This is a genomic window from Streptomyces sp. NPDC093568, from assembly GCF_044764945.1.
Taxonomy (GTDB): Bacteria; Actinomycetota; Actinomycetes; order Streptomycetales; family Streptomycetaceae; genus Streptomyces.
In genome coordinates this window covers 909142-1024174 of sequence record NZ_JBIWJD010000001.1, presented here as the reverse complement: position 1 = coordinate 1024174, position 115033 = coordinate 909142, and the positions used below count along the sequence as shown (strand labels likewise).

At 71.7% G+C, this 115033-nt stretch carries 91 protein-coding genes and 2 pseudogenes (2 of these 93 running past the window's edge); 48 read left to right on the top strand and 45 right to left on the bottom strand.

Annotation, left to right across the window (positions count from 1 at the left end):
- The 3 genes from ACIRD7_RS04365 to ACIRD7_RS04355 all read right to left on the bottom strand — a co-directional run.
- Positions 1–1029 carry the 5' end (the start) of an alpha-mannosidase gene (locus ACIRD7_RS04365; protein ID WP_403449539.1) on the bottom strand. Its footprint begins 2019 nt before the window's first position, so 1029 of the gene's 3048 nt are visible here — the first part of the coding sequence; its start codon is at positions 1027–1029; its stop codon lies beyond the left edge, outside the window.
- 70 nt (positions 1030–1099) lie between these two features.
- The gene (locus tag ACIRD7_RS04360) at positions 1100–2440 is read right to left on the bottom strand and encodes a 6-phospho-beta-glucosidase (protein WP_403449537.1); all 1341 of its coding nucleotides are present in this window, start codon (positions 2438–2440) and stop codon (positions 1100–1102) included.
- A complete protein-coding gene (locus ACIRD7_RS04355) occupies positions 2437–3201 on the bottom strand; it encodes a DeoR/GlpR family DNA-binding transcription regulator (protein WP_403449535.1) in 765 nt (254 codons plus the stop codon). Before ACIRD7_RS04355 ends, ACIRD7_RS04360 begins: the two co-directional genes overlap by 4 nt.
- A gap of 151 nt (positions 3202–3352) precedes the next feature.
- On the opposite strand from ACIRD7_RS04355, the gene ACIRD7_RS04350 reads away from it, so the two are divergent.
- The 9 genes from ACIRD7_RS04350 (at position 3353) to ACIRD7_RS04310 (ending at position 15938) form a co-directional block, all read left to right on the top strand.
- The gene (locus ACIRD7_RS04350; protein WP_403449533.1) at positions 3353–4405 is read left to right on the top strand and encodes a carbohydrate kinase family protein; all 1053 of its coding nucleotides are present in this window, start codon (positions 3353–3355) and stop codon (positions 4403–4405) included.
- A 46-nt stretch (positions 4406–4451) separates the two neighbouring features.
- Positions 4452–5732 (top strand): ABC transporter substrate-binding protein, encoded by a 1281-nt coding sequence (locus tag ACIRD7_RS04345; protein ID WP_403449531.1) that lies wholly within the window; start codon positions 4452–4454, stop codon positions 5730–5732.
- Positions 5733–5856: 124 nt separating this feature from the next.
- A complete protein-coding gene (locus ACIRD7_RS04340) occupies positions 5857–6741 on the top strand; it encodes a carbohydrate ABC transporter permease (protein WP_403451653.1) in 885 nt (294 codons plus the stop codon).
- On the top strand, positions 6738–7610 hold the full coding sequence (locus ACIRD7_RS04335) for a carbohydrate ABC transporter permease (protein ID WP_403449528.1): 873 nt from the start codon (positions 6738–6740) through the stop codon (positions 7608–7610). Before ACIRD7_RS04340 ends, ACIRD7_RS04335 begins: the two co-directional genes overlap by 4 nt.
- Before the next feature lie 82 nt (positions 7611–7692).
- Positions 7693–8574 carry an alkaline phosphatase family protein gene (locus ACIRD7_RS04330; RefSeq protein ID WP_403451651.1) on the top strand — a complete coding sequence of 294 codons (882 nt, stop codon included), beginning with the start codon at positions 7693–7695 and terminating at the stop codon, positions 8572–8574.
- The gene (locus ACIRD7_RS04325) at positions 8571–11504 is read left to right on the top strand and encodes a glycoside hydrolase family 2 TIM barrel-domain containing protein (RefSeq protein WP_403449526.1); all 2934 of its coding nucleotides are present in this window, start codon (positions 8571–8573) and stop codon (positions 11502–11504) included. The genes ACIRD7_RS04330 and ACIRD7_RS04325 overlap by 4 nt, the downstream gene beginning before the upstream one ends.
- 57 nt (positions 11505–11561) lie before the next feature.
- The gene (locus tag ACIRD7_RS04320) at positions 11562–13391 is read left to right on the top strand and encodes a LamG-like jellyroll fold domain-containing protein (RefSeq protein WP_403449524.1); all 1830 of its coding nucleotides are present in this window, start codon (positions 11562–11564) and stop codon (positions 13389–13391) included.
- Between the two features lie 19 nt (positions 13392–13410).
- Complete coding sequence (locus ACIRD7_RS04315; RefSeq protein WP_403449521.1) at positions 13411–15084, top strand: PHP domain-containing protein; 1674 nt, start codon at positions 13411–13413, stop codon at positions 15082–15084.
- Between the two features lie 5 nt (positions 15085–15089).
- Complete coding sequence (locus ACIRD7_RS04310; protein WP_403449518.1) at positions 15090–15938, top strand: hypothetical protein; 849 nt, start codon at positions 15090–15092, stop codon at positions 15936–15938.
- Positions 15939–15995: 57 nt separating this feature from the next.
- Here ACIRD7_RS04310 and ACIRD7_RS04305 read toward each other — a convergent pair whose 3' ends face one another.
- The 4 genes from ACIRD7_RS04305 to ACIRD7_RS04290 are packed head-to-tail and all read right to left on the bottom strand — an operon-like array spanning position 15996 to position 19780.
- On the bottom strand, positions 15996–16451 hold the full coding sequence (locus ACIRD7_RS04305; RefSeq protein ID WP_403449515.1) for a MaoC family dehydratase: 456 nt from the start codon (positions 16449–16451) through the stop codon (positions 15996–15998).
- Positions 16448–17965, bottom strand: coding sequence for a long-chain fatty acid--CoA ligase (locus ACIRD7_RS04300; protein ID WP_403449513.1), 1518 nt, complete (start codon positions 17963–17965; stop codon positions 16448–16450). Before ACIRD7_RS04300 ends, ACIRD7_RS04305 begins: the two co-directional genes overlap by 4 nt.
- Positions 17966–17975: 10 nt before the next feature.
- Entirely contained in the window at positions 17976–18863 is an 888-nt protein-coding gene (locus ACIRD7_RS04295; RefSeq protein WP_403449510.1) for an amidohydrolase family protein, read from the bottom strand.
- Entirely contained in the window at positions 18863–19780 is a 918-nt protein-coding gene (locus tag ACIRD7_RS04290) for an SDR family NAD(P)-dependent oxidoreductase (RefSeq protein ID WP_403449507.1), read from the bottom strand. The genes ACIRD7_RS04295 and ACIRD7_RS04290 overlap by 1 nt, the downstream gene beginning before the upstream one ends.
- A 222-nt stretch (positions 19781–20002) precedes the next feature.
- Between ACIRD7_RS04290 and ACIRD7_RS04285 the strand changes: the two genes are divergently transcribed.
- The 5 genes from ACIRD7_RS04285 (at position 20003) to ACIRD7_RS04265 (ending at position 25427) form a co-directional block, all read left to right on the top strand.
- Positions 20003–20428, top strand: a complete 426-nt coding sequence (locus ACIRD7_RS04285) for a MarR family winged helix-turn-helix transcriptional regulator (RefSeq protein WP_403451649.1) — start codon at positions 20003–20005, stop codon at positions 20426–20428.
- Positions 20429–20437: 9 nt separating this feature from the next.
- On the top strand, positions 20438–21274 hold the full coding sequence (locus ACIRD7_RS04280; protein ID WP_403449504.1) for an IclR family transcriptional regulator: 837 nt from the start codon (positions 20438–20440) through the stop codon (positions 21272–21274).
- 58 nt (positions 21275–21332) lie between these two features.
- Positions 21333–22526 carry a sensor histidine kinase gene (locus ACIRD7_RS04275; protein WP_403449501.1) on the top strand — a complete coding sequence of 398 codons (1194 nt, stop codon included), beginning with the start codon at positions 21333–21335 and terminating at the stop codon, positions 22524–22526.
- Positions 22523–23191: a response regulator gene (locus tag ACIRD7_RS04270; RefSeq protein WP_403449498.1), complete on the top strand. Its 669-nt coding sequence runs from the start codon at positions 22523–22525 to the stop codon at positions 23189–23191. The genes ACIRD7_RS04275 and ACIRD7_RS04270 overlap by 4 nt, the downstream gene beginning before the upstream one ends.
- Positions 23192–23321: 130 nt before the next feature.
- Positions 23322–25427: an MMPL family transporter gene (locus tag ACIRD7_RS04265; protein WP_403449496.1), complete on the top strand. Its 2106-nt coding sequence runs from the start codon at positions 23322–23324 to the stop codon at positions 25425–25427.
- A gap of 19 nt (positions 25428–25446) precedes the next feature.
- Here ACIRD7_RS04265 and ACIRD7_RS04260 read toward each other — a convergent pair whose 3' ends face one another.
- Positions 25447–25734: a DUF1905 domain-containing protein gene (locus tag ACIRD7_RS04260; RefSeq protein ID WP_403449493.1), complete on the bottom strand. Its 288-nt coding sequence runs from the start codon at positions 25732–25734 to the stop codon at positions 25447–25449.
- Positions 25735–26011: 277 nt separating this feature from the next.
- Between ACIRD7_RS04260 and ACIRD7_RS04255 the strand changes: the two genes are divergently transcribed.
- Positions 26012–27406, top strand: a complete 1395-nt coding sequence (locus tag ACIRD7_RS04255) for a glycoside hydrolase family 16 protein (RefSeq protein WP_403449491.1) — start codon at positions 26012–26014, stop codon at positions 27404–27406.
- A 55-nt stretch (positions 27407–27461) separates the two neighbouring features.
- Here the strand turns inward: ACIRD7_RS04255 and ACIRD7_RS04250 are convergent, their stop codons facing one another.
- Together ACIRD7_RS04250 and ACIRD7_RS04245 are read right to left on the bottom strand one after the other, a co-directional pair.
- Positions 27462–27905, bottom strand: a complete 444-nt coding sequence (locus ACIRD7_RS04250; protein ID WP_403449488.1) for a spore germination protein GerW family protein — start codon at positions 27903–27905, stop codon at positions 27462–27464.
- Between the two features lie 64 nt (positions 27906–27969).
- Positions 27970–28860, bottom strand: a complete 891-nt coding sequence (locus tag ACIRD7_RS04245; protein ID WP_403451647.1) for an AraC family transcriptional regulator — start codon at positions 28858–28860, stop codon at positions 27970–27972.
- A gap of 195 nt (positions 28861–29055) precedes the next feature.
- On the opposite strand from ACIRD7_RS04245, the gene tkt reads away from it, so the two are divergent.
- The 8 genes and pseudogenes from tkt to ACIRD7_RS04205 all read left to right on the top strand — a co-directional run bounded on the left by tkt (position 29056) and on the right by ACIRD7_RS04205 (position 39449).
- Positions 29056–31131: a transketolase gene (tkt, locus tag ACIRD7_RS04240; RefSeq protein ID WP_403449485.1), complete on the top strand. Its 2076-nt coding sequence runs from the start codon at positions 29056–29058 to the stop codon at positions 31129–31131.
- Positions 31132–31149: 18 nt separating this feature from the next.
- Positions 31150–32322 (top strand): transaldolase, encoded by a 1173-nt coding sequence (gene tal, locus ACIRD7_RS04235; RefSeq protein ID WP_403449482.1) that lies wholly within the window; start codon positions 31150–31152, stop codon positions 32320–32322.
- Positions 32319–33848, top strand: a complete 1530-nt coding sequence (zwf, locus tag ACIRD7_RS04230) for a glucose-6-phosphate dehydrogenase (protein WP_403449480.1) — start codon at positions 32319–32321, stop codon at positions 33846–33848. The genes tal and zwf overlap by 4 nt, the downstream gene beginning before the upstream one ends.
- Complete coding sequence (gene opcA / locus ACIRD7_RS04225) at positions 33845–34780, top strand: glucose-6-phosphate dehydrogenase assembly protein OpcA (protein ID WP_403449477.1); 936 nt, start codon at positions 33845–33847, stop codon at positions 34778–34780. Before zwf ends, opcA begins: the two co-directional genes overlap by 4 nt.
- Entirely contained in the window at positions 34773–36425 is a 1653-nt protein-coding gene (pgi, locus tag ACIRD7_RS04220; protein WP_403449475.1) for a glucose-6-phosphate isomerase, read from the top strand. Before opcA ends, pgi begins: the two co-directional genes overlap by 8 nt.
- Before the next feature lies 1 nt (position 36426).
- Positions 36427–37305, top strand: coding sequence for a phosphogluconate dehydrogenase (NAD(+)-dependent, decarboxylating) (gene gnd, locus ACIRD7_RS04215; RefSeq protein WP_403449472.1), 879 nt, complete (start codon positions 36427–36429; stop codon positions 37303–37305).
- A 6-nt stretch (positions 37306–37311) separates the two neighbouring features.
- Positions 37312–37979, top strand: a pseudogene (locus ACIRD7_RS04210) (histidine phosphatase family protein).
- A 24-nt stretch (positions 37980–38003) separates the two neighbouring features.
- The gene (locus ACIRD7_RS04205) at positions 38004–39449 is read left to right on the top strand and encodes a membrane-associated oxidoreductase (protein ID WP_403449470.1); all 1446 of its coding nucleotides are present in this window, start codon (positions 38004–38006) and stop codon (positions 39447–39449) included.
- On the opposite strand, the gene ACIRD7_RS04200 is transcribed toward ACIRD7_RS04205, so the two are convergent.
- Positions 39436–41229: a bifunctional sugar phosphate isomerase/epimerase/4-hydroxyphenylpyruvate dioxygenase family protein gene (locus ACIRD7_RS04200; RefSeq protein WP_403449468.1), complete on the bottom strand. Its 1794-nt coding sequence runs from the start codon at positions 41227–41229 to the stop codon at positions 39436–39438. The two genes, ACIRD7_RS04205 and ACIRD7_RS04200, sit on opposite strands and share 14 nt — an antisense overlap.
- Before the next feature lie 14 nt (positions 41230–41243).
- Positions 41244–42128, bottom strand: coding sequence for a shikimate dehydrogenase (locus ACIRD7_RS04195; RefSeq protein ID WP_403449465.1), 885 nt, complete (start codon positions 42126–42128; stop codon positions 41244–41246).
- A 169-nt stretch (positions 42129–42297) separates the two neighbouring features.
- Here ACIRD7_RS04195 and ACIRD7_RS04190 point away from each other — a divergent pair, with 169 nt between their 5' ends.
- Complete coding sequence (locus ACIRD7_RS04190; protein WP_403449462.1) at positions 42298–42963, top strand: TetR/AcrR family transcriptional regulator; 666 nt, start codon at positions 42298–42300, stop codon at positions 42961–42963.
- Positions 42964–43185: 222 nt separating this feature from the next.
- Positions 43186–44481: an MFS transporter gene (locus tag ACIRD7_RS04185; protein WP_403451645.1), complete on the top strand. Its 1296-nt coding sequence runs from the start codon at positions 43186–43188 to the stop codon at positions 44479–44481.
- Between the two features lie 149 nt (positions 44482–44630).
- Here the strand turns inward: ACIRD7_RS04185 and ACIRD7_RS04180 are convergent, their stop codons facing one another.
- Genes ACIRD7_RS04180 through wecB form a run of 4 tightly spaced genes read right to left on the bottom strand, consistent with a single transcriptional unit; the run spans position 44631 to position 50383 of the window.
- Entirely contained in the window at positions 44631–46826 is a 2196-nt protein-coding gene (locus ACIRD7_RS04180; protein ID WP_403449459.1) for a glycosyltransferase, read from the bottom strand.
- Positions 46823–48631, bottom strand: a complete 1809-nt coding sequence (locus tag ACIRD7_RS04175; RefSeq protein ID WP_403449456.1) for a hypothetical protein — start codon at positions 48629–48631, stop codon at positions 46823–46825. The genes ACIRD7_RS04180 and ACIRD7_RS04175 overlap by 4 nt, the downstream gene beginning before the upstream one ends.
- Positions 48631–49302 carry a class I SAM-dependent methyltransferase gene (locus ACIRD7_RS04170; RefSeq protein WP_403449453.1) on the bottom strand — a complete coding sequence of 224 codons (672 nt, stop codon included), beginning with the start codon at positions 49300–49302 and terminating at the stop codon, positions 48631–48633. The genes ACIRD7_RS04175 and ACIRD7_RS04170 overlap by 1 nt, the downstream gene beginning before the upstream one ends.
- Positions 49295–50383 (bottom strand): non-hydrolyzing UDP-N-acetylglucosamine 2-epimerase, encoded by a 1089-nt coding sequence (gene wecB, locus ACIRD7_RS04165; RefSeq protein ID WP_403449451.1) that lies wholly within the window; start codon positions 50381–50383, stop codon positions 49295–49297. The genes ACIRD7_RS04170 and wecB overlap by 8 nt, the downstream gene beginning before the upstream one ends.
- Before the next feature lie 131 nt (positions 50384–50514).
- Between wecB and ACIRD7_RS04160 the strand changes: the two genes are divergently transcribed.
- The 6 genes from ACIRD7_RS04160 to ACIRD7_RS04135 all read left to right on the top strand — a co-directional run bounded on the left by ACIRD7_RS04160 (position 50515) and on the right by ACIRD7_RS04135 (position 57771).
- Positions 50515–51975 carry a glycosyltransferase family 4 protein gene (locus ACIRD7_RS04160; protein WP_403449449.1) on the top strand — a complete coding sequence of 487 codons (1461 nt, stop codon included), beginning with the start codon at positions 50515–50517 and terminating at the stop codon, positions 51973–51975.
- 77 nt (positions 51976–52052) lie between these two features.
- On the top strand, positions 52053–53306 hold the full coding sequence (locus ACIRD7_RS04155) for a nucleotide sugar dehydrogenase (protein WP_403449446.1): 1254 nt from the start codon (positions 52053–52055) through the stop codon (positions 53304–53306).
- A 54-nt stretch (positions 53307–53360) separates the two neighbouring features.
- Positions 53361–54476 carry a glycosyltransferase gene (locus ACIRD7_RS04150; RefSeq protein WP_403449444.1) on the top strand — a complete coding sequence of 372 codons (1116 nt, stop codon included), beginning with the start codon at positions 53361–53363 and terminating at the stop codon, positions 54474–54476.
- A 53-nt stretch (positions 54477–54529) separates the two neighbouring features.
- Entirely contained in the window at positions 54530–55123 is a 594-nt protein-coding gene (locus ACIRD7_RS04145) for a TetR/AcrR family transcriptional regulator (RefSeq protein ID WP_403449441.1), read from the top strand.
- A complete protein-coding gene (locus ACIRD7_RS04140) occupies positions 55120–56469 on the top strand; it encodes an MFS transporter (RefSeq protein WP_403449438.1) in 1350 nt (449 codons plus the stop codon). The genes ACIRD7_RS04145 and ACIRD7_RS04140 overlap by 4 nt, the downstream gene beginning before the upstream one ends.
- A gap of 66 nt (positions 56470–56535) precedes the next feature.
- Positions 56536–57771: a serine hydrolase domain-containing protein gene (locus ACIRD7_RS04135; RefSeq protein ID WP_403449435.1), complete on the top strand. Its 1236-nt coding sequence runs from the start codon at positions 56536–56538 to the stop codon at positions 57769–57771.
- 11 nt (positions 57772–57782) lie between these two features.
- Here the strand turns inward: ACIRD7_RS04135 and ACIRD7_RS04130 are convergent, their stop codons facing one another.
- Entirely contained in the window at positions 57783–58928 is a 1146-nt protein-coding gene (locus tag ACIRD7_RS04130) for an NAD(P)/FAD-dependent oxidoreductase (RefSeq protein WP_403449432.1), read from the bottom strand.
- 127 nt (positions 58929–59055) lie between these two features.
- Positions 59056–59724, bottom strand: coding sequence for a GTP cyclohydrolase II (ribA, locus tag ACIRD7_RS04125; protein ID WP_403449429.1), 669 nt, complete (start codon positions 59722–59724; stop codon positions 59056–59058).
- A gap of 41 nt (positions 59725–59765) precedes the next feature.
- Between ribA (ACIRD7_RS04125) and ACIRD7_RS04120 the strand changes: the two genes are divergently transcribed.
- On the top strand, positions 59766–60554 hold the full coding sequence (locus ACIRD7_RS04120; protein WP_403449426.1) for a creatininase family protein: 789 nt from the start codon (positions 59766–59768) through the stop codon (positions 60552–60554).
- Positions 60555–60703: 149 nt separating this feature from the next.
- Here the strand turns inward: ACIRD7_RS04120 and ACIRD7_RS04115 are convergent.
- The 5 genes and pseudogenes from ACIRD7_RS04115 to ACIRD7_RS04095 form a co-directional block, all read right to left on the bottom strand.
- Positions 60704–61816, bottom strand: a pseudogene (locus ACIRD7_RS04115) (lysylphosphatidylglycerol synthase transmembrane domain-containing protein); the annotation flags it as partial.
- Positions 61813–62760: a class I SAM-dependent methyltransferase gene (locus ACIRD7_RS04110; protein ID WP_403449423.1), complete on the bottom strand. Its 948-nt coding sequence runs from the start codon at positions 62758–62760 to the stop codon at positions 61813–61815. The gene ACIRD7_RS04110 and the pseudogene ACIRD7_RS04115, both read right to left, overlap by 4 nt.
- A 113-nt stretch (positions 62761–62873) precedes the next feature.
- A complete protein-coding gene (locus ACIRD7_RS04105; protein ID WP_403449420.1) occupies positions 62874–64082 on the bottom strand; it encodes a glycosyltransferase family 4 protein in 1209 nt (402 codons plus the stop codon).
- On the bottom strand, positions 64079–64477 hold the full coding sequence (locus tag ACIRD7_RS04100) for a 6-pyruvoyl trahydropterin synthase family protein (protein ID WP_403449418.1): 399 nt from the start codon (positions 64475–64477) through the stop codon (positions 64079–64081). Before ACIRD7_RS04100 ends, ACIRD7_RS04105 begins: the two co-directional genes overlap by 4 nt.
- Positions 64478–64628: 151 nt before the next feature.
- On the bottom strand, positions 64629–65612 hold the full coding sequence (locus ACIRD7_RS04095) for a dehydrogenase (protein ID WP_403449415.1): 984 nt from the start codon (positions 65610–65612) through the stop codon (positions 64629–64631).
- A gap of 108 nt (positions 65613–65720) precedes the next feature.
- Between ACIRD7_RS04095 and ACIRD7_RS04090 the strand changes: the two genes are divergently transcribed.
- On the top strand, positions 65721–66479 hold the full coding sequence (locus tag ACIRD7_RS04090) for a CDP-alcohol phosphatidyltransferase family protein (RefSeq protein ID WP_403449412.1): 759 nt from the start codon (positions 65721–65723) through the stop codon (positions 66477–66479).
- Positions 66480–66619: 140 nt separating this feature from the next.
- Here ACIRD7_RS04090 and ACIRD7_RS04085 read toward each other — a convergent pair whose 3' ends face one another.
- The 4 genes from ACIRD7_RS04085 to ACIRD7_RS04070 are packed head-to-tail and all read right to left on the bottom strand — an operon-like array spanning position 66620 to position 71676.
- Positions 66620–67852 carry an MDR family MFS transporter gene (locus ACIRD7_RS04085; protein WP_403449409.1) on the bottom strand — a complete coding sequence of 411 codons (1233 nt, stop codon included), beginning with the start codon at positions 67850–67852 and terminating at the stop codon, positions 66620–66622.
- On the bottom strand, positions 67849–69624 hold the full coding sequence (locus ACIRD7_RS04080) for an ABC transporter permease subunit (RefSeq protein ID WP_403451643.1): 1776 nt from the start codon (positions 69622–69624) through the stop codon (positions 67849–67851). Before ACIRD7_RS04080 ends, ACIRD7_RS04085 begins: the two co-directional genes overlap by 4 nt.
- A 15-nt stretch (positions 69625–69639) precedes the next feature.
- Positions 69640–71100, bottom strand: a complete 1461-nt coding sequence (locus ACIRD7_RS04075; protein WP_403451641.1) for an ABC transporter substrate-binding protein — start codon at positions 71098–71100, stop codon at positions 69640–69642.
- Positions 71101–71139: 39 nt separating this feature from the next.
- On the bottom strand, positions 71140–71676 hold the full coding sequence (locus ACIRD7_RS04070) for a GNAT family N-acetyltransferase (RefSeq protein ID WP_403449407.1): 537 nt from the start codon (positions 71674–71676) through the stop codon (positions 71140–71142).
- A 181-nt stretch (positions 71677–71857) separates the two neighbouring features.
- Here ACIRD7_RS04070 and ACIRD7_RS04065 point away from each other — a divergent pair, with 181 nt between their 5' ends.
- From ACIRD7_RS04065 to ACIRD7_RS04055, 3 genes are all read left to right on the top strand, one after another.
- Positions 71858–72799 carry an AAA family ATPase gene (locus tag ACIRD7_RS04065; protein WP_403449404.1) on the top strand — a complete coding sequence of 314 codons (942 nt, stop codon included), beginning with the start codon at positions 71858–71860 and terminating at the stop codon, positions 72797–72799.
- An 80-nt stretch (positions 72800–72879) separates the two neighbouring features.
- Positions 72880–74163, top strand: coding sequence for an MFS transporter (locus ACIRD7_RS04060; protein ID WP_403449401.1), 1284 nt, complete (start codon positions 72880–72882; stop codon positions 74161–74163).
- Positions 74164–74199: 36 nt separating this feature from the next.
- On the top strand, positions 74200–74529 hold the full coding sequence (locus ACIRD7_RS04055) for a deoxyxylulose-5-phosphate synthase (RefSeq protein WP_403449398.1): 330 nt from the start codon (positions 74200–74202) through the stop codon (positions 74527–74529).
- Between the two features lie 36 nt (positions 74530–74565).
- On the opposite strand, the gene ACIRD7_RS04050 is transcribed toward ACIRD7_RS04055, so the two are convergent.
- Positions 74566–74964, bottom strand: coding sequence for a hypothetical protein (locus tag ACIRD7_RS04050; RefSeq protein WP_403449396.1), 399 nt, complete (start codon positions 74962–74964; stop codon positions 74566–74568).
- A 267-nt stretch (positions 74965–75231) separates the two neighbouring features.
- Here ACIRD7_RS04050 and ACIRD7_RS04045 point away from each other — a divergent pair, with 267 nt between their 5' ends.
- Genes ACIRD7_RS04045 through ACIRD7_RS04025 form a run of 5 tightly spaced genes read left to right on the top strand, consistent with a single transcriptional unit; the run spans position 75232 to position 82671 of the window.
- Positions 75232–75753, top strand: coding sequence for a hypothetical protein (locus ACIRD7_RS04045; RefSeq protein WP_403449393.1), 522 nt, complete (start codon positions 75232–75234; stop codon positions 75751–75753).
- A complete protein-coding gene (locus ACIRD7_RS04040) occupies positions 75753–77147 on the top strand; it encodes a hypothetical protein (RefSeq protein ID WP_403449390.1) in 1395 nt (464 codons plus the stop codon). The genes ACIRD7_RS04045 and ACIRD7_RS04040 overlap by 1 nt, the downstream gene beginning before the upstream one ends.
- A complete protein-coding gene (locus tag ACIRD7_RS04035) occupies positions 77144–78568 on the top strand; it encodes a VWA domain-containing protein (RefSeq protein ID WP_403449388.1) in 1425 nt (474 codons plus the stop codon). Before ACIRD7_RS04040 ends, ACIRD7_RS04035 begins: the two co-directional genes overlap by 4 nt.
- A gap of 57 nt (positions 78569–78625) precedes the next feature.
- Entirely contained in the window at positions 78626–79750 is a 1125-nt protein-coding gene (locus tag ACIRD7_RS04030; RefSeq protein ID WP_403449386.1) for an AAA family ATPase, read from the top strand.
- Positions 79747–82671: a hypothetical protein gene (locus ACIRD7_RS04025; RefSeq protein WP_403449383.1), complete on the top strand. Its 2925-nt coding sequence runs from the start codon at positions 79747–79749 to the stop codon at positions 82669–82671. The genes ACIRD7_RS04030 and ACIRD7_RS04025 overlap by 4 nt, the downstream gene beginning before the upstream one ends.
- A gap of 55 nt (positions 82672–82726) precedes the next feature.
- Here ACIRD7_RS04025 and ACIRD7_RS04020 read toward each other — a convergent pair whose 3' ends face one another.
- The 5 genes from ACIRD7_RS04020 to ACIRD7_RS04000 form a co-directional block, all read right to left on the bottom strand.
- A complete protein-coding gene (locus ACIRD7_RS04020; RefSeq protein WP_403449380.1) occupies positions 82727–84604 on the bottom strand; it encodes a discoidin domain-containing protein in 1878 nt (625 codons plus the stop codon).
- 96 nt (positions 84605–84700) lie between these two features.
- Complete coding sequence (locus ACIRD7_RS04015) at positions 84701–86065, bottom strand: GH1 family beta-glucosidase (RefSeq protein ID WP_403449377.1); 1365 nt, start codon at positions 86063–86065, stop codon at positions 84701–84703.
- 29 nt (positions 86066–86094) lie between these two features.
- Positions 86095–86934, bottom strand: a complete 840-nt coding sequence (locus ACIRD7_RS04010) for a carbohydrate ABC transporter permease (protein WP_403451639.1) — start codon at positions 86932–86934, stop codon at positions 86095–86097.
- Between the two features lie 7 nt (positions 86935–86941).
- Positions 86942–87931: a carbohydrate ABC transporter permease gene (locus ACIRD7_RS04005; protein WP_403449374.1), complete on the bottom strand. Its 990-nt coding sequence runs from the start codon at positions 87929–87931 to the stop codon at positions 86942–86944.
- A gap of 5 nt (positions 87932–87936) precedes the next feature.
- Entirely contained in the window at positions 87937–89256 is a 1320-nt protein-coding gene (locus ACIRD7_RS04000) for an ABC transporter substrate-binding protein (RefSeq protein ID WP_403449371.1), read from the bottom strand.
- A gap of 215 nt (positions 89257–89471) precedes the next feature.
- On the opposite strand from ACIRD7_RS04000, the gene ACIRD7_RS03995 reads away from it, so the two are divergent.
- Positions 89472–91262 carry a coagulation factor 5/8 type domain-containing protein gene (locus tag ACIRD7_RS03995; protein WP_403449368.1) on the top strand — a complete coding sequence of 597 codons (1791 nt, stop codon included), beginning with the start codon at positions 89472–89474 and terminating at the stop codon, positions 91260–91262.
- Positions 91263–91347: 85 nt separating this feature from the next.
- On the opposite strand, the gene fusA is transcribed toward ACIRD7_RS03995, so the two are convergent.
- From fusA to ribA (ACIRD7_RS03955), 8 genes are all read right to left on the bottom strand, one after another.
- Complete coding sequence (gene fusA, locus ACIRD7_RS03990) at positions 91348–93411, bottom strand: elongation factor G (protein ID WP_403449365.1); 2064 nt, start codon at positions 93409–93411, stop codon at positions 91348–91350.
- Between the two features lie 288 nt (positions 93412–93699).
- Complete coding sequence (locus ACIRD7_RS03985) at positions 93700–94881, bottom strand: flavodoxin family protein (RefSeq protein WP_403449362.1); 1182 nt, start codon at positions 94879–94881, stop codon at positions 93700–93702.
- Positions 94878–96167, bottom strand: a complete 1290-nt coding sequence (locus ACIRD7_RS03980; RefSeq protein ID WP_403449359.1) for an ATP-grasp domain-containing protein — start codon at positions 96165–96167, stop codon at positions 94878–94880. Before ACIRD7_RS03980 ends, ACIRD7_RS03985 begins: the two co-directional genes overlap by 4 nt.
- 5 nt (positions 96168–96172) lie before the next feature.
- Entirely contained in the window at positions 96173–96799 is a 627-nt protein-coding gene (epsC, locus tag ACIRD7_RS03975; RefSeq protein WP_403449356.1) for a serine O-acetyltransferase EpsC, read from the bottom strand.
- 3 nt (positions 96800–96802) lie between these two features.
- Positions 96803–97858: a pyridoxal-phosphate dependent enzyme gene (locus ACIRD7_RS03970; RefSeq protein ID WP_403449354.1), complete on the bottom strand. Its 1056-nt coding sequence runs from the start codon at positions 97856–97858 to the stop codon at positions 96803–96805.
- Complete coding sequence (locus ACIRD7_RS03965) at positions 97855–98844, bottom strand: formylglycine-generating enzyme family protein (protein WP_403449353.1); 990 nt, start codon at positions 98842–98844, stop codon at positions 97855–97857. The genes ACIRD7_RS03970 and ACIRD7_RS03965 overlap by 4 nt, the downstream gene beginning before the upstream one ends.
- A complete protein-coding gene (locus ACIRD7_RS03960) occupies positions 98834–100534 on the bottom strand; it encodes a WD40 repeat domain-containing protein (RefSeq protein WP_403449350.1) in 1701 nt (566 codons plus the stop codon). Before ACIRD7_RS03960 ends, ACIRD7_RS03965 begins: the two co-directional genes overlap by 11 nt.
- Positions 100531–101232, bottom strand: a complete 702-nt coding sequence (gene ribA / locus ACIRD7_RS03955; protein WP_403449348.1) for a GTP cyclohydrolase II — start codon at positions 101230–101232, stop codon at positions 100531–100533. The genes ACIRD7_RS03960 and ribA (ACIRD7_RS03955) overlap by 4 nt, the downstream gene beginning before the upstream one ends.
- 292 nt (positions 101233–101524) lie before the next feature.
- On the opposite strand from ribA (ACIRD7_RS03955), the gene ACIRD7_RS03950 reads away from it, so the two are divergent.
- Genes ACIRD7_RS03950 through ACIRD7_RS03940 form a run of 3 tightly spaced genes read left to right on the top strand, consistent with a single transcriptional unit; the run spans position 101525 to position 105157 of the window.
- On the top strand, positions 101525–102421 hold the full coding sequence (locus ACIRD7_RS03950; protein WP_403449346.1) for an FAD binding domain-containing protein: 897 nt from the start codon (positions 101525–101527) through the stop codon (positions 102419–102421).
- Positions 102384–102923, top strand: coding sequence for a (2Fe-2S)-binding protein (locus ACIRD7_RS03945; protein WP_403449343.1), 540 nt, complete (start codon positions 102384–102386; stop codon positions 102921–102923). Before ACIRD7_RS03950 ends, ACIRD7_RS03945 begins: the two co-directional genes overlap by 38 nt.
- Complete coding sequence (locus ACIRD7_RS03940) at positions 102920–105157, top strand: xanthine dehydrogenase family protein molybdopterin-binding subunit (RefSeq protein WP_403449342.1); 2238 nt, start codon at positions 102920–102922, stop codon at positions 105155–105157. Before ACIRD7_RS03945 ends, ACIRD7_RS03940 begins: the two co-directional genes overlap by 4 nt.
- Positions 105158–105164: 7 nt before the next feature.
- Here ACIRD7_RS03940 and ACIRD7_RS03935 read toward each other — a convergent pair whose 3' ends face one another.
- Complete coding sequence (locus ACIRD7_RS03935; RefSeq protein WP_403449339.1) at positions 105165–106313, bottom strand: GNAT family N-acetyltransferase; 1149 nt, start codon at positions 106311–106313, stop codon at positions 105165–105167.
- Positions 106310–107347, bottom strand: coding sequence for a LuxR C-terminal-related transcriptional regulator (locus ACIRD7_RS03930; protein WP_403449337.1), 1038 nt, complete (start codon positions 107345–107347; stop codon positions 106310–106312). Before ACIRD7_RS03930 ends, ACIRD7_RS03935 begins: the two co-directional genes overlap by 4 nt.
- A gap of 263 nt (positions 107348–107610) precedes the next feature.
- Here ACIRD7_RS03930 and ACIRD7_RS03925 point away from each other — a divergent pair, with 263 nt between their 5' ends.
- Positions 107611–108975 (top strand): hypothetical protein, encoded by a 1365-nt coding sequence (locus ACIRD7_RS03925; RefSeq protein ID WP_403449335.1) that lies wholly within the window; start codon positions 107611–107613, stop codon positions 108973–108975.
- Positions 108976–109011: 36 nt separating this feature from the next.
- The gene (locus ACIRD7_RS03920; RefSeq protein WP_403449332.1) at positions 109012–110373 is read left to right on the top strand and encodes an MFS transporter; all 1362 of its coding nucleotides are present in this window, start codon (positions 109012–109014) and stop codon (positions 110371–110373) included.
- A gap of 117 nt (positions 110374–110490) precedes the next feature.
- On the opposite strand, the gene ACIRD7_RS03915 is transcribed toward ACIRD7_RS03920, so the two are convergent.
- Both ACIRD7_RS03915 and ACIRD7_RS03910 read right to left on the bottom strand, forming a co-directional pair.
- Positions 110491–112005: an MFS transporter gene (locus ACIRD7_RS03915; protein WP_403449331.1), complete on the bottom strand. Its 1515-nt coding sequence runs from the start codon at positions 112003–112005 to the stop codon at positions 110491–110493.
- Positions 111995–113350, bottom strand: coding sequence for a LuxR C-terminal-related transcriptional regulator (locus ACIRD7_RS03910; protein ID WP_403449329.1), 1356 nt, complete (start codon positions 113348–113350; stop codon positions 111995–111997). The genes ACIRD7_RS03915 and ACIRD7_RS03910 overlap by 11 nt, the downstream gene beginning before the upstream one ends.
- A gap of 324 nt (positions 113351–113674) precedes the next feature.
- Here ACIRD7_RS03910 and ACIRD7_RS03905 point away from each other — a divergent pair, with 324 nt between their 5' ends.
- Positions 113675–115033: the 5' portion of an amino acid adenylation domain-containing protein gene (locus tag ACIRD7_RS03905; RefSeq protein ID WP_403449326.1), read on the top strand. 5757 nt of this gene lie beyond the right edge of the window; 1359 of the gene's 7116 nt are visible here — the first part of the coding sequence; it begins with the start codon at positions 113675–113677; its stop codon lies off the right edge, out of view.

The following is a 115033-nucleotide window of genomic DNA, read 5'->3' as shown; positions in this document are numbered from 1 at the left end:
GGGCAGGTTGCCGTCGGCCTCGACCCACATGCCGCCGACCGGCGCCCACTGGCCCTTCTTCACGGACTCCTGGATCCGGGCCCACACGTGCGGGTAGTTGTCGCGCACCCACTCGTACTGCTGGGCCTGCGAGCAGGCGAAGATGAAGTCCTCGTACTCGTCCGCGAGGGACGTGACGTTGGAGAAGGTGCGGGACGTCTTGCGCTTGGTCTCGCGGATCGGCCACAGCCACGCGGAGTCGATGTGCGCGTGGCCGACGCCGGAGATCGTGTGCGCGCTGGCGTGGGCGGGCCTGGCGAGGACGGGGGCCAGTACCTCCCGTACGGCCGCCGCGCTGCCGGAGATGTCGTCCAGGTCGAGGACGTCCATGGCCCGGTCGAGGGCGTGCATGATCTCGTGCCGGCGGGGCTCGTGCTCGGCGAGGTGGACCATGAGCTCGCGCAGCACCTGGAGGTCGAGGTCGAGGTGCCAGACCTCCTCGTCCAGGACGGCGATGTCGGCGCGCCGGAAGGTGTACAGCGGCTTGTCGCCCGCGGTCAGGACGTCGCCGAGCGGGGTCGGGGCCGCGAAGTCGTTGGCCAGGATGTCGGGGTTGGAGGCCGCCTCGACCAGGTAGTCGATCTCCTCGCCGCCCGCGACCGGGTTGCCGATCGGCACGTACTGGTTGAGCGGGTTGACCGCCTTCAGGGGGCGGCCGTCGGCGAGGTGGACCAGGGCCTCGGCCTGGTTGCCGGGCCAGTCCCCCACGAAGCCGAGGTCGATGACCGCCTCGACGCGTCGTCCGGCCCACTCGGCGGGCACCTGTCCGCGCATCCGGAACCAGGTGGTGCCCCAGGGCGGTCCCCAGGGGGTGTCCATCGCGAAGGGCTCGTACCGGGCTGCCGCCGCCTCCTCGAAGGAGACCGGCTCACCCGGCGCCTGCCAGGCCTCGACCTCGAAGGGGACGGTGGCCGAGTAGATCGCGGGCTTGATGCGCTGGTTGTGGACGCGCTCGACGCGTTCCTCGATCCGGCGGCGTTCGTCGTGCATCAGGGTCTCCAGGGAGGGAGAGAACGGAGGGGAGGCGAGGGAGGGGTGAAAGCGCTTTCCCAGGTGAGCGCTACTTAAGGTACGCCAGCCCGGGGTGGACCGAGGAGTACCCCTCGACCAGCCTGCGGGCGACGTTGACCGAGTCGACCAGCGGGTGCAGCGCGAACGCCTTCACGGCCGTGGCGCGGGAGCCGGACTCGGCGGCGGCGAGCACCTCCCGCTCGACCGCCTTCACCGAGCAGACCAGCCCGGTGGCGTGGTCCGGCAGCGGGGCCACGGCGACCGGGTGGGCACCGTTGGCGTCGACCAGGCAGGGCACCTCGATGACGGCCTCGGAGTCGAGCACCGACAGCGTGTTCTGGTTGCGGACGTTGAGGATCAGGGTCGTGCGCTCGTCGCGGGCGATGGCCCGCATCAGCGCGAGCGCCACCTTCTCGTAGCCGCCGGAGAGGTCGTCGGCGTCGCGCTCGCCGGCGCCGGCGGTCTCCCGGTTCTCCGACATGTAGGTGGCCTCGCGCTCGGCGCGGGTGCGGTCCCAGACCGCCAGGGCGGAGGCACCGGGGTCGCGCATCCGCTCGTAGAAGCCGGCCTGCTGGTCGCGCAGGAAGGCGCCGCGGGTCTTGTCGGCCTCCTGGTAGGCGCGGACGGCCTCGCGGTTGAAGTAGTAGTAGTGCAGGTATTCGTTCGGGATCGCGCCCAGCGAGCGGAGCCAGTCGACGCCGAAGAGCTTGCCCTCCTCGAAGGAGCCGAGCAGGTCGGGGTCGGCGAGCAGGCGCGGGAGTTCGTCGCGGCCGGCGACGCGCAGGCCGCGCACCCAGCCGAGGTGGTTGAGGCCGACGTAGTCGATCCAGGCCTCGCCGGGGTTCTTCACGCCGAGCACACGGGCGATACGGCGGCCGAGGCCGACCGGTGAGTCGCAGATGCCGATGACGCGGTCGCCGAGGTGGCGGGACATGGCCTCGGTGACCAGGCCCGCGGGGTTGGTGAAGTTGATGACCCAGGCGTCCGGCGCGAGGCGGGCGACCCGCTGGGCGATGTCGACGGCGACCGGGACCGTGCGCAGGCCGTAGGCGATGCCACCGGCGCCGACCGTCTCCTGGCCGAGGACGCCCTCGGCGAGCGCGACCCGCTCGTCGTTCGCCCGGCCCTCGAGGCCGCCGACGCGGATCGCGGAGAAGACGAAGTCGGCGCCGCGCAGGGCCTCGTCCAGGTCGGTGGTGGCGGTGACCCGGGGTGCGTCGGGCACGCCGGCCGCCTGCTCGGCGAGCACCCGTGTCACGGCGGACAGTCTTTGCGCGTCCAGATCGTGCAGCACGACGTGGGTGACCCGGCCCTCGGCCCGGTCCGTCAGGAGCGCCCCGTACACGAGCGGCACACGGAATCCTCCGCCGCCGAGAATCGTCAGCCTCACGTCTGCACCTTTCCCGCCACGACGACCTCGACGCCCGCCTCCTGCAAAGAGGCCCGCGTCACCGGGTCGACCGGCGCGTTCGTCACCACCACGTCCAGGTCCCCGGGACCGCACACCTTCGCCATCCCGTGCCCGGGGAACTTCGCCGCGTCGGCGAGCAGGACGACCTTGTCGCTCGACTTGATCATGGCCCGCTTGACCGGCACCTCGACGACCGTGGTGTCCATGACGTGCCCGCCCGGCCGCACCCCGCTGGTCCCGAGGAACAGCCAGTCCGCGTGCAGCTGGCGCAGGTTGTCCTCGGTGAGGAAGCCGACCAGGGAGCGGTACTCGCGGCGGACCATGCCGCCGAGCAGCACCAGCTCGATGCCCTCGTCGTCGGCGAGCTCCTCGTAGACCACCAGGTTGCTGGTGATCACGGTGAGCCGGCGGCCGTGCAGCTGCCGGGCCAGCCGGAAGGCGGTGGTTCCGATGTCGAGCAGCACGGACTGGCCGTCCTCGATCATCGCCGCCGCGTGTGCGGCTATGGCGTCCTTCTCGGCCACGCGCACCTCGGCGACCTCGGCGAAGGGCTGGTCGCCCTCCTCCACGACCGCGCCGCCGTGCACACGTGTCAGCAGGCCGTCCTCCTCGAGTTTCAGCAGGTCACGCCTGACCGTGGCGGGGCTCACACCCAGCTGCTCGGAGAGATCGGTCACGGCCGCGGGGCCGCCTGAGCGCAGGGCCCGCAGGATGAGTTGGTGTCGTCGTTCTGCCAGCACGGCGTGAACACTACTCGTCATCTTCAATCATCGCCATGCTTATTTCTGCTCGGGTATTGACCAATCTCCCGGAGCGGCGCACGATTCCGGTCACCGAAATGAAGAGTTTTGACGAGCTCTCCGAGCGGGTCCTGAACGAGAGGACGTTCCCGTGGACGACGACCGGCCCGATGTGCTGCTGACCGGGCTGCTCTTCTACGACCTCGTTCTCACGGGGCTCGGGAAGCCGCCCACACCGGGCGAGGAGATCTGGACGGGCGGCATGGGCTGCGGACCGGGCGGCATCGCCAACCTGGCGGTGGCCGCCGCCCGCTTCGGCCTGCGGACCTCGCTGGCCACGGTGTTCGGCGACGACCTGTACGGCGAGTACTGCCGGGACGTCCTGCAAGACCAGGAGGCCGTCGACCTCTCGCTGTCCCGCTCGGCCGCCGGCTGGCCCACCCCGGTCACCGTCTCCCTCGCCTACGGCCAGGACCGGGCGCTCGTCACCCACGGCCAGGAGCCCCCGTACTCGCAGGACGCGCTGATGGGCGACCCGCCCGAGGCGCGCACGGCCCTCGTGCACATCGAGGCAGAACCCCGCGAGTGGCTGGCCAAGGCCGCCGCGAACGGCACGCAGATCTACGCCGACGTCGGCTGGGACCCCACGCAGCAGTGGTCGACCGACCTCCTCGACCAGCTCCGCCTGTGCCACGCCTTCCTCCCCAACGACACCGAGGCCATGGCCTACACCCGCACCGACAGCGCGGTCGCGGCACTCGGCACGCTCAGCGAGCTGGTGCCGGTGGCGGTGGTGACGCGCGGCGGTGACGGTGCGGTGGCCGTCGACCAGACGACCGGCGAATACGCGGACGTACCCGCCCTCGCCGTCGACGTCCTCGACGCGACGGGCGCCGGCGACGTGTTCGGGGCGAGCTTCGTCGCGGCCTCGCTCGGCGGCTGGCCCCTGGAGGAACGGCTCAGGTTCGCCGTCCTCGCCGCCGGCCTGTCGGTCCGGCGGCACGGCGGAGCCCTCGCGGCCCCCGGCTGGTACGGCGTGGACCGCTGGTGGCGCTCCCTGACCGATCCCGAACTGAAGCGGGCGTACGGCTTCCTGGCGGACCGCGTCCCCGCCGACGTCGGCCCTCCCGTGCGCCACGCCCCCATCACCCCGCCGGCCGGCCCCACCCCGATGGGTCCAGGCGCCCGCGCACGGCGGCACTGACCCCCGAATCCCTCAGCACGTCGAACAGGAACAACAGGAGTGACCCGTGGACCTTTCTCGTAGAGGCTTCCTCCAGGCCGCCGTGTTCACCGCGGCCGCGTCCGGTCTGACCGTCGCCTGCGGCAGCGGCTCGGAATCGGGCGGCACCAAGAACGGCAAGGACCTCACCATGTGGTACTGGGGTGGCGCACTCAGCGACAAGGTGGTGGCGGAGGCGAAGACGCACTTCAAGAGCCAGGTCAAGCTGACCACCGCCTCCATCGGCGGCGACTTCAAGCAGAAGCTCACCACCACCCTCGCCGCAGGCGGCTCCTCCGTGCCCGACATCACCGGCATCAAAGGCGAGGACATCGCCTCCTTCCTGCCCAACGCCGACCGATTCCTCGACCTGAACGACCTGGGCTTCAAGAAGATCTCGTCGCAGTACCTGGACTGGAAGACCAAGCTCGCCCAGACCGAGGACGGCAAGCAGATCGGGTTCCCCATCGACATCGGTCCCACCGCGCTGTTCTACCGCGCGGACCTGTTCGACAAGGCCGGGCTGCCCACCGACCCCGACAAGGTCGCCGCCGAGGCCAAGACCTGGGACGGCTACTTCGCCCTCGGCTCCGAGCTGAAGAAGGCGCAGCCCGGGGTCTTCCTGGTCAACAACATCGGCTCCGTGTTCAACATCGCGGTCGGCCAGGGCACCAAGCGGTTCATCGACGAGGACAACCACTTCATCGGCGACCAGGACCACATCCGAGCCGCGTGGACCACCGCGGTCCGCCCCTACACGCTCGGCATCGACGCCAAGATCAACGACCAGACCTGGAACGCCGCCATAGGCAAGAATCTGGCCACCGAACTCGGCGCCGCCTGGCACGCGTTGGACATCGAGTCGGCGGCCCCGGACACCAAGGGGAAGTGGCGGGTCTGCGCAACGCCGAACGGGCCGGCCAACCAGGGCGGCTCCTACCTGGCGCTGCCCTCGCAGTGCCGCAACCCCGAAGAGGCGTTCAAGATCATCAGCTGGATCCTCAGCCCCGGCAACAACGCCAAGAGCTACACCGACGCCACCATCTTCCCGGCCTCTCCGGCGACGTACGCGATGGAGGCCATGACGGGCCCCGACGCCTTCTTCGGAGGACAGAAGATCATCGAGGTCTTCGGCCCGGCCGCCGAGGCCATCCCGGTCAGCTACGAGGCACCCGCCGACGCCGCGGTCATGGCCCCCTACTTCACCGAGCTGACCAACATCGAGGCCAAGGGCAAGAAGCCCGACGACGCCTGGAACGACGCGGTCAGCCAGGCCAAGCAGATCGCCCGGCGACAGGGGGTGAACTGAGGTGTCGTCCCCTCCGGTCACGGGCTCCGCCACGGTGCACGAGCACCGTGGCGGGCCCGGCCCGGCCCGTTTCCGCCCCCGGCGCACGCCGCCCCCCGGCGCCGCTCGGCCCGCGCGTCGCGGCGTGCTGTCGTACTGGCGGCAGTACCTGGCGATCTCACCCTTCTACCTGATCTTCGCCGCCTTCTCCTTCGTTCCCGTCTTCTATTCGCTGTACCTGGCCTTCCAGCGCTATGACGGCCTCGGTACCAAGCAGTTCGTGGGCCTGCAGCAGTTCGAGTTCCTCTGGAGCGACCCGGTCTTCTGGCTGTCGATCCGCAACACCCTGGTGATCTGGGTGCTGTCCACCGTGCCCACGCTGTTCGGCGCCCTGGTACTGGCGACGCTGCTGCACTCGGTGCGCCGCTTCAAGGGCTTCTACCGCATCGCCCTCTACGTGCCGAACGTCACGTCGATCGTCGCCGTGGCGATCTTCTTCGGCGCGGTGTTCAGCAACAACTTCGGCCTGGTCAACGCGATTCTGGGCACGGTCGGCATCTCGCCCGTCCCGTGGCTGAGCAATCCATGGCTGATCAAAGTCGTGATCGCGGCGCTGATGACCTGGATGTGGACCGGCTACAACATGATCATCTACCTGGCCGGCCTCCAGGCCATCCCGCAGTCCGTCTACGAGGCGGCCAAGATCGACGGCGCCGGGCCCGTGCGGACCTTCTTCCAGATCACCATTCCGATCATGCGGCCGATCATCCTGTTCACCGTCGTCATCTCGACCATCAACGGCCTGCAGAGCTTCAGCGAACCCCAGGTCCTGTTCGCCAGCAACGCCGCCAACCAGAACCTCGGCGGCCCCGGCCAGGCGGGCCTGACCACGCTGCTGTACTTCTACCAGTCGGCCTTCCTCAACAACGACTACGGCTACGGCGCGGCCATCGTGTGGGCCTTCTTCGTACTGATCATCGTGCTCGTCGTCATCAACTGGCGCATCGTGCAACGAGGGAGGAAGTCATGACGACGGCCGCTACCCCATCGCCGGCCACGGGCGCGAGGCGGCGGCTGCGGCGCCCCACGGGCCTGACCGCGCACATCCTGCTCCTCCTGGCCGTCCTGGTCTCGGTCTTCCCGTTCGCGTGGACGATCGTGATGGCGACCAACACCACCAAGGACATCTACAAGAGCCCACCGAAGCTGACCTTCGGCTCCCATCTGCTGGAGAACATCCGCCATGTGCTCGACACCATCGACTTCTTCGGGTCGATGCTCAACACGGTCGTCGTCGCGTGCGTCACCACGGTCCTGGTGCTGTTCATCGACTCCCTGGCGGCCTTCGCCTTCGCCAAGTTCGACTTCCCGGGGCGCAAAGTGCTCTTCGGCACGCTGCTGGTGTTCATGATGCTGCCACTCCAGCTGGCCGTCCTGCCGCAGTTCATCCTGATGTCCGAGATCGGCTGGGTCGGCATGCTCAAGGCGCTGGTCTGGCCCGCCCTCTCCAACGCCTTCGGCATCTTCTGGCTGCGCCAGTACATCGAGAACGGAGTACCCGACGAACTGCTCGACGCCGCGCGCATCGACGGCGCCGGCTTCTTCCGCCAGTACCGGAACATCGTCCTGCCGATGATCAAGCCCGCGCTGTCCTTCCTCGCCATCTACGCCTTCGTCAACGCCTGGAACGACTACGTCTGGCCGCTCATCGTGCTCACCAACCCCGACCGCGTCACGCTCCAGGTGGAACTCGCCCAGCTCCACGTCGGTCACACCACCGACTACAGCATGGTCATGGCCGGTGTGCTGATGGCGTCCCTGCCCCTGGTCATCGTCTTCACCGTCTTCGCGCGCGGGTTCGTAGCGGGCGCCACCGAAGGCGCGGTTCAGGGCACCTGAGCCCACGTCGAGAGAGAGGTCCGCAGTGGTGGAAGCCATCGGCGCAGGACGGCCGGAACGCGGCCATGTGCTCGTGGTGGGCATGGACGGGCTGCGCTACGACCGGCTGGTCCGCTCGCCCTCCGTGGCACCCGTGCTGCACGGCCTGATGGCCGCGGGCGCCCACGGCACCAGTCTGCTGCCCTACGGCATGGCGAACGGCCGGGCCCACGACGGGCGGTCCACCGACATGGCCTACACCGACTCCGGCCCCGGCTGGTCGAGCGTGCTGACCGGAGTGTGGCCCGACCGGCACGGGGTGACCGGCAACGACTTCGTCGGCGCCGACTACGCCCGCTACCCGGACTTCCTGACGCGTGCCGTCGCCGCCCGGCCCGGACTGCGCACCGCGGCCGCGGTGTCCTGGCCGCAACTGGTCCGCCGCGGCGTCCTGGGCGCCGCCATCGGCCGGCGTGTGCGCTACAACGGCGAATTCCGCGGCTACCGCACCGCGGACCGCCGAGTCGCCCGCACGGCCACCCGCTGGCTCACCCGGCACGACCCGGATGCCGTGTTCGTGTACTTCGGTGCCACCGACGAGGCCGGCCACTCAGCAGGCCCTCTCTCCCCCGCCTACGACCGCGCCCTCCTCGCCCAGGACGCCCACCTCGGGCGGCTGCTGGCGGCGATCGAAGCCCGGCGCTGCGACCCCGGGCGGGCGAACGAGCACTGGACCGTGCTCGTCACCACGGACCACGGCCACCTCGACAGCGGGGGCCACGGTGGCGACACGCATGCCGAGCGGGAGGTCTTCGTCATCCTCGCCGAGCCCGGCCTGCCCGGCGGCACCCGGCTCCAGTCACCCCGTCTCATCGACATCGCCCCCACCGTCCTGGACCGACTTGGCATCCCCGTCGACCCCGCCTGGGGTCTGCTGGGCCGCGCTCTGCCCCGGCCCACCACACCGATTGCGGAAGGGTCATGACCGACGTACCCCTCGATCCCCTGGTCGCCCTGCGCCCCTGGGAGGCACCCGAGGTGACCTCCTGGGGGCGACTCCCCATGAACGCCGTCGACCGGCGCCGCGGAGCACTCCCCCTGGACGGCGACTGGCGCTTTGAGTTGCTGTCCGCTCCGCACGCGCCGGTCGGCGGTGCCTGGTCGTCGGCGTACGTCCCCGGCGTCTGGACCCTGCAGGACACGGACGACCTGCCGCAGTACACCAACGTGCGGATGCCGTTCCCCGACATCCCGCCGCACTCCCCCGCCGCCAACCCGACGGGGGTGTACGAGCGTGAGGTGGACGTGCCCGCCGAGTGGGCCGGACGCCGGATCGTGCTCCAGGTCGGGGCGGCCGAGAGCGTGCTGCTGGTGCATGTGGACGGCCGGCCGGTCGGCGTCTCCAAGGACTCACACCTGGCGGCCGAGTTCGACCTGACGGGGCTGGTGCGCCCCGGCTCGTCCGCGACCGTGCGGCTCACGGTCGTCAAGTGGTCCGACGCCTCCCACGTCGAGGACCAGGACCAGTGGTGGCACGGCGGCATCACCCGCTCGGTACTGCTGTACGCCACCGACCCGCTGCATCTCGCGGACGTGACCGTGCGGGCCCGCCGCAGCGGTGAGCTGCGGGTCGACTGCCGGGTGCGGGACGCGGGCGGGGCCCTGCCCGCGGGCTGGTATCTGACCGGTGAGCTGGACGGCGAGCCGCTGGCGCAGGACGCGGAGTTCGACCGCGCCAACGCCGAGGACGAGCGGGTCTCCGACTTCCTCGGCGAGGCCCGGCTGGGGACCACCGTGCCCGAGGTGCGCACCTGGAACGCGGAGACGCCCGAGCTCTACGACCTGACCGTCCGCCTGCACCGCGCGGACGGCACGGTCGCCGACACCTCCCGCCACCGGATCGGCTTCCGGGACGTCGAGATCGTCGGTCGGGACCTGCTCGTCAACGGGGAGCGGGTGTTCATCCGGGGCGTCAACCGGCACGACTTCCACCCGCTGACCGGGCGGACGGTGTCGTACGACGACATGCGCGCCGATCTGGTCCTGCTCAAGCGGTTCGGCTTCAACGCGGTCCGCACCTCCCACTACCCGGGCGACCCGGCGCTGTACGACCTGGCCGACGAGCTCGGCCTCTACGTCGTCGACGAGGCGGACATCGAGTCCCACGACCACGCCCACGAGATCGCCGACGACCCGCGCTACCTGAACGCCTTCGTGGACCGGGTCTCGCGCATGGTGCTGCGCGACAAGAACCATCCGTCGGTCATCATCTGGTCGCTGGGCAACGAGTCCGACTACGGCGCGAACCACGACGCGGCGGCCGGCTGGGTGCGCCGGCACGATACGACGCGGCCGGTCCAGTACGAGGGGGCGGCCAAGCTCGACTGGGCGGCCACGGACGACGCCTCCGACATCGCCTGCCCCATGTACGCGCCCCTCGAGGACTGCGTCGCCCACGCGCTCTCCGGCGAGCAGACCAGGCCGCTCATCCAGTGCGAGTACTCGCACGCGATGGGCAACAGCAACGGCACGCTGGCCGACCACTGGGCCGCCATCGAGGCCACCCCGGGTCTTCAGGGCGGGTTCATCTGGGAGTTCTGGGACCACGGGATTCTGCAACGCGTGAGCGACGGAAGACCGGTCGGGCGTGGGGGCGCCGGCCTCTACGACAACGGTGTCGCCGCGCCCGGCCACCGCTGGGCGTACGGCGGCGACTTCGGGGAGACCATCCACGACGGCGCCTTCATCGCCGACGGCGTGGTCTTCCCCGACCGCACCCCCAAGCCCGCGATGTACGAGCACCGGGAGATCGCGGCGCCCGTGCGCATCGAGTGCTACCGGCACGAGGGCATCGTGCTCGGCAACCACCAGCACTTCCGCGGCCTGGACTGGCTGGCCGGCGAGTGGCGTCTTGACCTCGCCGACGGCACGACGCTGTCCGGGCCGGCCGAGCTGCCGCGCCTGTGCCCCGGCGAGACGGCCGCCGTACCGCTGCCCTTCGCGGTGCCGCAGGACGGTGGCGAGGCCTGGCTGACGCTGCGGGTGACCGTGGCCGAGGACCAGCCGTGGGCGCCGCGCGGCACCGAGGTGTGTGTGCCGCAGATCAGACTGCGCGGTCCCGACCCCGTGGAGGTGGAGGCTCCGGTGGCCCGGCGGGCCGAGGTGGACGGCGAGGGTCTGCTCGTCCATCCGCTGCTGACGGCCGCCCCGACGCTCTCGCTGTGGCGGGCGCCCACCGACAACGACGAACTCGGCGGCATGGCGCAGCGCTGGCGGGCCTGGGGGCTCGACGCGCTGGTGCGCAAGGTCGTGTCGGTGCGCGAGGAAGCCGGCCGCGTGACGGTGGAGGCCGAGTACGCGGGCACGACCGGTGTCGTACGGCACCGGCAGGTGCTGACGCCCGTCGAGGGCGGTGTGCGGGTCGACGAGGAGGCCGAACTGCCGGCGGCGTTCGACGACGTGGCGCGGGTCGGCACGGTCTGGGAGACGGTCGCGGGGCTCGATCTGCTGGAGTGGTTCGGCCAGGGGCCCTGGGAGTCGTATCCCGACCGCAGCACCGGCGCGCCGGTCGGCCATCACGCCGTACCGGTCGACGAGTTGTTCACCCCGTATCTGCGGCCGCAGGAGAGCGGCGGCCGCCACGGCGTACGGCGGTTCACGCTGTCGGCGCCGGACGCCACCGGGCTGTCCGTCACCCTGGACGAGCCCCGTCAGGTCTCCGTGACCCGCTATCGCGCCGGGGACCTCGCCCTGGCCGGCCACCACGACGAGCTGGTCCCGCGGCCCGGCTGCGTGGTGCACATCGACGCCGCGCACCGCGGCCTGGGCACCGCCTCCTGCGGGCCCGACACCTCACCGTCGTACCTCGTCGCACCGGGCATCCACCACTGGAGCTGGACCCTGCGCGTTCTCTGAACTCCCCCCACGCCCTCCACCATCACCTTTCTCACGGATCTTCTTTACGGAGCACACGTGTGTACTTCGCATGACCAGGAACAGGGCGAGGCCCCGCAGGCCGGTGCGGGAAGACGTGGTTTCCTGCGCGCCACCGCGCTGATCGGCGCCGCGGCCACGGCGGGGGTCGCCCTGCCGGCCGCTGCCGCCGAGGCCTCCACGGCGGCCGGCCGGCGCCCCGACCCGGAGAGCCGTCGCTTCACGCTGGCCGTGATGCCCGACACCCAGTACCTCTTCGACGGGCCGAGCATCAACCCCGCGCCCGTCGAGGCGTCCCTGCGCTATCTGCTGGAGCACGGCCGGGACGAGAACATCGTCTTCCTCTCCCACCTCGGCGACCTCACCGAGAACGGCGCGAAGGAGGAATGCGCCGCGATCGGCCGGGCGTTCGAGCTGCTCGACCGGCGGGGCGTCGGCTACAGCGTCCTGGCCGGCAACCACGACGTGAAGTCGTCCACCGACGACCAGCGTGGCCCTACGCCGTACCTGGACACGTTCGGACCGCGGCGCTTCCAGGGCAGCCCCACGTTCGGCGGGGCCTCCTCGGACGGCTACAACACCTACCACCTGTTCCGGGCGGCCGGCCGCGAGTGGATGGTGCTCGCGCTGGACTGGCGGCTGTCGGCGAAGGGCTACGCCTGGGCGAAGGACGTCCTCGCCCGGCACCCGAAGACGCCGGTCATCCTCACCACGCACGAACTGGTCGTCGATGACGACACGTTGTCGTCCTACGGTCAGCAGCTGTGGGACCAGCTGATCAAGGACCACGACCAGATCTTCCTCACCCTCAACGGCCACTACTGGCCGGCGGGCCGGGCGGTCCGCAAGAACGCGGCGGGCAACGACGTCCACCTGCACCTGACGAACTACCAGAACCGCTACTTCGGCGGTGCGGCGATGATCCGCCTCTACCACTTCGACCTGGACCGCGATGTCATCGACGTCGAGACGGTCTCCCCGTGGATCCTCGGCCGGGCCGCGAAGGGCCTGAACGAGCTGGAGCGCCAGGAGATCGAGCTCAGCGGCGACGCCGACCGGTTCTCGGTCGACATCGACTTCGCGGACCGCTTCGCCGGCTTCGCCCCGGTGCCCGCCCGCCCGGCGCGCCCCGCCTCGAAGATGCTGATCCGGGGCACGGCCGCCTACTGGCGCTTCGACTCCCCCGTCTCCGGCACTGTCCGTGACCTGTCCGGCCGCGGCAACGACCTCACCGTGGTCTCCGTGGGCGGCGGCAAGCTCGGCTGGTCGGACGACCACCACCCGGACCAGCCCGGACACGGCAGCCTGGAGTTCCAGGGCTTCAAGTCCCCGCTGCGGGGCGCGTATCTGCGCACGGTCGACGGCGCCCCGCTCAACTCGGCGACGTTCCGGGACGGCTACACCATCGAGGCCTTCTACTGGCTCCCCGCCGACTGGGACGCCTCGCACAACGCCTGGGCCGGTCTGGTCAGCCGTACCGGCACCGGGGGCGCCGCCGGCAAGACGGAGGACGACCCCGACGAGCCGCTCGCCACGCTCTCGCTGTCCGACGGCCCCGGCCCGCAGTGGGCCGTGCGGCCGCTCAACCAGCAGGGCATCGCGACCAACTGGGGCGACGAGACCGCGCGCGAGACGTGGTGGCACGTCGCCGTCGTCAACGACGGCCGGCACACCACGATGTACGTCCAGGGCTGCCCGGTGGCCCGCAACCCGCACTCCACCGCGATCGGCCTCACCACGGTCGGCCTGCCCTGGCTGCTCGGCGGCTACGAGTACGGCGGCCGCATCGACCAGATCCTGTACGGCCGCCTCGGCGACGTCCGGATCGTCGAACGGGCGCTGCCCGTCACCTCCTTCATGACCCACTGACGCCCCTTCGAGGAACACCATGACCGAGCAGCAGCTGCCCACCTGGGCCGACCCGTCCGTCTCCCCCGCCGACCTCGACCCGCAGGGCGTCTCCCGACGCGGACTCCTGCGCCGCGCGGGCCTGTTCGGCGCCGCGTTCGCCCTGGGCGGCGCGGCCGTCCCCACGGCGGCCTCCGCCGCCGACCGGCGCCTGGGCGGAGAGGACCCCCGCCTCGCCTACCTCGTCGGCGACCACCACATCCACACCGTCTACAGCCACGACGCCAAGTACACGTTCTCCCAGCTGGCCGCCGCGGGTGCCGAGTACGGCCTGGACTGGATGGTGTTCACCGAGCACTCCAACTTCGGGCACGCCAAGTACGGCGCCCCGCTGGAGCACCAGGAGATCCTCAAGGCCCGCGCGGAGAACCCGCGCCAGCTCATCTTCCAGGGCCTGGAGTGGTACATCCCGGCCGCCGAGCACTGCACGGTCTTCGCCGCGCCCGGCCGTAACGAGGTCGACCTGCTCACCCGGTTCGAGAGCGCCTACGACGGCAAGCTGCTCGGCTACACCGAGGGCGCCCCGGGCGCGGCGGACACCGCCCGCAACGAGGCCCACGCGGTCAAGGCCATCAAGTGGCTCGCCGAGCAGCGCCGCACGGGCTACGTCGACGACGTCCTCGTCCTCGCCAACCACCCGCTGCGCCTCGGCATCGACTCCCCGCACGAGATGCGCGGCTGGCGCGACGCGGCCCCCGAGATCATGATCGGCATGGAGGGCGCGCCCGGCGCCCAGGGCGCGGCGATCCCCGGCTGGCGCGGGGCGACCTCGATGCGCGGCGAGTACGAGAACAAGCCGTCGGCGCAGTCCTGGCCGGGCTACCCGGCGGAGGCGTACCTCACCTACGGCGGCTTCGACTGGGCGACCGCGACGGTCGGCGGTCTGTGGGACTCGATGCTGGCGGAGGGCCGCCTGTTCTCGGTCACCACGAACTCCGACGCCCACCGCATCGTCTTCGACACCTGGAAGAACGGCGACTGGCCGGCGGGGCAGAACTTCGACAACACCGGCAAGCTGCCCGACCCGGTCGACACCGACACCCCGCAGCCCGGCAGCGACTTCTGGCCGGGCCAGTTCAGCCGCACCCATGTCGGTGTGACCCGCTACGGCTACCGCTCGGTGATGGCGGGCCTGCGCGCGGGTCGGGTCTGGCTGGACCACGGCCATCTGCTGGACGGCCTCGACGTGCGCCTGAAGCGGGACTGCGACCACGGCAGGGGCGTCACGCTGGGCGGCCGGCTGCGCGTCCGCAAGGGCGAGCGGCTCACCCTGCACGTGACGGTGACGTCCGCCTCCCGCCCCAACCCGCAGGGAATCGTCCCGGAGTTGGCGCACGTGGACGTCATCCGCGGCGCGGTGCGCGGCCCGGTGAGCGACCGCGACACCTGGCAGGCGCCCGACACCAGGGTGGTGACGACGAAGGACGTCTCCGGCCGCAAGGGCACCTACACCCTGCGGATCCCGCTGACCGCCGGGAACGAGTCCTTCTACGTCCGTCTGCGCGGCAGCGACGGCAACCGCAACGGCACCGGCTACCTCGGCGCCTCGATCGACCCGCACGGGCCCATCCCGCACGCGCCCGGAAACGGTGACCCGTGGGCCGATACGTGGTTCTATTCCAACCCCATCTTCGTCGACGTGGCAGGAGCCTGAACCTGATGAGACGTCAACTCACCGTCGTGGGCGCGTTATTAGGCGCCCTCACCCTGGGTGCGGGCACGGCGTCGGCCGCCGGCGACCCGCACTGGGTGGAGACCGGCACGGCGTACACCGACACTCTGGGCGGCGGTCAGGGGCTCGCCGCGCGGGCGGACGGCTCGCTGCTGTACCGGGGTCTGGCGGACATCCCGCTGGACCTGCGGTTCAAGGGCTGGAACCACGTCGGGGACCCCGACATCGCCCGCGGCCACACCTTCGACGCCTACCAGGGCCCGGACACGGCCACGTCGAAGATGTTCGCGGTGACGACTCCGGCCGGGAAGCGCTACGAGTACGTCCACCAGCTCAACCCGGGTGAGAAGCTCAACAACTCCTTCGCCACGGTCTCGCCCGACGGCCAGTGGATGGTGTCGGGCGAGTGGGGCGAGCAGCGAAGGCTCCAGGTCTTCCCGGCTCCCCTGCTGAACCCCGCCACGTCCCCGACGGGCGGAGACCTCAAGGAGGCCTGGCAGATCACCCTGGACAAGCCGGTGCGCGACATCCAGGGCTGCGACTTCGTCACGGACACCCGCCTGCTGTGCGCCTCGAACGACGCCACGGGCGCCTTCTTCCCGGAGCCGCGCCCCCTCCTCCAGGTCGACCTCCCCCGCAAGGTGGACGGCCTGCCGATCACCGGTTCGGTGAAGGCCCTGTTCGCCCTGCCGCAACGCAGCGTGTGCACGGGCACGTTCGAGACGGAGGGCGTCGACTACGACGTGAACAGCGGCACCTTGCGGGCGGAGGTCATTGCGCCGGGGGTGTGCGCGGTGGCCACGGCTGTGTACTCGTACAAGCAGGCCACCGGCTGATCGAGTCGAGGAGGGGGCGAGGGCGAGGGCGGGGGCGGGGGCGGGGGCGGGGGCGGGTCAGGCGTAGAACCGCGACAGGCTCTGCAAGACCGCCGCCGGCTTCGCCCCGCCCTCGATCTCGATGGTGCCGTCCACGGCGATCTGCACCCCGCCCGGCACCTCCTCGACCTCGGCCAGCTTCCCGACGAGCCGAATGCGGGAGCCGACCTTCACCGGCGACGGGAAACGCACCTTGTTCAGCCCGTAGTTGACCTTCGTCGTCACCCCCTGGACGTCCAGCAGCTCGGTGAACAGCGGGATGAAGAGCGACAGGGTCAGGTAGCCGTGGGCGATGGGTGCGCCGAACGGGCCCTCGGCCGCCCGCTCCGGGTCGACGTGGATCCACTGGTGGTCCCCCGTGGCGTCGGCGAAGGTGTTGATCCGGTCCTGGGTGACCTCGATCCACTCGCTGGTGCCGAGGTCGCTGCCGGCCAGCTTCTTCAGTTCGTCGAGGCCGTTCACGGTGATGCTCATGCGGTTCCTTCACTGTTTCCGTACCGGGTGCGGACCCGGGACTTGAGGAGTTTTCCGGAGGCGGTGCGCGGGAGTTCGTCCGCGAGGACCACCGACTTGGGGATCTTGTACTTGGCCAGGCGGCCGGAGAGGGCGGCGAGCACCTCGTCGGGGTCGAGTGCGACGCCCTCGCGCGGGACGACCACCGCGCGCGGCACCTCGCCCCACTTCTCGTCGGGCACGCCGATCACCGCGCACTCGACGATGTCGGGGTGGGCGAGGAGGAGGTCCTCGATCTCGGCGGGGTAGATGTTCTCCCCGCCGGAGATGATCATGTCCTTGATGCGGTCGACGATGAAGACGTAGCCGTCCTCGTCGACCCGGGCGGCGTCCCCGCTGCGGAACCAGCCGTCCGCGAAGCAGGCGGCCGTCTCCTCGGGCAACCCCCAGTAGCCGGGCATGACATGGGGGCCGTGGACCACGACCTCGCCGTTCTCGCCGACATCGACCGGGGTCAGGTCCGGCCGTACGACGCGTACGTCGCTGAAGAAGTGCGGTACGCCCGCCGAGCCCGCCTTGCTCACCGCGTGTTCGGCGTCCAGGAACAGGGTCCCGGGGGCGGCCTCGGTCATGCCGTAGCCCTGAAGGAACGTCAGGCCCCGTGCCTGGTACGCGGTGATGAGCGGTGTCGGCACCGGGGAGCCCCCGCACGTCAGGATGCGCAGGGACGACAGGTCGGCGTCGGGCCAGCGGGGGTGACGGGCCACCTGGTCGAACATGGTCGGTACGCCGAACATGAAGGTGATGCGGTGACGCGCGATCAGGTCGAAGGTGGCGTCCGTGTCGAACGCCTCGACCAGGACGCAGGTGCCGCCCTTGAGCAGGACCGGGAGCGTGAGCATGTTCAGGCCCGCGGTGTGGAACAACGGGGCCGACACCAGGGCGCGTTCGTCGGCGATCAGGTCGGTGTCGACCAGGACGTTGAGCGCGTTCCAGGTGAGGTTGCCGTGGGTGAGCATCGCGCCCTTGGGGCGGCCGGTCGTCCCCGAGGTGTACATGATGATGCAGGTGTCGTCGGGGGTGACCGGGGTGTCCACGGGCTCGTCGGAGGCCGACGCCAGCGCGTCCTCGTACTCCGCGCCGCCCACCTCGACGTACGTGCGCACGTCGGTGCTGCCCGGGAGTCCCGCGACCAGTCCGGCGTGTGACGGGCCGTAGAGCAGGGCCTTCGCGCCGGAGTCGGCGAGCTGGTAGGCGATCTCGGGGCCGGCCAGGCGGGTGTTGAGCGGGACGAAGACCGCGCCGAGCGTGCCGGCCGCGAACAGGGTCTCCAGGTAGGAGGGGTGGTTCGGGCCGAGGTAGGCGATGCGGTCGCCGCGCCGCAGGCCCCGGTCGCGCAGGGCGTGGGCGAGGCGGGTGGTGCGGTCGTACAGCCCCGCGTAGGTGTACGTGGTGTCGCCGTGGATCAGGGCCGTGCGGTGCGGGGTCTTGCGGGCCCGGCGTGCGGGCCACGACCCCAGTCCCTCGTTGCGCATGTCACGCCCCCTACGGTTTCGTCAGCCCGAGCAGCCGGGCGGCGTTCTCCTTGAGGATCTTCGGCCGGACCTCGTCCTTGATCGACAGCTTGGCGAAGTCGGCGAGCCAGCGGTCGGGGGTGAGGACGGGGAAGTCGGAGCCGAAGAGGACCTTCTCCTTGAGCAGGGTGTTCGCGTACTGCACCAGTTGGGGCGGGAAGTACTTCGGCGACCAGCCGGAGAGGTCGATGTGCACGCCCGGTTTGTGGGTCGCCACCGCGAGGGCCTCGTCCTGCCACGGGAAGGACGGGTGCGCCAGGATGATCTTCAGATGCGGGAAGTCCGCCGCCACGTCGTCGACGTGGAGGGGGTTGGAGTACTTCAGGCGGATTCCGCCACCGCCCGGCACGCCCGCGCCGATGCCCGTCTGGCCGGTGTGGAACAGGGCGATCGTGCCCGTCTCCTCGATCACCTCGTACAGGTCGTACGCCACCGAGCGGTCGTTGGGGAAGAAGCCCTGGATGCTGGGGTGGAACTTGAAGCCCTTCACCCCGTACTCCTCGACCAGGCGGCGTGCCTGCCGCACGCCCGCCTTCCCCCGGAAGGGGTCGATGGACGCGAAGGGGATGAGGACGTCGGCGTTGGCGGCGGCCGCCTCGGCGACCTCCTCGTTCGGGACCGGCGGTGTGCCCGTCGCGGACTCGGCGTCGACCGTGAAGATCACGGCGGCCATCTTCCGCTCGCGGTAGTAGGCGGCGGTCTCTTCCAGGGTCGGCTTCCGCTTGCCCTCGACCTTGAAGTAGGCCGAAGAGGCGTCGTGCAGGTCGTCGTCCAGGGAGGAGTGCCCCTTGGAGGAGACCTCCGCATGGGTGTGGACGTCGATCGCGACCAGCTCGTCGGGATTCAGGGAGGGGGCCATCACGCCTCCGGGAACTTGGGCGCCGGGATGCCGACCGACTGGAGCTCGGCGCCGACGGAGGTGGGCCAGACGTCGGCCAGGGTGTCGGGGGTCCAGCCGCCGTCCGCGAACGCCGCCGCGATCTCCTGCGGATGCGACCAGAGTGCCACCTTGTCGCCGCCGATGCCGATGGCCTGCCCGGTGATGCCGCGGGCCGCCTCGGAGGCGAGGAAGGGGACGAGGGCCGCGCAGTCCTCGGGGGTGCCGAAGCCCTCGCCCTTGCGCAGGAAGTCCGGCAGCGGCTCGCCGTTCTTCATCGCCTCGACGTACGGGGCGAAGGCGGGGATGGTCTCGGTCATCGCGGTCGCGGCGACCGGCACGATCGCGTTGACGGTGATGCCGGCGCGGCCCAGCTCCATGGACCACGTACGGGCGAAGGCGGCGATGCCGGCCTTGGCGGCGGCGTAGTTCGTCTGCCCGAAGTTGCCGCGCTGTCCGGCCGGGGAGCCGACCAGGATCAGGGTGCCGCCCTCGCCCTGCTCGCGCATGCGGACGGCGGCGGCGCGGGCGCAGGTGAAGGTGCCCTTGAGGTGAGTGGTGATCACCGCGTCGAAGTCGTCGTCGGTCATCTTCCACAGGACCTTGTCGCGCAGGATGCCCGCGTTGGTCACCAGGACGTCGAGCCGGCCGAACTCCTCGACCGCGCGGCCGACCAGCCGGTCCGCGGCCTCGGTCGTGCCGACCGGGACGACCTCGGCGACGGCGGTGCCGCCTGCCTCGGTGATGGACTTCACGGCCGCCTCGGCCACGGCCTCGTCGACGTCGTTGACGACCACGGAGGCGCCGTGGGCGGCCAGGGCGTGGGCGTAGGCGAGGCCGAGGCCCCGGCCGCTGCCGGTGACGACGGCGGCCTTGCCGGTGAGATCGATGCTGGGCACGGGCGGGTCCCTTCGAGTGGCGGTGCGACTTCGAGATCGAAGGTAAGAACAATAGTTGTCGCCGTCAATAGTTGTTGGCTTCCTGTCTTTGCGTCATGCTGGGGGCAGCACATCGCACGCCACGCCCCGCCCGGGGCCTCGACCAGGGAGCCCGCCATCGCCAGCCGGCAGACCACCCACCACACCGCAGGCCCCGTGCCGATCGACGCCGACGAGCCGTGGATGCGCACACTGCACGCGGACACGGGCTATCTGCTGTACCGCCTCGGGCTGCGCTCCGGTCAGCTGTTCAACACGTTCCTGCAGGAGTCGGGGCTGCGGCTGCGCCACTACGCGCTGCTGCGCTTCCTCGCCACCACCCCGGGCGCGCTCCAGCGCGAGCTGAGCGCCTCGCTCGGCTACGACCCGAGCGCGATCGTCGGCCTGGTCGACGACCTGGAGAAGCTGGGCTTCGCCGAGCGGCGCCCCTCCCCCGACGACCGCCGCAGCCGGATCGTCGTCCTGACCGAGGGCGGCCGGGCGTTCCTGCGGGACACCGACGAGGCCGGGCAGCGCGTCACCAACGAGCTGGTCCAGCCCCTCGACGCCACCGAGCGCGAGCAGCTGCACGCGCTGCTCCACAGGGTCGCCGAGTCCGGGCTGGGGTGACGGGACCCGATGACCGCGGACGCCGTACCGTCCCTGCCGGCCGGCGGGGCGCGGTCCGCACCGGGCCGGCTGCTGTCGGTGCTCGGTGCCTTCGACCTCGAACATCCGGCCCTGAGCCTGACGGACATCAGCCGGCGTGCCGGGCTGAGCCTGAGCACCGCGCACCGGCTGGTGGCCGCGCTCACCGAGTGGGGCGCGCTGGAGCGGGACGAGTCCGGGCTGTACCACGTCGGACTGCGGCTGTGGGAGCTCGCCGCCCTCGCGCCGCGCGGGCCGGCGCTGCGGCAGATCGCGCTGCCGTACCTGGAGGACCTGTACGAGGCGACGCACGAGAACGTGCAGCTGGCGGTCCAGGACGGGACCGAGGTCGTCTACATCGAGTGGCTGTCGGGGCGCTCGGCGGTCGGGGTGCACATCCGCGTCGGGGCGCGCTGGCCGCTGCACGCCACGGGCGTCGGGCTCGCGCTGCTCGCCCACACCGAGCCGGACTTCCAGGAGCGGTACTGCGCGGGGCCGCTCGCCTCCTTCACCCCGTACACCGTGACCGATTCAGCCCGCCTGCGCCGCATGCTGGCCGACGTGCGCCGCACCGGAGTGGCGGTGAGCAGCCGCCAGGTCACCGACGACGCCCTGTCGGTCGCCGCGCCGGTACGGGGTCCGGGCGGGGCGGTCGTCGCAGCCGTGTCCGTAGTGGTACCGCAGGCCGACGCACAGGTGCCGGTGCTGGCGCCGGCGGTGCGGCTGGCGGCGCGGGGGATCTCGCGGGGGCTGGGCTGGCGGCCCGCGGAGGGGACGCAAGGGAACGTCCCGGAGGCAGGCGGCCGCCGATATCCCTCTCACCGGTGAGGACGGGGCGTGACATCCCTCGCGATACTGAAAGGGCCCTTGCCCCGAGGAGCCGCCCGTGTCCGCTCGTTCCTGGATCGCCCCCGTGGCCGCACGCCTGCGCACGGCGAATCCCTACGCCGTCGACTCGGCGCTCGCCGCGCTGGTGCTGTTCGCCGTCTCGCTCCAGTGGATCTTCCCTGACGAAGGCGACGACCGGCTGACCTGGCAGGGCTGGCTGATCGGCGCCGCGACCGCGGTGCCGCTGGTGTGGCGGCGCAGGGCGCCGTTCGCGACGGCGTGGGCGGTCTCGGTCGCCACCCCGGTCCAGGCCGTCTATCACGCGCCGCCGCCGGACGTGATGTACGGCGGCATGGTCGTCCTGTACACGATGGCCACCCTGGGCAAGCCGTGGCAGCGGCGGGTGATGCTCTTCGGCTGGCTGGTCGGGGTCTCCCTCACGATGCTGCACAAGGAGGACCCCCAGCCGTTCGAGTACGCCTTCCACCTGCTCAGCGTGGTCTGCGCGTACGGCTTGGGCGTGCTCGCCCGTGTGCAGCGGGCCTACACGGCCGAACTGGAGGACCGGGCCCGGCGCCTGGAGCGCGAGCGGGCCGCCGACACCGCGCGGGCCATCGCGCAGGAGCGCTCCCGGATCGCCCGGGACATGCACGACGTCCTCGCCCACGCGGTGAGCCTGATGGTGGTGCAGGCCGAGGCGGGGCCGGTGGTGGTGCGCAGCGATCCGGCACGTGCGGAGGCCGCGTTCGACGCGATCGCGGCGGCGGGGCGGGACGCGATGGCACAGCTGCGCCGGATCCTCGGGGTACTCAAGGACCAGCGGAACAACGGCGGTTCGTGGCGGCTGCCGCAACCGGGCGTGGCCGACCTGCCCGGCCTGGTCCGCCAGGTCGGCGAGTCCGCCGACCTGCGCGTGGAACTGCGCACCTCGGGCACGCCCCGCCCGCTGCCCCCGGACACCGAGGTCGCCGCCTTCCGGGTGGTCCAGGAGGCCCTGACCAACACCGTCAAGCACGCGCAGGCCGGCTCCGCTACCGTCGAACTCGACTGGACGGAGAACGAGTTGACGCTGACGGTCACGGACGACGGAAGCGGACCGGTGGGCGGCCCCGGCGGGCACGGCCTGATCGGCATCCGGGAGCGGGCCGCCGCCTGCGGGGGCAGCGCACGGGCCGGGCGCGGGCCCGGGGGCGGCTTCCAGGTGCTCGTAAGGCTGCCCGCGACCGTCGACCGGCAGGCGGCCCTGGGATGAGCATCCGGGTGGTCGTCGCCGACGACCAGGAACTGGTCCGCGCCGGGTTCGGCATGATCCTCCAGGCGCAGCCGGACATCGAGGTGGTCGCCGAGGCCGGGGACGGCGCCGAGGCGGTCGCCGCGGTCGAGCGGCACACGCCGGACGTGCTGCTGCTCGACATCCGTATGCCGGTCATGGACGGACTGGACGCGGCCCGGCGGGTGTGCGGGCAGTCGAGCTGCAAGGTCGTCATGCTGACCACGTTCGACCTGGACGAGTACGTGTACGAGGCGCTGTGCGCGGGCGCCAGCGGCTTCCTGCTGAAGGACGTGCGGCGGGACGACCTCGTGCACGCCGTGCGGGTCGTCGCGGCGGGTGACTCGCTGCTGGCGCCGGCGGTGACACGGCGGCTGGTCGCGGACATCGTGCGGCGCAAACGTGCCGAGACGGCCGTGGAGGCCACGCCGCGGCGGCTTGACGTCCTGACGGCACGCGAGGTGGAGACCTTGCGGATGCTGGCCCGGGGGCTGTCCAACGCGGAGATCGCCACCGCCCTGTTCGTCAGCGAGCACACGGTGAAGACCCATGTGAGCAACGTGCTGGGCAAGCTCGCTCTGAGGGACCGGGTGCAGGCGGTGATCTGCGCGTACGAGACGGGGCTCGTCACACCGGGATCCCCCTAGCGAGGGAGTTCCCGGCGTCTCTCCCCCGTGCGACGGAGGCCCGTAAACCGCTCCCTCCGGCGATCCGGTGACCACCCCCGCGGCGCGAGTCTGAGGGCGATGGCAACCGACCGTCCTGCCGGGAGGGACCGTGCTCTCCACGCTCGCCCGGGCGGCGACCCGCCGCCCGCTCACCGTCATCGTTCTCTGGGCGCTCTTCCTGCTGCTCGGCTTCGGGCTCGGGACAGGCGTCTTCAGCCGGCTCTCCGACAACGTGGCCGACATCCCGGGCACCGAGTCGGAGACGGCCGGCCAGTATCTCGACCGGGCCGATCCGTCCGGCGAGTCCCTCACCGGTGTCGTCGAGGGCACCGCCGTCTCCGATCCGGCCCTGCGCGCCCAGGTCGAGCGGGCCGTCACCGAGGTGCGGTCGCTCGCCGGGGTGGCCGCCGTACCGGATCCGTACGCCACCCGTGGCCTGACCGCCGAGGACGGCCGGGCGCTGATCATCCCCGTCACCCTCGAGGGCGGCCTCGACGACGCCGCCGAGGAGGCGGCCGTCGACGCGGCGGCCGAGCGGATCCGGCAGATCGACGCGCCCGAAGTGCACGTCAGTGGCGGCCCGCTGCTCGGTACGCAGATCGGTGAGCGGGCCCAGGAGGACGTCCGCAACGCGGAGTTGATCTCCCTGCCGGTGGTGCTCGCCCTGCTGCTGGTGGTGTTCGGCGGGCTGCGCGCGGCGGCGCTGCCGCTGGTGATCGCGGTCAGCGGGATCGCGGGGGCCTTCCTCGCGCTGTTCCTGTTCAGCGAGGTCACCGACATCTCGGTGTACGCGATCCAGGTGACCACGATGCTGGGGCTCGGACTCGCCGTGGACTACGCCCTGTTGATGGTGGTCCGCTTCCGGGAGGAGCGCCGCAACACGGGGGACGTGGCGGAGGCGGTGCACCGCACGGTCGCGGCGGCCGGCCGCACCGTGCTCTTCTCCGGGCTGACCGTCGCGGTCAGTCTGACCGGGCTGCTGGTGTTCCCGAGCGTGTTCCTGCGCAGCATGGGCCTGGCCGTCGCCGCCGTGGTCGTCGTCGACATGCTGGCCGCACTCACCCTGCTGCCCGCGCTGCTCGCCCGGTTCGGCGGGCGGATCCCACCCGCGAAGGTCCGGCCGGACGGCGAGGAGGGCCGTGTCTTCGCGCGCCTGGCCCGTTTCGCGGCCCGCCGCCGGGTCGCCGTCGTGGCGACCGTCGTCCCGGTCCTGCTGGTCCTCGCGCTGCCCGTCACCGGCATGACGATCAACCTCGGCGACGCCAAGCAGCTGCCCGCGAGCACCGAGGCACGGCAGTTGTACGACACCGTCGACGCGCACTTCCCGCCCGGCACCGGAGTCTCCCCGATCACCGTGGTGATGAAGCCGGGCACGGACGCCGCGACCGCCGACCGGATCCGGGCCCTGTCCCCGGCGGCCGTCTCCCGCGAACTGCCCGGCGGCGCGACGGTCGTCAGCGTCCAGCCGCCGGGCAGCGTGGACGGCGAGCGGGCCACCGACCTCGTGCAGCGGATCCGCGACGTCCGCGGCGACGAGCCCGTCGAGGTCACCGGACCGGCCGCCCGGCTGGTGGACTTCCGGGAGATGCTCGCCGAGCGGGCGCCCTGGGCCGCGGTGACGGTACTGGCCGGAATCTTCGCCCTGCTCTTCGCCTTCACGGGTTCGCTGCTGATCCCGCTGCGCACGATCCTGACCACCCTGCTCAGCCTGGGCGCCGCGCTCGGCGTGGTGGTGTGGGTCTTCCAGGACGGCCATCTGGCCGGGCTGTTCGGCGGCGAGGGCCTGGGCGCGCTGAGCCTGACCGCGCCGCCGCTGATCGTGGCCATCGCCTTCGGGCTCGCGATGGACTACGAGCTGTTCATCCTGGCCCGGATGCGCGAGGCGCGGCAGCTCACCGGGGACGACCGGGAGGCCGTCGTCACCGGACTGCGTCGCTCCGGCCGCGTCGTCACCTGTGCGGCGCTGCTCCTCGCGGTGGTCTTCGGCGCCTTCATGACGGGCGGCTTCGCACCGATCCTGCAGATCGGTCTGGGGCTCACCCTGGCGGTGCTGATCGACGCGACGGTCGTACGGATGCTGCTGGTCCCGGCGACGATGGCGCTGCTCGGCCGCCGCGCCTGGTGGGCTCCGGGGCCGCTGCGCCGGGCGCACGACCGGTTCGGGCTGCACGAGCAGGCCCCCGCGCCCGTGCCACCCGTGACGACGAAGGCCTGACGGCCTGGGGAGCGTCGCTCTAGAGGCGGACGGTCATCTTCACGGCCACCTCGTCACCGGCCCCGAGCCCCTGCGGCCTGCGCACCGCGATCTTGAGCGGCAGCAGATAGCCGCCGTCCTTGGGAAAGAGCGACGTCTCGAAGGCGACCTCCCCTATCCGGGCCTCGACGGGGATCACGCCCCATCCGTAGGTGGCCATCGTGGCCACCTCGCGGATGTCGGCGGACTCCTCGTCCGGGATCCGGACGAAGTAGTAGGGCGCGGGACCGCGCCATTCGATCACCGAGCCGGTGAAGGCGAGTTCCATCTGGTCCGGGCCCCTTCTGTCCGCCGAGTCGTCCTCAGAAAGATCTCAGACCGCCGCGCCTCGTTCCAAGGACACCGCCGACACCGCCCGCGATCCCGCCCCTTCACAGGGTGAACTCGACCGTGACGCAAGGGATTTCTCTGCTTCACCTCTTGACGACCGGAGTGCCGGGGAGCACATTGGCGGCACTTTGAGAGCGCTCTCAAACAGTCTCCGAGCGCCCTCGAGGGCACGCGCACCCCACTCCCCGCTCCGTACACCGAGAGGCAGCACCCCCATGACTGACCCCTCCGGCACCCACCGCAGACGCCGGTCCCCCAGGCGCGCGCTGGTCGCCGTCCTCGGCACGCTCGGCCTGGTGGCGGCCGCCGCCGCGGTCGCCGTCCCGTCGGCGAACGCCTCCGCGCCCGCACCCCCGTCCGGGTGGACGCAGGTCTTCCTGGACGACTTCGACGGCGCCGCCGGCTCCGGCGTGAACACCTCCAACTGGCAGTACGCGACCGGCAAGGGCTATCCCGGCGGCCCCGCCAACTGGGGCACCGGCGAGATCGAGACGATGACGAACAGCACCGACAACGTCTCGCTCGACGGCAACGGCAACCTCCGTATCACCCCGCGCCGGGACGCCTCCGGCAACTGGACGTCGGGGCGCATCGAGACCAACCGCACCGACTTCCAGCCCCCGGCGGGCGGCAAGCTCCGCGTGGAGTCACGGATCCAGGTGCCGAACGTGACCGGGGCCGCCGCCAAGGGGTACTGGCCGGCGTTCTGGATGCTGGGCGGGCCCTACCGCGGCAACTACTGGAACTGGCCCGCCGTCGGCGAGCTGGACATCATGGAAAACACGCAGGGCATGAACACGGTGTTCGCCACGATGCACTGCGGCACCTCGCCGGGCGGTCCCTGCAACGAGACCAGCGGCATCGGCGGCAACACCACCTGCTCCGGCACGACCTGCCAGGCGGGCTTCCACACCTACCGGATGGAGTGGGACCGCTCGACCAGCGTCGAGGAGATCCGCTTCTATCTCGACGGCGTCAACTACCACACCGTACGAGCCAACCAGGTCGACGCTACGACCTGGGCCAACGCCACGAACCACGGCTTCTTCGTCATCCTCAACGTGGCCATGGGCGGCGGTTTCCCCGACGCCTTCGGCGGCGGCCCGGACAGCGGAACGCAGCCCGGCCACTCCATGGTCGTCGACTATGTGCAGGTGCTGTCCAGCGGGGGCGGCACCACTCCCCCGCCGACGGGCAACCGCGACGCCTACAGCGCCATCCAGGCCGAGTCCTACGACGGCCAGGGCGGCGTGATCACCGAGTCCACCGCCGACTCGGGCGGGGGCCAGAACATCGGGGCGCTCGCGGGCGGTGACTGGGCGCTGTACCGGGGCGTCAACTTCGGCTCCACGGCCGCCACCCAGTTCGTCGGCCGGGTGGCGAGCGGTGCGGCGAGCGGCGTCAGCGGCCTGGTCGAGGTGCGCCTGGACAGCCGCGGCAACGCGCCGGTCGGCAGTTTCGCGGTGGGCAACACTGGCGGCTGGCAGTCGTGGCGGACGATCCCGGCGAACATCAGCGGGGTGACCGGCACCCACGACGTCTATCTCACCTTCACGAGCGGCCAGCCCTCGGACTTCGTGAACGTGAACTGGTTCAACTTCGGCCGCTGACAGTGGAGTTCGACCGATGCCCCGCGAGGTGAGAGCCGCGGGGCATCGGCCGCGCTCAGCGCCGGCGCCGCAGCGCGCGGACGGCCTTCGGGAGGGCGGTGCCGAGGAGGAGGGCGGCCAGGGGGAGCACGATGTCGCCCCAGGGGTCCCGGATCGGCTTGTACGTCGCCGCGCCGTCCCGGATCTCGATGTAGCCGAGGGGCCTGGCCTCCACCCCTCCCCCGCCGCCTCCGCCGTCACCGGCCCTGGCGCCCTCGACCATGCGTCCCGCGCCACCGCCGAAGCCGAAGCCGACCTTGGCGACCGGGATGACGGTGACGCCGTCGACGGTGACGGGCTCGCCGTACACGGCCGTGACGGAGGCGCGGCCGCCGAGCTTCTCGGCGAGGCGTTCCAGGAGGGCGGCCGTCGCCCCGGCCGCCGGGGCGTCCTGATCCGGCACGGACACGGAGGAAGAAGCGGCGGCGGGGTCCGCATTGTCTTGATTGCTGGGTGTCATGACGGTTTCGTAGGTGCGCGGGGATCCCCCTGTCAAGGGCCCTCGCCGCGCCACTGGCGGAGCGTCAGCTCAACTCGGCGCGGAAGGCCGCCGGGGTCATCTCCGTGTGCTGGTGGAAGAACTTGGAGAAGTTCGCGGCGTCCGGGAACCCGACCGCCGCTCCGATGCGGCCGATCGGCATGTCCGTGTGGGCCAGGAGCCGTTTCGCCTCCAGGATCACGCGCTTGTCGATGAAGCCCTTGGGGGTCTCCCCGGTGGCGGCGCGGACCGCGCGGACGAGGGTGCGCCGGGAGTAGCCGAGCCGGTCGGCGTAGGCGCTGACGCTGTGGTTGGTGGCGAAGCCCTGCTCCACCGCGTCCCGGAAGAGGGTGAACGTCGTGCCGCCCTGCCGGCGCGCGGCCTCCGCCGAGCTCGCGGCGAGATGGGCGAGGCGCAGCAGGAACGCCGTCAGCGAATGGCGCAGGACCGCGGTGTGCAGGCTCAGCGGAAGGGTCGTCGTGTCCTCGTACTCGCGCCGGAGCTGGGCGAGGGACGAGCGCAGGGCGGCGAGCTGGGTGTCGTCCGGGTGCAGCAGCGGCGGGAGGTCGTAGCGGTACAGGCCGGTGGCCTCGACCGTGGCGCGGGGCAGGAAGCCGGGCTGCATGGTCAGGACGGTGCCCCGGTAGTCGCCGGTCCCGGAGAAGCGGTGGACCTGGCCGGGGCGGATCCACAGCAGGTCGCCGGCCCCCGCCTCGTACTCGGCGAAGTCGATCATGTGCCGCACGGGGCCCTCGTCGAAGAGCATCACGACGTGGAAGTCGATGCGGTGCACCCGCTCCAGCGGCGCGTCGGCGGCGTGCCAGGTGCGGCCGGCGCCCATCGGCCCCACCTGCATCCCGACGCCGAGGACGCTCAGATCGACGGGGAACGGAAACGTCCGTATAGCGTCGCCGCCTTGAGGCTCCGCGTCCGCCATGCCCGCCATATCCGCCATGTCCATCTCGTGCCGTCTCAGCCGTGCGCGGTCCTCGCTCAGCCGTGCGCCGGATCCGCCGCCGTGTCCCACTTTCACCACAGCCTGGCACACGCCGACCTTCCCTCCAAAAAGTCAGACTTTTACTTTTGAACGCGTTGGACCAGCCACTTCGCTCCGATCGAGGACTTTTTGAAGATGAGCACGCAGACACCGGACACATTCGAATGGACCGAACTGGACCGGCGTGCCGTCGACACCGCGCGCCTGTTGGCGGCGGATGCCGTGCAGAAGGTCGGCAACGGCCACCCGGGCACCGCGATGAGTCTGGCCCCGGCCGCGTACACGATCTTTCAGAAGGTGATGCGTCACGATCCCGCCGATCCCGAGTGGACCGGACGGGATCGTTTCGTTCTGTCGCCCGGCCACACGTCGCTGACCCTCTACACCCAGCTCTTCCTGGCCGGGTACGAGCTGGAGCTCGACGACCTCAAGGCCTTCCGCACCCATGGTTCGAAGACGCCGGGTCACCCCGAGTACGGCCACACGGCGGGCGTCGAGACGACGACGGGCCCGCTGGGCCAGGGTGTCGCCAACGCCGTCGGCATGGCGATGGCCGCCCGCTACGAGCGAGGCCTGTTCGACCCGGAGGCGCCCGAGGGCGAGTCCCCGTTCGACCACACCATCTGGGCGATCGTCTCCGACGGCGACCTGGAGGAGGGCGTCTCCGCCGAGGCCTCCTCGCTCGCCGGCCACCAGAGGCTCGGCAACCTGGTCTTCCTCTACGACGACAACCACATCTCCATCGAGGGCGACACCGCGACCGCGTTCTCCGAGGACGTGCTGAAGCGGTACGAGGCGTACGGCTGGCACGTGCAGCGGATCGAGCCGGAGCTCGGCGGCGACATCGACGTGCACGCGCTGTACGCGGCGCTCAAGGCGGCGCAGGCCGAGACCGAGCGCCCCTCGATCATCGCGATGCGCACGATCATCGCCTGGCCCGCCCCGAACGCGCAGAACACCGAGGCCTCCCACGGCTCCGCGCTCGGCGCCGACGAGATCGCCGCCACGAAGCGCGTCCTCGGCTTCGACCCGGAGCGGTCCTTCGAGGTCGCGGGCGAAGTCCTCGCCCACTCCCGCCGCGCCCTCGACCGGGGCGCCGAGGCGCACGCGGCCTGGGACAAGCAGCTCGGCACCTGGCGCGCCGCCAACCCCGAGCGCGCCCGACTGTTCGACCGGATCGTCGCCGGTCAGCTGCCCGAGGGCTGGGAGGCTTCCGTCCCGGTCTTCGAGGAGGGCAAGTCGGTCGCCACCCGTGCCGCCTCCGGCAAGGTGCTCCAGTCCCTGGGCGCGATCCTCCCCGAACTGTGGGGCGGCTCCGCCGACCTCGCCGGCTCGAACAACACGACCATCGACAAGGCGAGTTCGTTCCTGCCGAAGGGCAACCCGCTGCCCGAGGCCGACCCGTACGGCCGTACCGTCCACTTCGGCATCCGTGAGTTCTCCATGGCCGCGGAGATGAACGGCATCGCCCTGCACGGCAACACCCGTATCTACGGCGGCACGTTCCTCGTGTTCTCCGACTACATGCGCAACGCGGTACGCATGTCGGCCCTGATGCAGCTGCCGGTGACGTATGTGTGGACGCACGACTCCATCGGCCTGGGCGAGGACGGCCCGACCCACCAGCCGGTCGAGCACCTGGCCGCGCTGCGAGCCATCCCGGGCCTGAACATCGTCCGCCCCGCCGACGCCAACGAGACGGCGCTCGTCTGGGCCGAGATCCTCAGGCGCCACTCCACCGACCCGGCTCCGCACGGCCTCGCGCTCACCCGCCAGGGCGTGCCGACGTACGCGCCCAACCCCGAGGCGGTGAAGGGCGGTTACGTCCTGAAGGACTCGTCCACCCAGACCCCCGACGTGGTCCTCATCGCCACCGGCTCCGAGGTGCAGCTCGCCGTCGCCGCGCGTGAGGCCCTGGAGGCCGAGGGGATCGGCACGCGGGTGGTGTCGATGCCGTCCGTGGAGTGGTTCGAGCAGCAGTCGCGCGAGTACCGCGAGAGCGTGCTGCCCCCGGCCGTGAAGGCGCGGGTCGCCGTCGAGGCCGGCATCGGGCTGACCTGGTACCGGTTCGTGGGCGACGCCGGACGCATCGTCTCGCTGGAGCACTTCGGCGCCTCCGCCGACGCGAAGACCCTGTTCGCCGAGTACGGCTTCACCCCCGAGAACGTGGCCGCCGCCGCGCGGGAATCCCTTGCCGCCGCCCGCGGTTGACCTGAACGCAGAAAGAAGATGATCACTGTGACCACCCAAGCGACCGCGTCCGCGGGCACGCTGAAGCGCCTGGCCGACGAGGGCGTCTCGATCTGGCTGGACGACCTGTCGCGCAAGCGGATCGAGTCCGGCAACCTCGCCGAGCTCATCGCCGGCAAGAACGTCGTCGGCGTCACCACCAACCCGTCCATCTTCCAGGCCGCCATCGGCTCCGGAGAGGGCTACGAGGAGCAGCTCGCCGACCTCGCGGAGCGGGGCGTCACGGTCGACGAGGCCGTGCGCATGATGACCACCGCCGACGTCCGCGCCGCCGCCGACATCCTGCGTCCCGTGTACGACGCCACCGAAGGCCGGGACGGCCGGGTCTCCATCGAGGTCGACCCGCGCCTGGCCCACGACACGACGGCCACCGTCGCCGAGGCCAAGCAGCTCGCCTGGCTCGTCGACCGCCCCAACGTGATGATCAAGATCCCGGCGACGCGGGCGGGCCTGCCTGCGATCACCGAGGTCGTCGGCCTCGGCATCAGCGTCAACGTCACGCTGATCTTCTCGCTGGAGCGCTACCGCGAGGTCGTGGACGCCTACCTGGCCGGCCTGGAGAAGGCGGCCGCGAGCGGCCTGGACCTGTCCGGCATCCACTCCGTGGCCTCCTTCTTCGTCTCCCGCGTCGACGCGGAGATCGACAAGCGGCTGACGGCGATCGGCACGGACGAGGCCCTCGCGCTCAAGGGCAGGGCGGCGCTCGCCAACGCCCGGCTCGCCTACGAGGCGTACGAGGAGAGGTTCGGCGCTGCCGACAATTCGACACGCGCGGGAGACCGCTGGACCGCCCTCGCCGGCACCCGCGCGAACAAGCAGCGCCCGCTGTGGGCGCCCACGGGGGTTAAGGACCCTGCCTACAAGGACACCCTGTACGTCGATGAACTGGTCGCGCCCGGCACCGTCAACACGATGCCGGAGCCCACGCTGAACGCCACCGCCGACCACGGCGAGATCACCGGTGACACCGTGACCGGCGGCTATGCGCAGGCCCGTGCCGACCTGGCCGCCGTGGAGGCGCTCGGGATCTCGTACGACGACGTCGTCACCCGGTTGGAGGACGAGGGCGTCGCCAAGTTCGAGGCGGCGTGGCAGGACCTGTTGGACGCCGTCAAGAAGTCGCTCGGCAGCAAGGGAGCTGACGCAGAATGACCTTCGACTGGGACAACCCGCTCCGCGACCCACGGGACCGCCGGCTCCCCCGTATCGCCGGCCCGTCCGGCCTCGTCATCTTCGGGGTCACCGGCGACCTGTCCCGCAAGAAGCTGATGCCGGCCGTGTACGACCTCGCCAACCGCGGGATGCTGCCGCCGGGTTTCTCGCTCGTCGGGTTCGCCCGCCGGGACTGGGAGGACGAGGACTTCGCGCAGATCGTGCACGACTCGGTGCGCGAGCACGCCCGGACCGAGTTCCGCGAGGAGGTCTGGCAGCAGCTCTCCGAAGGCATGCGGTTCATCCCGGGTGACTTCGACGACGACTCGGCGTTCGACCAGCTGCGCCGGACCGTCGAGGAGCTGGACAAGGCGCGCGGGACCAGCGGCAATTACGCCTTCTACCTCTCCGTACCGCCGAAGTTCTTCCCGAAGGTCGTGCAGCAGCTGAAGAAGCACGGCCTGGCGGACGCCCCCGAGGGGTCCTGGCGGCGGGCGGTCATCGAGAAGCCGTTCGGCCGGGACCTGGCGAGCGCGCGGGAGCTGAACGCGATCGTGCACGATGTGTTCGACCCGGAGCAGGTCTTCCGGATCGACCACTACCTGGGCAAGGAGACCGTCCAGAACATTCTGGCGCTGCGGTTCGCGAACCAGATGTTCGAGCCGATCTGGAACCGGTCGTACGTCGACCACGTACAGATCACGATGGCCGAGGACATCGGCATCGGCGGCCGTGCGGGCTACTACGACGGCATCGGCTCGGCCCGTGACGTCATCCAGAACCATCTGCTCCAGCTGATGGCGCTGACCGCCATGGAGGAGCCGGCCGCCTTCGACGCCGGTTCGCTGCTCACCGAGAAGCTGAAGGTGCTCAGGGCGGTGAAGCTGCCGGAGGACCTCGGCAACCACACCGTGCGCGGGCAGTACGCGGCCGCCTGGCAGGGCGGCGAGAAGGTCCTCGGCTACCTCGACGAGGACGGCATCGACCCCGGGTCGAAGACCGACACGTACGCGGCCGTCCGGCTGAACGTGGACAACCGGCGCTGGGCGGGCGTCCCCTTCTACCTCCGCACCGGCAAGCGGCTGGGCCGCCGGGTCACCGAGATCGCGGTCGTCTTCCAGCGGGCACCGCACTCCCCCTTCGACTCCACCGCCACCGAGGAGCTCGGCCAGAACGCCATCGTCATCCGCGTCCAGCCGGACGAGGGCATGACGGTCCGGTTCGGTTCCAAGGTCCCGGGCACGTCGATGGAGATCCGGGACGTGACGATGGACTTCGCCTACGGCGAGTCGTTCACGGAGTCCAGTCCGGAGGCGTACGAGCGGCTCATCCTGGATGTCCTCCTTGGGGACGCCAATTTGTTCCCCCGTCACCAGGAAGTGGAAGAGTCCTGGAAGATCCTCGACCCGATCGAGGAGTACTGGGACACGCACGGCAGGCCGGCGCGGTACGCGTCCGGGAGCTGGGGACCCGAGGAAGCCGACGAGATGCTCGCACGAGACGGACGGAGCTGGCGCAGGCCATGAAGATCGACCTGAGCGACACCACGGCAAGCAAGATCAACAAGGCGCTGGTGCAGGGCCGCCGCGCGATCGGCACGCCGGCCGTGGGCATGGTCCTGACGATGGTCATCGTCACGGACGAGGAGAACGCCTACGACTCGATCAAGGCGGCCGAGGAGGCCTCGCACGAGCACCCCGCGCGCACCCTGGTCGTGATCAGGCGGCACGCCCGCACCCCGCGCGACCGCACCCGCTCCCACCTCGACGCCGAGGTCCGGGTGGGCGCCGACGCGGGCACCGGCGAGACGGTGATCCTGCGGCTGTACGGCGAGGTGTCCGAGCACGCCGACTCGGTGGTGCTGCCGCTGCTGCTGCCGGACGCGCCGGTCGTCGTGTGGTGGCCGGTGGACGCGCCGGAGAACCCCTCCAAGGACCCGCTGGGCGCACTCGCGCAGCGCCGGATCACCGATCTGTACACCTCCGAGAACCCGATGGCGGAACTGGAGCTGCGAGCCCGCTCCTACGCGCCCGGCGACACCGACCTCGCCTGGACCCGGCTCACGCCCTGGCGCTCCATGCTCGCCGCGGCCCTGGACCAGGCCCGGGTGCCGATCGTCTCGGCGGCCGTGGAGGCCGAGGCCGACAACCCGGCCGCCGAGCTGCTGGCCCGCTGGCTGGAGGCCCGCCTCCACGTCACCGTCGACCGGGTCGTCACCGCCGGCCCGCTCGTCACGGGCGTACGCCTGGGCACCGAGAACGGCGAGATCGTCATCGACCGTCCCGAGGGCCCGCTGGCCACGCTGTCCCTGCCGGGCCAGCCGCCCCGCACCCTCGCACTGAAGGTCCGCACCACCTCCGAACTCATCGCCGAGGAGCTCAGGCGCCTCGACGCGGACGAGATGTACGCCATCGCCCTGCGGGGCGAGGCGACCAAGGAGACGCCCTCTCATGTCTGAGACCCCCAGGCTCACCCGGCGGCCCGAGTGGACGGCCCTGGAGGACCACCACGCCGACGTGCTCCGGCGTCCGCGGCTGCGGGACCTGTTCGCGGACGACCCCTCCCGCGCGCAGCGGTACGTCGTACGCGTCGGCGATCTGCGCATCGACTACTCCAAGCACCTCGTCAACGACGAGACCCTCGCCCTGCTGCGCGAACTGGCCGCCGCCACCGACGTGTTCGGTCTGCGGGACGCCATGTTCCGCGGCGAGAAGATCAACGTCACCGAGGACCGGGCGGTGCTGCACACCGCGCTGCGGGCGCCGCGGGACGCGGTGATCGAGGTGGACGGCGAGAACGTCGTGCCCAAGGTGCACGCGGTGCTCGACAAGATGGCCGCCTTCGCGGACCGCGTCCGCGCCGGTGAGTGGACCGGCCACACCGGCCGCCGTATCCGCAACGTCGTCAACATCGGCATCGGCGGCTCCGACCTCGGTCCGGCGATGGCGTACGAGGCCCTGCGCCCGTTCACGGCGCGGGAGTTGACGTTCCGGTTCGTCTCCAACGTCGACGGCGCCGACCTGCACGAGGCGGTCCGTGACCTGGATCCGGCGGAGACACTGTTCATCGTCGCGTCCAAGACGTTCACCACGATCGAGACGATCACCAACGCCACGTCCGCCCGCTCCTGGCTGCTGGCCGGGCTCGGGAGCGACGAGAAGGCGGTCGCGAAGCACTTCGTGGCGCTGTCGACCAACTCCGGCAAGGTCACGGAGTTCGGCATCGACCCGGACAACATGTTCGAGTTCTGGGACTGGGTCGGCGGGCGGTACTCCTTCGACTCGGCGATCGGCCTGTCCCTGATGATCGCCATCGGCCCGGAGCGCTTCCGGGAGATGCTCGACGGCTTCCACGTCGTCGACGAGCACTTCAGGACCGCGCCCGCCGAGGCCAACGCCCCGCTGACGCTGGGTCTGCTGGGCATCTGGTACGGCAACCTCTTCGGCGCCGAGTCCCACGCGGTGCTGCCGTACTCGCACTACCTGTCGAAGTTCACCGCGTATCTGCAGCAGCTGGACATGGAGTCCAACGGCAAGTCGGTGGACCGCGACGGCCACACCGTGGGCTGGGAGACCGGACCGGTGGTCTGGGGCACGCCCGGCACCAACGGACAGCACGCCTACTACCAGCTGATCCACCAGGGCACCCGGCTGATCCCGGCCGACCTGATCGGCTTCGCCCGTCCGGTCGCCGAGCTGCGCGACGAACTCAAGGCGCAGCACGACCTGTTGATGGCGAACCTGTTCGCCCAGGGCCAGGCGCTCGCCTTCGGCAAGACGGCGGACGAGGTGCGCGCCGAGGGCGTGCCCGAGGAGCAGGTCGCGCACCGCACCTTCCACGGCAACCACCCCACCACGACGATCCTCGCCCCCGAGCTGACCCCGTCGGTCCTCGGCCAGCTGGTCGCCCTCTACGAGCACAAGGTGTTCGTGCAGGGCGCGATCTGGAACATCGACTCCTTCGACCAGTGGGGCGTGGAGCTCGGCAAGGTCCTCGCCAAGCGGGTCGAGCCCGCGCTGACCGAGGGCGCGGACGTCCCCGGTCTCGATGCCTCCACCGCCGCCCTCGTGGCCGCCTACCGTGAACTCAAGGAAGTGAACTGACATGCAGCTCGGTTTGATCGGTCTCGGCAAGATGGGCGGCAACATGCGCGAGCGGATCCGCCGCGCCGGCCACACCGTCGTCGGCTACGACCGCAACCCCGACGTCTCCGACGTCAAGAGCCTCGAAGAGCTGGTCCAGCGGCTCGACGCGCCGCGCACGGTGTGGGTGATGGTCCCGGCCGGCACCGCCACCCAGGGCGTCGTCGACGAGCTCAAGGACCTGCTGGAGCCGGGGGACACGGTCGTCGACGGCGGCAACTCCCGCTGGACGGACGACGAGAAGCACGCCGCCGAACTCGGCATCAAGGGCATCGGCTTCGTCGACGCGGGCGTCTCCGGCGGCGTGTGGGGCCTGGAGAACGGCTACGCGCTGATGGTCGGCGGCGACAAGGAGCACGTGGAGCGCCTGGAGCCGATCTTCGAGGCGCTCAAGCCGGAGGGTCCGTACGGCTATGTCCACGCCGGCCGGGTCGGTGCCGGGCACTTCTCCAAGATGGTCCACAACGGCATCGAGTACGCCATGATGCAGGCCTACGCCGAGGGCTGGGAGCTGCTGGAGAAGGTCAACTCGGTGGACAACGTCCGCGAGGTGTTCCGTTCCTGGCAGGAGGGCACGGTCATCCGGTCCTGGCTGCTGGACCTCGCGGTGAACGCCCTCGACGAGGACGAGCACCTGCAGAAGCTGAAGGGCTTCGCGCAGGACTCCGGCGAGGGCCGGTGGACCGTCGAGGCGGCCATCGACCACGCGGTGCCGCTGCCCGCGATCACCGCCTCGCTGTTCGCCCGGTTCGCCTCCCGCCAGGACGACTCCCCGCAGATGAAGATGATCGCGGCGCTGCGCAACCAGTTCGGCGGCCACGCCGTCGAGTCGAAGGAGTAGCCGGCCGTGGGGGATCTCCTTCTGGTCCTCCCCCACTGCCTTGAGGGCGTGGGAGGTGCCCCCACCGGTGAGACGGAGTGGAGCAGGTCGGGACAGCACACGAGCTTCACCGACCTGCCCCTCACCCAGGAGGGCGAGGAGCAGGCCAAGTCCCTCGCCCCGCTCCTGTCCGGCCGGACCTTCGCCCTGGCGCTCACCAGCCCGCTGAGCCGCGCGGTCCGCACCGCCGAACTGGCCGGTGTGGCCGGGGCCGTACCCGACCCCGAGCTCCACTGGGGGTCCCCCCTGCTCGAAGAGCTTGGGGGAGGGATTACGGCGGCTACGAGGGCGTCACCACCGTCGACATCCACCGCACCCGCCCCGACTGGTACCTGTGGACCGACGGCGTGGCACCCGGCCCGGCCGACCACCCCGGGGAGTCACCGGCCGAGGTCGGGGCGCGTGCCGACCGGGTGCTGTCCCGCGTCGAGCCGGCGCTCGCCGACGGCGATGTCGTCCTGGTCGCCCACGGCCACTTCCTGCGCGTCGTCACGGCCCGCCGGCTGGGGCTGGCCCCGGCGGACGGCCGGCTGTTCCAGCTGGCGACGGGGACGGTGAGCCGGTTGTCCACGGAGCACGGGCGAGCGGTGATCGCCGAATGGAACGTACGGGCACAGCCGGTTGACACTGCGTGAGCGGGCCCGCCAGAGTCGGGGCCGATGGAGATCAACGATCTGACACCGGCCGAACAGCGAGTCTGGAGGGCCTTCGCCACGGGCGCGGAGGTGAACTTCCGTGAGGGAAGCGAGCCGGAAGGGGCGCCCGAACGCACCCTGCGGGCCGCCGTGTTGCGCACCCTGCTGCTCGACGGCCCGCGTGAATCAGGGGAGATCGCTGCGCTCAAGGTTCGCGGGGCGCTGGTCACCGGTCAGCTGGATCTGCGGTACGCGACCGTCGACAGCGTCCTTCATCTCACGCACTGCCGCTTCGAGAACGTCCCGGACTTCGTCGGCGCCCAGCTGCGCTATGTCAGCCTGCGGGACTCGGAGATGCCCGGCCTGTCGGTGACCCGTGCCCGGATCGACGGCAGCCTGCGGCTGACGCGCTGCCGGTTCGACGGGGCCGTGCGGATCGACGGCGCGCAGATCGCGGGCGCCCTCTTCATCGACCACGCGGAGATCACCGTCGCCGACGCCGCGCAGCCCGCCCTTCAGCTCAACCAGGTGTCCGTCGACGACGACCTGTGCGCCCATCACCTGCGTGCGCGGGGGCGGATCCGGCTGGACGGCGCCACCGTGGCGGGCTCGCTCGACCTGGAGGACGCCGAGCTGAGCAACCCCGACGGCAATGTCATCGACGCGGAAGCCCTCGAAGTGGGCGCCAACGTGCTCTGGCGACGGCTGAGCGCCCGCGGCCGCATCGACATGCGCGGCGCCCGCATACCCGGTCGGCTCGACCTGCTGTACAGCCGGCTCTCCCACCCCGGCGGCACCGCGATGCGGGCGAGCAGCTGTGTCATCGGCGAGCTGTGGCTGCGCCGGGGCCCGCGCATCGAGGGCATGCTCAATCTGCGCCGTTCGCAGATCGAACACCTCAACCTGGACCCGGAGATGCTCCCGGACCAGGTCCGCCTCCTCGATCTCAGCTACACCTCGCTGACCCCGCATGTGCCGCCGGAGCGGCGGCTGCCCATGCTGGAGCGGGACGAGGACACCTTCGACCCGCACGGGTACGAGCAGTTGACCGCCGCCTACCGCCGGACCGGCGACGACCCCGCCGCCCGTCGCGTCCAGCTCGCCAAGCAGCGCCACCACCGCACGACCCTGCCCTGGTACGGCCGGCTGTGGGGCCATGTCCAGGACGCGACCGTCGGCTACGGCTTCCGGCCGATGCGGGCGCTCGGCTGGCTGCTGTCGCTGCTCGCGGCCGGGTCGGTCGCGTTCGCGCTGCACACCCCGCCGGCGCTGAAGGCGGACGAGGCACCGCAGTTCAACCCGGTCTTCTACACCCTCGACCTGCTGTTGCCGGTGATCTCCTTCGGACAGGAGCCGGCCTTCGCCCCGACCGGCGGGCAGCAGGCCCTGGCGTACTCCCTCGTCCTGATCGGCTGGATCCTGGCCACCACGGTCGTCGCCGGTGTGACCCGCACCGTCAGCCGCCAGTGACCGCCCGCGCGGTGTGCTGCGCGGCCAGCCGCACGGGCGCGTTCGGGGCGCCGTAGCCCCGGTAGCCGTCCCGCTGCACCAGCTCGAAGAAGACCCGGCCGACGGTCATGGTGTAGCAGTGCCGGAACTCGCCGTGCGCGTCGCGGTCGTAGAGGATGCCGAGTTCGCGGTACGTCTCCAGCTCGCCGTCCGCGAACTCGTGCCGTGCGGCCAGGTCGTCGTAGTAGTTGGCGGGGATGGGCAGCAGGCGTCCGCCCGCCTCCCGGAACCGGCGGGCGGCGGCGACCACGTCGTCCGTGGCCAGCGCGATGTGCTGGGCGTGCGCGGTGTCGTCGGTGGGCGCCGCGCCGACGCTCAGGGCGATCCGGACGCTGCCGTCGGCGTTGGTGACGGCGCGGCTGCGCATCAGGCCGTAGGGGTCGGCGACGTCGACGCTCTCCTGGGCGTGCAGGCCGAGGACGCTGCGGTGGAAGAGGGTGGCCTCGTCGTAGTGGTGCCAGGGCTGGGGGAGGGCGAGGTGGTCGATGCGGTGCGGGCCCGCGGTCGTCTCCTCGTGTGCGAGGTCCGCGAAGTCGGCGCGCCAGTTGGGCAGTTCGGGGCGGTCCGTCGCGCAGAAGAACAGTTCCGTGCCGTCGGGTGCGGCGACCGCGTCGAGCGGGGCGTCCGCGACGGCGCGGCGGCGGGGCAGGACCGGGGCCAGCAGGGCCTCGGCGCGGCGGGCGGCGGCCGTCGGGTCCGGTGACTCCAGGCCGATCGCGGCTAGAGCGGTGCCGTTTCGGCGGGCGGTGCCCGAGGTGTTGACCAGGAGGCGGGCCTCGCCCTGCTGCCAGAGGTCGACCGGCTTGCTGCGATGGCGCGCGGTGCGGGTGAAGCCCAGGGCGCCGAGTACGGCGGAAACCGGTTCGGCGTCGGGTGTCACCAGTTCGGCGAAGGCGACGCCGGTGGGGACGACGGGCGGGGGCGGGGTGGTGACGCCGACCGTCTCCTGCAGGACGAGCAGGGAGCGGTGGGCGTCCACGGCCGTCGGGCCGGCGTCGGCCTGGCGGAAGACGTCGTTGAAGACCTCCAGGGAGAGCGGGCCGTCGTATCCGGTGTGCAGGACGTGCCGGACGAGTCCGGCGACGTCGAAGCCGCCCTGGCCGGGGAAGCAGCGGTAGTGGCGGCTCCACTGCAGGACGTCCATCGCGAGCAGCGGGGCGTCGGCGAGCTGGAGGAAGAAGATCTTCTCGCCCGGGATGTCGTCGATGCCCTTGGGGTCGGAGCCCCGGGAGAGGATGTGGAAGCTGTCCAGGCAGGTGCCGAGCGCCGGGTGGTCGGCGGCCTCGACGATGCGCCAGGCGTGGGTGTACGTGTTGACGTGCCGTCCCCAGGTGAGCGCCTCGTAGGCCACCTTGATGCCGAACTCCTGGGCCAGGTCGGCCAGTTGGCGCAGGTGGTACGCGGCGAGCGCGTCGTCGTCCGCGGCGAGCGGATGGACGCTGGAGCAGACGAGGACGGTGTCCGCGCCGAGCCTGTGCATCAGCTCGAACTTGTGCCGGGCGCGGCGCAGATTGCGGGCGAACTCGACGGCGGGTACCGCCTCGATGTCCCGCATCGGCTGGTAGAGGTCAATGCTCAGCCCCAGGTCCGCGCAGCGCGCACGGATCTCCTCCGGGGTCAGCGGGCTGGCCAGCAGGTCGTTCTCGAAGATCTCCACGCCGTCGAAGCCGGCCCGTGAGGCGGCCGTGAGCTTCTCGGTGAGGGATCCGCTCAGGGAGACGGTGGCGATGGACGTGCGCATGCCGGTACCTCTTCCTACCTCGGGGTTCCCAGTGCGTCGGCCATCTCCGCGATGTCCGCGAGCATGCGCGCGCTGTCCGGCTCGCGGCCCGTGAACAGGCGGAACGCGTCCGCCGCCTGGAAGACGGCCATGCCGCCGCCGTCGAGGGTGGCGCAGCCGAGGCCGCGGGCGGTGCGCAGCAGCTCGGTCTCCAGGGGGCGGTAGACGACCTCGGCGACCCAGAGCCCGGGATGGAGCAGCTCGGCGGGCAGGGGCAGGCCGGGGTGGGCCGCCATGCCGGTGGGGGTGGCGTGCACGAGACCGTCGGCCGGGCCGAGCAGCGCGGGCAGCGCGTCGGGGCCGGCGGCGGCCGCGCGGCCGGCGCCGAAGTGCCGGTTCAGCGCGGCGGCGAGATCGGCGGCCCGGTCGCCGAGGGCGTCGACGACGGTGACCCGCTCGGCGCCCAGGGTCAGCATGGCGTGCGCGACGGCCGCGCCCGCGCCCCCGGCACCCAGCTGCACGACCCGCTCCAGCGGGACGTCGGGCAGCCCGCGCGCGAAGGACGCGGCGAAGCCGGTGACGTCGGTGTTGTGCCCGACCGCCCGGCCGTCCTCGAGGACGACGGTGTTGACCGCGCCCAGCGCCTCGGCCTGCGGGGCGAGCGCGTCCAGGTGCGCGATGACGAGCTGCTTGCAGGGGTGGGTGATGTTGAGCCCGTCGAAACCCAGGTCGCGGGCGGCCCGCACCAGGTCGCCCACCGCCTCGGGCGGCACGGCGAGGGTGTCGATGTCGATGAGCCGGTACAGATAGCGCAGGCCCTGCCGGTCGGCCTCCCGCTGGTGCAGCGCCGGGCTGAGCGAGGGACCGATGCCGGAGCCGATCAGCCCGACGAGATACGAGTCCTTGGCGTCCTTGCCCACCGGGGGACCTCCTGAGCGGCTCACTAATGTACGAACTGGTGAGTTAGTCATAGCAGCCGGCCCCCGAGCTTGGGAAGACCTGTCCCGCCCCCGCGGGCCGGAGGGCTTCTACAATCACCGGCACGGGCGGGCCAGCAGGGGCGCGCCCGTCCCTGGCCGAAGGAAGCCGATGACCAGCGTCGAAGAGCCGGCACGCGCGAACGGGCGGATCCGTGACGCCGCCCGCACCCAGGCCGAGATCCTCGACGTCGCGACGCAGGAGTTCGCCCGCGCCGGGTACGACGGCGCCCGCGTGGACGAGATCGCCGCCCGCACCCGCACCACGAAGCGGATGATCTACTACTACTTCGGCGGCAAGGAGCAGCTGTTCACGACCGTGCTGGAGCGGGCGTACGGCGTGATCCGGGAGGCGGAGCAGCGGCTCGACGTCGAGCATCTGGACCCGGTGGCGGCCATCCGCCGGCTGGCCGAGCTGACCTTCGACCATCACGAGCAGCACCCCGACTTCATCCGCCTGGTCTCGATCGAGAACATCCACGGGGCCGAGCACATCGCCGCCTCCGAGAAGCTCGGCAGGATCGGCTCGCCCGCGCTGGACGTGATCCGCCGGATCCTGGAGCAGGGGCAGCGGTCGGGCCTGTTCACGGCCGACGTCGACGCCGTCGACCTGCACGCGATGATCAGCTCCTACTGCTTCTTCCGGGTCTCCAACCGGCACACCTTCGGCGCCCTGTTCGGCCGCGACCTGGTGGACCCGGCCCGGCGCGAGCACTACCGCTCGATGCTCGGCGACATGGTGATCGCGTACCTGACGGCGGAGCGCACGGCGGACTGAGGTCGTACGGCACGACCTCTTGACACCCGGGAAACGTGGGCGCAACATCCGTAGCCACCGCTACTAACTACCCAGTGGGTTAATTAGCCGGGATCCGGCACCTCTCCCTTCTGGCTTTCCTCGTTCCCCGCTCACTCCGCCTACGTTGGAGTCCCCTCGAAGGAGCACGCCGTGTCCGTCCCCGTCCCCGACACCCCCGCCGGCCAGCCGAGAAAAGCGGCCATGGCCGCCTGGATCGGCAGCGCCCTGGAGTACTACGACTTCTTCATCTACGGCAGCGCGGCCGCGCTGATCTTCCCCGAGGTCTTCTTCGACGAGTCCGACCCGGCGACGGCCACCCTGCTGTCGCTGGCGACGTTCGGCGTGGCCTACGCCGCCCGCCCGGTCGGCGCGCTGTTCCTCGGCCACTTCGGGGACCGGGCGGGCCGCAAGAAGATCATGGTCTTCACGCTGATCCTGATGGGCGTCTCGACGTTCCTCATCGGCTGTCTGCCCACCCGCGACCAGGTCGGCACCCTCGCGCCCGTCCTGCTGGTGCTGTGCCGGGTGCTCCAGGGCATCTCGGCGGCCGGCGAGCAGGCCAGCGCCAACTCGATGACGCTGGAACACGCGCCACCCCACCGGCGCGGCTTCTTCACCAGCTTCACCCTCAGCGGCACCCAGGGCGGGCAGCTGCTCGCCACCCTGGTCTTCATCCCCGTCGCCGCGCTGCCCGAGGAGCAGCTGATGTCGTGGGGCTGGCGGGTGCCGTTCTGGATGAGCGTCGCGGTCGCCGTCGTCGGCTATGTCATCCGCCGCAAACTGGACGAGACGCCCGCCTTCGAGCAGCAGGCCGCCACCGAGGGCGTCGTCAAGCTGCCGCTCGCGGTGCTGATGCGGGAGCACTGGGCGGACGTGCTGCGGGTGATCGCAGGCGCGCTGGTCGCCTCGGTCAGCACGATCTTCACGGTGTGGGCGCTGTCCTACGCCACGAGCGACTCGGTCGGCATGGACAGGTCCGCCATGCTGTGGGTGGGCGCCCTCGCCAACCTCGTCGCGCTCGGCGCGATCCCGCTGTGGGCGACGCTGTCGGACCGGATCGGCCGCCGGCCGGTGTACCTGATCGGCGCGGCCGGCAGCGCGGTGACGATGTTCCTGTACCTGTGGGCGATCTCCACCGGCTCCTACCCGCTGATCCTGCTGCTGGGCATCGTCGCCTTCGGTGTGGTCTACAGCGCCGCGAACGGCGTGTGGCCGTCCTTCTACGGCGAGATGTTCTCCACCCGTGTCCGGCTGTCCGGTATGGCGATCGGCACCCAGATCGGCTTCGCGGTCGCCGGTTTCGCGGTGACCTTCGCCGCGCAGATCGCGGGCCCCGACGGCGACGACTGGTTCTCGGTGGCCCTGTTCACGGCGGCGCTGTGCGTGCCGCCGGTGGTGGCCGCGCTGTCCGCCCGCGAGACCGCCAAGGTGCCGACCGAGCTGCTGGGCGAGCGGACGGACGGGCGGGCCCCGCAGCCGGCGAAGGTCGCGGCCTGACTCGCGCGACCGCGACCCACGTGGCCCCCGGACGCCGTGACGGCTCCGGGGGTTCGGCACAGCGCCGGCACCGCGCGGTCCGCCGCGGTGGGGCGCCCCGCCAGGGACGCGGAAACGGTGCGATCAACCCCCACCGACCCTCGGACGGGTCACGGCGCCCCCGCCGGAGCGCACAGCAGCTCCGTCCAGGTGTCGGCGACCCGGTCCAGGGAGAAGCCCTCCCGTACCTGGGTGCGGGCCACTTCGGCGGCGGAGCGCCAGCCCTCCTCACCCAGTGTGGCGATCGCCTCCGCCATCGCCTCTGGGTGCTCGTGGATCCACCGGCTGTCGTAGATCTCGTCGGCGCCGGGCCACGGCAGCAGCGACGGTACGGCGCCGGAGGCCATCCCCTCGGCGGGCGCGAGGTGGAAGCTCTCGTCGTCGCTGGTGGACAGCACATGCCCGACCCGGCGCAGCCAGCCCGCCACATCCGGCCCGAAGGTGTCGAAGACGACGGCCCCTTCGAGCAGCGGCGAGGTCTGCATGCGGCGCAGCACGGCGTCGTAGTGCGCACGCTCCTCGGGCTTGTTCCAGATCCACCAGTACTCCCAGGGCGGCTTCGACTTGACCGACAGGTGCCAGCGCCGGTCGCGGGCGCGCAGCGCCTCCAGGACGTCGAGGCCGAGGTCGAGGCGCTTGCGGCTGGGCGCGATGCCGATCATGCCGAGCCGGTGGTGGGCGCCGGGTGCCTTGGGGCGGTCGAGCTGGTCGGTGTCCACCCAGTTGGGCACGACCACGACCTTCGACTCGGGCCAGCCGGTGTGTTCGCGGGTGCGGCGGGCGTAGTACGGGCTGACGCACACCACCCGGTCGACGGCGTCGATGTCGACCTGCCGGGGCCAGGGCGCGTCCAGCTCGAAGCGGTGCAGGCGGACGATCAGCCGGCTGCCGCGCCGCTTGTGCCGGCTGAACCAGACCGCGGCCGGGCCGCACCACTCGACGACCACCACGTCCGCCCAGTCGGCGAGTTCACGGCTGGCGTCCGGGTCGTGCCGGGACAGCGCAGGCCAGGCGTCGACCCGCACCTCGAGGCCGGGCAGGGAGCGGAAGTGGTCGAGCAGCCGGGTGAGGAACTTCAGGTCGTGCCCGGCGACACCCACCCGCAACGGCCGCTGACGTCCCGTCACCCCGAGCGGGGCCGCCGGGAAGGCCCGGTCGAGATGCGCGCGCCAGCGGGTGGCGGCTCCGTCCAGCGTGTACTGCCGGGCGGCCGCGCGGCAGCGGTCGGCGGCCAGGCGCCTGGCGGCCGGCTCGCGCGCCGCCCGGACGACGGCCTCGACGGCGTCGTCGAGCGCGGCGCGGCCGGGCACGAACAGCGGGTAGTCGGTGCCGAGCAGCGTCTCGTGCGCCGGGGTGCGGTTGAGGACCACGGGCAGGCCCAGGGCGCCGAACTCCAGCACCTTGGTGGACAGTTCGAGGCTGGAGTCGAGCACCGGGTCCCGCCAGCCCAGGCCCAGGTCACAGTCCGCGGCGATCCGCATGGCCTCCTCGCGGGGCTGTCCGCCGCGGTGGTGGACGCCGGGGGTGGCGGCCAGGGCCCGCGCCATGTCGGCCTGGAAGTCCGGGTGGCCCGGGTCGTCGTGGATCTTGTCGCCGACGGTGTGCAGTTCGGCGCGGACGCCCCGTTCGGCCAGAAGCTGGGGCAGCCGGGTCATCGGCAGTGTGTTCCAGCGGGGTGCGAACTTGCCGGTGTAGACGAGCCGCAGCGGATCGTGCGGCCCGTCGCGCTCCGGCAGCGGGAAGCCCGGCTCGGGCACGGCGGGCGGGCTGAGCACGCACTTGCCGCACGCCTCGGGCACCCAGGTCTCCAGGAAGCAGCGCAACTCCTCGGTCTGGCACAGCAGCCGCTGCGCGGCCTCGGTGATCCGGACGAGGTCCGCGCGGGCCGCCTCGGTCATCTCGGCGGCGGACTGCGGGATGTCGGTGAGGTAGGCCCAGATCCGCCCGTCGAAGGCGCCGTCGGCCACGATCCGGGTGACCAGCCGCCGGCCCCGCAGCACCAGCAGATCGCAGGGCTCGTCCTCGTCGAGCCGGGCGAGCACCTCCGAGGCCTGCACCGGCGACATGGGCCGGTCGGCGAGCCCCGGCAGCAGCCGCTCGTCGTGCGGCCGCACCAGGGTGACCCCGGGCAGCTCGGCCAGCGGATCGGTCAACCGACCTGTCTGGACCGGGGACTTGAGGACCAGCCGGACGTCGCAGCCCGCCCGGGACAGCGCCTGCACGGTCGACTGCGCCCACACGGCGGAGCCGTCGATGAGGTTGAGGTCGACGTCGCCGTAGACGAGCGCCCGCAGCGTACGGCTCATGACGGCTCCTTCCCGCGCACGGCGAACAACCGGTGCCCTTGCCCCGTCCAGCCGCCGGGATCCGTACCGGACAGATGCAGCGACCGGCGCACGAGCAGCGGCCGCAGCGCCGGTACGAAGACGTAGTCGTCGGCGGCCGGCGTGTGGCCGACCGCGTCGGCGCCGGAGTACTCCTGGGCGCACATCAGATCCAGCAGCAAGGTGTCCGGTCGTTCCTCGGTGAGGTCCGTCCAGTCGGCGACCCAGGGCGCCAGGGGCTGCCCGCGGCGTACGGTCACTCCGGCCGCGGTGAGTTCGTCGAGGCCCTCCGGATCGGGCACGACCACCTCGACCGGGCGGTGCAGCTGGCCGAGCACCTGGCCTGCCAGCCGGGCCACGTCGGTACGGTCCCGGGGCGCGGCCAGCACGGCGACGCGCCGCTCGTCCAGCGGATCCGGGGCGCCGGTCAGCAGCGCGAGCCGGGACAGCCGTACCCGGGTGCTGTCCGCCCGGAACACCTCGCGCAGCCGCTCCCTGCCCTCGGCCGCCGGGTCGAGCCGGGCGAGCCGTACTCCGGTGTCGGTGTCGAGGACGGCGTCCCAGGCGAGGCGGGCGAGCCCGGGTGCGGCGGTGGCGGGACCGTCCCGCCACAGCACCGCCTTACGGCCCAGCACCCGGGCTTCCGCGAGCAGTTCGGCGAGCGTGCGGTCGAGGTCGGGGGCGAGTCCGGTGCCGGTCTGCCACCAGGGTCCCTCGCCGGCGCAGGCGCTGAGCTGCACCACGAGCACGTCGGGGTCGGTGCGCTGGACGAGCAGCCGTCCGTCGTGCGGCAGCAGGCGGTTGACCACCACGTCCGCCCCGAAGTCCTCGGCCGTCGCGCGGGTGAGCACTCCGGCAATGACGAGGCGGTCGCGGGGCGCCGAGCTCAGGGCGCGATGGGCGAGGTGGAACCGGTCGTCGAGCGGCGCCTCGGGCTCGGCCTGCGCCGTCGGCGCACCGGCGGTCGCCCGTACGGCCGAGCGACGCCGGCCGCGCCACAGTCCGTACAGCTCCCCGGGCAGCCGCGCCGCGCCCCGCTTCGGCGAGCGCGCGGCCGTCACCAGTGCCTTTCCTACCCGCAGCGAGGTCGAGCCCTCCAGCATGGCCACCCGCGCCTGAAGCACGTCGACCCGGTCCCGGGCCCCCCGCAGCGCGGCGGCGAGCTGCTCCTTCTCCCGTACGGCGGCGGCGAGCCGGTCGGCGAGACCGTCCTGTCCGGACGCCTCCCGGACGCGTTCCGCCTCCTCGGCGGCCGTCTCGAGGTCCAGCACCCGGGCCCGCAGGGAGCGGGAGGCGAGGTCGGCGAAGACGTACTCGTCGGCGATCCGCAGGGCCGTGGCGTGGCCGTCGGACGGGACGGGCCGGCCGAAGAAGTCGTGCGGCGGCAGGAGTTCGTCGGTGCGGGCGATCACCGCGCCCGCGTGCAGATGGACGTAGTCGAGGGGCGCCGCGCGCAGCACCTGGCAGCGCTGGGCCACCAGGTGGTCGAGGAGCCGGTGGTAGGGCAGCTCGCAGCCGCCGTGCCCGAACACGATCAGGGCGCGGGCACCGGTCCGCATCCGTGCCAGTACGGCACGGCAGGCGTCCTCGCTGCCGTGCAGTTCGGCGTCGGGCCCGTAGGAGAGCAGGACCAGCTCGCCCTCCTCGACGGGACGTTCGTCGTCGTCGCGCAGCGCGACGCCCGGCGGCAGATGCAGGTACGGCTCCAGGCGCAGGCCGCCGCCGGTCGCGTCCACCACCGTCGTGACGGCGTCGAGGTGCGGATGGAGCAGATCGGTCAGGCGCATCAGCGGGTCCTCGTGAAGACGTGGAAGCCGACCCGGTTCTCCCGGAAGCCGTACGGCCTGGAAACGGTGTGCCGCAGGCCGAGCGGCTCGATTTCGGCGCGGTAGGCGGTGAGCGGGCGGTGCACGATGTAGTCGCCGCGGGGCGTGCGCCGGTCGGTGTCCTCGTCGGTGACGACCAGCCGGCCGGCGACCCGGACGAGGGAGGCGAGGTTGCGCAGACCGTCCGCCCACTCCTCGTCGTCGAGCACGTGGAACAGGACGTCCACGCAGACAACGATGTCGTACGGCCAGGGACTGCGCCACTCGTCGAGCGCGGCGACCGTGTAGCGCGGGCCGCCGGCCTCGGCGCGGGCGTGCTGCACGGCGGTCGGGCTGGCGTCGAAGGCGTCGACCCGGTGGCCGCAGCGGGCCAGGGCACGGGCGAAGTACCCCTTGCCGCAGCCGGCGTCGAGGACGAACAGCGGGGCGGCGGTGCTGGACAGGTCGCCGACCAGGTCGAGCAGTGTGCCGAGCCGCTGGGCGTAGAAGAGCTCGTTGCCGGGGCGGTCGAGGCCGATGTGCCCGCCCGAGGCGAGTTCGTCGTGGTCGGCGTGCCGGGCGTCCCAGTACCGCCGCGCGGCGAGGCTGGGGCCGGTGAGGGTGCCGTCGTGGGTGAGCGTGTCGTCAGCCATGGCGCTCCAGCCATCCGGTGATCACCCGGGCGATCCGGGCACCGGCCCGGCCGTCCCACAAGGGCGGCCCCTCCGCCGGCGCCGCTCCCCCGCCGTCCAGCAGCTTGCGCAGCGCGGGCACCAGTTCGCCGTGCCGGACGAGCCGGTTGGTGCCGTGGGTGACGGTGACCGGGCGTTCGGTCGTGGTGCGCAGGGTCAGGCAGGGGACGCCCAGGACGGTCGTCTCCTCCTGCACTCCTCCCGAGTCGGTGATCACCGCGGCGGCGCCCCGCACCAGGCTCATGAACTCGACGTAGCCGAGCGGATCGAGGAGACGGACGCCCGGCGCGTCCGCGAGGCCGGCCGCGCGCAGCGCTTCCCGGCCGCGCGGGTGCAGCGGTATGACGAGGTCGAGATGGCGGGCGGCCTCTGCCAGGACGCGGGCGGCCGCCTTGGCGGCCTCGGGGTCGTCGACGTTGGCGGGCCGGTGCAGGGTGACGACGCCGTAGCGCTCGGGCAGCCCGTGCGTCGCGCGGACGCCCGCCGCGTCGAACTGGTCCATATGGGTGAGCAGGGTGTCGATCATCGGGTTCCCGACGAGATGCACCCGCTCGGCGGCGACGCCCTCGCGGGCGAGATGGCCGACGGCCTCGGGGCTCGTGGCGAACAACAGCTCCGCCAGCTGGTCGACCAGACGCCGGTTCACCTCCTCCGGCATCGACATGTCGAAGCTGCGCAGGCCCGCTTCCACGTGCGCGACCGGCACGCCGAGCTTGGCGGCGACCAGCGCCGCGGCCAGCGTCGAGTTCACGTCGCCGTACACCGTGACCAGGGCCGGTGCGCGGGCGGTCAGTTCACCCTCAAGGGCCACCAGGAGGTCGGCGGTCTGCCGGGCGTGGCTGCCGGAGCCGACGCCCAGGTCGGTGTCGGGCTCGGGCAGGCCGAGCTGCCGGAAGAAGATGTCCGACATCCGCTCGTCGTAGTGCTGCCCGGTGTGGACGAGCACCTGGTCGCAGCCGGCGGCGCCGAGGGCGGCGACGACGGGCGCGGCCTTGACGAAGTTCGGCCGGGTGCCGACGACATGAAGTACGCAGCCGTTCATCTGGCCTCCGTGTTGGATGGCTCGGTCGCCTACGGGCGCCTTCAGCCGCCCGTCGGCTCCCTCGCGGCCGGTGTCCTGGGGACTGTGACCGTTGGTGGGCCGTTGCCCGGCATCGGCTCTACCTTGGCGTTATGTCACGTAATGTCCCTCTTGCCCTCAGTCTGGCTGTCTCCGTCGCAGTTGGCGAGCTGCGTCAGGATCCTTGGCGGGCGGCTCTGCTCGCCTTACGGCTGCTGCCGGGGCGTGCCCGGCGCTGGTTGCGGCCGGTGGAACGGCGGCTGACCCGGCGTGCCGACGCAGCCGGGCCCGTCGCGAAGCCCTCCGCCGCACGGGTGCCCGCGCCCTCCGGCTTCCCGTTCCGCCCCGTGCCGGGCCGGGTGCTCCATCTGGTCACCAACGGGCTGCCGTTCCGGCACGCCGGCTACACCGTGCGCACCCAGAAGCTCGCCGAGGCCCAGCTGGCGGCCGGACTGGACCCGCAGGTCATGACGCGGATCGGCTTCCCCGTGACGGCCGGCGTGCTGGACGCCCGCCCGCGACAGCACGTGGGCCGGGTGCCGCAGCACCGGCTGCTGCCGTCGTGGCTGCCGTACGGGCAGGCCGCGGCACTGGCACGCAACGCCGAACTGGCCGCCAGCCTGGTGGAACGGCTGCGGCCCGCCGTTCTGCACGCGGCGAGCGACCACGGCAACGGGCGCGTGGCACTCGCCCTGCGCGAGACGTTCGGGCTGCCGGTGGTCTACGAGGTGCGGGGCTTTCTGGAGGAGACGTGGCTGACGCAGGCGCCGGGGCGCGGGCGGGGCGACGAGACGTACCGGGCACGGCGCGCCCTGGAGACGTACTGCATGCGCGAGGCCGATCTGGTGCTGACGCTGGGCGAGGCGATGAAGGCCGAAATCGTGGGCCGGGGCGTGCCCGAGGAGCGGGTGCTGATCGTGCCCAACGCGGTGGACGACGCGTTCCTGGGTCCGGCGCCGGACGGGGCACCCCTGCGGGCCCGGCTCGGTATCGCTCCGGATGAGTTCGTGGTCGGCACGGTCGGCTCGCTCACCCCGCTCGAGGGCATTGACACATTGCTCCATGCGGGTGACGAGCTGCGGCGGCGTGGAATGCCGCTGCGGTTGCTGATCGTCGGGGACGGCCCGGAGCGTCCCGCGCTGGAGCGGCTGGCGGCGCGGCTGGGTCTCGACGACGGGACCGTTCTGTTCACCGGTCGGGTGCCGCACTCTCAAGTCCGTGATTTTCACGCCGTGTTGGACGTGTTCGCGGTACCGCGCACCGACGAACGGGTCTGCCATCTGGTGACCCCGCTCAAGCCCGTGGAGGCGATGGCGAGCGGTGTTCCCGTCGTCGCGAGCGATGTCGCGGCGCTCAGGGAACTGGTCGAACCTGAGGTGAACGGACGGCTGGTCAAGCCCGAATCACCACATTCCTGGGCTGATGAGCTGGAAATAGTCCTTTACAGTCGAAACCGGCGCTCCGAATGGGGAGCAGCCGCCCGCGCGATGGTCGCGCGTGACCGCACCTGGAAGCGGGTCGCCGCCACAACCCGTGAGGCGTACCGCACCCTCGGCAGCCTTGATGCGGGGTGAGCCCAATGCAGGTCGAACAGACTGGACCGCTCGGGGAAGAGAGCGAATCGCCCGGCGAAGCGGAAGCGCCCGATCGCGTGGAACTGGCGGTGATCGGGCTCGGCTACGTCGGACTGCCCCTCGCCCGTGAGGCGGCCTCGATCGGACTGAGAGTGGTCGGCCTCGACCGTGACCCCCGGGTCGTCGAGGCGCTGAACACCGGACACTCCCATGTCGACGACGTCTCCGACGACGACGTCCGGCGCATGCTCGCCGCCGGTTTCGCGGCCTACACGGACGACGCCTGTCTGGCCCGCGCGCAGACCGTGGTGATCTGTGTGCCGACTCCGCTGAGCGACGACGGCGGGCCCGATCTGAGCGCCGTGAAGTCCGCGGTGCGCACGGTCGCGGGCCGGCTGCGGCCGGGACAACTGGTCGTGCTGGAGTCGACCACCTATCCGGGCACGACGGAGGAGGTCGTACGGCCGCTGCTGGAGGAGTCCGGACTCAGGGTCGGCTCGGACGTCGCGCTCGCGTTCTCACCGGAGCGCATCGACCCCGGCAACAGCACGCACGGGCTGCGCACCACACCGAAGGTGGTCGGCGGCTGCACCCCGTCGTGCGCGGCGCGCGCGGTCGCCTTCTACGGCAAGCTGGTCGACACCGTCGTCCAGGCGAAGGGCACGCGCGAGGCCGAGATGGCCAAGCTGCTGGAGAACACCTACCGGCACGTGAACATCGCGCTGGTCAACGAACTGGCCGTGATCAGCCACGAGTTGCACGTCGACCTGTGGGACGCCATCCGCTGCGCGGGCACCAAGCCGTTCGGCTTCCAGGCGTTCCGGCCCAGCCCCGGCGTCGGCGGACACTGCATCCCGATCGACCCCAACTACCTGTCGTACAAGGTGCGTTCGTCGCTCGGGTACGAGTTCCGTTTCGTGGAGCTGGCCCAGGAGATCAACCGGCGGATGCCGGAGTACGTGGTGCGCCGCGCCCAGGACCTCCTCAACACCGCGGGCCGGCCGCTGCACGGCTCGAAGGTGCTGCTGCTCGGGGTCACCTACAAGCCGGACGTGGCCGACCAGCGCGAGTCGCCGGCGGTGCCGGTGGCGCGGCTGCTGCGGGAGCGGGAGGCGGAGATCTCCTTCCACGATCCGCATGTGCGGCTGTGGTCGGTGGACGGCGAGAGCGTCCCGCGGGTCGCCGACGTCGTGGCGGCGGTGCGCGAGCACGACCTCACGATCCTGCTCCAGGACCACTCGGCCTACGACCTGCCGGCCCTCGGCGACGCGGCCCGGCTGCTCTTCGACACCCGGGGGCGGGTGTTCCGGCCCGGGGTCGAGGTGCTGTGACCGTCCGGCCCGCCGGGCCGTGCTTCTCGGGGCAGTCGAAAGGTGCGTGCTGTGATGCGGATACTCGTCGTGACCGTCGTCCACCACCCCGAGGACGCCCGGATCCTGCACCGGGAGATCGCCGCCCTGCGTGAGCACGGCCACCGGATCGTGTACGCCGCGCCCTTCGCGGCACGGGAGACGCCGCCGCGGCCGTACGTCGAGGGTGTGGACCTGCCCCGGGCCGCGGGCCGGGACCGCCGGGCGGCGCTGCGCGCGGCGCGCGCCCTGCTCGCCGAGCGCGGCCCGCAGGCGGACGTCGTCCTGCTGCACGACCCCGAGCTGCTGCTCACCCTGCCCGGCACCCTGCGCCGCTGGCGGCGGGCGGGACATGTGCCGGTCACGGTGTGGGACGTGCACGAGGACACGGCGGCGGCGCTGGTGATGAAGCGCTGGCTGCCCCGGCCGCTGCGGCCGCCCCTGCGGCTGGCGGTACGGGCGGCGGAGCGCGTGGCGGAACGTCACCTGCGGCTGCTCCTGGCCGAGGACGCCTACCAGCGGCGGTTCCGCCGGGCGCATCCCGTGGTCGGCAACTTCGCTACGGTGCCCTCCGAGCCGCCCGAGCCGCCGGGTGACGACCGGGCCGTCTACCTCGGGCATCTGTCGCGGGCCCGGGGCGCGCTGGAGCTCATCGAGACGGCGCGGCTGCTGGCTCCGGACATCCGGGTCGAGGTGATCGGCGCGGCGGACCCCGACATGCGGGGGCCGCTCACCGAGGCCGACCGGGAGGGCGTACTGCGCTGGTACGGGTACCTGCCCAACGACCGCGCCCTCGACCTGCTCTCCGGCAGCCTGGCCGGCCTCTCCCTGCTGAGGGACCAGCCCAACTACCGCCATTCGCGGCCCACCAAGGCCGTGGAGTACATGGCCCACGGCGTCCCGGTGGTCACCACGCCCACCCCGCTCGCGGCCGAACTGGTCGAGCGCTACGGCTGCGGACTCGTCGTCCCCTACGAGGATCCGGTCACCGCGGCACGGGCCGTACGGCATCTGCGGGCCGACCGGCAGATGCGCCGCCGCGCGGCCGCCCGCGGCTGGGAAGCGGCGCTCGCCGACCTCAACTGGGCCGACCGGGCCACGGAGTTCGTGATGTGCCTGGAGTCCTGGGTGAAGGAGGCGTCCGCCCCCTGACCTGGGCGACGGGCGCGTAGACAGTGTCTACCTCGCCATGGTAGACACTGTCTGTGCAGACTTCGCGGGGACAGGAATCCGACCAGGGGCTACGAGCCCGGCTGGTCGACGTCGGTGTCGAGCTCGTGGCGCGGGAGGGCGTTCAGGCGCTCACCCTGCGGGAGATCGCCCGCCGGGCCGGCGTCTCGCACGGCGCCCCGCGCCGTTACTTCCCCACCCACCTGGAGCTTCTCTCGGCCATCGCCCGCCGCGGCTTCGAGGAGCTGGCCGCGCGGGCGACGGCGGCGGCCGGTGAGGGCGCGGGTCAGCCACGGGCACAGGTGGCCGCCTTGGCGCGGGTCTATCTGGAGTTCGCGCTCGGCAATCGCGGGATGTACGAGCTGATGTTCCGTCACGATCTGCTGGAGAGCGGCCACTTGGGGCTGCGGGACACGAGCCTTCCGCTCTTCGGCCGGCTGGTCGACCTGGTCGGCCGGGCACGGCCCGACGCCGACGCCCGTCTCGCCGCGGGCGCGCTGTGGGCGGGCCTGCACGGCGTCGCCCAGCTGTGGGGCTGGGGCAGCCTCCAACTGGCCACCGGAGCGGACGACTTCACACCCGTGCTGCGGTCGGTCCTCGACGCGCACCTCGGGCCGGAGGGCGAGTGAACAGGCGCCTCGTACTCGTGAACAGCGTCGTCGGAGCCGTGGTCGTCGCCTTCGACGGCACCGTGCTTACGGTCGCCCAGCCCACCCTGCAACGCGATCTGGGCGCCTCCTTCGCCCAGGTGCAGTGGACCAGCACCGGCTATCTCATCGCGGTGGCGAGCCTGCTGGTGTTCGCGGGGCGGCTCGGCGACCGGTACGGCCACCAGCGCCTGTTCGGCGTCGGGATGCTCGGCTTCGGGGCCGCGTCGGCGGGCATCGCCCTGGCGCCGGGCGTCGGCTGGGTGATCGGACTGCGGGTCGTGCAGGGCGTGTTCGGGGCGCTGCTGCAACCGGCCACGCTCGGGATGCTGCGGGCCGCGTTCCCGCCCGACCGGCTGCGCACGCCCATCGCCGTACGGACCGCCGCGATCGGGGTGGCGGCCGCCGCGGGCCCGGTGCTGGGCGGTGCGCTGGTGGCGGGGGCGGGCTGGCGGGCCGTGTTCCTGCTGAACGTCGTCCCCGCTCTCGTCCTCGGCGTGCTCGCCCTCGCCGTACGGCCCGCGCGCACGGTCTCCGGCGTCCGGCTCGACCTGCCCGGCGCCCTCCTGCTCGCGATCACCCTGGCCTGTCTGGTGCACGCGCTCGTCGCACTGCCGGGCCGGTTCTGGACCGCCGCGGCGGCCGCCGTCGCCGCCGTCGCCTTCGTCCGGCACGAACGCGGCACCGCGAGCCCGCTCCTGCCCCGCGACGTGATCGGCTCCTCGGCGGTCGGCTCGGCGCTCGGCATGCTGGTGGCCGCCTCGGCGGCGCTGTCCGGCGCGCTCTTCGCCGGCACCTTCCTGCTGCAGGACGTCCTCGGCCTGGACCCGTTCCGCAGCGCCCTGGTCAGCCTTCCGCTGGCCGTGTCGATGGTGCTCGCGGCGCCCTTGTGCGCGGTGCTGCTGCGCCGGGTCGGGGCCCGGCGGACGACCATGGTGGCGATGGCGGTCCTCGCGCTCGGGATCCTCGTGCTGTCCCGCGCCTCGGCCGTCCCGGTCCTGTGCGCGGCGTTCGCCCTGGTGGGGGCCGGGTTCGGCACGGTGCTGCCGGCGGCGACCCATGTCGTCGTACGGCATGCCGCCGTGAAGTCGGCCGGGGTGGCCGGCGGGCTCCAGCAGACCGCGATGAACGTCGGACCGGTCCTGGGCGTGGCCGCCGCGACCGCCCTGATGGGAGCCGGCGGTGACCCCGCGCCGCCGCTCGGCGTCCTCGCCGCGCTCGCCCTGGCCGGAGCGGTCGCGAGCCGTGGGCTTCCGGGGCGGCCGACGCCCACGTCAAACGATCATGGCCATTCCTCGGACCGTATTCGTGTTCCTGCGCAACGATGAGATCAGAGGACGTTGCGGCGGGGTATGCCGGAGCGCACCCTCGTCGTACGTATTCGGAGGAGAGCGATGGCACTGCTGACACAAGAGGTCGACCCGGGTGAGGTCGGGCTGGACGCGAAGGCGCTGGACCGCCTCGACCAGTACTTCGCCCACTATGTCGACGAGGGGCGGCTGCCCGGCTACCTGGTGGCCCTCGCCCGCGGTGGACGCGTCGCCCACCTCACCGCGTACGGCCACCGGGACGTCGCCGCCGGGCTGCCCGTGGAGGCCGACACGCTGTGGCGGATCTACTCCATGACCAAGCCGGTCACCTCGGTCGCCGCGCTGCTGCTGGTCGAGGAGGGCAAGCTGGCGCTCGGCGACCCGGTCGGCCGCCACCTGCCCGCCTTCGCCGAGCCGCGGGTGTACGTGAGCGGATCCGGCGCCGACATGGTGACCCGCCCCGCCGACGGGCCGATAACCGTCCGGCATCTGATGACCCACACCGCCGGGCTGACCTTCGCCTTCTACCGCACGCATCCCGTCGACGCCCTCTACCGCGACGCCAACCTGGAGTCGGCGGTGCTGCCGGGCTCCGGCCTGGCCGAGACGGTCGACGTGTACGCGAGCCTGCCGCTCCAGTTCGAGCCGGGCACGCAGTGGAACTACTCGGTCGCCACCAACGTCCTCGGCCGGGTCGTCGAGGTCGTGTCCGGGCAGCGGCTCGACGAGTTCGTCGCGGAGCGGATCTGCGGGCCGCTCGGGATGACCGACGCCGGGTTCTGGGTGAGCGACGAACACGCGGACCGGCTCGCCGAGTTGTACGGCGAGACGGAGGACGGCGGTATAGAGCCGATCCCCGGCCTTCCGCTGCGCGGCGGACGCCCCCGCTTCCTGTCCGGCAGCGGCGGTCTCGCGGCCTCCGCATACGACGTCCATCGCTTCATGGAGCTGCTGCGCCGCCGCGGCGAACTCGACGGAACCCGGCTGCTGGCCCCCGAGACCGTGGACCTGATGACGTCCAACCAGCTCCCGGGCGGCGCCGACCTGCGCGCCTTCGGCAGCCGCCCCGCCCATGACGAACCCGGCAACGACGGCGTCGGCTTCGGTCTCGGTGTCTCCGTCGTGATCGACCCGGCCCGCACGAAGGCCCCGACGGTCCTCGGCTCCTACGGCTGGAGCGGGGTCGCGACGACCACGTTCTGGGTGGACCCGCGTCACGACCTGACGGTGCAGTTCATGACGCAGGTGCGGCCGCGGACCTCGCACACGATGTTCCAGGACCTCAAACGGCTCGTGCACGAGGCCCTCGTCGGCGAGTGAGTGCCCGCCGCTCAGACGCGGTTGGCCTCCGGGCGCGGGGCGTGTGCGGCGAACCGGCCCGCGCTCAGCGGGCCGACGTCGACGAAGGGGGCCCGGCCGAGGTACAGGTCGCGGACGACCTCGCCGACGGCCGGTCCCTGGAGGAAGCCGTGGCCTGAGAAGCCGGTCGCGTACAGGAACCGGGACACCGAAGTCGCCTCGCCGATGAGCGCGTTGTGGTCCGGGGTGACCTCGTACAGGCCCGCCCAGCCGCCGGTGCGACGCAGGTCGAGCAGGGCGGGGGCCCGCTGTTCCATGGCCGCGGTCAGCCGGGGGATCCAGCGCTCGTGGGTGTCGGTGGCGAAGCCGGGACGCTCGTCCGGGTCGGACATGCCGAGGAGCAGGCCGGGGCCCTCGGAGTGGAAGTACAGGCTGGTCGTGAAGTCGATCGTCATCGGCAGCCGCCGCGGCAGTCCGGTGACCGGTTCGGTGACCGCGATCTGCCGGCGCAGCGGCACCAGGGGCAGGTCCACGCCCACCATCGCCCCGATCGCCCGGGACCAGGGGCCGGCCGCGCAGATCACGGTGTCGGTGGTGATCCGGGCGAGGGTCGTCGTCACCGCGGTGACGCGGTCGCCGCGCACTTCGATGCCGGTGACGTCGTTGTGCCGTAAGATCCGCGCCCCGTACGCGCGGGCCGCGGACGCGTAGCCGTGGACGACGGCCTCCGGGGTGCAGTGGCCGTCGTCCGGGGAGAACGCGGCCGCCAGCAGCCCGTCGGTGGAGATCAGCGGGGAGAGCCGCCGGGCCTCCGCGGGGTCGATCATCCGGCTCGGCACGCCGAGCGTGTTCTGCAGCCGGACGCCCGCCTCGAAGCCGGCGACGTCCTCCGGGGTGGAGAGCAGGAACAGATAGCCGACCCGGTGCAGCCCGATGTCGTACCCGGTGTCCTGCTCGAACCGCTCGAACGCCTCCAGACTGCGCGCCCCGAGCTGGATGTTCAGCGCGTCGGAGAACTGGGCGCGCACCCCGCCGGCCGCCTTCGAGGTGGAGCCGGAGGCCAGTTCGTCCCGCTCGACGAGGACGACGTCCCGTACGCCCGCGCGGGCGAGGTGGTAGGCGATGCTGGTGCCCATCACACCGCCCCCGATGACGACGACGCTCGCGTGCAAGTTCACGGGCGGACCTCCTCGACCGATTCGACCTGAACCCCTGCGAGGCCATCGATACCAGGACGTGAGCCTGGAGAACCCTCGAAGACGCCGTTGTCGGCCGACCGCGCACCGCCCGCCCTGCGCACCGGATTCAGGACAGGTGCGCCACCGCGTCCAGGTGCGGCAGGTGGTGATCGAGCCGCTCCCGCTTGGTCCGCAGATAGGTGATGTTGTTCTCGCACGGCGGGATCAGCAGCGGAACCGTCTCGGCCACCTGGATGCCATGCCGCACCAGCGCCTCCCGTTTGCGCGGGTTGTTGGACATCAGGCGGACGGAGTTGACGCCCAGGTCGTGCAGGATCTCTGCGGCGACGCCGTAGTCACGGGCGTCCACCGGCAGACCGAGCGCGAGGTTCGCCTCGACGGTGTCCAGGCCCTCCGCCTGGAGGGCCATCGCGCGCAGCTTGCCGAGCAGTCCGATGCCCCGCCCCTCGTGGCCCCGCAGATAGACGACGATGCCGCGGCCCTCGGCGACGACCGCGCGCAGCGCGGAGGCCAGCTGGTCGCCGCACTCGCAGTGCTGGGAGCCGAAGGCGTCGCCGGTGAGGCACTCGGAGTGCAGCCGGGTGAGCACGTCGTCCGTGCCTATCTCGCCGTAGACGAGGGCGACTTGCTCGTCCCCGCGGTCGTGGTCGAGGTAACCGATGGCACGGAATTCCCCGTACACGGTGGGCAACGGTGCATTCACCACGCGCTCCACACCGGAACGCTGCGTCCGCTGCGCGGACTTCTTGCCGAGGACGCCAATTTTATCTGTCATGATTCTTCAGTTCCTAAGCAGAGACGAAAGGCCGTGAAAAGATGAGTGGTTCGCAAACGCGGCCGGCGGCACACTCGCTGGTACCGGCGGACACCACCGAGGACGTACGGACGCGGGGAGCGGGCGTCTCACGACAGGTGGCGGTCCTTCCCGTCGGAAGCTTCGAGCAGCACGGCCCGTTCCTTCCGCTGGCGACCGACACGCTGGTGGCCTGTGCCATCGCGCGCGAGATCGCCGCGGCGCACCCGGTGCACCTCCTTCCGCCGGTGACGATCTCCTGCTCGCACGAGCACGCGGCGTGGCCGGGGACCGTCAGCATCTCTTCCATGACCCTTCATGCGGTGATACGGGACATTGCGGCTTCGCTCCGCCGGTCGGGCGTCGACGCCCTGGTGCTGGTCAACGGGCACGGCGGAAACTACGTACTGGGCAACGTCGTTCAGGAATCCTCCGCGCGCGGTGAGCGGATGGCGCTGTTCCCGGCCCCGGAGGACTGGGAGGCGGCGCGGGAGCGGGCGGGGGTGGTGACCTCGCTGCTCACCGACATGCACGCGGGGGAAATCGAGACCTCCATCCTTCTGCACGCTCATCCCGAATTGATCCGACCCGGTTATGAGACTTCTGATTTCGTGGCTGACGACCGACGTCATCTGTTGACCCTCGGTATGTCCGGCTATACCGATTCCGGTGTCATCGGCCGTCCTTCGCTGGGTTCCGCGGAAAAGGGGAAGCGGCTGCTGGCGAGCCTCGCTGATTCCTTCGGCGCGTATGTGTCACTGCTGACCTCCGCGGACGATTCCGTAGCGGACACGGGAGACGCACGAAAATAGCCGCTGGGTTCCGGGTCCGCCACGGTCGCGGCGGATCCGGATCCCGCGCGCACCCCGGCGTACCAGCGGACGACCAGGACCAGCAGCCCCGGCACGGCGGCCACGAAGCTGAGCACGCCGTACACGACGGCGACCGCCAGTCCGGTGGTCGCGCCGAGCCCCGCGGCGCCGAACGCCCAGGCGGTGACGCCCTCCCGGGGGCCGAACCCGCCGATGTTCAGGGGCAGTCCCATGGCGAGCAGGGCCAGGACGGCGAGCGGCAGCAGGGCGGCGACCGAGGCGCCGGAGCCTGCGATCCGGGCCGCGAGCACGAACATGCCGAGGTGTCCGGCGAGCACGACGACGGAGGAGACGGCGACTCCGGGGCCGTTGCGGCGGGAGACCAGGGCTTCGCGTGCCTCGTCGAGGGTGGAGCGCAGCGCCGTCGGGTGGGTGCGCTCGCGGCGGGAGGGCGCGCGGTTCATGCGCACGGCGGCGACCACGGCGAACGCGCCGACGCCGGCGAACAGGACGAGCGGGGTGATGTCCCGGGCCTGGTTCAGCACCGGTGACGGCATCGTCAGCAGGACGCCCGCGCCGACGACGGCGAGGGCGAGCTGGCCGGCGGTGCGCTCCAGCACGACCGCGCGGACCCCGCGTCCCAGGTCACCGGCGCTCTGTCGGTGCCGCACCGCGCGGTGGACATCGCCGAGGACGCCGCCCGGGAGGGCCGCGTTGAGGAACAGGGCCCGGTAGTAGTCGGCGACGGCCGGCCACAGCGGCAGCCGGATCCGCAGCCCACGCGCCACCAACTGCCAGCGCCAGGCGCTGAACACGGTGGTGACGGCCCCGATGCCGAGCGCCCCGGCGAGCGCCGGCGCGTCGATCCGCCGCAGTCCGTCGAGGAAGACGCCGGTACCCAGCCGCCAGAACAGCACGACGAGGATGGCGACGCCGACGGCCGTGCCCAGGTGGGTGCGGACGGCAGGGGTGTTGAGGCGGGACAGGACGGTGCGCAGGCGGCCGCGCGCAGGCGTGGCGGGCGCCGCCTGCGGGCGGGGCTCGGTGACGACGACGCCTGTGCGGGCGGGCGAGGTGGCCGGGGAGACGGGGGCGTCGGCGCGTACCGTCAGGAACGGGGCGACCGGCGCGGATTCCCGCGAAGCCGGAACGGCGTCGGCGTCCGGACGTACCACCGAGGCCTCGCCGCGGCTCGCGCGCCGGCGTCGCGCCTTCGCGGCCCTGCGGGCCGCGGGCGCCGTCGCCACCGTCTCCACGCTCATGCCGCCCCGCCCTTCGGCCGGCACAGCGCGAGCAGGTCACTGTGGTGGACCACGACGCTCAACTCGCCCGCCGCGCAGGCGGCGAGGCGTTCGGTCAGGTAGCGGTCGGCGCGCTCGCGCAGTTCGGGGCGCTGCTCGACCGCCGCGCCGACCCAGCCGCGCAGCCACTGGGCGGTGAGCGCCTTCTCACCGGGTCCGAGCCGCCAGGGGCTCGGGTGCACCTGCACGGTCGCGCCGTGCTCGGAGAAGGCCTCGGCCGCCGCCGTGATCGCGTCCGGGCCCAGCAGGCCGGAGCGCCGCTGGTGGGCGTTGAACGCCTCGGCGATCTCCTGGTCCAGCGGGTCGGACGGGGTGAGTTCGACGCGTCCGGCGACGGAGAGGGTCAGCAGCGCCGGGCAGCCCGCGCCCGCGCAGGCGGCGGCGAGGGTGTCGATCTCGTCGCGGGTGAGGACGTCGAGCAGTGCGGACGCCGTCACCAGCGAGGCGCCCTTGAGGGCGTCCGGGGTGAGGCGGCCGACGTCGCCGCGGCGCGTCTCGACCGTGACACGGCTGCCGTCGGCCGCGGAGCGCGGGGAGGCGACGGCGGCGAAGTGCAGCAGGTAGGGGTCGCGGTCGTGCAGGACCCAGTGCTGGGCGCCGTCCAGGTGGGGCGCGAGCCAGCGGCCCATGGAGCCGGTGCCGCAGCCGATGTCGTGGATGACCACCCCCCCTGCCCGGCCGGGCAGGTTGGCGAGCCGGATGCGCAGCGGGTCGAGCAGGTCGTGGGCGCGCGCGGTGGCGTCGGCGCTCTCCCGCAGCTCCAGCCACTCGGGCGCGTAGCGGGGCGGATCCTCTGGCCCGGCGTCCCGCAGTCGTACGGTGGCCCGCTCGCCGGGGCGGAAGCTGGGACCGGCGCCGAGGATCACGGCGTCGTCGTCGGACGCCGGTATGGACACGCCACTCATGTCACCCTCCGCTGAAACGATCCCGCGCTGCGGTCCGGCCGCCGCGTCCGTCACGTCCCTGGGGCCCGGCTGGGCCGGGACCACGCCGCCGGTCTGTGTCGTCGCCGGATTCCTCATGCCGCCCTCCGCGGTTCGTTCGGCAGTCGGCCCAGGACCGAGGCCAGGCTGCGGGCCGTGCCGGCCCAGCCGTTCAGTGCGGCCCGGCGACCGCGGGCGGCCGCCTTCAGCCGGCGTCGCACGTCCGCCTCGCCGAACCAGCCGCGCAGTTCGACGGCGATCGCGGCGGGGTTCTCCGGCGGGACGAGGATGCCGGGGACACCGCCGTCGGGGGCGCGGCCGACTGCCTCGGGGAGACCGCCGACGTCGGTCGCGAGCACCGGGATGCCGCGCGCCAGGGCCTCCGTCACCGCCATGCCGTACGTCTCGGCGTAGGAGGTGAGCACCATGAGGTCGGCGCTGTTGTAGCTGGCGTCGAGTTCGGCGCCGGACTGCGGACCCGCCAGGACGAGCCGGTCCTCGAGGCCGTGCTTCGCGATCAGGGACCGCAGGTCGGCCACGTACTCGGGGTCCTGGTTCAGCCCGCCCACGCACACACAGCTCCACGGCAGATCGGTGATCGCCGCCAGGGCCTCGACCAGCCGGTGCTGGCCCTTGCGCGGGGTCACCGCGGCCACGCACAGCAGGCGGGAGACTCCGTCGGTGCCGGCCGCGAGGGGGGCGATGTCGGCGCCGGGGGCGGCGACATGGACGCGCTCGGGGGCGAGGCCGTGGTGGGAGACGAGCCGGCGCACGGCCCAGTCGCTGGTGGCGATCACGGCGGGGACGGCCCGCAGCACCGTGCGTTCCCGGGCGTCCAGGTCCGCGGCCACGGCGGGGTCCAGGCCCGTCTCGTCGCCGAGCGGGAGGTGGACGAGGACCGCGAGACGCAGCCGTTCGGCCTCCGGGACGATGATCTCGGGTACTCCGCAGGCGACGAGGCCGTCCAGCAGGACGACGGTGCCGTCGGGGAACTCGCGCAGCGTCCGTGAGAGTTCCGCGCGGGCGGCGGCGCCGGGCCGGGGCCAGCTGCCGTCCACGGCGTGCTTGTGCACCTGCCACCCGAAGCCGGGCAGGTCCAGACAGACCCGCCGGTCATAGGCGTTGCCGCCGCTGGGCGCGGCCGGGTCGTCGACGCCGCCCGGCAGGACGAAGTGCACGGAGCGCAGGGACATGGGGATGATCTCGGCGTTCTTCAGGACGGAGTGCTGCACGGGCACGAAGCCGAGTGTGACGTTCTCCGGGTTCCGCGCGGTCGTGTCTTTCTCCAGCGTCACGTCGGTCACAGCGCACGCTCGTAACTCGCCCAGGCGATGTGCGACTCGTGCAGCGTGACGGTGAGCCCGGCCAGCCCCCTGGCGCCCTCGCCCAGCGCGCCCTTCTCGATCCGCTCGGCGAGCCGGTCGGCGATCACCTTGGCCAGGAACTCGGTCGAGGTGTTGATCCCGTCGAACTCGGGTTCGTTGTCGAGGTTTCTGTAGTTCAGCTCGGCGACGACCGCGCCCAGCTCCCGTGTGGCCAGTCCGATGTCGACGACGATGTTGTCGTCGTCCAGCTGCTCGCGCCGGAACGTTGCGTCCACCAGGAACGTCGCTCCATGCAGTCGCTGCGCGGGTCCGAAGACCTCGCCGCGGAAGCTGTGGGCGATCATGATGTGATCGCGGACGGTGATGCTGAACAACGGACGACCCTCCAGGTGCGGTGCGCTCCTCATCCCCGCTGATGGCTGCCGGGGATGTCGTGTAGTACGGCTCTTCGCTTCCCGTTGTTCAGCGCTCTCTCACTCTTTTCTCAGGTCAGGCGCTCTTGTCGTCCGGGAATGAACGAGTCCGTCAGGGCGTGTCCGCGTACCTGACACGGTGGCAGAGCGCCGGGATCTCCCCGGAGGCGAGTTTCGGCAGCACCGCGGGCAGTTCCTCGAACGGGCTCTCCCCCGTGACCAGGGCGTCCAGGGCGGGGTCGGCGAGCAGGTCGAGGGCGAGGGCGAGCCGGTCGCCGTAGCCGCGAGTGGCGCCGCGGGCCGGGGAGACGGTGCCGACCTGGCTGCTGCGGATGACCAGCCGGCGGGAGTGGAAGGCCTCGCCGAGCGGCAGGCCGACCTGCCGGTCGCCGTACCAGCTGAGTTCCACGACCGTTCCCTCCGCCCTGAGCAGTTCCAGGGACCGGGCGAGGCCCTGCTCGGTGGCGCTGGCGTGCACGACCAGGTCGCACTCGCCGAGGGCGTCCTCGGGCGCGGCGAAGTCGCAGCCGAGGGCCTCGGCGACCTGGGCCCGGCCGGGGTCGGCGTCGACCAACTGAAGCCGCACGCCCGGGAAGCGGGCCAGCAGGGCGGCCACCGAGCAGCCGACCATGCCGCCGCCGACCACGGCGATCCGGTCGCCGATCAGGGGCGCGGCGTCCCACAGGGCGTTGACGGCCGTCTCGACGGTGCCGGCGAGGACGGCGCGGGCGGCGGGCACGGTGTCGGGTACGACGGTGACGGCGCTCGCGGGGACGACGTAGCGCGTCTGATGCGGATACAGGCAGAAGACCGTACGGCCGACGAGTTCGGACGGCCCCTCTTCCACCGTCCCGACGTTGAGATACCCGTACTTCACCGGGGCGGGGAACTCGCCCTCCTGGAAGGGGGCGCGCATGGCGGCGTGCTGGCTGTGCGGGACCCCGCCGCGGAACACGAGTGTCTCGGTGCCCCGGCTGACTCCGGAGTACAGCGACCGCACCAGGACTTCGCCCTCGCCGGGCTCCGGCAGGGTGACGTCCCGGAGTTCTCCCGCGCCCGGGGAGCTGAGCCAGAACGCACGTGCGGCGCGGTTCATCGGGATCCTCCTGAACGATCGTGAAGCCGTGCACGTACGGAGGTGTGCACAGGTCGCGCACAGTACGCGGCCTTGATCGTCTCTGTCATCTGGCCGGAGGAATGTGCGGTGGCCCTGAACAACACTTACGACGCGAGGCTGGTCCAGCAGGAGACCGCGGTGGGAGCGGGCGTGCAGATCCTGTTGCTGGCCATGCTCGGCTCGGCGATAGGTATGGGGCCGGCGGGCTGGCTGACCGGACTGGTGTTCGCCGTCGCGACGTGGGCGCTGCTGTCCCTGGCCCTGCACCGCTCCGGGCTGCGCTCCTTCGGCCCGGCGAACCGGGTCACGCTGGGCCGCGCGACCCTGGTGGGCGGGGTCACCGCCCTGGTCGCGGACTCCTTCCAGAGCTCGCCGCCCGTCACGCTCTTCGTCGGTCTTACGGCGGTGGCGCTGATCCTGGACGGCGTGGACGGCAAGGTGGCCCGCCGCACCGGCACCTCCACGGCGCTCGGCGCGCGCTTCGACATGGAGGTGGACGCGTTCCTGATCCTGGTGCTGAGCGTGTACGTCTCGATGTCGCTCGGGCCGTGGGTCCTGCTCATCGGCGCCATGCGCTACGCCTTCGTCGCCGCGGCCCGTGTGTGGCCCTGGCTCAACGCCGCACTCCCCCCGAGCACGGCCCGCAAGACGGTGGCCGCGATGCAGGGCGTGTTCCTGCTCCTGGCCGCGTCCGACTACCTCCCGTACGCGGCGACCTTCGCGATCGCCGCGACGGCACTGGCGGCGCTGGTCTGGTCGTTCGGCCGCGACATCCTTTGGCTGTACCGGACGTCTCGGACGCTGAAGGTCTCGGTGCCGAAGGTGCGGGAGCTGGTGGCTTCCTGAAGGGGGCTGCCCCGGTATGCCGTCCCTTGTCTGCGGGTCCGCTGTGGCTGGTGGCGCCCGCGCGGCGGAGCCGCACATCGATCCCGGCAATGGCCGACTCGGAACCCAGCCGCTGCGCTGCCCAACCCCCTGGACTCCGCCTACCTTCGCGGCAACACCCCGACCGCCAACACCGGCACCGCCGCGAGTACCAGCCACGGCACCGCCGTTGGCAAGGTGGTGTCCAGGAGGGTTCCCGTCGCTGAGCTGCCGATGAGGACTATCAGGCCGGAGATCGAGGACAGCGCGCCGGTGTAGAGGCCGAGGCGGCCCTCCTCGGCGAGGTCGGGGACCCAGGCGCGGGCGACCGGGGCGACGAGCATCTGGCCGAGGGTGAGCAGGACGACGAAGCCGGCGGCCGGCAGCAGGCCCGCGGTGCCGGTCCGGTCGGCGGGCCGGGCGGCGGCCACGACCGCGAAGCCCGCCGCGATCAGCAGCAGTCCGGCCACCATGGACCGGCGCAGGGTGAGCCGCTCCCCCACCCAGCGGGTGACGGGCAGCTGGGCCACCACCACCAGCAGTGAGGACAGGGCGAACAGCCAGGCCAGCGCCGCCTGGGAGCCCGTGGCGCGCTCCACCTCGTCGGGCAGGGCCAGGTACAGCTGGTTGTAGGCGAGGAGATAGGCGCCGTACGCACAGCACAGGGCGAGGAAGCGGCGGTTGCGCAGCAGCTTGCCCAGGCCGCCCCGGAACTCGACTCCGCCGCGCCCGGGTATGTGCTGCGGCAGCAGCCACGCGTGTCCGGCGAGGACGAGTACGAAGATCCCGGCGCCGGCGAGGCACACCGTACGGAAGTCCACCGACAGCAGCAGCGCGCCCAGCAGCGGTCCCACGAACGCGCCCGCCTGCCCGGCCACCGTCAGCAGTGCGAGGACGCGGGTACGGGAGCCCGCGCCCGACTCCTCCCACAGCACGGCCTGCCGGGCCACCTCGGACTCCACGGCCGGCGAGAACAGCGCGGCGGCGAACCCGATCAGCAGCACCGCCCCGATGACCGCCCAGGTCTCGCTCGCGTACCCCAGCCACACGAACCCGGCGATCCGCAGCACGCACCCCGTGAGCACCACCGGCCGGATCCCGTACCGGTCGGCCAGCGCCCCGCCCACCACGAACAGCCCCTGCTGGCTGAAGGTCCGCAGCCCCAGCACGAACCCGACCAGCCAGCCGGCCATCCCGACGGCCTGCCCGAGATGCTCGGCGAGGAAGGGGAGGACGGCGAAGAAGCCGACGTTGAAGGCGAGTTGGGTGAGGATGAGGAGGCGGAGGAGGGGAGAGAGGCGGGGCCGGTCCGAAGTCGCCTTGCGGAGGCCGGGTACGGAGGACGCACCGATCATCGGGTGGCCACCAACTCCCTTGTCTCCGGCTTGGGTTCGGGCGCGGTGGCGATCGGCTCCGTCCCGCGGGTTCGACGCCTGACTCCCCCGGCCGCCGTCACCGCCAGCGCGCCCAGCAGGGCGAGTACGGCGGCGGGCGCGAGGACCGCCCACGGGGCGCGCTCGGCGTAGGGCTGGTTCTCGGCGAGGAGCAGGCCCCACTCCGGGGACGGCGGCTGGGCGCCCAGGCCGAGGAAGGCCAGCGAGGCGAGCGCGAGGGCGATGCCGGGCAGGCGGAGCAGGGCGTGGCGCGTGACGGGCGGGACGACGGCGGGGAGCAGCTCGTGGCGCAGGAGGTACCAGGGGCCGGCGCCCAGTGCGCGGGTCACCGTCAGGTGGAGGGACGCGCGTTCCTGCCGCAGCAGGGCCGAGGTGTGCGCGGCGAGCGGTGTCCAGGCGACGGCGGCCACGGCGAGCGCGGGCGTCGCGGAGCCGCTGCCGACGACCGCCGTGACGAGCAGGGCGACGAGGACGGGTGGCAGCGCGGTGACCGTGTCGACGAGTGGCCCCGACAGCCGGGGCAGCAGGCCGAGCGCGACCCCGGTGAGCAGGGTGACGGCGGTGATGGCGAGGGCGAGGAGCAGGGTGTCGAGGGCGCCGTGCGCGACCCGGGCGAGGAGGTCCCGGCCGAGCGCGTCGGTGCCGAACGGGTGGGCCGGGGAAGGCGCCGCGAGCCGCTCGGCGGTGTCCAGGGCCAGCGGGTCGCGGGGCAGGCCGAGGGCGATGACGGCGAGGAGCAGGCCGCCGTGGACCAGGGGCAGGATGCCGCGGGCGGGCGGTGCCGGCCGGTGCAGGGACGGCAGCGCGCCGTCGCGCAGGGCCGGGCCGATCAGCAGACGGGTGAGGAGGTGGGCGGCTGCGGCGGCCACCGCCGCGAGCAGGACGAGGGCGAGCGTGCCGGCCTGGAGGACGGGCAGGTCCTGGGCGAGGGCGGCCTGGAGGGTGGTGCGGCCGAGACCGGGGATGTCGAAGATCTGCTCGACGGTGACCGCGCCGCCGGTGAGCCCCACGACGAACAGGCCGGTGTTGGGCAGCAGTCCGGGCAGGCAGCGGCGCACGGCCTGCCGGGCGACCGTACGGCCGGGCAGTCCGCGCGCGCTCGCGGCGAGCGCCCAGGGCTCGGTGAAGGCGCCGGGCAGCAGGTCGTCGAGGAGCCGTCCGAGGACGGCGCCGGCCGGCAGGCCGAGGGCGAGGGCGGGCAGGATCGTCCACTGGAAGCCGTACCAGCCGAGCGCGGGCAGCCAGCCGAGCTGCACGCCGACGACGGTGGCGAGGACGGACGCGATGAGGAACTCGGGCAGCGCGGCGAGCACGGCGGACCCGCTGCCTCCCGCGCGCCGCCCGTCCAGTCGCCGGTGCGCCCCGAGCCACAGCGTGCGGGCGCAGATCAGCGCGGCGGTGAGGGCGGCGGCCACGAAGGCCACCGCCATCAGCAGCAGGGACACGCCCAACGCCTGGAGCACGTCGGGCGTGACCTCGCTGCCGGAGATCCACGACCGTCCGGCGTCCCCGCGCCACAGCCCGCCCAGCCAGTCACCGAGCAGCCGGAACGGGCCGTCGTCCAGGCCGAGCTGGGCGCGGATGTCCGCCAGCACCTCGGGGGTGGGGTCGCGGTCCGCCGAGCGGGCCTTGAGGACGGTGAGCGCGGGGTCGGTGTGCGAGAGCCAGGGCAGCACACCGATGACCGTGACGAGGGCGGCCGCGATCCCGGCCCGCCACAGCAGGGTGGCCATGCGGTGCGGCACGGGTCAGCGCCGGGTGCCGATGCCGACGAGGGTGCGCTCGTACGGGTCGAGGATCTCGCCCCGCACGGACGTCCCGACGCCGGTGATGATGCGCTGGTGGACCAGCGGTACGACGGCGTCGGTACCCAGGATGCGGGCCTCGGCGGCCATCGCGGCGTCCTGCCGCTCAGCGGTTTCGGTGGCCGCCTCGGCGTCGGCCACGGCCCGGTCCACGTCCTTGTCGCACAGCCGGGCGATGTTGTAGCCGCCGTCGCAGGTGTAGTCGCTGGCGAGGACGGAGACGGGGTCGCCGGTGTCGACGAGGGTGTTGCGGGCGAGGACGAACGCGTCGAACTTCCCGGCCAGCGCGTCGCTCTCCATCCGCGAGTACTCACGCACCTCCAGCGTGACCGCGAACCCGGCCTTCTCCAGCTGCTGCTTCAGCACCTGGGCGACTTCCGGCAGTTCGGGCCGGTTGTCGTACGTGGCGAGCGTGATGCGCGTCCCCTCGGGCTTCCCGGGCTTCGCGCGCCCGACCGGCGCGGTGCGCTTGCCCTCGGCCCAGGTGACGGCGGGCCCGTAGATGCCGGCGCCGGCGTCGGCGTACCCCTCGTAGACGCCCTTGGCCAGGACGGAGGTGTCGACGGCGCGGCGGGCGGCGGCCCGCAGGGCGGCGTCCTTGAAGGGGCCCTTCTCGCTGTTGAGGAGCAGGCTGGTGGTGCGGGTGGTGGCGGTCGCCTTGCGGCCGGCCTTGTCGAGGGTGGCGGCCTGGGCGACGGGGACCGACTCGGCGAGGTCGACCTGGTCGGTACGCAGGGCGCTGGCGCGGGCGGTGCCGTCGGCGACGAACTTCACGTCGATGCCGGGGGCCTGGGCGCGGCCGCCCCAGTAGTCGTCGTAGCGGTCGAGGGTGGCCGCGGTGGCGCCCATCACCTTGGTGAGTGCGTAGGGCCCGGTGGCGGTGCCGACCGGATCGACGTCGTCCTTGTTCTTGTACGCCTTCGCGGAGAGGACGGCGAGGGAGGGGCTGGACAGCCGCAGCGGCAGGATCGGGTCCGGGTTCCCGGTCGTGATCCGGACGCCGGTGGCGCCCTCCGCCTTCGCGGTGAGGGTGACGCCGGCGAGGGCGGCCGGGGCGGGCTTGGCCTCGGTGGCGCGGGTGAGGGAGGCGGCGACGGCGGCCGGGGTGACCTCCGAGCCGTCCTGGAAGGTGGCCTCGCGCAGGGTGAACAGCCAGGTGCGGTCGTCCTCCTGGCGCCAGGAGGCGGCGAGGGCGGGAGTGGCGGCGCCGTTCGCGTCCAGCGCGGTCAGCCCCTCGGTGACACCGAGGCGGCTCAGGATCGTGGCGTCGGCGCCGTACGGCGAGAGGTTCTCGGCGGGCGGGAAGGCGAGGGCGACGCGCAGCCGGGAGGCGGCGTCGGCGGGGTTGCCTGTTTCACCGGCGCCGTTGGAAGCGAAGCAGCCGGCGAGCGCCGGGGCCAGCATGAGGGCGGCGAGGATCGGGGGTATGCGGCGTCGCACGGTCTAGCGCTCCATCGGTATCTCGAAGTGGACGACGTCGTTGCCGCCGTGGGTGTCCTGCCGTTCGTCGTGCACGACCTTGCCGAGTGAGCGCCAGAAGCTCTCGGCGCCGGGCACCTGGGGGTCGGTGTGCAGATAGACGGCGCGGTAGCCGCCGTCGGCGGCGGCGAAGGCGAGCAGTTCGCGCACGAGCCGCCGGGCGAGGCCGCGCCTGCGGTGCCCGGGACGGACGTAGACGCGGCGCAGCTGGGCGGTCGTGCCGCAGGGGTAGCGCTCGGCGAGGTCGCGCGGGTTCGGCGGGTGGGCCGGGCCGCGCGAGTCGAGGGCGGCGGTGGCGACGACACCGTTGTCGCGCGGGTCGAGCGCGACGAGGAGGGTGTGCCGGGGCGGGGCCAGATAGGCGGCGGCCGGATCGATGATGTCCGCGTGCCAGCGGGGCACGTAGCCGGTGCCGAAGTCGCGGTAGACGGTGTCGAGCATCAGGGCCCGCGCGCCGTCGAGGTCGTCCGGGCTCGCCGCCCTAATGCTGTAATCACGCACTTGCACATCATATGCATTAAGCACCGAACGGGTGATCACAGCACCCGCACAGCGATGGGACACGCCAACAACCCCCGTACGGCCCAAGCGATTTGACACCGCTCGCCAGCCATCGACAATCTACTCACATGACATCCATTTTCAACAAGCGTACCCTAGCACCGACGGCAGGCGGTTCCTGATGCGCATCGCGTTCGTCGGCAAGGGCGGCAGCGGCAAGACGACCCTGTCGGCACTCTTCGCCCGCCATCTGGCCCGCTCCGGGGCCCCCGTGCTGGCCATTGACGGCGACATCAACCAGCACCTCGCGGCGGCCCTGGGCCATGAAGGCGACGCCCTGGACGCCCCGCCCCTCGGCGCCCACGTCCGGGACATCAAGGACTACCTGCGCGGCACCAACCCGCGCATCCCCTCGGCCGACGCCATGGTCAAGACCACCCCACCGGGCCGGGGCTCCCGCCTCCTGACCCTCCTCGGGGACGACGAACTGCACACACGGCACGTACGTCGCGTGGGAGACGTCCCGCTGATGGTGACGGGCGAGTTCGACGAGAGCGACCTGGGGGTGGCCTGCTACCACTCCAAGCTCGCCGGCGTCGAGCTCTACCTGAACCACCTGGTCGACGGCCCCGGCGAATACGTGGTCGTCGACATGACAGCAGGCGCGGACGCCTTCGCGTCGGGCCTGTTCACCCGCTTCGACCTGACGTTCCTGGTGGCGGAGCCCACACGCAAGGGCGTCTCGGTGTACCGCCAGTACCGCGACCACGCGGAGGAGTTCGGCGTCCGTGTGGCGGTGGTCGGCAACAAGGTGACGGGCGAGGACGACCTCATGTTCCTCAAGGAGGAGGTGGGCGACGACCTTCTCACGCATCTCGTCCAGTCGTCGTGGGTGCGGGCGGGAGAACAGGGGCGGGAGCGGGGGGATCTGGAGGCGGAGAACGTGCATGCGCTGAACGTGCTGCGCGAGGCGGTCGACGCTCAGCCCAAGGACTGGCCCGCCACCCACCGCCACGCGGTCGAGTTCCACCTGCGCAATGCCCGCGCCTGGGCGAACGACAGGATGGGCCACGACCTCGCGGCCCAAGTGGACCCGGAGTTCGAACCAGGCCCGGGGCGCTGACTCAGCTCCCCGGGGCCCCTCGCCCCGCTTCTGCCATGATTCGGCCCAATGATCGCCGAGTCACCAGGGGGGCCCGCAGCATGACCGGCACCACGGAGGCCGCCCACGGGTCGGCTGCGGTCGACGATGCGGCACGAGGCGTCACGCGCCCGTTCTACGTATACGCCGTGCTCGCCAACTCGCTGTTCCAGCGCGGCGTATTCGTCCTCTTCCTCTATCAGCGGGGCTTCTCCGCCGCGCAAGTGGCCCTGTTGCAGACACTGCTCTACCTGGTCAGCGGAATTGCGGAGTTGCCGACGGGAGTCATCGCCGACCGAATCGGCAGGCGTGCGAGCATCGTGATCGGCCAGGTGCTGATCGCCGGATGTCTGCTCGGTCAGGTGGCGTTCTCCGACTACTGGGTGTTCCTGGCGCTGTTCATCGGGCAGGGCGTGGGCATGGCATGTGTGTCCGGTTCGGACACCGCCCTGCTGTACGACCTGCTCGTGCGCCGTGGTGCGACGGCCGGCTACGTCAGGATCAAGTCCCGGTTCACCATGCTCGGGACGGTCACCTCGGGAGCCGCCATCGTCCTCGGCGGCCAACTGCAGCAGTTCTCCTGGGGAGTCGTCTACGTAGGTTCGGCCGCGTGTCTCGTCCTGGCCGTGGTGGTGCTGATGTCACGAGTGCCCGAGATCCGCGGCGCGGACGCGGTGGACGAGCGGGGCGGAGCTCAGGAGCGGCACGGCGACGCCACAGCATGGCGGGCGATGCTTCGGGTCGCCACACCGGCGCTGGTGACGCTCGTCGTGGTGTCCGGACTGATGCATGCGACCTTGACGCCGTACATCATTTTCACGCAGAAGACCCTCTCCGATCAGGGAGCGGGCACCGCATTGGTCAGCGCGGTCATATCGGCGGGATTCTTCGCCGGCGGGCTCACTCCCCTGCTGTCGGACCGCGCGGACCGGCGCATCGGATATCGGGCCATCGTCCCGGTGTCCCTCCTGACACTCGCCGTGGCGCTCGGCCTGAGCGGCCTCGGCCTTGTCCGGGTCACCATCGCCGCGTTCCTGCTCCTGGTCGGAATTCCCGAGATCACAGCCGTGATCGTGGACAACGTGTTCAACGAGGCAGTGCCGTCGCGCCACCGGGCGAGCCTGCTGTCGATGATCGCGTTCGTGGAGTCGGCGCTCATCGGCATCGGCTATCTCGTCCTCGGCGCGCTCATGGACGGGTTGGGCTCCAGTGCGGGCATGGCCACGTACGCCGCGGTCCCCCTGCTGGCATGTCTGCTGTGGCTCCCGGTGCTCTTGCGAGGGGCACGGGTGACCACCGAGAGCGGGAAGCCCGCTGACCAACAGGGTCGCGCGGCCTGCAATTGAGTCGAGTTCGGTCCGGCGGCCGCCTACCCTGGCGGCATGGCCCACGCGAAGACCTCGTACGTCTGCCTGCCCTGCCGGGTCTCCTACAAGCAGCCGTACGGCAGGGACAGGCGGCGGATCTGCCCCCGTTGTGCGGAGCCGTTGATTCACGTCGGCTCCGCCTTCGCCGCGCCACGACGCCGGGACCTCGCGGCCTGGCGGACCCTGTCCGTGCTGCTGCACGCAGGCGTCCGGTTCCACAAAAGTTGCTGCGGCGGGCCGGGTTACCGCCCGCGCACCCTGCGGGAGGTGCGTGAGCGGATGGCCTACGCGCGCCGCACCGGTGAACCCTTCACACGGGCACTCGCCCGTCCCGAGTTGCGCTGACCCACACCCCGGGCACCGGCGTTCATCGCGGCAGTCTCACAGCCCCGAACGTGCCAGCAGCACCGGCAACGCCTCCGGCTTGACCTTCTGTACCGACCGCACCTGGCCCAGTCCGAGTTCCTCGCGGCTCACCGGCTCGCGGTACAGCGCCTTTGTCGCCTCGGTGATCATGGTCACCGCGACCAGGTAGGGAACGCCGGGGTCCTCGTCGTCCGCCCAGGGTTCCTCGTCGACCTCGGCCACCGCGGCGACCGCCGATTCCGGCTGGGCGAAGAAGAACCAGAGGCGGTCGCCCGGCCGCATCCGGTAGCGACGGCTGAGCCAGAGCTCCAGTTCCGGCTCCTCCTCCGCCAGTTGCCGCATCGTCTCCTTGTCGGACGGCTCCCCGTCCAAGGTGTCCTTGCGCGGATTGAGGATGTAGATCCAGTCCGCCATGGAATCCCCTTCGGTCAGGGCGCTCGGCCCGCGGCAAGACGCATCGGTGCGGCGCCTCATGGTGCCAGGCCACGGTCCCCAGGCATACACATTTTCGAGAGCCCGTCAGTCAGTGCGTACGTCACAACGCTTCGGCATGACCGCCCACCGCGCCGTCTCCCGAGGCTCACGGGCGCGGCCGTCGCCCGGTGTCGGTGGCGTTGTCAGTGGGTGCCGATAGTTTGATCTCGTTGCGCCGCTCTGGCGTTGACATCCCCTTTCGCATGCATGGGAGATGGTGCGTTGTCGGTCTGGGAGAAGTCGAGCACGGCGCGGGTCGTGCCGTCCGCACGGCCGCGGAAGCTCGCGAAGGTGCCCTTCGTGGAGTTGGCCGACGGGCGGTTGCAGGGTGTGGTGTCCAGCGGGTCGGACATCGGGCGGGTGTATGTGTCGTCGGTCGAGGCGGGGACGTACGCGTTCGCGTGCAGCACCAACAACAACCGTCCCTGTGGCGGGGCGCACGGGTGGTTCTGCAATCACATACGTGCGCTGATCAGTGAGGCGGTGCTTCAGTACGGCGCCGAGCGGGTGGGCCGGTATCTGAAGGTCGAGGTCGACGGTGGCGCGGCCGCCGATGCGGGCTCCCTTACCGACGCGATGACCGCCACCCGGCCGGGGCAGGGGGACGGTTCGGCCGCGGCCCAGGTGTTCAGCCGGTTCCTGCGGCATCTGGCGTATCTCGAACTCGGCCCGACCACCGCTCCGTTGCCCGAGATGCAGTGGTTCCCGACGACGAGGGCGGTGGCCTGATGCGTGCCGATGTGCTGACCGACGCCGTCGACGGGCTCGACGAAGCGCTGGCCGCTGTGGACGGTTTCGACGCAGTACTGGTCGCCGGTCTGCTGCGTCCGCAGCCCGCCCAGGCCCATGGGCTCGCCGCTCTCGCCGAGGCCGTCGTCGGCTCGCCGCTGGCGGCGCGGGTCGCCGAGGCTGCCGAGAAGACCGCCGCCGGGGCCGCCGGCGAGGATCACTTCGTAGCGCTCGCCGCCGCTCGCACCGCCCTGCTCGGTTCCGTGCACGACGCGCTGGTCCTGCGCATCGAGGAGGCGGTCGGGCGGCCTCGGGACGAACAGGGCGCCGCTACGGCCGGCGATGCGGTGCACGCGGTCAATCTGCTGACCGCCGCGCGCAGTTGGCTGTGCGACGTCGCGCGGGCCGGATGGCAGGGCATCGACCATGAACTCGTCGGCGGGGCGGCGCCCGTCGTGTCCGCGATGCTGCCCGACGCCGGGTTGCGCCGCCTGGCCACGCTGCTGGACGGTTTCGCGGCCGAGCTGGCCGCCTCCTGCCCGGGGGCGACCCTGGAGCGGGTTCCGGTGCGGCGCTGGGCCGACCTGTGGTCGCGCGCCATGCTGCTGACGGTGCCCGGAGCGGCGGCCTCCGCTCCCGGCGTCACCGAAGCGACCGGCCGGTTGCTGCCGCTCGGTGTCGACGTGCAGGAGCATGCCACCGCCGTGCAGGCGCAGGTTCATGCCGTGTTCGAACCGGCGGACGGCGGCACACCGCGGCTGGTGCTGGCCTCGGTGTCCGCACCGAAGCCCGACACCGTCGTCGGCGCGGGGCTGTGGCAGCTGTTGCGGCCGCACATGTCCCTGCTGGCCGCGGTCAGTGACGGGCGGGCGATGGAGCTCGACGCGATGCCCGTCACCGGTGAGGGCGATCTGATCTGGGACGACGCCCGGGCCCGGCCGGGTGAGCCCGCCGAGGCGTTCGCCACCGCGCGAGTGGCGCTGCCCACCGCCGCCGCCTTCCCGACGGCGCCGCTCGACCGGCATCCGGCGCGTATCGCCGTGCCCGTCCTGCTGGAGGGGTATGCCGTGGAGGAGGGGGAGGACGGGGTGGAGTTCGAAGTCGCGGGGCAGCGTCTCGCCGTCGACACCGACCGGGTTCCGGCCGCCGGTCCGCTCACCCCCGAGGTCGTCGCCTCGTCCGGGGCGTGTCTCGGACTGCTGCGCTGGGACGCCGGGGAGTTTCGGGTGCAGCCGCTCGCCGTCGAGCGGACCGTGCGGAAGAAGTCCGTCGCCGTGCACGCCGGGGCGTGGGCCGGAGGTACGACCGACAAGGCCGGCGTACGGGCCGAAAAGGCCGCCACCGACGCCGTCACCGTGCTGCGCGAACGGGCAGGGAGGCTGCTGCGGAAATGAGCGAGCAGACCATCGAAGGCGCCCCCGCGCCCGTTCCGGACGAGAACCGGCGGCAGGTGCTGTACTGGCGGCTGCTGGCCCGGCTGTTCGACCCCGAGGAGCAGGCGAACCTGGAGTCGGCGAGTCTCGCCGTGGTCGAGGACATCGGCCTGCCGTCCGCGCTGCTCGACCCGGGGACGTCCGTCGACTCCGTCGCGCAGCGTCATCCGGAGCTGGCCGCCGAGTTCGACGGGCTGATGACGCCCGAGCCGGACGAGGACGGCGGACGTGACCGGGCCGCCGAGGTGCGGCGCGCGGCACTCGTGTCGAAGGTGCTGCTGAACGTCTTCGCGACCGGCTCCGGCACCGTCACCGCCGAGCAGCTGGCGCGCTGGCAGTCCGACGCGGGCTGGCTGGAACGGGCGCTGGGCTGCCGGCCCGGCGAGCTGCGCGGCGGAGGTGGCGGTGCCGGCCGTGCGGGAGGCGGGCAGGGCGTCAGCCCGACCGGTACCGGTTTCGGCGGACCCACGCCCGACCTGAGCCGTCTGATCCCGGAGATCGGGCCGGAACTCGGTTCCATCGAAGCCGGTCTCGTCAAACGCATGCACCTGCGCGAGGTGCTGGCCGATCCCGCGCTGGCCTCGCGGCTGACACCGAGCATGTCCCTCATCGAGCAGTTGCTGCGCGACAAGGACAACCTCTCCGGTGTCGCCCTGGCCAACGCCAAGTCGCTGATCCGGCGTTATGTCGACGAGGTCGCCCAGGTGCTGCGCACCCAGGTGGAGAAGGCCACGGTCGGTGACATCGACCGGTCGGTCCCGCCCAAGCGGGTCTTCCGCAACCTCGACCTCGACCGCACGATCTGGAAGAACCTCACCAACTGGGATCCGGAGGGAGAGCGGCTCTACGTCGACCGCCTCTACTACCGGCACACCAGCCGCAAGACGACACCCCAGCGGCTCATCGTGGTCGTGGACCAGTCGGGTTCGATGGTCGACTCGATGGTCAACTGCACCATCCTGGCGTCCATCTTCGCCGGGCTGCCGAAGGTCGACGTCCACCTGATCGCGTACGACACACAGGCGCTGGACCTCACGCCCTGGGCGCACGACCCGTTCGAGACGCTGCTGCGGACCAAGCTCGGCGGCGGCACCGACGGCACCGTCGCCATGGCGCTGGCCCAGCCGAAGATCGCCGAGCCGCGCAACACCGTCGTGGTGTGGATCTCCGACTTCTACGAATGGCGCACGGACGAGCTGTTCGAGAGCATGGCCGCCGTCCACCGCTCGGGGGCGAAGTTCATCCCGGTGGGTTCGGTGACCAGCTCCGGGCGCGGCAGCGTCAACCCTTGGTTCCGGGAGAAGTTCAAGGACCTCGGTACGCCGGTGATCTCCGGCCACATCAAGAAGCTCGTGCACGAGCTCAAGACGTTCCTCACCTGATCGACCGGTGTACGTCCACGTCCCGTTGTGATCACCGTACGGAAAGGCTTTCCCCTCATGTCAGACCTGCTGCGCGCCCCTGCCGAGATCAAGTACGCCGAGGAACTCGACTGGCTGGAGTCGATCGACGACAACCCCAAGCCGTTCTCGTGGCGTCTGTCCCCGAAGATGGTCCGCCTGTTCATCCTCGGCTCCGAGCGTGCCGACGGACTGGACCGGGAGGTGTCGCAGAAGTGGTTCGGCGACCGCAGCTTCGTCGAGCGGTCCATCGTCACCCTCGCCTCCGACCGCGGTCTGCTGCTCATCGGTGACCCCGGCACGGGCAAGAGCTGGCTGGCCGAACTGCTGTCCGCCGCGATCAGCCGCAACTCCACGCTGGTGGTGCAGGGCACGGCCGGGACCACCGAGGACCACATCAAGTACTCCTGGAACGTGTCGATGGTCATCGCCAAGGGCCAGTCACGGGAGTCGATGATCCCCTCGCCGATCATGACCGCGATGGAGGGCGGCTCGATCGGCCGCTTCGAGGAGCTGACCCGTTCGACGAGCGATGTCCAGGACGCGCTGATCTCGATCCTGTCCGAGAAGTACATCTCCGTCCCCGAGTTGGAGAGCGGCGGCGGTGACGACAACATCGTCTTCGCCAAGCCCGGCTTCTCGATCATCGCCACGGCCAACAGCCGCGACCGGGGTGTCAACGACCTGTCGTCCGCGCTGAAGCGCCGGTTCAACTTCGTCCGCATCCCTGTCGTGACGAACAAGAAGAGCGAGGCGGAGATCGTCCGCTTCCGCACCGAGGAACTGCTGCGCCGGCACTCGATCGACCTCGACGTGCCGCCGACCCTCCTCGACGTGCTGCTCCAGAGCTTCGCCGACCTGCGGGCGTCCGCCGCCGCGGCCGGCAGCGACGACGAGAAGCTGGAGTCCGCGCTGTCGACGGCCGAGCAGATCGGTGTGCTGGAGGACGCCGTCCTGCACAGCAACTTCTTCGGTGAGCGGGCCCTGACCGCCCGCACCCTGGCGTCCTCCCTCGTCGGCTCCCTCACCCGGCGGGAGCCCGAGGACCTGGCCATTCTCAACAAGTACCTGCACGGTGTCGTCGAGCCGCGCAGCAAGGAGGAGGGCGGCTCCTGGGCCGAGTTCCTGGAGGGCGGCCGCGACGCGATCGCCACGCTGTCATGAGCGGGCCCCAGGAGAGCACGTCGTTCGCCGCGCTCCGCGGCCAACTACAGGAGGCCGCGGCCACGTTCGCGGGCGGGGCCGACGCCCTGGAGGGGATCCTTCTCGGCATGGTCGACGACGTCGACCGCGCGGTGCGCGAGCCGCTGGAGATCTTCCCCGTCTGTCACCACTCCCCCGCCTCGGCTCTCGCCATGGCCCGCCGGCTGCGCGAGAAGCAGCCCAAGGTGGTGTACCTGGAGCTGTGCGAGGACATGGCGCCGCTCCTGACCGAGCTGCGCAACTGCCGGCTGCCGGTGGCGGTGCAGGCGTTCGCCGGCGACGTCGACGGCTTCCCCGCCGACTGGGCCCCGCTGTCGGTCGTGGCGCCGGTCACCGAGGCGTCCGCCGAGTACCAGGCGATCGCGTACGCCCTGGACACCCCGGGCGTCGAGCTGGTGCTCGTCGACCGGTCCTCGGACCACGTCTTCCAGTGGGACAGGAGAGACGAGCACGCCCAGGAGGGGGCCACGGCTCCGGAAGAGGCCGAGGCCGCGCTGCACGGCGAGGCCGTCGGCGTCGAGATCGGCGACCTGCGGCCGCGCTTCGCCGAGTTGGAGGAGCATCTGCTCCGCCACGGGAAGGTGCGGCACTGGTCGGAGTGGTGGCACCAGTACGTCGAAGTCCCGCTCGGGGACAGCGATCACGACACCTACCGCCAGGTCATGTTCCTCATCGGCAGCCTGTTCCGGCGGCTCGCCCCCGGCGACGGGTCGCGCGTCCGGGTGGACGAGGACCGCGAGCGGTACATGTGGACCCGGATGCGCGAGCATCTGACGGCCACGGGCACGGCCCCGGAGGACTGCCTCTACGTGTGCGGCGCGTTCCACGCGGCCAGCCGTGTCGAGGAGTTCGGTGTGCACGGCAGCTCGGACACCTTCACGATCTCGCCTCGCACGGCCACCACCTGGCAGTACGGGCTGATCCCCTCCAGTCACGCGGCGATCGAGGCGCAGTTCGGACTCGCCTCGGGCTCGGTGTCGATCGCGGCGACCGAGTGGGCGAAGAGCCTGAAGCGGACCCGGGTGAAGCCGTTCCGGCTGGAGGGCCAGGCAGGGACGAAGAAGTCGGGCAAGAAGACGGCGGTCGCGGCAGTCGCCCCGGCGCCGCAGTCCCCGGTCGCCGCGGACAAGCTGACCGGCTTCCTGCGCAGACCGCCCGTGCTCGACGGTCTGGACGAGGCCGAACTGCTCGGCTGGTCGGTCGACATCGTGCGCGCGGCCCGGCGCAACGGCTATCTGGCCTCCACCGCCGACGCCATCGCCGTCTTCGAGACGTCGATCCTGCTCGCCGGCATGCGGGACCGGGCCAAGCCGACGCCGTACGACTTCCAGGACGCGGCCGTCACCTGCATCGAGAAGGACAGCGTGCCGGGGCGGCGGGACGTGCGGCGTCTCGTCGAGATCATGATGGGCGGCGACCGGATCGGCCAGGTCGGCTACGACTCGCTGCCGCCACTCGCACGCGATGTGTACGACCGGCTCGCACCGCTGGAGCTGAAACTCGAACAGCGCGGGGTGCGCCGGGCGCTGCTGGACATGGCGTCCCGGCCGGAGCTACGGGCGTGTTCCGACGTGCTGTGGATGCTGCGGCGCCTGATGCCGCAGGGTGCGGCACGGCCGATCATGGGTGAGCGCAGGCTCGGTGAGCGGTCGATCCAGGAGTCGTGGGACCTGGCGCTCGGCACGCATCAGCGGGCTCTGATCGAGCTGGGCTACGAGGGTGTCAGCCTCGAGCAGGTCCTGGAGCAGCGGCTACGGCGCGAAGCGTACGGGGCGCAGGCGACGACGGGGACGGTGCTGGCCGCGGTCGAGGACGCGACCCTGTACCTGGGCAGCCGCCGCCTCGCCGACGAGCTGGGCACTCACGCGTTGAAACTGCTCGCCACCGAGCGAAGCGTCGACGGCGCGCCCGAGGTGCTGCGCCGGGTGCGTGCGCTGCTGGCCTACTACCGCACCAGCGAGCCGTCGCTGCCGTCGTGGATCGAGTCCTTCGTCAAGACGGGTTACGCCCACTACTGCACGCTGCTGCCGACGGCGTTCCGGGACGAGGACGCGACGGTCGGGCAGGTCGCGGCGATGCTCGGCTTCCTGTTCAGCATGGAGGGCCTGGCCCTCTCGCTGGGCTGCGACCGGACCCAGCTGGAGCTGGCGGTCGCCCAGTCGCACCCCGACGAGCCGTCGAAGACGGCACTTCTGTGGGCCGCACAGGTGCAGCTCGGCACGCTGTCCCGGGCCGAGCTGCGGGCGCGCTGCGACGAGCTGCTCGACAATCCACTGGTCGTGCCCGCCTATCCGCGCTACCTGAGCGGCTTCGTACATGCGCTGGAGCCCGTGCCGGGGCTGGCGGACGTGGTCGTCGAGGCGGTGTCGAACGCGTTCGGGCGGCTGCCGGACACGGTGCTGCTGCCGTGGTTGCCGCTCCTGATCACCACCCTGCGCTCCGGCGCGTCCGACCTCGCCCCCCTGCTGATCCGCGAGGCCGGTCGCATCTTCCCGGGCCGGCTGGCGGCACTGGACGCATGGGTACCGCCGTGGCGGATGCCGCAGACCGACCCCTTCGCCACGGCTCGGTCGAAGCCCGCACCCGACGTCCGCCATGGCGCCGCGCTCCTCACGGCGCATCCGTCGACCTGCGACGCGGTGGCGGAACTGCTCGGCTACGACGGCGTCTGGGCGCAGCCTGAGTCCGAGGTCCCGTTCCCGTCGGGCGTGGGCTTGCTGGCCACGCACCCGGCGACCTGCGACGCCGTGGCGGAACTGCTCGGCTACGACGGCGTGTGGGCAGGGCCGGCGGCCGGTCCGTCCCCGTCGGGCGGTGCGATCCTCACGACCCGCCATCCGGCGACGGCGGACGCCCTGGAGTCCCTGCTCGTCGGCGGATGAGGCAGGCGGTGGCCTGGCCCGGAGTACCCGGGCCAGGCCACCGGCCGGGGGTGGGTCACCCTTTCTGCTCCACCCGAACCCAATCCACCTCAGCCTGCACTCCCCCACCCGCGACCCGATCCACGCTCGACTGCGGCAGCCCCCAGTAGGGCGTGGTCACCTGGTTCCAGCCGGCCGGGTAGGCGCCGCCCAGAGCCAGGTTCAGAATCACGTACTGGTTGTGGTCGAAGACCCACTGCCCCCGCGTCGACTCCAGCTTGTTGCGGGTCGTCTCCTGGACCAGGCGGTCGTCGACGTAGAAGCGCATGCCTGTCGGGGTCCACTCGACGGCGTAGGTGTGCCACTGGTCGGCCGTGCCGCCCCCGGGGAAGGTCTGGCGGGCGCCGATGTTGCCGTCGGCCGAGTAGCCGGGGCCGTGCAGGGCGGTGCTGGTCCAGTCGCGGTAGCCGACGTTTTCCATGATGTCGGTCTCGCCCGAGGCGGGCCAGGAGACCGTCGGGTCGTCGACGTTGCTGCCGAGGAGCCAGAAGGCGGGCCAGAAGCCGTCACCGACGGGGAGTTTCATACGGGCGCTGACGCGACCGTACGTGAAGTCGAACTTCGTGTTGGTGTCGATGCGGCCCGATGTGAAGTCGTACGTGCCCCCGCCCGCCTGGGTGCAGCCCTTGCAGTACTTCGCCCGCAGGACCAGCGCGCCGTTCTCCGTGCGGATGTTGTCGGCGGAGTCGACGTACGCCTGCGCCTCGCCGTTGACCGGGCCCATCTCGGTGCCGGTGCGCACGACGCGCCACTTGCCGCGGTCGAGCGCCCCGCCGGTGAAGTCGTCGAAGAACGTGGTCCGGTACGTCCCCGGCTGTTCGGCCGGGAGCGCGGGGTAGGCCGCCGTGGCGCTGCCGCCCGTACCCCATACTTCGAACTCGTAGAGGGAGTAGCCGAACTGGGCAGTGGCGGGGGCCGGGTTGTAGAAGCTGCGGCGTTCCTTGCCGAGCACGCGGACGTAGCGGCCGGTCGTGGGCGAAGGGAGGGTGATCGTGTCGTGCACGCCCACCGCCTCCGCCGGGGACTTCACGTTCGCCCGCCGCGCGGCCACGTCGGCGGCCGAGGGCCGGTACACCGTGCGCCAGGTGCGGTTGTCGTCCGAGACCTGGAGTTCGTAGTCGACCGCGTAGGCCGCCTCCCAGTACAGGTCCACGGAGGAGACCGTGGACGTGGCGCCCAGGTCCACCGCGACCCAGCGGTCCGCGTTCCAGTCACTGGACCAGCGGGTCGCGTCGGCCTTGAGGTCCGCCGGCCGGCCGCCGTCGGTGACGAACGCCGGTGAGTTGCCCGCGTGTTGGTAGTAGTTGGCGTACGCCGGGTGGTTCAGGGCCAGGTTCGTGCGGGTGGTCGACGCCGGGGCCGGTTCGCCGCCGTAGACCTTGAAGGAGTACAGCGAGTATCCCCAGGGCGTGGCGCGTTCGATGCCGCGCATGCGGACGTAGCGGCCTGTGACCTCCTGCGGGTAGGTGTGCGCGGTGACCGTGCCGCCGGTGCCGGCGGTCTCCGTGTAGAAGGGGGTCCAGTCCGTGCCGTTCTTCGAGACCTCCAGGACGTATCTCTTGCCGTAGGCGGCCTCCCAGTCGAGGACCACGCGGTCGACGCGGATCGTGGAGCCCAGGTCGACGCGGATCCAGGCGTCCTCGGCGAAGTTGCTGGACCAGCGGGTCGCGCCGTCGCCGTCGAAGGCGAGGCCCGCCGCGAGGCCGGCGTTCTCCGCGCCGGACGCGGTGACCGCGGCCGGGTTCGCCGCGTGGGCGGCGGCCGCGCGATCGGTGTCCCACGCGGCCGCCACGGCGGTCGGCGCGGCGGCCGGCGCGGCGACCGCCGAGCCCGCGCAGAGGAGGGTGAGTGCGGTGAGTGCTGTCAGGAGGGTGCGGGGAGTACGGGATGGCATGCGGCTCTCCTTGGGGCGGTGGGGTGGTCCTCGGGATGCGCATTCCGTGCTGTGATGCCTTGGCTTGCGTGCTCTGCTGCCTCCGTGCGGTTCTCGTCAGGCGGCCCGCTTCGCCCCCGCCGCGTGCGCCCGGATCACCTCGCCGTACAGCCGGCCGGCCCCCTTGATCGTCCGCACCTGTGTCGCGTAGTCCACGTGCACCAGCCCGAACCGCTTCGCGTACCCGTACGCCCACTCGAAGTTGTCGAGCAGCGACCACGCGAAGTACCCGGCCAGCGGCGCCCCCTTGCGGACGGCGGAGGCGCAGGCGGCGAGGTGCTGCAGCAGGTAGTCCTGGCGTTCGGGGTCGTCGACCGTGCCGTCGGGGCGTACGACGTCCGGGAAGGCGGAGCCGTTCTCGGTGACGTAGATCTTCCGCGGCCCGTACTCGTCCGTCAGGCGCAGCAGCAGCGTCTCGATGCCGCTCGCGTCGATCTCCCAGTCCATGCCGGTGCGCGGCACGTCGGGGCGGCGGACCGCGCGGGCGTAGGGGGCCGGGCCCTCGGGGTCGTCGACGACGTGGGCCGGGAAGTAGTAGTTCAGGCCGAGCCAGTCCAGCGGGGCCGCGATCGTCTCCAGGTCACCGGCCCGCTCGGGGAGGTCGACGCCGTACGTCTCGACCATGTCGGCCGGGAAGCCGCGGCCGTGCACGGGGTCGAGCCACCAGCGGTTGACGTGGCCGTCCTGGCGGCGGGCGGCGGCCTCGTCCTCGGGGCGCTCGCCGGCCGCGTACACCGTGGAGAGGTTGTTGACGATGCCGACCTCGGCGGTGGGTGCGGCCGCGCGGATCGCCTGGGTGGCGAGGCCGTGGCCGAGGAGGAGGTGGTAGGAGGCGCGGACGGCGGCCGTCAGATCGGTCAGGCCCGGCGCCATCTTCCCTTCCAGGTGGCCGATCCAGGCCGAGCAGGAGGGCTCGTTGAGGGTGGCGAAGTGGGTGACACGGTCGCCGAGGCGGGCGGCGACCACGGAGGCGTACTCGGCGAAGTGCTCGGCGGTCGCCCGCTCGGGCCAGCCGCCACGGTCCTGGAGGGCCTGCGGCAGATCCCAGTGGTAGAGGGTGACGGAGGGGGCGATGCCCGCCTCGAGCAGTCCGTCGACCAACTCGTCGTAGAAGGCGAGGCCCTTGGGGTTCACCGGGCCGTCCCCGCCCGGCATCACGCGCGGCCACGCGATCGACAACCGGTAGGCGTTCGCGCCGAGTCGGCGCATCAGGCCGATGTCCTCGCGCCAGCGGTGGTAGTGGTCGCAGGCGACGTCACCGTTGTCACCGTTCTCGATCTTTCCGGGGGTGTGCGAGAAGGTGTCCCAGATCGACGGGGCGCGGCCGTCCTCCGCCACGGCTCCCTCGATCTGGTACGCCGCTGTGGCGGTGCCCCACAGGAAGTCGTTCGGGAGTGCGGCGAGGTCGATGCGGTCGGACACAGAAATCCTCTCGGAACGGGGGGTGTCGGTCACTTGACGGCGCCCGCGGTCAGGCCGGCGACCAGATAGCGCTGGAGCAGAAGGAAGCCAGCCACCACGGGCACGCTGACGACCAGTGAGGCGGCCATGATCTGGTTCCAGTACACGTCGTTGAGCGTGGAGTAGCCCTGGAGGCCGACGGCGAGGGTGCGGGTGGTGTCGTTGGTCATGACGGAGGCGAAGAGCACCTCGCCCCAGGCCGTCATGAAGGCGTAGACGGCCACCGCGACGATCCCGGGGACCGCGGCCGGGACGACGACCCTGAACAGCGCGCCGAGCGGGCCGCAGCCGTCGACCAGGGCCGCCTCGTCCAGGTCGCGGGGCACCGAGTCGAAGTACCCGATGAGCATCCAGATCGAGAACGGCAGGGAGAAGGTCAGGTACGTCAGGATCAGGCCGCCGCGCGAGCCGAACAGGGCGATGCCGGTGGCGTTGCCGATGTTGACGTAGATGAGGAAGAGCGGGAGGAGGAAGAGGATGCCGGGGAACATCTGGGTGGACAGGACCGTGACGGTGAAGACCCGCTTGCCGCGGAAGGAGTACCTGCTGACCGCGTACGCCGCGAACACCGCGATCACCACCGAGCAGACCGTCGCCGCGCCCGCCACGATCAGCGAGTTCACGAAGTACCTCGCGAGTGGCACCGTCGACCAGATGTCGATGTACGGGCGGATGGTCAGCGTGCTGGGCAGCCAGCGGAACTTCCCCGTGACGTCCGCGAGGGGCTTCAGCGAGCTGGAGACCATGACGTAGACGGGCAGCAGGACGAAGCCGGTGAGCAGGGTGAGGAAGATCCGCCGGGACCACAGGAACGAACGCGGCGGTGCCATCGGGGAGTCAGACATCGGCGGTCCTCCGTCCGCGTGAGGTGAGCCAGAGGTACGCGCCGGTCACCAGGAGCAGGAACAGCAGCAGGAGTACGGACATCGCCGAACCCGTGCCGAAGTTCCAGGTGACGAAGCTCGCCTGGTAGATGTGCACGGAGATGAGGTCCGCGGCCTCGGGCGCCGTCTTGCCGAACAGGACGTACGGCGTGTTGAAGTCGTTGAAGGTCCACAGGAACAGGACCAGGACGAGGACCTGGTTGACGGGGCGCAGGGACGGCAGGGTGATGCGGCGGATCTGCTGCCACATGCCGGCGCCGTCCAGTGCCGCCGCCTCGTACAGCTCCTTGGGGATGTTCTGCAGGCCCGCCATGACGATGAGGAAGGCGAACGGCCAGCCCTTCCAGACCGACACCGTCAGCAGCGCGATGAAGCTGTTGTCGCCGATGAGCCAGAAGGAGGGCTTGTCGGTGAGGCCGAGCTGGTCGTGCAGGACGTGGTTCACCAGGCCGTTGTCGTGCTGGAACATGAAGACCCAGGTGATGACGGCCGTGTAGACGGGCAGGGCGTACGGCACCAGGAACAGGGCGCGCAGCAGGCCCCGCCCGCGGAAGGTGTCCTGCATGTAGATCGCCGCCGCGGTGCCGATCAGCCAGCACAGGCCGACCGAGAGCAGGGTGAAGGCGATCGTGACCAGGAACGAGTGGAGCAGCGCCTCGCCGACGGGGGCGTTGAGGTCCACCGACATCTCGTAGTTGTCGAGGGCGTTCCAGGGCGCTGTGGTCCAGTCGCGGATGTAGAACTGCGTGAGCTCCTTGAAGCTCATCACGATGCCGATCACCATCGGCACCAGGTGGACCAGGAGTTCGAGCAGCAGGGCGGGCAGGAGGAGGAGGTAGGGCAGTCCGATGCGGCGGATCCGCCCGGGACGGCGGCGAGGACCGCTCGCCGCCCCGGGGGAGCTCTTTCGCACGGCGGCCTCCGGAGGGACCGTGGTCGTCATCGTGCTCACTTCGTCGGCATCTGCTGCTGGGCCTTCTCCAGGGCCGCCTTCACCGACGCCTCGGTCACCGGGCGGCCGGCGGCGGCGTCGGCCCACAGTTCCTTGACGGCCGTACCGACCGCCGTCTCGAACTGGGACTCGTCGGCGACCTGCGGTGCCGCGATTGCGCTTTTCGCGAGGGTGTCCTTGAGGACCGCGTTCGCCGGGGTGTTGAAGGCGGCGTCCGACTGCGCGCCCTTGACCGGCGGGATCGAGCTGTAGGCCTCGTTGAGGACCTTCTGCTCGGCGTCGCTCGTCATGAACTTCACGAACTTCGTGGCGCCGTCGATGTTGTCGGTGTTCTTGAAGACGGCCAGGTTGATGCCCATGACCATGGAGTTGACGCCGGTGCCGGTGCCGGGGGTGCCGGACCGCACGGGCACGGGCGCGATCCCGTAGGCGTCCTCGCTCATGCCCTGCGACTTGAGGTTGGCGGACGCGGACTGCCACAGCAGCATCGCCGTCTTGCCCTTGGCGAAGTCGCTGACGGACTGGTTCTGGGCGTACTCCGCGTTGCCCGGCGCGATGATCTTGTCCTTGGCCATCAGGTCGACGAACTGCTTGACGCCCGCGACCGCCTTGTCGGAGGTGAAGTCGGGCTTGCCGTCGGCGGTGAAGAAGTCGGCGCCGTGCTGCTTGGCGAAGACCACGGCGTGGTGGATGTTCTCCGACGGGTTCGAACCCTCCACGCCCAGCGCCCACTTGCCGTCCTTCGACAGCTTCTTGCCGTCGGCGACGAACTCGTCCCAGGTGGCCGGCGGCTTCGAGATGCCCGCGTCGGCGAACATCTTCTTGTTGTAGTAGAGCGCGTACGACATCGAGTACAGCGGCACCGCCGCCGGGTCCTGGCCCTCCGCGCCGGTCGAGCCGAGCGCGGAGTCCACGAACCGGTCCCGGCCGCCGATCTTGCCGAAGTTCTCGGCGTTCCAGGGCAGCAGCGCCCCGGTGGCCTGCAGGGAGGCGCTCCAGGTGTTGCCGATGTTGAGGACGTCCGGGCCCTGTCCGGAGGTGGTCGCGGTGAGGATCCGGTTGAGCAGGTCGGACCAGGGCACGACCTCCAGCTCCACCTTGATCCCCGTCTCCTTCTCGAACTTGTCGAGTTCGGGCTGGAGGACCTTCTTGTCGACCTCGATGCTGGCGCCCTGGTTGGAGGCCCAGTACGTGAGCGTCTTGGGCGAGTCGTTCGACCCGCCCCCGTCGGTCGACGAACCGCCTCCGCAGGCCGAGGCGGCCAGGACGAGAGACATGGTGACGGCAGCTACGGCCGCGGCTCGCGTTGTGCGCATGGCTCCAGGTGTCCCTTCCGGGAGTACTGCTGGGTGGTTGCTTAATTTAGAGCGTGAGTTAAGCCCCAAGGTGAGCGCGCGTCAAGGCTTTTGACACAGTCGCCGGACTCTCGTCCAAAGTCTTGACTCCCTCGTTTTACAGCTGAACCATTCACCGGCGAGAGAGCGCTCCCAAACCCCACCATGTTCACTTCCTGAACAAGGAGAGCCGCCCCATGCCTGCTTCCTCCCCGGATTCCCGGCCGCCTTCGATCGGCCGCCGTACCCTCCTGGGCGCCGCCGCGGCGGCCACACCGGCCGTCCTCGGCGCGGCCCCGCCGTCCGCCGCGGCCCCGTCGGCCCGCAAGAAGCCGCATGCCCTGCCCGGCGGCGGCGATCTCGGCCCGAACGTCATCGTGTTCGACCCGTCGACCCCCGGCATCCAGGCCCGGCTCGACGAGGTGTTCCGCCGGCAGGAGTCCGCGCAGTTCGGGACCGGCCGCTACGCGCTGCTGTTCAAGCCCGGCACCTACCACGGCCTCAACGCCCAGCTCGGCTTCTACACCTCGATCGCGGGCCTGGGCCTGTCCCCCGACGACACCACCATCAACGGCGACGTCACGGTCGACGCCGGCTGGTTCAACGGCAACGCGACGCAGAACTTCTGGCGGTCGGCGGAGAACCTGGCCCTGGTCCCGGTCAACGGCACCAACCGGTGGGCCGTCGCGCAGGCGGCCCCGTTCCGCCGGATGCACGTCCGCGGCGGCCTCAACCTCTCCCCCACCGGCTACGGCTGGGCGAGCGGCGGCTACATCGCGGACAGCCGGATCGACGGGCAGGTCGGACCGTACTCGCAGCAGCAGTGGTACACCCGCGACAGCGCGATCGGCAGCTGGCTCAACGGCGTGTGGAACATGGTGTTCTCCGGCGTCGAGGGCGCCCCCACGCAGAGCTTCCCCAATCCGCCGTACACCACGCTCGACACCACCCCGATCTCGCGCGAGAAGCCGTTCCTGTACCTCCAGGGCAACGACTACCGGGTCTTCCTCCCGGAGAAGCGCACCAACGCGCGCGGGGTCACCTGGGGCAACGGCACACCGAGAGGCACCTCGCTGCCGCTGTCGCAGTTCTACGTCGCCCGGCCCGGCGTCTCCGCGGCCACCCTCAACGAGGCGCTCACGCAGGGACTGCACCTGCTGCTCACCCCGGGGATCTACCACCTCGACCGGCCGATCCAGGTCAACCGCGCGGGCACCGTGGTCCTCGGCCTCGGCTACGCCACCCTCATCCCGGACGGCGGGGTCACGGCCGTGAAGGTCGCCGACGTCGACGGGGTGCGCCTGGCCGGATTCCTGGTCGACGCGGGACCGGTCAACTCCGCCACGCTGCTGGAGATCGGGCCGCGGGGCGCATCCAGGGACCACTCCGCCAACCCGACCACCGTCCAGGACGTGTTCGTCCGCATCGGCGGCGCGGGCCCCGGCAAGGCCACCACCAGCATGGTGATCAACAGCCGGCACACCGTCATCGACCACACCTGGGTGTGGCGCGCCGACCACGGCGAGGGCGTCGGCTGGGAGACCAACCGCGCCGACTACGGCGTGGTCGTCAACGGCGACGACGTCCTGGCGACGGGCCTGTTCGTGGAGCACTTCAACAAGTACGACGTGCAGTGGAACGGCCAGCGCGGACGCACGGTCTTCTTCCAGAACGAGAAGGCCTACGACGCCCCGAACCAGGCCGCCATCCAGAACGGCTCCCTCAAGGGCTACGCCGCCTACAAGGTCGGCGACGGCGTGACGGCCCACGAGGGCTGGGGTCTGGGCAGCTACTGCTACTACAACGTCGACCCCACGATCGTGCAGCACCACGGCTTCGCCGCCCCCGTCCGGCCCGGCGTGCGCTTCCACAACCTTCTGGTGGTGTCGCTGGGCGGCAACGGACAGTACGAGTGCGTCATCAACGACACCGGGGCGCCGACGTCGGGGACCTCGACCGTGCCGTCGACGGTCGTCTCGTACCCCTGACGGGTCCGCCCGGCCCGAGCCGGTCGTGGCCGGGCGGCCCCGCCCGTCTGTGGGAGGGGCCGCCCGGCGGGGGCCGTTCGCCGTGCTACCGCGTCGCCGTCACGGCCGGCACGCGGTCGGCCGGTGCCGGGGCGTACCCGGTCGGGCGGGCCGTGAACGTGCCGCGGCCCTGGGTGCGGCTGCGCAACCGCGTCGCGTAGCCGAAGAGTTCGGCCAGCGGCACGGTCGCGGTGACGACCGCCTCGCCCGCCCGGGTGACCGAGCCGCAGACCCGGCCGCGCCGGGCCGCGAGGTCCCCGAGGACCCCGCCCACCGCGTCCTGCGGCACGGTGACCGTGACCTCGACGACCGGCTCCAGGAGGACCATCGCGCAGGTGCGCAGGGCATCACGCAGGCCCAGCCGGCCGGCGGTGCGGAACGCCGTGTCGGAGGAGTCCTTCACATGCGTCGCCCCGTCGGTGAGGGTGACCCGCAGCCCGGTCACCGGGTGACCGGCCAGCGGTCCCTCGGCGAGGGCGTCCCGGCAGCCGGCCTCCACGGCGCGGACGTACTCCTGCGGCACGCGACCGCCGACGACCGCCGAGCGGAACTCGAAGCCGGACTCCGTGCCCAGCGGCTCCACGTCGAGGACGACATGCGCGAACTGCCCCGCCCCGCCGTCCTGTTTGACGTGCCGGAAGACGAAGCCGGACACACCTCGGCCGACCGTCTCGCGGCACGACACCCTGGGGCGGCCGACGTTGACGTCCCGTCCGGTGTCGCGCCGGATCTTCTCCACCGCGACCTCCAGATGCAGTTCGCCCATGCCGGACAGCACCGTCTGCCCGGTCTCGGCGTCGGTCCGGACGACCAGCGACGGGTCCTCCTCCGCCAGCCGTGCCAGCGCCGAGGCCAGCTTGTCGGTGTCGGTGGACCTGCGGGCCTCGACCGCCACGGACACCACCGGTTCGGCCACACCGGGCGGTTCGAGGACGAGCGGGGCGTCCGGTGCGCAGAGGGTGGAGCCCGCGCGGGCCGACCTCAGCCCGACGACGGCCACGATGTCCCCGGCGACCGCCCGGTCCACATGGGCGTGCCGATCGGCCTGAACCCGCAGGATCCGCCCGATCCGCTCGGTGCGCCGCGCGCCCGCGTCGTACACCGCGTCTCCCTTCTCGATCGTTCCCGAGTACACGCGCAGGTAGGTGAGCCGTCCCGTCGGCGTGGCGCTCACCTTGAACGCCAGTGCCGCCAGCGGCGCCGACGGGTCGGCCGGCCGCTCCTCCGTGACGCCGTCGCGCAGGCCGCGTACGGCCGGCACGTCGAGCGGCGACGGCAGATACGCCACGACCGCGTCGAGCAACGGCTCGATGCCGCGGTTGCGGTGGGCCGAGCCGCACAGCACGACCACACCCTCACCGCTGCGGGTCAGCTCGCGCAGGGCGAGGACCAGGGTCCCCGCGGAGAGGGCCGACCGTGCGCAGAACTCCTCCAGCGCGCCGGTGTGCAGCTCGGCCACCGCCTCCTCCAGCAGCCGACGACGCCGCTGGGCCTCCTCCCGCAGCTCCGGCGGCACCGGCTCCGCCACGGCCGTGCCGGCGCCGTCCGCCCAGACCAGCGCCCGCATCCGTACGAGGTCCACGACACCGCGGAATCCGTCCTCCGTGCCGATGGGCATCTGCACGACCAGGGGGGCCGGGTGCAGCCGTTCGCGGATCGACGCGACAGCGGTGTCGAGGTCGGCCCCGGCCCGGTCCAGCTTGTTGACGAAGGCGATCCTCGGTACGCCGTGCCGGTCGGCCTGCCGCCACACCGACTCGCTCTGCGGCTCGACCCCGGCGACGGCGTCGAACACCGCGACCGCACCGTCGAGGACGCGCAGCGCACGCTCCACCTCGTCGGCGAAGTCGACGTGTCCGGGGGTGTCGATGAGGTTGATCCGGTGACCGTCCCAGGCACAGCTCACCGCCGCCGCGAAGATGGTGATCCCGCGGTCGCGCTCCTGCGGGTCGAAGTCGGTGACGGTGGTGCCGTCGTGGACCTCGCCGCGCTTGTGCGTGGTTCCGGTGGCGTACAGGATCCGCTCGGTGACGGTGGTCTTGCCGGCGTCGACGTGGGCGAGGATGCCGAGGTTGCGGACGACGGCGAGGGTGTTGAGGTTGGTGCGCACGGCCCATGGCCTTTCGGATGATCCGGAAAAGGGCAGCGCGATTCCCGTGACGGAGAGCGGACACGGACACAGCTGACGTGTCGTCAAAACGGCGCGTGGCTCAGGGGTTCGTCACGGACATCCGGTGCCGGCCGCGCAGCGGGCACCGGGCGCACGAGGACACGAGGATCACGTCGTACTGGGACCGGGGAACGACGACAGCGGTGCGGTTGCGCACGGCCGGTCTCCCCTCGCTCGTCTGTCCTGGTGTTGGTGCACGGCGAGTTTAGGGAGACGGGCAGGGGCAGGTCACGCGATTTTCTGCCCGCTGGACAGCCCCGACTCCGCGGTGGCCAGGGCCGCGGTGACGACGGCCAGCCGGCGGCCCTGGTAGCGGGCGGCCTCGGCGGCGCTGTGCCCGGAGGGACCGTTGCCGGCGTGGTGGAGCGTGCCGTACGGGTTGCCGCCTGCGGCGTTCACGACGGGGTCGGTGTAGCCGGGGGCCACGACGGTCGCGTCCCACTGGTGCATCGCCGTGTAGGCGGACAGCAGGGTGGACTCCCCTCCGGCGTGCGTGTTCAGGGTCGTGCCGAAGGCCGTGACAGCCTTGCCCCGGTAGGCGGGGCCGGGCAGCTCGTGCTGGGTCCGCTCGACGAAGGCGGACAGCGCGGCGGGGAGCACTCCGGTGCGGGCCCGCATGCCCCAGGCGATCCCGTCCGCCCAGGCGACGTCGGAAGGCGTGATCTCGTCGCCGTCCACGTGCCGGATTCTGGTCTCGGCCCCCTCCTCGGCGGCACCGGACGCCAACTGCTCGGCCAGGACACGGAGTTGGTCGTCGCCCGGCTGGAGGGCGACGAGCAGGCGCCGGCCTCCCGCGGGGAGCGGGCCGGGCCGGGCGGGCCTGGTGGGGCGCAGGTGGTGGACGCGGGCGGCCAGGTCGGCCATCCGCGCGCCGAGGGCCCGTGCCGCGGCTTCCGCCGCCGCGCCGATCTTGCCCTGCGGGTCGGCGCACACCGAGAGGCCGTACGGGTTGCCGCCGGTGTCGAACCAGTCGTCGGCGGGGCCGTCCGGGGCGCCGGCGGACGTGACCAGCGCGCCCCAGTGGTACATGGCCCGGTGCAGGCTCAGCAGGGTCCCCTCCTGGCCGCCGTTGAGACTGGTGGAACTGGTCAGTGCGGAGACCGCGAGGTTCGCCAGACTGCCCGACGACCACAGCCCGGCCGGGCCGGTGGAGTCGATGAACTCCTTCAGCGCGGCGGACACGTTGCCGTAGTGCGTCGGCGTGCCCCAGACGACGGCGTCCGCCCACAACAGGTCGTCCAGGTCCGCCGGTTGGGCGCCGGAACCGTCGGTCCCGATGCCGCGCAGTCTGACGTGCGCGCCCGCGGCCTCGGCGCCGGACGCCACCTCGGTGGCGAGGGAGCGGACCGTGCCCCTGCGGGAGTGATAGATGACCGCGACGTTGGCCGCGACGGGGAGGCGACCGCTCATGAGGCGACGACGATCTCGACGTCCTCGGCGGCGCGCCGGGCCACCGCCTCGATGTCCGCGTCGAGGGGCGCGTCCACGATCACCGACACCGACCGCTCACCCGAGTCGACGATGGGGCCGAGCCGGTCGCCCCGCAGCCTGGGTGTCAGTACGGCGCAGCAGCGCGGTGCGGCGGCGGAGTCGGTGGGGACGAGGTCGGGCCAGCGTTCGTCGGTGGTCGTCCAGCTGACCTCGGGGCCCTTGCCGCGGACGTCGACCAGGGTGCCGTAGGCGTGGTCGAGGAAGAGGTGGCGGACGCGGCGGGCGGGCGCGGGGTAGCTGGTGGGCCGGCCGAGGGCGAGGTCGACGAGCCGTTCCTCCATCGAGCTTCCGGTGGCCAGGCTCCACAGTGCGGCGAGGCCGTCGCCCGGAATGCGGAACGCCACCTCCATCAGCACCACCCGGTCGTCGGTGATGCGGTACTCGGCGTGTGCGATGCCGTCGCCGAAGCCCAGGCGCCGCAGCACCTCGGCGTGCGCCCGGGACAGTTCGGCGAACCGGCCGGGTGACGGCTCGGGGGCGGGCACGGTGTGCCCCATCTCGGTGAAGGTCGACCCGCCCGCCTCGTTGGTGAGCTTCTCGGTGATGCCCGTCCACAGCGGCTCACCGCCCTGGACCAGGCTCTCCATCGAGTACTCGGGGCCCACCACCCGCTCCTCGACCAGGAGCGTCTCGTGCTCGGGGTAGTCGGCGAGGGCCTCGGCGACCTCGTCGACACAGCCGAGTCCGCGGACGCCGGAACTGCTCATGCGGCTGACCGGCTTCAGGACGACGGGGCCCTGCCAGCCTTCGGCGGACAAATCCAGGCCGGCGCGCTGCCCGGGGTGGATCGCCCGGTACCTCGGCGAGAGGTCGGGCAGGGCGGTGCGCTGGTACATCTTGTTGCGGCTGATCGCGGCGGCCGGCCAGCCGGAGCCGGGCAGGCCGAGCAGATGGGTGAGCGCCCCGGCCGCCTCCACGTAGTACTCGCCGCAGGAGAGGGCGCCACGGACGTCGTAGCGCTCCAGCAGTGGCTGCACCCCGGCGATGGTGCCGGCCGGCGACGGGTCCGCGACCGGGCAGAGGTCGCCCAGCGCGGACAGCGGGTGGCCGGGGTCCGCCATCAGCTCGCGCAGCCGCTCCTCGTCCCCGCCCCGGGTGAACACCAGGACGGGTGTCACCCCCAACTCCCTTGTGTACTCCACGAGTCGGAGGTTGCGGATGATCATCTTGAGCGAGGTCATGATGATGAGGGCAGGCTGCCGCACGCCGGTCACTTCTCCTTCTCCGGCTCTCCGAGCGAGGCGGCGAGCCGGCCACCGTTCTGATGTGCGCCGTCCGGGCCGGCGCCGTTCAGGCCGCCCGGGGTGATGACGTCGCTGCGTTTGGCGACGACCACCGCGCCGGCCGGAATGTCGTCCATGACGAACGCCTTCGCGCCGATCCGGGCGTCGTCGCCGACCCGCAGCGGACCCAGCAGCACCGAGTTCGCACCGATCACTACCCGCGACCCGATCACGGGATGCCGTCGCTGCCCCTTCGGCCGCAGGTTGTCCCGCCGGAACCCCAGCGCGCCGAGCGTCACCTGGTGGTACAGCGTGACGTCGTCGCCGATCACCGCCGTCTCACCGATCACCGTGCCGCAGCCGTGGTCGATGAACAGCCGCCGGCCGATCCGCGCCCCGGGGTGGATCTCGATGCCGCCGGACAGCCACCGGCCGGTCAGGAAGATCAGCCGGGCGACCAGCCGGTGGTCGGTGCGATACGCCACGTGCGAGATCCGGTGCGCCCACAGCGCGATGAGGTGCGGTGAGAGGATCGCCTCCGCCGTGGTGTTGACGGCGGGGTCGCGCTCGACGACCACCGCGATGTCCTCACGGATTCGCGCGAGGCTCTTCATGGCTCACCGCCCCAGTTCCGACCACTGTTCGGGGTTCCCGGCGCAGGCGAACACCGTCAGGACGACCGCGTCGGGGGGCAGTTCGGCGGCGACCTCCTTGGCCGCGAGCCAGTTCGCCGCCGCCGAGCTGCCGATCTTCACACCGGTCTGGTCGAAGAACTCGCCCATGCCGCGCAGGGCCCGGGGCAGCGTCACGTGGCGGTGCCCCTCGACCAGTTCGTCGTGGGCCTTCACGAACGGCTGCCGGATGCCGTAGCCATGGCCGCCGGAGCCCTCGTACGTCGGCTTTCCGAGCGGCGGGCCCGGGTTGCCGTACGGCGCCTCCTCGGGCGTCACCCCGATCGCGCGGACGTCCGGGAACCTGCTCCGCAGCGCCCGCAGGACACCGACGAAGGTGCCGCCGCTGCCGATGGAGGCGAGCCAGGCGGCCGGCCGGGCGTCGCCCAGGGCGGCGAGGATCTCACCGCCGGTGGTCCGCTCGTGGATCGCCACGTTGACCGGGTTGCTGTGCTGGAAGACCAGCGTCCAGTCCGGTTCGGTCTCGGCCATCCGCTGGGAGGCCCTGATGGTCCGCAGGAAGCCGCCCTCGGCGGGCACCAGTTCCACCTCGGCGCCCCGCTCCTTCAGCAGCGCGAGCAGGCTGGGCGGGCTGCTGGACATCAGCACGAACCGGGTGCGTACGCCGGTCTGCTGACCGAGCAGGGACATGGCCGAGGCCAGCTTTCCGCCCGAGTACACCAGCAGGCGCAGCTCCTCGGGCGGCCGGTCGCCGTGGCGGCGCAGGGCGTCGGCCATGAGGGCGTAGGCGGTGCGGTCCTTCACCGAGCCGTTGGGGTTCTCCCACTCGCACTTGGCGAGGATCCGGGCACCGCCCGGCTCGGCGGGCACCTCACGCAGCGAGGTGCCGCCGAGCCGTGCGTGGAAGTCGGCCATCGCCGGATACCGCTTGTGGACCTCGGCGAAGTCCAGCACGTCCTCGGGGTCCAACGGGGTGAACGGCCGCTGGAGTTGGTCGTCGGGTGGTGCGCTGGGGTCGGTGGTGCTCGACGGAAGGGTCATGGGCGCTCCACCAATCGGAAGCCGATCGCGTAGATCGAGCGGTCGAACCAGCCATGTCTGCGGGCGCACCGGGCGAGGTCGCCGTAGCGGGTGAAGCTGCCTCCGCGGGCGACACGATAGGTGCCCTGGCGGACGACCAGGTCGTCGTCGACCGGGTGTCCGCCTTCGTAGGGCCGGTAGTCGTCGGCGACGAACTCCTCGACGTTGCCGGCCATGTCCTCGGCGCCGAACGGGGTCCGGCCGGCCGGGTAGACGCCCACCGGGGTGGTGTCCAGCGGGCCTTCCTCGACGGTGTTGGCGTGGTCGTCGAGGAAGTCGCCCGGCCAGGGGAACTCGCGGCCGTCGCCACCGCCGGCCGCGTACTCCCACTCCGCCTCCGTCGGCAGCTCGAACCGGCGCCCGGTGCGCGCCGACAGCCACGTGGCGTACGCGTCGGCGTCCTCGGGCCGGACCGTCCACACCGGATGGTTGGCCCGGGCCAGCGGGTATCCGCCGAACTGCCAGGACGTGGGCAGCGTGGTGTGGCCGGTGTCGGCGAGGAAGCGCCGGTACTCCAGGTTGGTCACCGGGTAGCGCATGATCCGGAAGGCGGCGATGTCCACCTGGTGGCGCGGACACTCCTTGCGGATCCACGAGTCCACCACCCCGTAGCGCGCCCATCGCTCCACGACGGACGCCACCTGGTCCTCCGGCAGGCCGAGTTCGACCGTCGCGGCCGGTACGTCGACCAGTTCCGGGTCGTCGGGCCGGATCCGTGGATCGCCGCGCAGGCCGAGCACGCTGCCGGCCGCGTAACGGCGTTCGAAGGGTTCCGCGGGGTCCGCGCAGAGCGCGGCGAGCTGCTCGACGGGACGGGTGAAGAGGTCGGGGTGCGCGGCGAACAGGTCGTGCGGCAGGCGCTCCACGAGCCGGCCGGGCAGGCCCATGGCCTCCCGGTCGGAGAGCTCGTTGGGGTTGCGCACCGCGGGCAGTACGTCAGCGCTCATCCGGCGTCCCCGCGATCTCGTAGACCCTGCCGTCGTAGGAGCTCGCCAGGAACAGGCCGCGCCCGGAGTCGTACGACAGCGAGGAGATCCCGGAGGTCGTGGGCCGCAGGGCCGGTCCCCAGGCGCCGCGCTCACGGTCGTACACGGCGACGTGGCCGTGGTAGGAGCCGGTGGCGATCAGCCGGCCGGAGTCGTCCGCGGCGATGGACTTGATGGAGTGGGTGTGCGGGGTGTCGACCACCGTGGAGCTGAAGTCCGGTGCCCACAGCCGGAGTTTGAGGTCGCGGCCGATGCTGGCGAAGTGGTCGTCGGCCAGGGAGACGCAGCCGTTGGCGATCCGGTCGTGGGCGCCGTCGATGCGGTGGACGAGTTCGAGGGTGCGGATGTCGTGCCAGGCCACGCTGGTGTCCGCGCACACCGAGAAGATGTACCGGTCGGAGGCGGCGACGCCCTTGACGGCGTTGTCGTGCAGCTTGACGTCCTGGATGTGCCGCAGGCCGCCGTCCTCGGTCAGCCGGAAGACCAGGCCCTCGCCGGTGTAGGCGCCGACGACGATGTGCGGGGCGCCGTCCCTGACGAAGGTGGCTCCGCAGTTGAGCGGGGACTTGTGCTGGTGCAGCAGGCGTCCGCCGATCGCGTCCATCACCTTGCCGAGCTGGCCGCCGGTGACGACCAGGGGGCTCAGCGGTGTCAGGAAGTTGCAGAGGCTGCCCAGTTCGGTGCCGGGTGTGCCGTCGCGCATGACGATGCCGGCGTCGCCGATGCTGAGGACCCCGCCGTCGTGGGCGCAGGCGGCGTTCACCCCGAAGGTGGGCGGGACGTGGGTGGACAGCCACTGCCGGGTGCCGTAGTCGTAGGTGCGGTAGGTGCTGCCGAAGGTGCCGAACACCAGGGTGCGGCGGGCGCCGAAGGCGCACGAGCGCGGCCAGACGTCGTCGGGGATGTCGGCCTTGTCGACCTCGGTGAGCTCACCGCCGGAGGTGTCCCACAGCCGCATGTTGCGGTCGTAGCTCAGGCTCACCATCAGGTTGCGGGAGCTGTCCAGGACCAGTCGCTTGATGCCGGCGGCGTGGGCGGGCACGGCGCGTGTGTCGGTGCCGCGGATCACCACGATCTCGCCGTCGTCGTTGCCCGCGTACAGGGTGCCGTCGGTGCCGATCGAGATGGTGTCGGTCTCGACGCCGCCGAGGTCGATGGTGCCGACGAGGCCGCCGGTGGCCAGCGACCAGCGCCGTACCGTGCCGTCGTCGCTGGAGCTGATCAGCTCGTCGCCGTCCTTGGCCCATTCGACGGAGATGACGTCCATGGTGTGCCCCTCGAAGCGGCGCACCAGGTTCCCGTCGAAGTCGTACACCCTGACCCGGTGGTCGCGGGAGGCCGTGGCGACGAGCTCCCGGGTCGGGTGGAAGGTGGACATCTCGACGTCGTCGTCGTGGTCGTTGAGCACGGCCCGCAGGCGCAGGTCGGGAATCGACCACAGGCGGGCGGTGTAGTCGCTGGACGAGGTCACGAGCAGCGTGCCGTCGGGGCTGAAGCTGCACTGGTTGGCCAGGTGGTCGTGGACGACGCGGGTCAGCGCGCTGGCCGCGCCCTGGTCCCAGAGGATGACCTGGTTGTCGTAGCCGGCGGTCGCCACATAGCGGTCACCGTAGGTGGCGATGCCGCTGATGGGACTCCTGTGTTCGATCACTGCGCACTCCTGACGTCCTCGACATTGATCTCGTGGCCGGCGTGGTCGATCTTCGCCATCAGATAGCGGCGGTTGGCATGGGTCACGTACACCCCGGTGGGCAGCCTGCGCCGCACGACGATGCCGCGCTCGCTCAACGCGGTCTCCTTGTCGGGGTTGTTGGTCAGCACGTCGACCTGCCGGATGCCCAGTGCCGTCAGCATCTGGGCGGCGACGCGGTAGTCGCGCAGGTCGTCGCCGAAGTTCAGCGCGCGGTTCGCGGCGAAGGTGTCCATGCCGACGTCCTGCAGCAGATACGCCTCCAGCTTGTTGTAGAGGCCTATCCCGCGGCCTTCCTGACGCAGGTACAGCAGGACGCCGCCGGCGGTGTTCAACAGGTCCATGGACTCCCGCAGTTGGGGTCCGCAGTCGCAGCGGGCGGAGCCCAGCACGTCACCGGTGAGGCACTCCGAGTGCACCCGCACGAGCGGGCACTCCTGCTTCAGCGCGTCGCCGAAGACCACCGCGACGTGTTCGCCCTGGTCGGCCAGTCCGTGGAAGGAGATGACCTCGGCCGGCTCGAAGCGCTCCGGCCCGAGTTGGAGCGGAATCGTCACGGTGGTGCGGATTCTGGCCGGTGGCAGTGGCTCGTTCCGGGTGTCGACCGATCGGGTCGCCGTGTCCTGCGCCTCGTCGCGTTCGCGCACATCTGCCCCCATCTTCCTTGCTGGTCGAAAGGCATCAGTGAGACCTGTGTGCGCTTACAGCCTTGCGCCCCCGTCACTGTGCCCGAACGGGCATGAACCACTCTTTCGGGGCCCTGTGTGTAAGGGCCCCGCCCTCCTGGGATCCTGACACCCGGGCCGCCGGACCTGCCACTACGCGATCGTGTAGGGGAACTACACGAGTGGTCCGACCTCCTGTGCGCCCTTGCCCGGTCCGGTCCCGCCGTGGAGAGTGAGGCCCGTCCGGCGACGGACCCGGGGGACGCCGTGACTCGAGGGAGAACACGTGCAGGTGGTACGGGCGCAGAGCTGGCACGAGGCGCTGGCCGTCCGCTCCGAGCTGCCGGGCGCGACACCCGTCGCCGGCGGCACCGATGTGATGGTGGCGATGAAGCTGCGTCACTTCCGGCCCGAGGTGCTGCTCGACCTGAGCCGGATCCCCGACTCGGACGGCTACCGGGTCGAGCCGGACGTGGTCCGGTTCGGGCCGCGCGTGTGCCATACGACCATCGAGGAGCGGCTGGGCGGCCGACTGCCCGGGGTCGCCCTGGCCGCGCGCTCGGTCGGCTCGCGCCAGGTACGCAACCGGGGCACGATCGGCGGCAGCCTCGGCACTGCCGCCGCGACGGGTGATCTGCATCCGGCGCTGCTGGCCGCGGGCGCCGACATCGAGCTGAGCTCGGTGCACGGCAGCCGGTGGGTGCCCGCCGACGGCTTCTACCGGGAGCGGGGCGGGACCGTCCTCGGGGCGGACGAGCTGATCACCGGCGTGCGGGTGCCGCGGCCGGCCGGACCGCAGCTGTTCCAGAAGATCGGTCTGCGGCGCGGGCAGGTGAAGTCGCTGTGCTCCTTCGCCATCGTCCTCGACCGGCACGAGCGACGGGTCCGTGCGGCGGTGGGTGCCTATGGGGCGGCTCCGGTACGGGCCCTGGTCGCCGAGCGGCTGCTGGAGGAGTCGGGTGTGCTGAACGACGCCCGGCCGCTGCCGGCGGCTGTCGTCGCCGAGTTCGGCAGGCTGGCCGCCGTCGCCACCACGCCCGTCGAGCACGGCGGGGTCGGCGCGGACTACCGGCGGCGGGCGGTCTCCGTGCTCGCCGCCCGCAACCTCGTCCAGGTCTGGGACATGTTCCTCGCGGAAGGACACGATGGACATCACCGTGACGGTCAACGGCAAGAGCCATGACTGCGAGGACGGGCCCGGTGAGAGCCTGCTCTTCCTGCTGCGCGAACGGCTCGGTCTGATCGGCCCGAAGAACGCCTGCGAGCAGGGCGAGTGCGGCTCCTGCGCGGTCTGGCTCGACGGAGTCCTGGTCAACTCCTGCCTGGTGCTGTCGGCCCAGGCCGACGGCTGCTCGGTGCGGACGGTGGAGGACCTGACCGCGGAGGCCGCTGACGGCGCCCCCGCGACCGGGGCTCTGCACCCCGTGCAGCAGGCCTTCCTCGACGCGGGCGCGGTCCAGTGCGGTTTCTGCACTCCCGGCATGGTGGTGACGGCCACGGATCTGCTGAGCCGCTCGCCCCGCCCGTCGGAGGCGGACGTGCGCCGGGAGATGTCCGGGAACCTCTGCCGGTGCACGGGCTACCAGCGGATCGTCGAGGCGGTCCTGCTGGCGGCCGAGCGCATGGCGGACCCGGCGGCGGAGCGGTCCGAGGGGACGAACACCCCGGAGGTGGCGCAGCCGTGACCGCGCAGGGCATCGGCTCGAGTCCCGGGCAGCCGGACGGGCCGGCCAAGGCGACCGGGAGCTTCGTCTACTCCTCCGATCTGTCGGCCGAGGGCATGGTGTGGGCCGCGACGCTGCGCAGCCCGTACGCGAGCGCGCTGATCCGCTCCCTCGACACGACGGACGCGCTGAAGGTCCCCGGTGTGCTCGACGTCATCACCCACGCCGACATCCCGGGACGCGCCCTGTTCGGCCAGATGAAGGTCGACCAGCCGGTGTTCGCCTCGGACCGGGTGCGCTACCACGGTGAGGCGGTGGCGGTGGTCGCGGCCGTCGACCTGGAGACGGCCCGCGCGGCGGCCGAGCTGATCCGGGTCGAGTACGACGTCCGCACGCCGGTCACCGATGCCGCGACGGCACTCGACGCGGGCCGCGAGTTCGTCCATCCGGACGGCAACCTGGTCGCGCACACCCGGATCCGGCGCGGCGCCGCGCAGCACGGCGAGCTGCCCGCCGCCGATGTGGTGGTGCGCGGCAGCTACTCCCTCGGCATGCAGGACCAGGCGTTCCTGGGCACGGAGTCCGGCCTCGCGGTCCCGGACGGTGACGGCGGCGTCGAACTCCACATCGCCACCCAGTGGCTGCACGTCGACCAGGAGCAGGTGGCGGCCTGCCTCGGGCTGCCCGCCGACAAGGTGGTGCTGAAGCACGCGGGTGTGGGCGGTGCCTTCGGCGCGCGCGAGGACCTGTCCCTGCATGTGCACGCCTGTCTGCTCGCGCTGCGCCTGAACCGGCCGGTCAAGATGGTCTACACGCGCACGGAGTCCTTCTTCGGCCACGTCCACCGCCATCCCGCGGTGCTGCACTACGAGCACGGCGCGAGCCTCGACGGCCGCCTGGTGTACGTCAAGGCGGACATCGTCCTGGACGGCGGGGCGTACGCGTCCAGTTCGCCGGCGATCGCGGGCAACGCGGCGACCCACGCGGTCGGCCCCTACGCCGTGCCCCATGTCCAGGTGGACGCGCGCGCCATGTACACCAACAACCCGCCCTGCGGCGCGATGCGCGGATTCGGCACCGTACAGCCGTGTTTCGCGTACGAGAGCCAGATGGACCGGCTGGCCACGGCACTCGGCATGGACCCGGTGGAGCTGCGGCTGCGCAACGCGCTGGCGGAGGGCGGCACCCTCCCGACCGGCCAGGTGCTGGACAGTCCCGCGCCGGTCGCCGAACTGCTGGAGAGGCTGCGCGATCTGCCGTTGCCGCCCGCCGACCCCGGGCCGCCCGCCGGGGTCGTGCGGGGTGTCGGCTACGCGGCCTGTCTGAAGAACATCGGCTTCTCGGAGGGGTTCGACGACTACTCCACGGCCCGGGTGCGGCTGGAGGCGTCCGCCGACGGCGGCGTGCTCGCCACGGTCTCGTCGGCCGCGGCCGAGGTCGGGCAGGGGGTGCTCGGCGTCCTGCGGCAGATCGTCGCCACCGAGCTCGGTGTCCGCCGGGTCGAGGTCCGTCAGGAGGACTCCCGGTTCGGCACGGCCGGCCCCACGTCGGCGTCCCGGCAGACGTACGTCACCGGGGGTGCGGCTCGGGAGGCCTGCCGCCAGGTTCGTGACGAGGTCTTCGCGCTGCTCGGGACCGCCTCCGGCCTGCGGTTGGCCGACGACGCCGTGGTCGACGAGGCGGGCCGGCGGCTGGTCGGGCTGGCCGAACTGCTCGGTACCCGGGTGGTCGAGAAGACGGCGGAATTCCATCACCGCACGACCTACCCGCTGGACCGCGGGACCGGACAGGGTGACTCCGCGATGCAGTTCGGCTTCGCCGCTCACCGGGCCGTCGTGGAGGTCGACGTCGAGCTGGGCCTGGTGAAGGTGATCGACCTCGCCATCGCCCAGGACGTCGGCAGGGCGATCAATCCGTCCGCCGTCGTGGGGCAGCTCCAGGGCGGGACGGTCCAGGGGGTCGGCCTGGCGCTGCTGGAGGAGATCGAGCTGTCCCGGGGGCAGGTGCTCAACCCGTCCTTCTCCGGTTATCTGCTGCCCACCATGGCGGATGTGCCGCCGGTGCGGGTGGAGATCCTGGAGCGGGCCGATCCGCATGCGCCGTACGGTCTGCGCGGCATCGGCGAGCTGCCGTCGATCTCGGCTACGCCCGCGGTGACCGCGGCGGTCAGAGCGGCCACCGGGATCGACATCGACCGGGTCCCGATCCGCCCCGACCACCTCGTGGCCGGGACGCACGAGGCGTCCCGGCCCTGAAGCCCGCTCAGCAGTAGGGCTCCCAGAGGTCCTTGTCTAGGGCCCCGGCGATCGCCGGTGAGGAGTCCCGCAACCGGTTCAGCAAAGCCCGGTTGTGCTGCCGGATCTCCTCGTCGCAGCCGGTCAGCGGACTGCCCTCGGACAGGTCGAGCAGCCACAGCGGCCGCAGTGCCGCGCCGCGCAGTGCCTTCCCTTCCGCCGTCTCGGTGCCCGCGTGCAGCCAGCGCACGCCCGGGATCCGGGCCGGCAGGTAGTAGGTGAGGTTGAAGTACTCGGCGGCCGAGGCCAGTCGGTCGTAGTCGAAGCCGATCGCCCGCAAGTACACGGTGTCGCCCCAGCGGTAGTACAGACAGAACCCCACGGGTGCCTCCCCGGGGCGCGAGCACAGCACCACCTCGGCGCGCGATCCGGCCAGTTCGCCCTGCTTGCGGAACGACTCGGCCATCGGCGCGACGTCGACGGTCCTGCCGTAGCGCAACTCGGTGCGGGCCAGCAGCCGGGCGACGTCCTGCCAGCACTCGGCGAGCGTCCGGTGCTCCAGCTGGTATCCGACCTTCTCGAACTTGCGGACCTCGCTGCGGATCCGGCGCGCCCGGTGCGCGGACAGGGACTCGAGCCAGGCGTCCCAGCCGCCGGGCGGGATCTCGATCCAGGCGTCGGTCTTCAGCGCGACGGGAACCGTCCGCACCCCCGCCGCGCGCAGGGCCATGACGTCCGGGGTGGTCAGGTACATCGCGACGCGCGGGATCTTCGCTTCCTCGTGCAGGGGTGAGCGCAGGGTGCGCAGCGCGTCGAGCAGCGCGGTGGCGGCTTCTGTCCGGTCGGTGCCCTCGTCGGTCAGCAGGTGCGCCAGGTAGCCGCGGCGCTGGCCGACGAGAATGCCCCCGGGTTCGGGAGCGGGCAGGCCGCGTGCGGTCAGCATCTCGTGCCAGCGCAGGTGCGGGTTGGGCTCCTCGCGGACCGCCGCGACGGGGACCGCCGCCCGGCCGCCCCCGGGGGTGTGCACGTACAGGCCGCCGGAGACCGATCCGGGGGCGAGGCCGCACAGCCGCAGCCACAGCGCCGACGAGTAGAACCGGCCGTCGGCGAGCCGGTCCCACTCCGTGTCGCCGACTCCGCCGATCGCGTCGGCGAAGCAGTCCGTCGTGGCGGTCATGGCGCCTCCCGTAGTCTCTGCCGGACCGTGCCCGCGAGCTCGCTGCGCGACCGGACGCCGAGTGTGCCGAACATCTTCCGCAGGTGGTAACTGACGGTGTGCGGGGACCGGTTGATGCGGGTGGCGATCTGACTGTTGGTCAGTCCGTGGCTGACCAGGTTGGCGATCAGCAGATCCATCTCCCCGAGGCTGGCGGGCCAGACCGGGTCGTCCCGGAGTCCGTCGCCGGGGCCGGCGGACACGCGGCGCGCTCCCGCTCGCATCGGCTCGGGCAGCGATTCCAGCACCGCCTGCCAGAAGAGGGGCTGGGTGAAGGCCAGTCGGTCGCCGACGCCGGTGATGACCCCGACGTCGGTGGCCTCCTCCACCAGCGGCAGTAGCATCCCCGGGGGCTGCTCGAAGGGCTCGGCCACCGCGCCGAGTTCGAACTCCCTGCCGCTCAGCGCGGCGAGCTGGATGAACAGCCGGCAGCGCGGGGACACTTCGGCCAGCAGCAGCCGTACCGCCCGGTGCACCCGCTGGGGCAGGGCGGTGGAGGTCAGTTGGGCCATGCCGTCGGTGACGGCGAGCGCGTTCTCCTCGCGCAGTCCCTGGAGCAGTTCCAGGACCAGTCGGGCGTTGCCCTCCGCGGTGGCGACGAGTGCGGCGAGCGCGGGTGAGGCGGGTGCGCCGAGCAGGTCGAAGACCAGCGCGCGCACCGCGGTTTCGGGCAGCGGGCCGAGGCCCACTCTGGTGTGGGGCAGCGACGGCTCGCCGGGCGGCAGCGAGAAGACCCGCTCCACGTCGGGACCACCGCGGCCGGTGCGCCGGGTCAGCGCCCACACGACGGACGACGACAGGTACTCGGCGATCAACCGGGGCAGCGCCGAGGGCAGTTGCTGGTCGTGCTTGTGCAGATCGTCGACCGCGACCAGGACGGGTGTTTCGCGCTCCTCCTGTCCCAGCCACGCCCGCAGCAGGGAGGGGACCGCGACGACCTGGGCGGGCGGTATTCGGAAACCCCTTTCTCGCGCTTCGGCCACTACGGCCGTCAATAGATAGCTTTTACCTGTTCCTGAAGGACCTTCTACCAAAAGCAGGCAACCCGTGCCTTGTTCCCCCGTCGACAGGAAGCGTTCCACCGGCGTTCGCCGCTCGTGCGGCATGGCTGAACATAACCGTTCCCGCATGGTGCAGAACCATTCCTTTCGCATCTTCAAGTAATCTAGTCGTAACACACAAGTCCCGTGTCGACGGCGGATGTCGACCGGCATTTTGAGCCACGACGACCCGCACCGGGAACAGAAGTGGAGACTTCATGTCGTCCGAACAGGTAACGGCCCAGTACAATCAGGAGTTCCGCAAACCGGGCAGCGACTTACCTTCAATAGCCAAGCATGTCAAGGGCTTTCACACACTCTCCCCGTGGCAGGGGGAGTATTTGGCCAGACCTCTGTTCGTCGCCGAGCGGGAACTACGCGAGTTCGCCGACGACCTGCATCATCTCGTGGAAACGCTCATATCGTTGCCGGACCGGCTGTTCAAAGGTGACCTGAACGCATTCCGGTCGGTGCTGGGCATCGGCGACGGCCGATGGGAGGCGATCCAGCGCCTGGGTGACGCACTGCCACCCCATAATGGGCGGGCCGATATGTACCACGACGGAACGTCATTCAGACTCCTGGAGTTCGGCCTCGGGAGCGAGGTGGGCGGCTGGGACCTCGCCGGTGAAATCCCCCGGGCCATGCTGGAAATCGACGCCTTCGCCGACTTCGCCCGCAGGCACCGGCTCGACTACACGCATCCGGCCCGCGCCGCGGCCGAGGCGCTGCGCCGGGCGGGCGCGCGGATCGCGCCGGACCGCGAGCCGGTGGTCGCGCTCCTGGAGTGGCGGGGCGGCCTCGCGGAGTACGGCGAGACGTGGCGCTCGTTCCAGTCCGCGCTGAGCTGGGCCGGCCTCGACATCCTGGTGGCCGAGGTCGGCGACGTGCACGAGCGGGACGGGGCGCTCTATCTCGGAAACCAGCGGATCGACGTGGTCTACCGCTGCTTCGTGGCAGCTCAGATCGCCGAGGAGCCGGGCGGCTGGGAGTTGGTCGAGCCGTTGCTGCGGGCGCACCGGGCCGGCGGGACCCTGATCTGGACGCCACTGTCCAGCAGCGTGTTCAGCAACAAGAGCTGTATGGGGCTGCTTTCGGACCCGCGGCGTCGCGGCGGTCTGAGCGAGGACGAGTGCCGGCTCATCGACCGGGTGCTGCCCTGGACCCGGATGCTCAGCGAGGACGCGGTCAGGGCCGACACCGACCTCATCGACCAGTGCGTCGAGCGGCGCGAGCAGCTGATCCTGAAGGTCAACGCCCGCGGTGGCGGAGTGGGCGCGGTGGTTGGCTGGGAAACGGACGACGCCGAATGGCGGCGCGCCCTGGAGAAGAGCGCGGCGGAGGGCTGCGTGGTGCAGCAGCGGGTCGTCCCGCGGCCGGAACTCGTCGTCGACCCGGTATCCGGAGAAACCGAGGAATGGCATGCGGCGTATGGAATGTTCTATACCCCGCATGGTTATGCAGGAGCGTATGCCAAGGCGGTACCGGCCGGATCGGGCAGCGTCATCACGATCAAGTCACATGCCCAGGCGCGCAGCGCGGGCGTCTTCCATCAGCGTGATCTGCCCGCGACGAGCCAATAGCCTGTCGATACCGCGTCGTCGGACTGAAGAGAGGTCATGATGCCCCAGCATTCCCCCGCACCTTCGAAGTGGCGGCGGATTCAGACTGCCTGGGGTCTGCCAGACCTCGCGGGAAAAGGTCGATTCGTCACGGCCAATCTGATCGACAGTCTCGGTAACGGGCTGGTGATGGCGTTCACCGTCGTCTTCTTCGTGAAGACGACGTCGCTGTCACTGGTCGCCGTCGGCGCCGCGCTGACCGCCGGCCGGCTGCTCGCCCTCCCTGTTCCGCCCTTTATCGGGCCGCTCCTGGACAAATACGGTCCACGTGTCGTGGTCGCGGCGGGCAACTGGATTTCGGTCGCGGGATTCATCGGGTTTCTCTTCGCCCATTCGGCCTGGCAGATCGTGCTGTGGCAGTTCGTGGTGCAGCTGGGCGCCAACTGCTTCTGGATGGGCAACAGTCCGCTCACCGTGCTGGTCGCCGACGGCGCCGAACGGGCGCGGTGGTTCGGCTTCGTCCGCGCGCTGCGCAACGTCGGCGTCGGGTTCGGCGGCGCCGCCTCGGCGGTGGCCCTGAGCGTCGGGACCGTCACGGGGCTGCGGACGGTCATGGTGATCAACGCGGTCACGTTCGCCATCGCCGGGTGGCTCTTCCTCACCTGGCGGCCCTCGGCGCACGCCGAGGAGGCGGGCGAGGCGGGCACGGCGGCGAACGCCGCGAAGGAGAAGGCGAAGGACGAGACCGCGAAGCAGGCGCGCGGCGGCTATCGCACCGTCCTGAAGGACATCCGGTATCTGCGACTGGTCGCGGTGAACGTCTCCTTCGTCTTCGCCTCCACGGTGATCACGGTGCTGCTCGCCGTCTACGCGGCGGACAACCTCGACGTCGGCGCCTGGATAGTGGGTGTGCTCGTCGTGTTGAACACGGCGATGGTCGCGCTGCTCCAGACCCTCGCCAGCCGCTGGATCGAGACGCGCCGGCCGGAACGGGTGCTGGCGCTGGCCCTGCTGGTCAACGCGGCGTCGTTCGTCCTCTTCGGCGCGCTGCTCGCGCTGCCCGGCTGGGCCGTCATCGTCGGGCTGCTGATCGCCATGATCCTCTACACCGTGGCCGAGATCCTCAGCTCCCCGCCGGTCAGCGAACTGAGCGTCGTAATGGCGCCCGAGCACCTGCGGGGCCGGTACCTGGGCGTCTACCAGATGTCCTGGTCGATCGGCGGTGCGGTGGCCCCGGCACTGCTCACCGCGCTGCTCGACGGGGGTGCGCTGCTGCCCTGGGCGTTCCTCGTCGTGATCAGCCTGCTGGCCGTGCCGCTCGTCCTCACCCTCGGCCGGGGGCCCGCCACGGAGAGCGCCCCCGCACCGGCCGAGGACTCCGAGCCGGTGGAGCGGCTCGACAGCCGGATTGCCGACTGACCCTGCCCCGGGGCCTGTTGGCAGGCGCCCGGTCGTAGGACACATGACGGCCGCCGCCCGGTGTCACACCCGGGCGGCGGCGGTCGTACGGCGCTGTCGGTCGCAATCGGCTCGGAGTCACCGTGCGGCCGCCGCCATCTGTGCCGCGGCGGCCTTGCGCAGCGGCGGCACGAACACCGTGGCCAGCAGCGCCAGTACGAGGTTGAGCACCAGCGTGACCGTGAACGCGTGGGTGTAGCCGTGCCGGGAGACCGAGTCGCCGAGGGTGCTGAAGTACAGCAGCCCGACCAGGGCGATGCCGACCGACATGCCCAGTTGCCCCACGGTCTCCAGTACGCCGGCCGCGCTGCCGGCCTCCTGCGGCGGCACTTCGGCCAGCGCCGTGCCGAGCAGCGGGCTGACGCCCAGGCCCTGGCCCACTCCGACCACGACGAGGGCGGGGATCAGCATCGGTCCGCTCAGGTTGTCGCCAGCGGCCAGGGCGATGAGCAACAGCAGGAGATAGCCGAGGGCGTTGAGGGCGTAGCCGGCGGTCAGGATGTGCAGGCCCAGCTTGTTCATGATCTTCGGTACGACCAGCGAGACCGCGGTGAAGGCGATGCCGAGCGGCGCGAACAGCAGGCCCGCGCCGAGCGCCGAGTAGCCGAGGCCGCTCTGCAACTGCACGGCCAGCACGAAGAACAGCCCGGCGTTGCAGGCGAAGAACGCGAGGAACACCAGGTTGCCCGACCGATAGCCGCGCAGGCGCAGCAGGGCGGGGCTGACCAGGGGCTGTCCGCCGCTTTCGGCCAGCCGCACCTCCCAGCGTCCGAACGCGACGAAGAACGGAACCGACAGCGCCATCATCACGAAGCACCAGGCGGGCCAGCCGGCCGTGCGTCCTTCGGCCAGGGGGAAGGACAGCAGCAGCAGCGCGACCGTGAGCAGGCCGACGCCGGGCAGGTCGAGGCGAGGCCGCTGCACGCCCTTGACTCCCGGCATGGTCCACGCGGCACCGGCGATGGTGGCGAGCCCCAGGGGCAGGTTGACCAGGAAGATCGGGCGCCAGCCCCAGCCGAACAGATCGAGGTGGACCAGTACGCCGCCGATCAACTGGCCGGTGATCGCGGCCAGTCCGATGGTCACGCCGAACAGGGCGAGGGCGCGGTCGCGCCGTGCCCCCTCGAACGAGGTCTGGATGATGGAGAGGATCTGCGGGAAGAACAGCGCCGCGGAGAAGCCCTGGACGCAGCGGAACACGATCAGCGCCTCCGGGTTCGGCGCGACACCACAGGCCAGCGAGGCGGCGGTGAACAGCCCGAGGCCGATCAGGAACATCCGCTTGTAGCCGACGATGTCGCCCAGCCGGCCGCCGGTCACCAGGAAGAGCCCGTACAGCAGGATGTAGCCGCCCACCGTCATCTCCACCGCGGAGACGGAGGCACCGAGGTCGGCGCGGATGGACGGGACGGCGACGTTGACGATGTAGGAGTCCATCATCGCCATGAAGGTGGCGGCCATGGCCACCAGGACCATCGCGCGCACCCTTCGTGGGCCGGAGCCGGGCGGTCCGCCCGCGGCTCCCTCCCCGGTGATGGGGTCAGGGTCGTTCGCCTGCCGTTCGGGGACGGAAACGGCCTGCTCATCCTGCATGTGCGGTCCTGCTCTCCGGTGTGGGGGGCATCGTCGGGGCGTCGTCCGGGTGCGGTTGGTGGAGGTGGGCCCCCACGAGTTCGACCCGGGAGGAGACGCCCAGCTTTCGGAAGATCTTGCGGAGGTGGAAGTTGACGGTGTGGTGCGACAGGTTGACGCGGGAAGCTATTTGACGGTTCGTCAGGCCGTCGGCGACCAGCCGGACGATGTTGTGCTCGGTGGGGCTGAGCGGGCTGGGTTCCCCGTCCTCGCCCACCGGGCGGCCGGGGACCACGGCGGGGACGATCTCGGGGACGGACTCCCGCACCCGCCCCGCGGCGACCGGTCGCGCGACGGCGACCCGGTGCTCGGCCGAGCGTGCCGACAGCAGCGCGACCGCCTCGCGCACCAGCGCATGGCGGAACCTGATCCGGTCGCCCTCCACCACGAGCACCCCGGCGTCGGCCGCCTCGCGCACCGCGCCCAGCAGGGGGACCGCCCGCTCGTCGGGCAGCTGTATCAGCTCGCTCATCCGGACCGGGCGCGGCTGGGCCGCCACCTCGGCCATCAGGGCCCGGGCCCGCCCGGACAGGCGCGGGTCGTCGTGCAGCGCGGTCAGCACCCTGCGCGGCAGCGGTCCGGCGGCCGGCCGCGCGACACCGCCACCGCGCACGCTGTAACCGGCGGAGGCGACAAGTCCGTCCAGGACGGCGGTGAGCACCCCGGGGTGCCCGCCGCAGGCCTCGATCAGCCGGGCGAGCGAGGCGTCCGGCGCCCCGCCGAGGCGGTCGGTGGCCATCCGCAGGGCGTCGCGCCGGGACAGCGGGGCGAGCGCGAGGCGGAGGGTGTCCGGGCTCTGGAGCAGGCCGGACAGGCCAGGCACGCTGGTGCCCGAGAGCAGCCACAGCACCCGGCGTGCCGAGCTCACCGAGGGCAGCCTCGGAAGCGCGGCCCGGACGTCCGGATCGTCCCAGGCGACATCGTCGAGGGCGATCAGCGCGGGCCGGGACGTTCCACCGGCCGCGCCGGCGAGTTCGGCGGCCACCGTCTCGTCGAGCAGGTCCGGACCCCAGGACACCCCGCGGGCCGGGTCCGGCGGAAAGGGCCGAAGCGCTCCCGTACCGCCCGTGAGGGAGGCGGCGAGTAAGAGCTTGCGATACCGGGCCACCGGGCCGCTAATGACATCGAACCCACCCGCTTCCGCGGTGGCTGAAATTCGATTGACCAATGCGGTCTTACCGGAACCCCTGGGACCGTCCAGCAGAATCACGCAGTTCCGGCCCTGGGCCACCGCGCGCAACCGCCGACTTATTACACTTTGTTCGTGGGCACGGCCATACAGATTCACGTACTCCCCCGTGTGCATCCGTTGTCCATCTTGCACGCCTACGCGCCTGAGCAGGCACAACAGGCGTTGATCACGTATCAGCGGCCGGCGACCGACCTCCCTTCGGCACGTTGTATTACGACGCTAGCCGATTGAGGTAAAGAGATTCTCATGAACGATCACGCGTTTTTCCTTGTCGGCGCCGGAAGTTGAATCCCGCGCGCGCCTTCTACCCGACGGCTTATACCCCGTCAACTACTCGAACAAGTAGTGGCTGATTTCCGGAGACTTTGACAGGTTTGATGCCTACGGAGCGTGCCCGACGGGGCCTTGAAGCGACGTCACGGGGGAGAGCCGAACCACATGCCACACAGCAACGGGGGGACCCGTCTGCCTTTGTCCGCCGCGCAGTCGGGTGTGTGGGCTGCCCAGCAACTGGATCCCGGGAACCCGCGCTACAACTGCGCGAGTTACCTGGAGATCCACGGGGCCGTCGACACCGGCCTGCTGCGCCGGGCGCTGCGCACGGCCCTGGCGGAGGCCGAGGCCCTCCGGGTGCGCCTGGACGACACCGACGGACCGGGGCAGACGGTGACGCCGGTGGCCGAAAGCCCGCTGGAGGTGCTCGACCTCTCGGCCGCCGACCGGCCTCGGGCGGCCGCCGAGGACTGGATGCGCGCGGATCTGTCCCGCCCAGTCGAACTGGTGTCGGATCGACTGGTCCGCCACGTCCTCATCGAGGACTCCCCCGCCACCCGGCTGCTGTACGTACGCCACCACCACCTCGTGATGGACGGCCTCGGCCAGAGCGCCCACATCCGGCGCATCGCCGAGGTGTACACGGCACTCGCCGCCGGCGTCGAACCGCCGCCCACTCGCGCGCTGCCGCTGCGGGACCTGGTCGCCGAGGACGCCGCCTACGCCGCCTCCCCCGCGTACGGACGGGATCGCGCCTACTGGCTCGACCGGTTCGCGCAGCGGCCCGACCCGGTGAGCCTCGGCGACCGGGAGGCGGGGTCCGCGCGCGGGCTGCTGCGCCGCACCACCGATCTGTCCGAGGCCGACGTCGCGCTGCTGCGGGACGCCGCCCGGCGGCTCGGGGCCCGGCCCTCCGCGCTGCTCGTCGCGGCCGTGGCCGCCTATCAGGGCCGGCTGAGCGGCAGCGAGGAGACCCTGCTGAGGCTGCCGCTGCCCGCCCGGCCGTCGGCGGCGGCCATCGCGACCCCTGCCATGTTCGCCAACGAACTGCCCTTGCGCCTCGCGGTGCCCCGCAGCGCCTCCTTCTCCGAGCTGGTCGCCGGCGTCACGGCGGAGCTCGGGCGGGCCCTGCGCCACCAGCGCTTCCGGGGCGAGGAGTTGCACCGGGAGCTGTTCCCCGACGGGCGGCGCGGGGCCCTCGCGGGGACCACCGTCAATGTGGTGACCTTCGACGCCGCCGTCACCTTCGGGGACCTGCCGAGCACCGCCCACCACCTCTCCTCCGGCCCCGTCGACGATCTGCGGTTCGACTTCTTCTCAGACGCCCGGGGCAGCCGGGTGCGGCTGAACACGGACGCCAATCCGCAGCGCCACACCGCGGGCGCCCCCGCCGCACACAGCCGGCGCCTGCTCGCACTGCTGCGGCACGCACTCGCGGAGCCCGAAGGACCCGTCGGCCGGCTGCCGTCGATGGACGGCGACGAGCGCCGGCGCGTGCTCGCCACCGGCGCTCCGGTCGTCCGC

What these genes read in the sequence shown, in the direction of transcription:
- ACIRD7_RS03945 (WP_403449343.1), top strand. Translation starts at nt 102,384, where the DNA reads ATGGACATCACCGTGACGGTCAACGGCAAGAGCCATGACTGCGAGGAC.
- ACIRD7_RS04325 (WP_403449526.1), top strand. Translation starts at nt 8,571, where the DNA reads ATGACCGACGTACCCCTCGATCCCCTGGTCGCCCTGCGCCCCTGGGAG.
- ACIRD7_RS03995 (WP_403449368.1), top strand. Translation starts at nt 89,472, where the DNA reads ATGCCTGCTTCCTCCCCGGATTCCCGGCCGCCTTCGATCGGCCGCCGT.
- opcA (WP_403449477.1), top strand. Translation starts at nt 33,845, where the DNA reads ATGAAGATCGACCTGAGCGACACCACGGCAAGCAAGATCAACAAGGCG.
- ACIRD7_RS04200 (WP_403449468.1), bottom strand. Translation starts at nt 41,229, where the DNA reads ATGCGCACGTCCATCGCCACCGTCTCCCTGAGCGGATCCCTCACCGAG.
- ACIRD7_RS04095 (WP_403449415.1), bottom strand. Translation starts at nt 65,612, where the DNA reads ATGAACCGCGCCGCACGTGCGTTCTGGCTCAGCTCCCCGGGCGCGGGA.
- ribA (WP_403449348.1), bottom strand. Translation starts at nt 101,232, where the DNA reads ATGGGGGCAGATGTGCGCGAACGCGACGAGGCGCAGGACACGGCGACC.
- ribA (WP_403449429.1), bottom strand. Translation starts at nt 59,724, where the DNA reads ATGACAGATAAAATTGGCGTCCTCGGCAAGAAGTCCGCGCAGCGGACG.
- ACIRD7_RS04330 (WP_403451651.1), top strand. Translation starts at nt 7,693, where the DNA reads ATGGACGGGCTGCGCTACGACCGGCTGGTCCGCTCGCCCTCCGTGGCA.
- ACIRD7_RS03910 (WP_403449329.1), bottom strand. Translation starts at nt 113,350, where the DNA reads ATGCACACGGGGGAGTACGTGAATCTGTATGGCCGTGCCCACGAACAA.
- ACIRD7_RS03925 (WP_403449335.1), top strand. Translation starts at nt 107,611, where the DNA reads ATGTCGTCCGAACAGGTAACGGCCCAGTACAATCAGGAGTTCCGCAAA.
- ACIRD7_RS04175 (WP_403449456.1), bottom strand. Translation starts at nt 48,631, where the DNA reads ATGCGCCTGACCGATCTGCTCCATCCGCACCTCGACGCCGTCACGACG.
- ACIRD7_RS04245 (WP_403451647.1), bottom strand. Translation starts at nt 28,860, where the DNA reads ATGGCGGACGCGGAGCCTCAAGGCGGCGACGCTATACGGACGTTTCCG.
- ACIRD7_RS04160 (WP_403449449.1), top strand. Translation starts at nt 50,515, where the DNA reads ATGTCACGTAATGTCCCTCTTGCCCTCAGTCTGGCTGTCTCCGTCGCA.
- ACIRD7_RS04055 (WP_403449398.1), top strand. Translation starts at nt 74,200, where the DNA reads ATGGCCCACGCGAAGACCTCGTACGTCTGCCTGCCCTGCCGGGTCTCC.
- ACIRD7_RS04170 (WP_403449453.1), bottom strand. Translation starts at nt 49,302, where the DNA reads ATGGCTGACGACACGCTCACCCACGACGGCACCCTCACCGGCCCCAGC.
- tkt (WP_403449485.1), top strand. Translation starts at nt 29,056, where the DNA reads ATGAGCACGCAGACACCGGACACATTCGAATGGACCGAACTGGACCGG.
- ACIRD7_RS04025 (WP_403449383.1), top strand. Translation starts at nt 79,747, where the DNA reads ATGAGCGGGCCCCAGGAGAGCACGTCGTTCGCCGCGCTCCGCGGCCAA.
- ACIRD7_RS04135 (WP_403449435.1), top strand. Translation starts at nt 56,536, where the DNA reads ATGGCACTGCTGACACAAGAGGTCGACCCGGGTGAGGTCGGGCTGGAC.
- gnd (WP_403449472.1), top strand. Translation starts at nt 36,427, where the DNA reads ATGCAGCTCGGTTTGATCGGTCTCGGCAAGATGGGCGGCAACATGCGC.
- ACIRD7_RS04285 (WP_403451649.1), top strand. Translation starts at nt 20,003, where the DNA reads ATGCGCACACTGCACGCGGACACGGGCTATCTGCTGTACCGCCTCGGG.
- ACIRD7_RS04120 (WP_403449426.1), top strand. Translation starts at nt 59,766, where the DNA reads ATGAGTGGTTCGCAAACGCGGCCGGCGGCACACTCGCTGGTACCGGCG.
- tal (WP_403449482.1), top strand. Translation starts at nt 31,150, where the DNA reads ATGATCACTGTGACCACCCAAGCGACCGCGTCCGCGGGCACGCTGAAG.
- ACIRD7_RS04295 (WP_403449510.1), bottom strand. Translation starts at nt 18,863, where the DNA reads ATGGCCCCCTCCCTGAATCCCGACGAGCTGGTCGCGATCGACGTCCAC.
- ACIRD7_RS04190 (WP_403449462.1), top strand. Translation starts at nt 42,298, where the DNA reads ATGACCAGCGTCGAAGAGCCGGCACGCGCGAACGGGCGGATCCGTGAC.
- ACIRD7_RS04335 (WP_403449528.1), top strand. Translation starts at nt 6,738, where the DNA reads ATGACGACGGCCGCTACCCCATCGCCGGCCACGGGCGCGAGGCGGCGG.
- ACIRD7_RS03920 (WP_403449332.1), top strand. Translation starts at nt 109,012, where the DNA reads ATGATGCCCCAGCATTCCCCCGCACCTTCGAAGTGGCGGCGGATTCAG.
- ACIRD7_RS04075 (WP_403451641.1), bottom strand. Translation starts at nt 71,100, where the DNA reads ATGCTGGCCCCGGCGCTCGCCGGCTGCTTCGCTTCCAACGGCGCCGGT.
- ACIRD7_RS03970 (WP_403449354.1), bottom strand. Translation starts at nt 97,858, where the DNA reads ATGACCCTTCCGTCGAGCACCACCGACCCCAGCGCACCACCCGACGAC.
- ACIRD7_RS04270 (WP_403449498.1), top strand. Translation starts at nt 22,523, where the DNA reads ATGAGCATCCGGGTGGTCGTCGCCGACGACCAGGAACTGGTCCGCGCC.
- ACIRD7_RS04050 (WP_403449396.1), bottom strand. Translation starts at nt 74,964, where the DNA reads ATGGCGGACTGGATCTACATCCTCAATCCGCGCAAGGACACCTTGGAC.
- ACIRD7_RS03985 (WP_403449362.1), bottom strand. Translation starts at nt 94,881, where the DNA reads ATGAGCGGTCGCCTCCCCGTCGCGGCCAACGTCGCGGTCATCTATCAC.
- ACIRD7_RS04305 (WP_403449515.1), bottom strand. Translation starts at nt 16,451, where the DNA reads ATGAGCATCACCGTGAACGGCCTCGACGAACTGAAGAAGCTGGCCGGC.
- ACIRD7_RS04110 (WP_403449423.1), bottom strand. Translation starts at nt 62,760, where the DNA reads ATGAGTGGCGTGTCCATACCGGCGTCCGACGACGACGCCGTGATCCTC.
- ACIRD7_RS04080 (WP_403451643.1), bottom strand. Translation starts at nt 69,624, where the DNA reads ATGGCCACCCTGCTGTGGCGGGCCGGGATCGCGGCCGCCCTCGTCACG.
- ACIRD7_RS04035 (WP_403449388.1), top strand. Translation starts at nt 77,144, where the DNA reads ATGAGCGAGCAGACCATCGAAGGCGCCCCCGCGCCCGTTCCGGACGAG.
- ACIRD7_RS04065 (WP_403449404.1), top strand. Translation starts at nt 71,858, where the DNA reads ATGCGCATCGCGTTCGTCGGCAAGGGCGGCAGCGGCAAGACGACCCTG.
- ACIRD7_RS04030 (WP_403449386.1), top strand. Translation starts at nt 78,626, where the DNA reads ATGTCAGACCTGCTGCGCGCCCCTGCCGAGATCAAGTACGCCGAGGAA.
- epsC (WP_403449356.1), bottom strand. Translation starts at nt 96,799, where the DNA reads ATGAAGAGCCTCGCGCGAATCCGTGAGGACATCGCGGTGGTCGTCGAG.
- ACIRD7_RS04040 (WP_403449390.1), top strand. Translation starts at nt 75,753, where the DNA reads ATGCGTGCCGATGTGCTGACCGACGCCGTCGACGGGCTCGACGAAGCG.
- ACIRD7_RS04005 (WP_403449374.1), bottom strand. Translation starts at nt 87,931, where the DNA reads ATGACGACCACGGTCCCTCCGGAGGCCGCCGTGCGAAAGAGCTCCCCC.
- ACIRD7_RS04020 (WP_403449380.1), bottom strand. Translation starts at nt 84,604, where the DNA reads ATGCCATCCCGTACTCCCCGCACCCTCCTGACAGCACTCACCGCACTC.
- ACIRD7_RS04060 (WP_403449401.1), top strand. Translation starts at nt 72,880, where the DNA reads ATGACCGGCACCACGGAGGCCGCCCACGGGTCGGCTGCGGTCGACGAT.
- zwf (WP_403449480.1), top strand. Translation starts at nt 32,319, where the DNA reads ATGACCTTCGACTGGGACAACCCGCTCCGCGACCCACGGGACCGCCGG.
- wecB (WP_403449451.1), bottom strand. Translation starts at nt 50,383, where the DNA reads ATGAACGGCTGCGTACTTCATGTCGTCGGCACCCGGCCGAACTTCGTC.
- ACIRD7_RS04085 (WP_403449409.1), bottom strand. Translation starts at nt 67,852, where the DNA reads ATGATCGGTGCGTCCTCCGTACCCGGCCTCCGCAAGGCGACTTCGGAC.
- ACIRD7_RS04000 (WP_403449371.1), bottom strand. Translation starts at nt 89,256, where the DNA reads ATGCGCACAACGCGAGCCGCGGCCGTAGCTGCCGTCACCATGTCTCTC.
- pgi (WP_403449475.1), top strand. Translation starts at nt 34,773, where the DNA reads ATGTCTGAGACCCCCAGGCTCACCCGGCGGCCCGAGTGGACGGCCCTG.
- ACIRD7_RS04315 (WP_403449521.1), top strand. Translation starts at nt 13,411, where the DNA reads ATGACCGAGCAGCAGCTGCCCACCTGGGCCGACCCGTCCGTCTCCCCC.
- ACIRD7_RS04045 (WP_403449393.1), top strand. Translation starts at nt 75,232, where the DNA reads ATGGGAGATGGTGCGTTGTCGGTCTGGGAGAAGTCGAGCACGGCGCGG.
- ACIRD7_RS04150 (WP_403449444.1), top strand. Translation starts at nt 53,361, where the DNA reads ATGCGGATACTCGTCGTGACCGTCGTCCACCACCCCGAGGACGCCCGG.
- ACIRD7_RS04185 (WP_403451645.1), top strand. Translation starts at nt 43,186, where the DNA reads ATGGCCGCCTGGATCGGCAGCGCCCTGGAGTACTACGACTTCTTCATC.
- ACIRD7_RS04280 (WP_403449504.1), top strand. Translation starts at nt 20,438, where the DNA reads ATGACCGCGGACGCCGTACCGTCCCTGCCGGCCGGCGGGGCGCGGTCC.
- ACIRD7_RS03965 (WP_403449353.1), bottom strand. Translation starts at nt 98,844, where the DNA reads ATGAGCGCTGACGTACTGCCCGCGGTGCGCAACCCCAACGAGCTCTCC.
- ACIRD7_RS03935 (WP_403449339.1), bottom strand. Translation starts at nt 106,313, where the DNA reads ATGACCGCCACGACGGACTGCTTCGCCGACGCGATCGGCGGAGTCGGC.
- ACIRD7_RS04250 (WP_403449488.1), bottom strand. Translation starts at nt 27,905, where the DNA reads ATGACACCCAGCAATCAAGACAATGCGGACCCCGCCGCCGCTTCTTCC.
- ACIRD7_RS04205 (WP_403449470.1), top strand. Translation starts at nt 38,004, where the DNA reads ATGGAGATCAACGATCTGACACCGGCCGAACAGCGAGTCTGGAGGGCC.
- ACIRD7_RS03915 (WP_403449331.1), bottom strand. Translation starts at nt 112,005, where the DNA reads ATGCAGGATGAGCAGGCCGTTTCCGTCCCCGAACGGCAGGCGAACGAC.
- ACIRD7_RS04010 (WP_403451639.1), bottom strand. Translation starts at nt 86,934, where the DNA reads ATGGCACCGCCGCGTTCGTTCCTGTGGTCCCGGCGGATCTTCCTCACC.
- ACIRD7_RS04260 (WP_403449493.1), bottom strand. Translation starts at nt 25,734, where the DNA reads ATGGAACTCGCCTTCACCGGCTCGGTGATCGAATGGCGCGGTCCCGCG.
- ACIRD7_RS04310 (WP_403449518.1), top strand. Translation starts at nt 15,090, where the DNA reads ATGAGACGTCAACTCACCGTCGTGGGCGCGTTATTAGGCGCCCTCACC.
- ACIRD7_RS04300 (WP_403449513.1), bottom strand. Translation starts at nt 17,965, where the DNA reads ATGCGCAACGAGGGACTGGGGTCGTGGCCCGCACGCCGGGCCCGCAAG.
- ACIRD7_RS04255 (WP_403449491.1), top strand. Translation starts at nt 26,012, where the DNA reads ATGACTGACCCCTCCGGCACCCACCGCAGACGCCGGTCCCCCAGGCGC.
- ACIRD7_RS04180 (WP_403449459.1), bottom strand. Translation starts at nt 46,826, where the DNA reads ATGAGCCGTACGCTGCGGGCGCTCGTCTACGGCGACGTCGACCTCAAC.